The organism is Micromonospora sp. NPDC048170 (assembly GCF_040652795.1).
GTDB lineage: Bacteria > Actinomycetota > Actinomycetes > Mycobacteriales > Micromonosporaceae > Micromonospora.
The window spans coordinates 262,180-377,126 of sequence record NZ_JBEZMR010000004.1; the positions used below are offsets into that span (position 1 = coordinate 262,180).

Below are 114,947 nucleotides of genomic sequence, written 5' to 3' on the forward strand. Positions count from 1 at the left end.
GCGACCGTCTGGACCTCGAGGCGTGGGTCGCTGTCCTGCTGCCACAGGCCGGCCAGGCTCGGGTCCTGTCCGCCGGCGGCACGCAGGACGTCCATGATCGGCGCCACCCGCTGGAGCACGTCGCAGGTGCCCCGCACGTGCGCCCGTAGCTGGGCCTCGGCGGTGTCGGCCGCGACGGCGTCGAGGAACCAGTCCCGCTGCAACGTGGGGATCGGCTCGTCGTCGCCGGCGATGGTGACGTCGACCAGTTCCTTGAGCAGCGAGGGCTTGTTGCCGAAGGCGAAGTAGATGGTCTGCACGGCGACGCCGGCCCGCTCTGCGACGCCCTGCAACGTCGTCGCCCCGTAGCCCTGTTCGACGAACAGCTCGTGGGCCGCCTGGAGGATGCGTCGCCGGGTCTGCCGTGACCGCTCGCCCTTCTTGCCGGCGCTCTTGACCAGTTGCATAGCCGTACTGTAACACTAGAGTCGAACTCTAAAGTTCAGCTCTAGTGGAAGGTTCAACGACATGGCTCTCATCCGGACCACGCGGTTCACGGCCGACCCGGCCGACGCCGACACCGTGCTGGAGCGGCGCGCGAAGCTCCTCGACGCGATCCGGGCGGCGTATGCCGGCCCGACCGAGACCCGACTGGTCCGCGTCGACGAGCGGACCTGGGTGGACATGTGGCGGTGGGACTCGCCCGAGACCCTGCGGGCGGCGCTCGCGGGCGGCCCGGGCCTGCCGGAGGCCGCCGCGGCGTTCGCCGTCGCCCGCGACGTCACCGCCGAGCAGGGCGACCTGGTCGACGAGGACGTCTGGGCCCGATGACACCCTCCAGTCACCTGGCCGTCGAAGCGTCGGGCCTGGTGAAGACGTTCGGCGCGACGCGGGCGGTCGGCGGCATCGACCTGAGCATCCCCGCCGGCTCGGTGTACGGCTTCCTCGGGCCCAACGGCGCCGGCAAGACGACCACCATCCGCATGCTGGCCACGCTGCTGCGCCCCGACGCGGGTACCGCACTGGTGTTCGGCCACGACGTGGTCCGCGACGCCGCCGCGGTACGCGACCGGATCAGCCTGACCGGCCAGTACGCCTCGCTCGACGAGGGCCTCACCGCCCGGGAGAACCTCGTCCTGCTCGGCCGGCTGCACGGTCACCCCCCGGCGGACGCCGCGAGCCGGGCCGAGGAACTGCTGGCCGCGTTCGCCCTGACCGAGGCGGCCGACCGGCTGGTCAGGACGCACTCCGGGGGCATGCGGCGTCGGCTGGACATCGCCGCCGGCCTCGTCGTGACGCCTGACCTGCTGTTCCTGGACGAACCCACCACCGGGCTGGACCCGCGCAGCCGGAGCGACGTGTGGGGCGTCGTCCGGGCACTCGTCGCCGAGGGCACCACGGTCCTGCTGACCACCCAGTACCTCGACGAGGCGGACCAACTGGCCGACCGTATCGCCGTCATCGACCACGGCACCGTCGTCGCCGAGGGCGCCAGCAGCGAACTCAAGGCGTCGGTCGGTGGCGGGGCGCTGCACGTCCGGCTGGCCGACCCGGACGACCGGACCACCGCCGACCGGGTGCTGACCAGGGCGCTCGGTGGGCCCGTGACGCCGGCCCCCGATCCCGCCTCCCTGACCGTCCAGGTGCCGGCGGACACCGAGGCGGCGGTGCGCGCGCTCGCGGAGCTGGCGCGGGCCCGGGTCCCGGTCACCGAGTTCGGTCTCGGACAGCCGAGCCTCGACGAGGTGTTCCTGGCGCTGACGGGCCACCAGAGCACCGTGGACGCCACCTCGGGGAGGAAGACCGGATGACCACACTCGACACCGTTGCCGCCGCCCGACCGTTGCCTGCGGCGCTCGCCAGGCGTCCACGCCCTGTTCGGGCGGGCACTCTGAGCGCCTGCCTGACGTTCGGCCGCCGGGCCCTGCTGAAGATCAGGCGTACGCCTGTCCAGATCTTCGACGTCGCCGTCCATCCGGTGGTGTTCACCGTGATGTTCACGTACCTGTTCGGCGGCGCCGTCGGCGGCTCGACCGGCAGGTACGTCGGCTACCTGGTCCCGGGGATCCTCGTCATGACGCTCCTGGTGACCACCGCCACCACCGGTGCCGCCCTGAGCGTCGACATCGCCAGTGGCGTGTACGACCGGTTCCGTACGCTCTCGATCCGGCCCGTCGCCCCGCTCGTCGGTGCTCTCCTCGGTGACGTGGTGCGTTACCTGCTCGCCTCGGCGGTGGTCGTGGGGCTCGGCCTCGCGCTCGGCTTCCGTCCGGGAGGCAACGTCGTCGGTGTGGCCGCCGCCGTGCTGCTCGTCGTGGCCTTCAGCGTGAGCCTGTCCTGGGTGTGGACGGCGCTGGCGCTGCTCATGCGGTCACCCGGTGCCGTGCTCGGCGTGACCCAGGCGGTGCTGTATCCGCTCTCCTTCTTCAGCAACATCTTCATCACCCCGGCGACCCTGCCCGGGCCGCTGCGCGCCTTCGTCGACGTCAACCCGGTCACCCACCTGGTGACCGCCGCCCGGGAACTCATGGCGGGGAACCTGCCCGGCCGGCAGATCGGGTGGATCCTCGTCGCCTGCGTCGCCCTGACGGTGGTCTTCGCGCCACTGTCGGTGCGCCTGCTCCGCACCCGTTGATCCGGCGCGGGCGAGGGTGCCGTACTCCCTGCGGCACCCTCGCCCGCGCACCCACCCCTGCACAGGAAGGACCCGAAGACCGGCATGAGGGAAACCGACGAGAGCCCCGCGATCGGGGCGACGATCACCGTGACCCCGATCGGCTGGGTCCACAACGGACGTGCGGATCCGGGAAACTCCGACCACTGGGGCGCCGTGCCGAGCACCATCCTGGTCGAGCCGCGCTTCGGGGAGGGTTGCCTCACCGGGCTCGCCGACTTCTCCCACGTGGAGGTGGTCTTCTTCTTCGACCGTCTCGCCGAACGGGAGCACTACCGGCTGCCGTTGCGGCCCCGCGGCCGGGCCGACCTGCCCGAGGTCGGGGTGTTCGCCGACCGTGGGCCGCGGCGGCCCAACCGGATCGGCTGCACCGTCTGCGAGGTGGTCTCGGTACGTGGCCGGGAGCTGCGGGTACGCGGGCTGGACGCGGTCGACGGCACGCCGGTCCTCGACGTCAAGCCCGTGCTGCGCCAGTTCCTCCCGGGGCGCGTCCGGCAGCCGGAGTGGGTCGACCGCCTGATGGCGGAGTACTTCGGCGGCTAGCACGGGCCGCGCCTTCGACCACCACCAGGAGATGCCGGGGCTGCGTTAGGGTGCGGGCATGAGGTCGTTCCTGGGCGTCCTGCCCCCGCCGCGCTCCTGACCGGAGCGCCACGCCACCGGTGGCTACCCCGTGTCCCGGGTGACCACCGGCCATCGCGGTGCGACCCGCTCGGACGAGGGGCCGCCGCCGCATCCGGCTGAACGTCCGCCGGCGATCATGCTCGTCGTGCGTGCGCTCCGACAGACGCCAACTCTGTCAGCGGCTCGATCCTGCCTGGAGCGCATCCGTGTCCCGATCGTCTCTCTTCCCGTCGTCCACCTCTCCGTCCATTACTCGCCCGCGTTCCGCGCCGCCCGGCGGCACCCGCCGGGGCCTGCTGTACGTCACCGGCGCCGGCGTGCTGTGGGGCACCACCGGTGTCGCCGTGCAGCTCGTCCGCGAGTCCACCACGCTCACCCCGACGGGCATCGGCTTCTACCGCCTCGCCATCGGCGCGGTGGTGCTGGTCGCCCTGGTGGCGCACCGGCTGGGCCCGGTGCTCACGGCACTGCGCTCGGAGCCGGTGGCCCTCGTCCTGGTCGGGGTCCTGCTCGGGGCCTACCAGGCGCTGTACTTCGTCGCCGTCGCGGCAGGCGGCGTCGGGGTGGCCACCGTGGTCAGCCTGGGGCTCGCTCCCGTCCTCATCTTCGGGTGGGAGTCCCTGCGCGCGCGGCGACTGCCCGGGCGGACCATGCTGGGCGCCCTGGTGGCCGGCGTCGTCGGCCTCGTGCTCATCACGGTGTCGGTCGGGCAGCCGGGCGCGACCGCGCCGCGCCCGGTGCTCGGCCTGCTCGCGGCGTTCGGCTCCGGGATCGGCTACGCGGCCAGCACCGTGTCGAGCCGGCATGCCGCCCAGCGCGTCGCGTCGATGACGCTCACCACCGTCTCCGCCGTGGTGGGCGCGTTGGCGTTGGCGCCGATCGCGCTGGCCGAGGGGATCGCCGTCCCGGCCCGGCTCGCGCCCGTCGGCCTGCTGGTGCACCTCGGGGTGGTCACCACGGCGGTGGCGTACGCCCTGTTCTACGCCGGGCTGCGCACCACCACCGGCAGCGCCGCCGCGCTCTCCACCCTCGCGGAGCCGCTTACCGCCGTGCTGCTCGCGGGCTGGCTCGTCGGGGAGTCGCTGCCTGCGCCGGTGGTCGTCGGAGGAGTGCTCCTGCTCGGTGCCGTGAGCGTCGTCCACCTGGCCCCCGGCCGACCACCTTCCGGTAAGTGATGGCATAGCTTGCGATCCTTACCTTGCCCGTGCCAGGATCGGCGGCGATGAGCCAATCCCTCCACCCCGGGTCCGTCACGCCCCGCCGGATCGCCGCGCTGGCCCTGCCGGCGCTGGTGGTGCTGGCAGCCGAACCGATCTACGTGCTCGTGGACACGGCGGTGGTGGGGCATCTCGGCCGGGTGCCGCTGGCCGCCCTGGCCATCGGCGGGACGGTGCTGACGCTCATCGCCTGGCTCGGCACCGTGGTCGCGTACGGCACGACGGGGCGGTCGGCCCGACGGTTCGGGGCGGGCGACCGGGCGTCCGCCGTCGCCGAGGGCGTCCAGGCGTCCTGGTTGGCCCTCGGGGTGGGGGTGCTGGTCGCGCTCGGCATGCAGATCGGCGGCGGGGCGCTGGCGCGTACGCTCGCCGGAGGCCCGGGCGAGGTGGCCGACGCCGCCGCGCAGTGGCTGCGGGTCGCGGCGCTCGGCGCGCCCGGCCTGCTGCTCGCCGCCGCCGGCAACGGCTGGCTACGCGGCGTGCAGGACACCCGCCGCCCGCTGGTGTTCGTGCTCGGCCCCAACCTGCTCTCCGCCGTGCTGTGCCCGCTGCTGGTCTATCCGGCCGGGCTGGGCCTGGTCGGCTCCGCGGTGGCCAACGTGGTCGCCCAGACCATCGGCGGGGCGCTCTTCGTCGGGGCGCTGGTCGCCGAACGGGTGTCGCTGCGGCCCCGGCCGAGGCTGATCGGCCAGCAGTTGGCGCTCAGCCGGGACCTGCTGATCCGGGGCGTCGCCTTCCAGGCCAGCTTCCTCTCCGCCACCGCCGTCGCCGCCCGCTTCGGGGTCGCCGCCGTGGGCGCGCACCAGATCGCCCTGCAACTGTGGTTCTTCACCGCCCTGGTGCTCGACGCGCTCGCCATCGCCGCCCAGTCCCTGGTCGGCGCCGCACTCGGGGCCGGCGACGACGCCGCCGCCCGGGACCTCGCGCGCCGGATCGGGCTGCTCGGCGGCGCCTGCGGTGTGGCGTTCGCCGTGCTCATCGCCGCCGGCGCCGGCGTGGTCCCCGGCTGGTTCAGCTCCGATCCGCAGGTACGCGACCAGGCCATGCTCGCCTGGCCGTGGTTCGTGGCGATGCTGCCGCTGGCCGGTGTCGTGTTCGCCCTCGACGGCGTGCTGATCGGCGCGGGCGACGTCCGCTACCTGCGTAACCTCACCGTCGTGGCCGCGCTCGGCGGCTTCCTGCCGGCGATCTGGCTGGCGTACGGGCTGGACCTCGGACTCGGCGGCATCTGGGCGGGGCTCACGCTCTTCGTGGTGCTCCGGCTGGTCGCCCTGTTGTGGCGGCTGCGCTCCGGGGGCTGGGCCGTGGTCGGCGCGGTCCGCTGAGCCTCGGCACGGCCTTTTCCGCGGGCGCAGGGGGCGGCCGCGTACGGCGGCGACGGGGGGCCCGGCGCGGTCTGGCAGGCTTGGGTGTCGTGAGCACAGACGGTCTGATCGTGGTCGACAAGCCCGGCGGCATGACGTCGCACGACGTGGTGGCGCGCATCCGCCGACTGGCGCGGACCCGTCGGGTGGGGCACGGCGGCACCCTCGACCCGATGGCGACCGGCGTGCTGGTCATCGGGGTCGGGCGGGCCACCCGCCTGCTCACGTACGTGATCGGCGCAGGCAAGAGCTACACCGCCACCGTCCGGCTCGGCCAGGCCACCGTCACCGACGACGCCGAGGGCGACGTGATCGCCACCACCCCGGCCGGCCACGTCACCGACGAGGCGATCCGGGCCGCGCTCGCCGTCCTGACCGGCGAGATCGACCAGGTGCCGAGCGCGGTGAGCGCCATCAAGATCGACGGGCAGCGGGCGTACAAGCGGGTGCGCGAGGGGGAGAGCGTCGACCTGCCCGCCCGCCGGGTCACCGTGTCCCGGTTGGAGCTGCTGGCGGTGCGCCGGGACTCCCCGGACGTGGTGGACGTGGACATCGACGTGACCTGTTCGTCCGGGACGTACATCCGGGCGATCGCCCGGGACGCGGGCCTGGCGCTCGGGGTGGGCGGGCACCTGACGGCGCTGCGCCGTACCGCCGTCGGTGGCTTCGCCCTCGCGGAGGCCGCCACCCTCGACGAGCTGGAGGAACGCGCGCCCGAGGTGGTCAACCTGCCGCTGGCGGCGGCGGCCGACCGGTTCTTCCCGCGCCGCGACGCCACCGCCGACGAGGCGAAGGTGCTCTCCCACGGCGGGCCGCTCGACCCGGCGGGAATTGCCGGCCCCTGTGCGGTCTTCGGCCCCGACGGCGGGCTGATCGCTATCGTCAGCGAGCGGGACGGCCGGGCCCGCGCGGAGATCGTGCTCGCCCCCGCCTGACCGGGGACGTGCGGGACCGGCGGCCGGTGCGGGCCGCCGGAGAGAGGCAGGGGAGGAGCGGCATGCAGCGGTGGCGGGGGTACGACGCGGCGCCCGGCGGCTGGGGGCGTTCGGTCGTCACCATCGGCGTCTTCGACGGCGTGCACAAGGGGCACCAGGCGACCATCGGGCACGCCGTGTCCCGGGCCCGCGAGCTGGGTGTGAAGTCGGTGGTGGTCACCTTCGACCCGCATCCGGCCGAGGTGGTGCGTCCCGGCTCGCACCCGGCGGTGCTCACCGAGACCGCCCGCAAGGCCGAGCTGATCGAGGCGCTCGGCGTGGACGTGCTCTGCGTGGTGCCGTTCACCCCGGAGTTCTCCCGGCTGCCCGCCGAGGCGTTCGTGCACGACATCCTGGTCGAGTACCTGCACGCCGCCCTGGTCGTGGTGGGGGACAACTTCCGCTTCGGGCACCGGGCCGCCGGCGACGTGGGGCTGCTGGAGCGGCTCGGCCGCACCTTCGGCTTCGCGGTGGAGGGGGCCCCGCTGGTCGCCGGGGCGGGTACCGTCTTCTCCTCCACGTACATCCGCTCCTGCGTCGACGCGGGGGACGTGACGGCGGCGGCCGTCGCGCTCGGCCGCCCGCACCGGGTGGAGGGCGTGGTGGTCCGCGGCGACCAACGGGGCCGCGAGCTGGGCTTCCCCACCGCCAACCTGCTCTGCCACCGGTACGCGGCGGTGCCGGCCGACGGCGTCTACGCCGCCCGGCTGGTGCGCCGGGGCAACGCCGAGCCCCTGGCGGCGGCGGTGTCGGTCGGCACCAATCCGACCTTCTCGGGTCGGGAGCGGCGGGTGGAGGCGCACGTGCTCGACTTCAGCGGCGACCTCTACGGCGAGCAGGTGGCGCTGGACTTCGTGGCCCATCTGCGCGGGCAGATCCGCTACGACGCGATCGAGCCGTTGATCGCCCAGATGGGGCAGGACGTCGAGCGCACCCGGCGGGCCCTCGCCTGACCACGCCGAGGCCCTTGACAGGCCGCCGTCCGGCGGGGCTGGTAGTCTGGCGGGGACGTCGGCTGACCGACGTGGGGCCTCGCGTGCCTGCACGACGCCGCGGGTGCGAGGTACCGGTCCGTTTCCGGTCCACTGACCGAGCCGACGGAATCATCGAACAACCCACGAACAGGGAGAACATGGCGCTCGACCAGGAAGCCAAGGCCAAGATCCGCGCGGAGTACGCGACCGCCGAGGGCGACACCGGTTCGCCGGAGGTGCAGGTCGCGGTCCTCACCAAGCGGATCGCCGAGCTCACCGAGCACCTGAAGGTGCACAAGCACGACCACCACAGCCGCCGTGGGCTGCTGCTGCTGGTCGGCCGTCGCCGTCGGCTGCTCAACTACGTCCAGAAGAAGGACATCAACCGCTACCGGTCGCTCATCGAGCGACTCGGCCTGCGCCGGTGACGTGACGGGGGAGTGGCCCGACCGGGCCGCTCCCCCGCTTCGCCACCACACGAAGAACCGGGCCGCGCGACCACCTGACAAGGGAGCCGGTCAGCGTACCGGTCTCCGGTAGTGGCCCCCGGGCACCCCGGCATCCCGCCGGCCACCCGGGCGCTTCGATCGAAGACCGGCCGTCTGAGCAGCTCCCCGCGTCGTGGGCCCCCGATGCGAAGGAGCACGACAGCACCATGACCGAGACCAACCTCGGCACCGAATCCCGCACCGCCGTGATCGACAACGGGTCCTTCGGCACCCGTGAGATCACCTTCTCCACCGGCCGGCTGGCCCGTCAGGCCGCCGGCTCCGTCGTCGCCCAGCTCGGCGAGACGGTCGTCCTCTCCGCCACCACCGCCGGCAAGCAGCCGAAGGAGCAGTTCGACTTCTTCCCGCTGACCGTCGACGTCGAGGAGCGGATGTACGCCGCGGGCCGCATCCCCGGCTCGTTCTTCCGCCGCGAGGGCCGCCCCAGCGAGGACGCGATCCTCACCTGCCGGCTGATCGACCGGCCGCTGCGCCCGTCGTTCGTCAAGGGCCTGCGCAACGAGGTCCAGGTCGTCGAGACCGTCCTCGCGCTCGACCCGCAGCACCCCTACGACGTCGTGGCGATCAACGCCGCCTCGATGTCGACCAAGCTCTCCGGCCTGCCGTTCTCCGGCCCGATCGGCGCGACCCGGGTCGCGCACATCGACGGCCAGTGGGTCGCCTTCCCGACCCTGGACGAGCTGGCCCGGGCCACCTTCGACATGGTCGTGGCCGGCCGCTCGCTGCCGGACGGCGACGTCGCGATCATGATGGTCGAGGCCGAGGCCACGCCGAACGCCGTGACCCTGATCGCGGGCGGCGCGACCGCGCCGACCGAGGAGATCGTGGCCAGCGGCCTGGAGGCCGCGAAGCCGGCGATCCGCGAGCTGTGCCGCGCGCAGAGCGAGCTGGCCGAGGTGGCCGCCAAGCCGGTCGCCGAGTTCCCGGTGTTCCTGGACTACCAGGACGACGCCTACCAGGCGGTGGCCGACGTGGCCCGCGGCGAGGTCGCGGAGGCGCTCCAGATCGCCGGCAAGGCCGACCGCGAGGAGGCCCTGGACCGGATCAAGGCCAAGGTCGCCGAGGAGCTCGGCGGTCGCTTCGAGGGCCGGGAGAAGGAGCTCAGCGCCGCCTTCCGGTCGCTGACCAAGTCCGAGGTGCGCAACCGGGTGCTGCGCGAGCAGGTCCGCATCGACGGCCGCGGCCCGCGTGACATCCGTTCGCTGACCGCCGAGGTCGGCGTGCTGCCCCGGGTGCACGGCTCGGCGCTGTTCGAGCGGGGCGAGACCCAGATCCTGGGCGTCACCACGCTGAACATGCTGCGCATGGAGCAGATGGTGGACACGCTGTCCCCCGAGAACCGCAAGCGCTACATGCACAACTACAACTTCCCGCCGTACTCGACCGGTGAGACCGGCCGGGTCGGCTCGCCGAAGCGGCGCGAGATCGGCCACGGCGCGCTCGCCGAGCGGGCGCTGATCCCGGTGCTGCCGTCGCGTGAGGAGTTCCCGTACGCCATCCGGCAGGTCTCCGAGGCGCTCGGCTCCAACGGCTCCACGTCGATGGGTTCGGTCTGCGCCTCGACGCTGGGCCTGCTCTCCGCCGGTGTGCCGCTGAAGGCGCCGGTGGCCGGCATCGCCATGGGGCTCATCTCGGACGAGGTGGACGGCAAGACCCAGTACGTGACGCTGACCGACATCCTCGGTGCCGAGGACGCGTTCGGTGACATGGACTTCAAGGTCGCCGGCACGCCGGAGTTCGTCACCGCGCTCCAGCTCGACACCAAGCTCGACGGCATCCCGTCGGACGTCCTGGCCGCCGCGCTCCAGCAGGCGTACGAGGCCCGGCAGACCATCCTCGGCGTGATGCAGGCGGCGATCGAGGCCCCGGCCGAGATGTCGGACTACGCGCCGCGGGTCACCACGGTCAAGATCCCGGTCGACAAGATCGGCATGGTGATCGGCCCGAAGGGGCAGACCATCAACGCCATCCAGGACGAGACCGGCGCCGAGATCTCCATCGAGGACGACGGCACCATCTACGTCGGCGCGACCAACGGGCCGTCGGCCCAGGCCGCGGTGGAGCGGATCAACGCGATCGCGAACCCGACGCTGCCGAAGGTCGGCGACAAGTTCCTCGGCACCGTGGTCAAGACGGCCGCGTTCGGCGCGTTCGTCTCGCTGCTGCCGGGCCGCGACGGCCTGCTGCACATCTCCAAGGTGGGCGACGGCAAGCGGGTCGAGAAGGTCGAGGACTTCCTCAACGTCGGCGACCGGGTCGAGGTCGAGATCGCGGACATCGACGCCCGCGGCAAGATCTACCTGGACAAGGTCCGCCCGGAGGGCGCCGAGGCGCCGGCCGCCGGCGAGGCCGCCGGTGGCGAGCGTCCGGCCGGCCGGGACCGGGACGACCGGGCCCCGCGCGACCGGGGCGACCGTGAGCGCGGCGGCGACCGGGGCGGTCGTGGCGAGGGCGGCGGCGAGGGTGGCGAGGGCGGCGAGCGTCCGCGTCGCCGGACCCGGCGCAGCTGACCCACCGTAGTCGCACCAATCGCACCACCCACCCCTCGTCGATCTGGGAGCAACACGTGAGTCGGGCCGCCTACGCGCCGTTTCCGCCGGATCGACGGGGGGTGGCGTCGTTCCCGGGCCCCGCAGGGGCTTCCTTCCGGAGCGCCGGAGCGGCCCCCTCCGGGGGCGCCGCACGGGCGGTGACCCGCACCATCAGCGACGATCCGCTGGGCGGCACGGTACGACGTACCGTGCTGCCCAGCGGGCTGCGCGTGCTCACCGAGGCGATCCCGGCGATGCGCAGCGTCTCGTTCGGCGTCTGGGTCGCGGTCGGCTCCCGGGACGAGACCGGCCCGCAGGCCGGCGCGGCACACTTCCTGGAGCACCTGCTCTTCAAGGGCACCAGGAAGCGCAGCGCGCTGGAGATCTCCTCCGGGATCGAGGCGGTGGGCGGCGAGACGAACGCCTTCACCACCAAGGAATACACCTGCTACTACGCCCGTGTGCTGGACGAGGACCTGCCGCTGGCGATCGACGTCATGTGCGACCTGGTCGCCGACTCGGTGCTGGAGCCGGCCGACGTGGAGACCGAGCGGGGCGTGATCCTGGAGGAGATCGCCATGCACGACGACGAGCCCGGCGACGAGGTGCACGATCTCTTCGCCCGGGCCGTCTACGGCGACCACCCGCTGGGCCGGCTGATCTCCGGCACCGAGGAGACCGTCACCCCGATGACCCGGCGGCAGATCCAGGGCTTCTACCGCCGCCGCTACACCGCCCCGCAGATCGTCGTCGCCGCGGCCGGCAACCTGGACCACGCCACGGTGGTCAAGCTGGTCCGCCAGGCGCTGCGCGGCACCCCGCTGGACGCGGACCCGGCGACGCCCGCGGCGCACCGGTCGGCCACCCCGGCCGTACGCACCAGACCCGCCACGACCCTGGTGGAGCCGAAGGAGACGGAGCAGGCGCACGTCATCCTCGGCTGCCCCGGCATCGACCGGCTCGACGAGCGGCGGTTCGCCCTCGGCGTGCTCAACAACATCCTCGGCGGCGGGATGTCGAGCCGGCTGTTCCAGGAGATCCGGGAACGGCGCGGTCTCGCCTACTCGGTCTACTCCTACGCCAGCCAGTACGCCGACAGCGGCCTCTTCGCCGTCTACGCCGGCTGCGCCCCGGGCAAGGTGGACGAGGTGCTGGAGTTGACCCGGGCGGAACTCGCCCGGGTGGCCGCCGACGGCCTGACCGAGGCCGAGGTGGCCCGGGGCAAGGGGATGAGCAAGGGCTCGTTCGTGCTGGGCCTGGAGGACACGGGCTCGCGGATGAGCCGGCTGGCCAAGGGCGAACTGCTCTACGGCCACCTCACGCCGGTCGACGAGTTGCTCGGCCGGGTCGACGCGGTCACCGCGGCCGACGTCAACACCCTGGCCGCCGAGTTGCTGAGCCGGCCGATGTCGCTGGCCGTGGTCGGCCCGTTCGGCGCGGGCGACTTCTCCGCCCGCTGACCGGTTCCGGCACGTCCGCCGTCGTGCGGTGCGGTGGGACGGCGGCGGTCCGCCCGGCTGCACGCGTCCCGATTGGGATAGGTTGTGCCCCGTGACTGACGAGCAGGAGAAGAGCGCGGACGAGCTGATCCGGGTCGGCGTGCTCGGCGCCCGGGGCCGGATGGGCATCGAGGTGTGCCGGGCCGTGGACGCCGCCACCGACATGGAACTGGTGGCCATGGTCGACCAGGGTGACGGCCTGTTCGCCGCGTCCGACGCCGGGGCCGAGGTGGTCGTGGACTTCACCACCCCCGACGTCGTCATGGACCATCTGCACTGGTGCATCGAACAGGGCATCAACGCCGTGGTCGGCACCACCGGCTTCACCGAGCAGCGGCTGGAGCGGGTGCGTGGCTGGCTGGCCCGCAAGCCCGGCGTGGGCGTGGTGATCGCCCCCAACTTCGGCATCGGCGCGGTGCTGATGATGCAGTTCGCGGCCCGCGCTGCCCGGCACTTCGAGTCGGTCGAGATCATCGAGCAGCATCACCCCCGCAAGCTGGACGCGCCGAGTGGCACCGCCACGCACACCGCGCGCCTGGTAGCGGCCGCCCGCGCCGAGGCCGGACTCGGCGCGGTGCCGGACGCCACCAAGGACGAGGTTGCGGGTGCCCGGGGCGCCGACATCGACGGGGTACGTGTGCACGCCGTGCGCGCCACCGGTCTCGTCGCCCACCAGGAGGTGATCTTCGGCACGGTGGGGGAGACGTTGACCATCCGGCACGACTCGTACGACCGGGTCTCGTTCATGCCGGGCGTGCTGCTGGCCGTCCGCGCGGTCCGTAACCGGCCCGGGCTGACCGTCGGCCTGGACGCCCTGCTCGACTGACAGGCCAGCCGCCGAGGCGCCGGCCAGCCGTTACGCTGCTCGGATGATCGATTCCGCACTCTCCGACCGGGCCGGGCGTCGGATCACCCTGCGACCGGTGGGCGACGACAACTGGCGGGCGGTGGCCGACGTGGCCCCGCGCGACGACCAGCGCGCGTGGGTGGCGGCGTTGGCCGCCCGGTACCTGCTGCTGACCATGCGCTCCGACGTGTGGACCTCGCTCGCGGTGTACGCGGACGAGAGCGTCGTCGGGCACGTCATGTGGGGCGTCGACGACGACGGGTCCCGCTGGATCGGCGGCATGGTGGTCGACGCGGCCGAGCAGGACCGGGGCGTCGGCCGGGCGGCGGTGCGCACCCTGGCCGCGTGGCTGGGCGCCCAGGACGGCGGCCACCCCGTCCGGCTCTCCTACCACCCCGACAACGTCCAGGCCGCCCGCCTCTACACGAGCCTCGGCTTCGTGCCCACCGGGGCGATGGAGGACGAGGAAGTGGTCGTCGAGCTGCTCCCGCCAGTCCGTACGTGACCCCGCTCGCCGGGCGGGGAGCTGCCGGCGCCGTCAGTCCTCGGGCGCCGGCGACGGCCCGCCCGGTTCCAGGTCCGGGAGCGTCGCCTCCGCGGGCGTCTCGTCCGCCGGATCCGCGTCGGTGGGCACCGCCACGTGCAGGCGCACCTGCCCGACGAGCATGTCCTCCACGTCCAGCGCGCGGGCCGCGCCGTCGAGCTCCCAGCCGGTGCTGGTGAGGAACTTCCGGGTCGCCGCGTCGTCGTCGAACGCCCAGGCCAGCGCGCGGGTGAAGCCGTCGGAACGCCACAGGTCGACGGTCGCGGCGAGCAGCCGGCTGCCGTGCCCCCGCCGGCCCCAGCGCGGCTCCACCAGCAGGTCCGTCACCGCGGCGACGCCCGGCCCCAGCGCCTCCGCCGGCTCGTCCGGGGCGAGCGCCTCGGCGTCGGCCGGACCGGAGGCGGCGAACCCCACAAGATACGATTGCTCGGCCTGTTCGACGGCGACCAGCACCCGATGGGTGCCGGAGGGCGGTTCCTGCACGGCCGCTCTCCACCGCCGGGCGAGCCACGCCTCGTCCAGGTTGTCGAGCACATGCCGGGGCAGGATCCGGCGATAGGCGACCCGCCAGGTCGCTAGTTGGATGCGTGCGATCTCGCCGGCGTCTTCCGGACGCGCCGGGCGGACGTACCCGAGAGCCATGGGACGGAAGCCTACGCAAGGCGAGGGAGGCGACGGTGGCGCAGGGTGCCAGAAAGACGGTCGGGCAGGTCGCCGGGGTCGTCGGGCTCGCCGCCGCGGTGACCCTCTTCCTCTCCGTGGCCGCCGTCCGGCACGGCTTCTTCGACCTCAAGGTCTACTACGGCGCGCTGACCTGGTGGGTGCACGACGGCGGGGAGATCTACGACTTCCTCAAGCCCGGCACCCAGTACGGCTTCACCTATCCGCCCTTCGCCGCCCTGGTCATGCTGCCGATGGCGTACCTGCCGTGGTCGGCGGCGATAGCGGTCAGCGTGGCCGCCAGCGTGGTGGTCACCGCCGTGCTGTTCTGGTGGCTGGTCGACCCGATCTCCCGCCGGTCCGGTTGGACCCGCTGGTTCGCCCTCGCCGTGGCGCTCTGCCTGGCCGCCGCGTACGAGCCGATGCGCGAGACGGTCAACTTCGGCCAGGTCAACATGCTGCTGCTCTTCCTGGTCGCGGTCGACCTGCTCCGGCTGCTGCCGGGCGGCAGCCGGTGGGCCGGCGTGGGCATCGGCCTGGCCACCGCCATCAAGCTGACCCCGGGCATCTTCATCGTCTACCTGCTGGTCACCGGTCGCTGGCGGGCCGCGGTCACCTCGGTGGCCGCCGCGGCCAGCACGACGCTGCTGGCCGCCGCGCTCTTCCCCGACGCCTCCCGGGAGTTCTGGACGGAGGCGCTGTGGAACACCGGCCGGGTCGGTGAGCTGGCGTTCGTCTCCAACCAGTCGCTGCGCGGCGTGGTGGCGCGGCTGAACCCGGAACACCCGAGCACCCTGGCCTGGCTGGCGCTGGTGCTCGCCACGCTGGCGCTGTGGGCGTGGCGGTCCCGGGCCGCCGTGGCCGCCGGCGACGAGGCGACCGGCCTGGCGCTGACGGGCGCGGTGATGTGCCTGGTCAGCCCCGTCACCTGGGTGCACCACCTGGTCTGGTTGCTGCCCGCGCTGATCCTGCTGGTGGACAACGGCATGGCCGTGTCCGCCGGCAGCCGCCGGCGCCGCGTCCTGCTGGGCGCCGCGATCGTCGGGTACGGCTTCCTGATCAGCCGGATCGTCTGGGCCTGGGAGAAGGACTTCACCGGGCTCGACGGCTTCCTTGGCAGCAACACCTACGTCTGGATCAGCCTGGCGCTGCTGGCCTTCCTGCCAATCCGTCGCCTGGGCGACGCCGGCCGGATCGACCACCGCCCGGGCGACGCCGGCCCGGCGAGCCGCCGTCGGCAGGCGCCGGGCGGGTCAGCCGTCGAGGCGTCCGGCGTACCGCAGCTCGACCAGCCCGACCGGCGGGCGCCCGCCGGCCAGCGGCACCGGATAGGTCGACCGCTCACCGTCCGGTGACAACCCGGCCCGCTCGTAGAACCGGCGGGCCCGGTGGTTGGCCTCCAACACCCAGAGCCGGTAGTCGGACCAGCCCCGCGCGACCAGCCCGGCGCGCGCCGCGGTCAGCAGCGCCCGGCCCGTGCCGTCGCCCCAGCGCGCCGGCTCGACGTACATCGCCACCACCTCCCCGTGCGCGGCGTCGAGGTCGCCCCGGTCCTGGTCGTTGCGGTACGGGCCGAACGTGGCGAACCCGGCCAGCGTCCCGTCGACCTCGGCGAGCAGGGTGGTGAACGGGTGCTCCGGGTCGGCGGTACCGAGGTCGCGACGGCGCTGCGCCCAGGCCGCGACGTTGAGCCGCAGCAGCACCTCGTCGGGCATGATCCCGGCGTAGCCGGCCTGCCAGCCGTGGATGTGCACCCGGGCGACCGCCTCGGCGTCGTCGGGCTCCTCGCGGCGGATCGTGAGCATGCGTCCGTTCTATGCCCAGAGGGGCGGTCGGTCCAGCGTCCGCACCGGTGTCGTACCGGTGGATTAGGGTGCCCGACGATGGCCGCACCGGAATCACTCTCGCTCGCCCAGGCCCGCCGGGTGGCGCTCGCCGCCCAGGGCTTCGCCGACCCCGCGCCCACCGGCGCGCCGACCCGCCGGCACCTGCGCCGCGTGCTCGACCGGGTCGGGCTGATCCAGATGGACTCGGTCAACGTGCTGCAACGGGCGCACTACCTGCCGCTCTACAGCCGCCTCGGGCCCTACCCGACCGCCCTGCTCGACGACGCCGCCTACCGCCGTCCCCGGGAGCTGTTCGAATACTGGGGGCACGAGGCGTCGCTGGTGCCCGTCGGGCTGCACCCGGCGCTGCGCTGGCGGATGGCCCGGGCCCGCTCGGAGGCCTGGGGCGGGATGCGGCGGATCGCCGAGGAGCAGCCCGGCCTGGTCGCCTGGGTCCGCGACGAGGTGGCCGCCCGGGGGCCGCTCACGGCCGCCGAGATCGAGCACGACGCGCCCCGGGAGACCGGCAACTGGGGTTGGAACTGGTCGGCGGTGAAGCGGGCGCTGGAGTTCCTGTTCTGGGCGGGGGAGGTGACCGCCGCCGACCGCACCACGTCGTTCGCCCGTCGCTACGACCTGCCGGAGCGGGTGCTGCCGGCCGCCGTGCTCGACGCGCCCACGCCGACCGACGCGGAGGCCCATCGCACGCTGGTGGGGATCGCCGCGCGGTCGCTCGGGGTGGCCGCCGAGCCGGAGCTGCGCGACTACTTCCGGCTGCCGGTGGCCGGCGCCCGGCAGGCCATCGCGGAGCTGGTCGAGGCGGGCGAGCTGCTGCCGGTGGCCGTGCAGGGCTGGCGGCGGCCCGCCTGGCTGCACGCCGGGGCGCGGCTGCCCCGCTGGGTGCGCGGCAACACCCTGGTCAGCCCGTTCGACCCGCTGGTCTGGGAGCGGGCCCGCACCGAGCGGCTCTTCGACTTCAGCTACCGCATCGAGATCTACGTGCCGGCGCCGCAGCGGGTGTACGGCTACTACGTGCTGCCCTTCCTCCAGGGGGAGCGGTTCACCGCCCGGGTCGACCTGAAGGCCGACCGGAAGGCCGGCGTGCTGCAGGTGCCGGCGGCCTGGGGCGAGCCGGGCGTCGACCGGGGCGAGACCGCGCTGGCGCTCGCCGCCGAGCTGCACCGCCTCGCCGGCTGGCTGGGCCTGGACGCGGTGGCCCCGCCCGCTGCCGGGGACCTCGCCGTTCCGGTGGCCGCCGCGCTGGCAGGCGTGGCCGGTGTACGGTGAGCGGCGTGACGAGCGTTGACGGACCGGCCTCCCAGCCGCATCCGCCGGCTGGCGGGGTCGACGCCCCGCCCCAGCAGTGGCCGGCGGCAACCGACGCGGGCGCGACCGCCCACGCGGGGCCGGCCGCCCCCGTCGGTCAGGTACCGCCCTACCCGCCGTCGCCCTACCCGCCGTCGCCCTATCCGGTGGCCGAGCCGGATCGGCTCACCCGCTTCGTCATCGGCCTCTACGAGCGTTCCCCACGCTGGGTGGTGCCGCTGGCGGCGCTGGGTTGCGTCGCCGCCGGCATCGGCTACACGTTGATCAGTGACCCCACCCGCTCGGCGCCGGACGCCGCGCCGAGCTGCCTGCTCAAGCTCACCACGGGGCTGGACTGCCCGGGCTGCGGCGGCACCCGCGCGCTCTGGTACGTGCTGCACGCCGACCTGCCGGCCGCGGCCCGGCACCACTTCCTCTTCGTCTTCGCGCTGCCCTTCCTGGCCTACCTCTTCGTGGCCTGGGCGGGCCGGCAGGCCTTCGGCTGGCGCCTGCCCGAACTGCGGATCAGCTCCCGGACGATCGGCGTCTTCCTGGCCGCGTGGGGGGCCTTCACGGTCCTGCGTAACCTCCCCTGGGCGCCCTTCACCTCCCTCTACGTCTGACCGTCCGCCCTCTACGCCTGACCGTCCGCCTGGCCGGGCACGTCTCCTCGCCGCGCGGATCGAGGCCGACCCGCCTCCGGTCTCGCCCAGGCCGGGCGGACCGCCACCGCCAGTCGTTCCTGGCATCATCCGGTCGCCCCAGGCTGTCGGCCTGGTCGTGGCGATGCCGTCGCGGCGCTGTCGAGCTGCCCCATCGGTGCGACCGCTCGGCGCTGGCCGCCATCCACACCCGTGGCCGCTGTCACCGCGGGTGGATCGGGATCGCGGGCGAGTCCTACGCGGATGACGCCGATTCGTCGGCGGTGCACCGCAAGGCCGCGGCTCTGCCCCGTCAGGCGAACAAGGTGCTGGCTGCGCCAGCCACCTGGCAGTGGGTGACGGTTGCCACAACCCTCTGGCGGTCGACTGCCCCGGGAGGACTACGCGATCGTCGCGCGCAAACTGATCGTCCGGGACCGGCGGCAGGTGGTCTGCGGTTCGGCGGCTGCCCCGTCAGTGCGGGCAGCTCGACAGCGTCGTGCCGTACTCGTCGGCGGATCCGGCCGGGGCGGGGGCGCGGCACCGAGTCGCTGGAAAGCGCCGAGATCTTGGACACGTGCCGTTCGGGTGGACCAGCCCCTGTCCACAATTCGCAGCTCAACGACCCGTTCGGCCCGTGAGCCCAACTTTCCCCCGTGGCCGCCGGGCCACTACAGTCGCAGGAATGCCGGAGATGGTGCAGCCCCAGGTCAAGCTCGTCGCGTGGACCCACTTCGAGGCACCCGACGACGTGCCGTGGTCGACCGACGCCGAGGGCGGTCAGGCGCTGGCGGAGTTCGCCGGCCGGGCCTGCTACCAGAGCTGGAAGAAGCCGAACCCGGCCACCGCCACGAACGCGGGCTACCTCGCGCACATCCTGGAGGTCGGCCACCTGAGCGTGCTGGAGCACGGCTCGGTCAGCTTCTACTTCAGCGGAGTGTCCCGCTCGTTCACCCACGAGCTGATCCGGCACCGGCACTTCTCGTACTCCCAGCTCTCCCAGCGGTACGTGCCGGAGCGCGACGCCGCCATGGTCGAGCCCTCGGTGATCGCCGAGGACCCGGAGCTGCACAAGAAGTTCGTGGAGGCCGCCGAGGCGAGCGTGCGGGCGTACAACGAGCTGTTGGAGGGGCTGGAGCGGCGCTTCGCCGACGTGGAGAACGCCACGCTGCGGCGCAAGCAGGCCCGCCAGGCGGCCCGCGCGGTGCTGCCCAACGCCACCGAGACCCGCATCGTCGTCACCGGCAACTACCGGGCCTGGCGGCACTTCATCGCCATGCGCGCGACCGAGCACGCCGACGTGGAGATCCGCGAGCTGGCGGTGGAGTGCCTGCGGCAGCTCCAGGGGGTCGCCCCGAACGTCTTCGCCGACTTCGTCATCTCGGCCCTGCCTGACGGCACCGAGGTCGCCGCCAGCCCGCACGCCGAGCTGTCCTGAGGCCTTCCCCGGCGGGGCGCCGGTGCTCGTCCGCTAGGTTGGTGGCATGACGCACGACCACCCTGACACGCCCACCCGGGCGGTGTCCCGCCCCTTCGGGCGAGTGCTCACGGCCATGGTGACCCCGTTCGCCGCCGACGGCTCGCTCGACCTCGACGGTGCCGCGCGGCTCGCCAGCTACCTGGTCGACGAGCAGGGCAACGACGCGCTGGTGGTCAACGGCACCACCGGCGAGTCGCCGACCACCACCGACGCCGAGAAGGAACGACTGATCCGGGCCGTGGTGGAGGCCGTCGGCGACCGGGCCAAGGTCGTGGCCGGGGTCGGCACCAACGACACCCGGCACACCATCGAGCTGTCCGCAGCCGCCGAGAAGGCCGGCGCACACGGCCTGCTCGTGGTCACCCCCTACTACAGCAAGCCGCCGCAGAGTGGCCTGCTGCGGCACTTCACCGCCGTCGCGGACGCCACCGGCCTGCCGGTGATGCTCTACGACATCCCGCACCGGGCGGGCGTGCCGATCGACACCGAGACGATGGTGCGCCTGGCCGAGCACGGTCGGATCGTCGCGGTGAAGGACGCCAAGGGCGACCTGACCGCCACCAGCTGGGTCACCAGCCGGACGAACCTCGCCTTCTACAGCGGCGAGGACTCGCTGACCCTGCCCGCGCTGGCCGTGGGTGGCGTCGGCGTGGTCGGCACCTCGACCCACTTCACCGGCGCGCTCACCAAGCAGATGATCGAGGCGTACGACGCGGGGGACAGTTCCGCCGCGCTGAGCCTGCACCGGCGGCTGCTGCCGCTGTTCACCGGCATCTTCCGTGCCCAGGGCGTGATCCTGGTGAAGGCGGGCCTGACGGCTGCCGGGAAGCCCGCCGGGCCGGTGCGCCCGCCGCTGGTCGACGCCACCGGCGACGAGATCGCCCAGCTCCGCGCGGACTGCGCGGCGGCGGGCCTGGAACTGCCCGAATGACCGGACGAGACGACGGACGCCGAGTGACGGCGTCACAGAATGAGGTGGACGCGTGACCGAGGCGCACAACGAGACGGAACTGCCCCCGCCGCTGCCGGAGGGCGGGCTGCGGATCATCCCGCTCGGCGGGCTCGGCGCCATCGGCCGCAACATGACCGTCTTCGAGTACGACGGCAAGCTGCTGGTGGTCGACTGCGGGGTGCTCTTCCCCGACGTGGAACAGCCCGGGGTGGACCTGATCCTGCCCGACTTCGGCCCGATCCTGGACCGGCTCGACGACGTCCAGGCGATCGTGCTCACCCACGGCCACGAGGACCACATCGGCGCGGTGCCGTACCTGCTCGCGCACAAGCCCGACATTCCGCTGGTCGGTTCCCAGTTCACCCTCGCCCTGGTCGAGGCGAAGCTCGCCGAACGGCGGATCCAGCCGTACACGCTGACGGTGCGGGAGGGCGGTCGGGAGCGGCTCGGCCCGTTCGAGTGCGAGTTCTTCGCGGTCAACCACTCGATCCCCGACGCCCTCGCCGTGGCCATCCGCACCCCGGCCGGCCTGGTGCTGCACACCGGCGACTTCAAGATGGACCAGCTCCCGCTGGACGGCCGGATCACCGACCTGGCCGGGTTCGCCCGGCTCGGCGCCGAGGGTGTGGACCTGCTGCTCTCGGACTCCACCAACGCGGAGATCCCCGGCTTCGTCACCCCCGAGCGGGAGATCGGGCCGGTGCTCGACTCGATCTTCGCGAAGGCCAAGGGGCGGATCATCGTCGCGTCGTTCGCCTCGCACGTGCACCGGGTGCAGCAGGTGTTCGACTCCGCGGTCGAGCACGGCCGCAAGGTCGCCCTGATCGGCCGCTCCATGGTCCGCAACATGGGCATCGCCCGTGACCTCGGGCTGCTCAACATCCCGTCCGGGCTGGTCGTCGGGCTGGAAGAGGCGACGACCCTGCCGCCCGAGCAGATCGTGCTGATGTCCACCGGGTCGCAGGGCGAGCCGATGAGCGCCCTGGGCCGGATGGCCAGCGGCGACCACCGGCACATCACCATCGCCCCCGGCGACACGGTGGTGCTCGCCTCGTCGCTGGTGCCCGGCAACGAGACCTCGGTCTACCGGGTGATCAACCGGCTGGCCCGGGCGGGCGCCGTGGTGGTGCACAAGGACGTGGCCAAGGTGCACGTCTCCGGTCACGCGCCCGCCGGCGAGCTGCTCTACCTGCTCAACGTGGTCCGTCCCAGCAACCTGATGCCGGTGCACGGCGAGTGGCGGCACCTGCGCGCGCACGCCCGACTCGGCATCGAGTCCGGCGTGGCCGCCGACCGGGTGGTGCTCTGCGAGGACGGCGACGTCGTCGACCTCGTCGAGGGCCGGGCCAGCCTCGTCGGGCACGTGAAGAGCCGCTACGTCTACGTCGACGGTCTCGCCGTCGGCGACGTCAGCGAGTCGCTGCTCACCGAGCGCCGGATCCTCGGCGACGGCGGGTTCATCGCCACCACCGTGGTGGTCGACTCGGTGACCGGCAAGGTGGTGGGCGGCCCGACGCTGTCGGCTAAGGGCTTCTCCGAGGACCCGGAGGCGTTCAGCCCGGTGATCCCGCTGGTCACCGAGGCGCTGAACCGGGCGGCCTCCGACGGCATCACCGACCCGCACCAGCTCCAGCAGATCGTCCGGCGCACCGTGGGACGGTGGGTGAACGACGCGTACCGGCGCCGGCCCATGATCGTTCCCACCGTCGTCGAGGTCTGACCCGCGCCGCTCCGACGCCCGCCCGCACCCCGTGTGCCGGCGGGCGTCGCCATGCAGGCCGCCCGTCAGGGCAGCGCGGCCACGGCGTCGGCGTACGCGACGCCCGTGTCCACGGCCGCGTCGAGCAGGACCGCGAGCTGGGCGGGGGCCACCCCGTGGGCCAGGTCGGTGGCGATGTGACCGGCCAGCACCAACTCGCCCTCCTGCTCGTGCACGTACGCCTTCGGCAGCAGCCGGTCGTGGTTCCAGGCGTTGCAGAAGGCGTACGCCTCGACGAGCCGGTCGGCCGGCAGTCGGCGGCTCGCCACGGACCGGGCCTGGAGGACCTCGCCCCGCTCGCCGGCGCGCCGGAACTGGATCAGCACCTCGCCCCACCGGCCCGTCACGGCGCCGCGGGCGTCCACGTCGTACCGGTCGCCGCGTCGGTCCAGGGCGGCGGTGATCATCGCCAGGCTCAGCGGGCGCGGCTCCCCGTCCGCCGGCCGCTCCTCGTCGGGCGGGTCGGCATCGTCGTCGGGGTCCTCGTCGGCTGGCAGGGGCACCGGTGCGGCGGCGGGGCGCTCGGCCAGCCAGGACGCGATCCGGCCGGACTGGTGCCCGGTGCCGTTGCGGGCGTCGAAGCTGCCGGCCAGCGCGGTGGCCACCCCGAGCAGGGTGGCGCCGAGCGTGGCCACGTCGAGCTCGGCGGCCGGCCGCACCCCGTACGCCGGTCTGCGCACCGTGCGCCCGCCGAGCCCCGCCTCGACGGCGAGGGCGCAGACCAGGGCTCCGGCGGCGGCGAACTCCATCGCGGACAGGTCGTCGTGCGGCCGGTCCAGCCGGGGCAGCTGCTCGGCGAGGACGTCGAGGCCCCGGGCGGGGTGCCCGGCCAGCGCGCACCACCGCAGGTGCGTGGCGAGGAGCGGGAACGCGGCCCGCTCCCGCCGGTGCCGCCGGTACGCCCGCACGTGCGCCTCTGCCGCCCGCTCCGGCTCCCCGGTCCGCAGCCAGGACAGCAGCCCGGCGACCAGGGACCGCTCCGGCTGCTCGGTGCAGTGGCCGGTCGGGGCGGTCACGTCGGCCGCGCCGTCGCCGGTGTCCCGCAGGGCGTCCAGCGCGGCCCGGTGGTCGCCCCACCCGGCGAGCAGTTCCGCCCGCCGGGACGGTGCGCAGTCCGGGCAGCCGTCGGCCGGCCCCGGATCGGCCGCCGACCAGCGGTCGTACCAGCGCCGGGCGGCGGGCTCGTCGCCGAGGTGGTCGGCGATGCGGCAGCGCAGCTCGGCGACCGCCGCCGGGTCGCCGGCGGCGCGCGCGGCAAGGTCGTCCAGCATGGAGCGAGCCTGGTCCAGCCCGACCCGTGGCGAGCCGAGCAGGGACTCCGCCGCGTGCCGCTGGTAGCGCCGCAGCAGCTCGGCCTGGTCTCCCGCCAGCAGGTCAGGGCGGCGGTCCGTGGCGGCGAGGCAGCGACGTACCGGCTCGACCAGCCGCCACCGCTGCCCGTGCACGAGGTACGCGTCGATCAGCGCGAACCGGGCCGCCACCGCCGTCCGGTCGTCGCCGGTGGCGTCGGCGTGTGCGGCGATCCGTTCCAGCTCGGTGCTCCGGGCCTCGCCGTCGGGGGTGTCCCGGGCGTCGGCGAGCGCTCCGGCCAGCGCGGGGTCGGGCTGCCGGCCCCCGCGCCGCAGCCCACCCCACCAGCCGGGCAGCCCGAACGGGTCGAGCCCGCGACCGGCCGTGTCCCCGCCCCGGCCCGTCACGCCACCACCCCGCCGGGCAGCCGGGCCACCTCGGTGGCGAGCTGGCAGCCGGTGGCGATGCCGCAGTCGAGCAGCTGGTCGAGCTGGTGCGGGGTGACGCCACGTTCCAGGTCGGTGATGACCTCGCCGCAGACCCGGGCCCGCCCGTCGTCCTCGACGTGCACGAACGCCTTCGGCCACAGCCGGTCGTGGTTCCACGCGTTGCAGAAGGCGTGCAGCGCGGGCACGTACTCGATCGGGAAGGTCGGCGCGGTCAGGGTGCGGACCTGGAGCAGCTCGCCGGTGGTGCCGGGACGCAGAAACCAGATCAGGCTGTCGTCCCAGCGGCCGACGAGGTCGCCGTCGGCGTCGGTCTCGACGTGGTAGCCCCGGCTGCGCAGCACGGCGGCGATCAGCTCACCGGTCAGCGGTTCCAGCGCCCCCGGGTGCCCGTGCAGCGGGCCGTCCCGACCGTCCTCAGTTCCCGGCGACGGCATGGGGGCATCCCTTCTGAGGCAGATATCACGTGACGCGGCGGGGCCCGCGCTGCGACACGCGCACCGGACCCGGAAAGGCGGCGATATGCCGGGTCACGCCACTAGGTTGATGCTATGGCGGGCCGTACCTCTCAGGCGAGCCGGCGGCGCGGCGCGTCGCCGCGTGGCACCACGAACAGTCGTGGGCGCCAGCCGGCGAAGAAGACCGCTCGCGCGGCGCCCCGGCGGCGGCCGGCGGCCCGACCGGGTCCGGGGACGATCGTCGGGCAGGCGGCCCGCGGGCTGTGGATGGGGCTGGCACACGGCGTCGGCTGGGCGTTCCGGCAGGCCGGCTCGGCCCGGGGGCTCGACCCGGAGCAGCGCCGCGACGGGGCGGGCCTGCTGGTCTTCGGCCTCGCCCTGCTCAGCGCGGTGGCCGTCTGGTTCTCCGGCGCGGGCCCGGTCGGCGCGCGGCTGGCCGACACCTTCCGGCTCTTCCTCGGTGCGATCTCGGTCGTCGTGCCGGTGCTGCTGATGATCGGCGCCTGGCGCCTGATGCGGGAGCCCGTCGATCCGGAGCACCGGGGCCGGGGCATGGTCGGCTGGGCCTCGATGCTGGTCGCCACCGCCGCGATGCTGCACATCGGACAGGATCCGGCCGACGCGGGCCAGCGCGACTTCGCCGGTGGCCTGGTCGGCGCCGGCGTCGGCAGCGTGATGGAGCGGGCGGTGACCGCCTGGGTGGCCATGCCGCTGTTGATCCTGCTGCTGATCTTCGGTCTGCTCGTGGTCACCGCGACCCCGATCAACAAGGTCCCGGAGCGGCTCGGCCTGCTGTTCGGCACCCGGGTCGCGCCACCGGGCGTCGAGGAGACGGACGAGGCACCCGCGAAGCCTGCGCCCCGCAAGCGCCCGACGAAGCGGGCCGCCCCGCCGCCCCCCGACCCGGCGGACTTCGACGACGACCTCGACGGGGTGGACCTGCAGGAGACCCTGGTGCTGCCCCGCAAGCCCCCGGGCCGGGTCCCGGCCAGCCGCAGGCCGGCCGAGCCGCCGGAGCACTCGCCCGCCCCGACCCGCGCCGAGCAGCTCGCGCTGACCGGGCTGGCCGGCGACTACACGCTGCCGCCGGCGAACATGCTCGGCAGCGGCGCGGCCCCGAAGTCGCGGAGCAAGGCCAACGACGAGGTGATCGTCGCGCTCACCGGCGTCTTCGAGCAGTTCGGCGTGGACGCCGCCGTCACCGGCTTCACCCGTGGGCCGACCGTCACCCGCTACGAGGTGGAACTGGGCCCGGGCGTCAAGGTCGAACGGATCACCCAGCTCTCCCGCAACATCGCGTACGCGGTGAAGTCGCCGGACGTGCGGATCCTCAGCCCGATCCCGGGCAAGAGCGCGGTCGGGGTGGAGATCCCGAACACCGATCCGGAGAACGTGGCCCTCGGCGACGTGCTGCGGTCGAGGGCTGCCACCAGCGACCACCACCCGATGGTGGTGGCGCTCGGCAAGGACATCGAGGGCGGCTACGTGGTGGCCAACCTCGCCAAGATGCCGCACATCCTGATCGCCGGCGCGACCGGCGCGGGCAAGTCGTCCTGCCTCAACTCCCTGCTGGTGTCCATCCTCACCCGGGCCACCCCGGACGAGGTGCGGCTGCTGCTGATCGACCCGAAGCGGGTCGAGATGACCGGCTACGAGGGCATCCCGCACCTGGTCACCCCGATCGTGACCAACGCCAAGAAGGCTGCCGACTCGCTGGACTGGGTCGTCCGCGAGATGGACATGCGCTACGACGACCTCGCCGCCAACGGGGTCCGGCACATCGACGACTTCAACCGCAAGGTGCGCAACGGCGAGATCAAGGCGCCGCCGGGCAGCGAGCGGGAGATGCGCCCGTACCCGTACCTGCTGGTGATCGTGGACGAGCTGGCCGACCTGATGATGGTCGCCCCGCGCGACGTGGAGGACTCGGTCGTCCGGATCACCCAGCTCGCCCGCGCGGCCGGCATCCACCTGGTGCTGGCCACCCAGCGCCCGTCGGTCGACGTGGTCACCGGCCTGATCAAGGCGAACGTGCCGTCCCGGCTGGCGTTCGCCACCTCCTCGCTGGCCGACTCGCGGGTCATCCTCGACCAGCCGGGTGCGGAGAAGCTGCTGGGCCGTGGCGACGGCCTGTTCCTGCCGATGGGCGCCTCGAAGCCGATCCGGATCCAGGGCGCCTGGGTGACCGAGCGCGAGATCACCGACGTGGTGAAGTTCTGCAAGGACCAGCGCGAGCCGGAGTTCCGGCCGGACGTGCTCGTCGCGCCGGACAGCGGCAAGAAGAAGATCGACGAGGAGATCGGCGACGACCTCGACCTGCTGGTGCAGGCGGTCGAGCTGGTGGTCACCTCGCAGTTCGGCTCGACCTCGATGCTCCAGCGCAAGCTGCGGGTCGGCTTCGCCAAGGCGGGACGGCTGATGGACCTCATGGAGACCCGGGGGGTGGTCGGCCCGTCGGAGGGGTCGAAGGCCCGCGACGTGCTGGTCAAGCCGGACGAGCTGGAGGAGGTCCTGGTCGGCCTGCGCGGCGGCGACGAGTGAGATCCGCCGGCTTCCGTCGGCGCGGTCGCGGGGTCCGATGCAGGCCCGCCGGCACACAGGCGACGGGCCGCTCGTGAACGCGCGGCGGGCCTGCTGTTAGACGCGCGACGGGCCCGCCGGCACGCCGGCGGGCCCGGTCTCACGCCGGGGGCGGGGGGTCAGTTGACGAGCGCGTTGACGATCAGCAGGCTGAGGAGGATGGCGGCCACGTTGGCGGCGGCGGCGTACCAGCCGAGCGGCTTGTCGCCCAGCACGGCGCCGACGATGCCCAGGACCAGCCCGATCACGCCGAAGACGAGCGGGTTGAGCAGGAGCGCGAGGACCGCGAAGACGAAGCCCACGATCGTGCAGATGCGGGCGGCGTTGGTGCGCGGGCGGGCGGTCGAGTGGATGTTGGCCATGTCTGCCTCCGTGGGTGAGAGCCTTTCCGGTGCCAGGCACAGCTCTACCCACTGTGGTCGTTCGTCACGCCTCGCCGCGAAGGACGGCGGTCAGTGGAAGAGCTTCAGGCCGACGACGCCGGCGATCACCAGCAGCAGGCAGGCGATCCGGGGCAGGCTGGCGGGCTCGTTCAGCGCGACCATCCCGACCACGGCGGTGCCGACCACCCCGATGCCGACCCAGACGGCGTAGCCGGTGCCGACGGGGATCTCGCGCAGCGCGTACGCCAGCCCGGCCATGCTGAGCACGAGGGTCACCACGAAGACGACCGACGGGCCGAGCCGGCTGAAGCCGGAGCTGCGTTCGAGGGCGATCGCCCACGCGGTCTCGAGAAGTCCGGAGATCACCAGCACGATCCAGGCCATGAAAGATCACCTCTGCGGTAGCGCCCGGACCACCGGGGGCCGGGACGAGTCGGTATGTCACGCGGGGCGTCTTGGCCTGACCGGGTACGCCCAACACTCGTCCGGGGCGACCGCGGGCCGCCACGATCGACGTTAGCACCGGCCGGGCGGGTCCCTGTGGTGAGCCCAGCCACCACCGGTTGACATGAACCTCGCTTCAACTTGCAGTATCGGATGATGCCGCTGCTCTTCGCCGATCCCGAGGTCGCCGCCGCGCTGGACGCCCCCACCACGGTGGCCGCGATGCGTGACGCCCTGCTCGCCGCGTACGCCGGCCGCCTGGTGGCCCCGCCCCGGGCCGCCGCGCCGCTGGGCGGGGGACGCATGGTGCTCACCGCCGGGCACCTCACCGGCGAGTGGTACGGCTTCCGCTCGTACGACACGTTCGGGCACCCGGAGAGCGAGCAGGTGGTGGTGCTGCACGACGGGCGCACCGGTGCGGTCCGCGCGGTGGCGGTCGGGGAGGAGCTGGGCTCCCGGCGTACCGGGGGGCTCGGCGGGGTCGCCGTGGACGCCCTGGCCCGGCCGGACGCGGCCACCCTGGGCGTGATCGGTTCGGGCGGGCAGGCGTGGACCCAGGTCTGGGCCGCCGCCGCCGTCCGCCCGCTGCGCGAGGTCACCGTGCACAGCCGTTCGGTCGCCCGGCGGGAGGCGTTCGCCGCCCGGGTCCGCGCCGAGCTGGGCGTGCCGGCCCGCGCGGTGGATTCGGCCCGGGCCGCCGTGCGGGACCGGGACGTGGTGGTGCTCGCCACCACCGCCGTCGCCCCGGTGCTCGACGCCGCCGACCTGGCCCCCGGCACCCACGTCAACGCGGTCGGCTTCAAGCAGGTGGACCGGCACGAGTTCGGCACCGACCTGTTGGACGCCGCCGACCTGCTGGCCACCGACTCGCCGGGCCAGGCCGCCGCGTACGACCCGCCGATGCTGGCGACGCTGCCCGCGTACGCCGGGCGGTTGCGTGACCTGGGCGCGGTGCTGGCCGGCGCGGTCCCCGGCCGGACCGGCGCGGACCAGGTCACGGTGTTCTGCTCGACCGGCCTGGCCGGCACGGAGGTCTTCCTGCTCGACCGGCTGGTGCGGGTCGGCGCGGCGGTGGTCTGAGCCCGCTGCGGCGGCGGGGGAGTGTGAGTCCGCCGATGCGGCGGCCCGCCGTTGACGGCCGGCGGCCGCCCGCCCGGTACCCTCGGATGGTGTCTGCCACCTCTTCCTCCGACAGCTCCAGCGCGCCGCACCGCGACCTGGAGCTGTCGTCCGCTGCCGAGGGCCGCCGTGTCGCCCTGCTGACCCTGGGCTGTGCCCGCAACGAGGTCGACTCGGAGGAACTGGCCGCCCGGCTGCACGCCGACGGCTGGCAGGTCACCACCGACGGCGAGGGCGCCGACGTGGTGGTCGTCAACACGTGCGGCTTCGTGGAGAAGGCGAAGCAGGACTCCATCCAGACCCTGCTGGCCGCCGCCGACACCGGTGCCAAGGTGGTCGCCGCCGGCTGCATGGCCGAGCGGTACGGCCGCGAGCTGGCCGACAGCCTCCCCGAGGCGCAGGCCGTGCTGAGCTTCGACGACTACCCGGACATCGCCGCCCGGCTGGACGCGGTGGTCGCCGGCGAGCGGATCGGTGCGCACACGCCGCGCGACCGGCGCGAGCTACTGCCCCTGACCCCCGTCTCGCGGCGGGACAGCGGGGTGTCGCTGCCCGGTCACGGCACCCCGGTCCGGAGCGTCACGGAGACCGACGAGCACACCCCGGCCCACCTGCGCCAGGTGCTCCGCCGCCGGCTCGACACCGGCCCGGTCGCCTCGCTCAAGCTCGCCAGCGGCTGCGACCGACGCTGCGCGTTCTGCGCCATCCCCGCCTTCCGCGGCGCCTTCGTCTCCCGTACGCCGGACGAGCTGCTCGCCGAGGCGGAGTGGCTGGCCAAGACCGGCGTCCGCGAGTTGGTGCTGGTCAGCGAGAACTCGACCTCCTACGGCAAGGACCTGGGCGACCCCCGGGCGCTGGAGAAGCTGCTGCCCCAGCTCGCCGCGATCGACGGCATCGTCCGCGTGCGGGCGAGCTACCTCCAGCCGGCCGAGACCCGGCCCGGCCTGGTCGAGGCGATCGCCACCACGCCCGGCGTGGCGCCCTACTTCGACCTGTCGTTCCAGCACTCGAGCGAGCCGGTGCTGCGCCGGATGCGCCGTTTCGGCTCCACCGACCGGTTCCTGGAGCTGCTGGCGGGCGCCCGCGCGCTGGCCCCGGGGGCGGGCGCGCGGAGCAACTTCATCGTCGGCTTCCCGGGCGAGACCCGCGCCGACTACCAGGAGCTGGTCCGGTTCCTGACCGAGGCGCGGCTCGACGCGATCGGGGTGTTCGACTACAGCGACGAGGACGGCACCGAGGCCGCCGGGCTGCCCGGCAAGGTCTCCGCCGCCACGATCAAGCGCCGCTACGACAAGCTCGGCGCGCTCGCCGACGAGCTGTGCTCGCAGCGCGCAGAGGAGCGCCTGGGCTCCACGGTCGAGGTGCTGGTCGACTCGGTCGACGACGGTGTGGTCGAGGGGCGGGCGGCCCACCAGGCCCCCGAGGTCGACGGCTCGACCACCCTCGTCGCCCCGTCCGGCGGTGGGGTGGACCTGGCCGCGCTGCGCCCGGGTGACCTGGTGCGGGCGACGGTCACGGACACCGAAGGGGTGGACCTCGTCGCGGTCCCGGATGAGATGATCTCGGCTGCGCCCGGCGCAACACGGTGACGGCGGGGCCGGACGGAGCGGGGGAGCCACGTGGTGGGGTGTCAGGTACGCCACGGAGGCCGCAGCGGGGTGCGACGGTGACCGGGGCGACGGAGTCGACGCCCGTGCCGGTGGTGGCCCGGGTGCCCGTGCTGAATGCGGCGAACGCGCTCACCGCGCTGCGGCTGGTCCTGGTGCCGGTCTTCGCGGCGTCCGTGGTCGTCTCGGCGATGACCCACGCCGGCTGGCAGATGGTCGCCTGCCTGATCTTCGCCGTCGCTTCCGCGACCGACCTGGTGGACGGCTGGATCGCCCGCCGGTTCGCCCTGGTCACCTCGGTGGGCAAGGTCGCCGACCCGATCGCGGACAAGGCGCTCACCGGGGCGGCGCTGTTGCTGCTCTCCTGGTACGACCAGCTGCCCTGGTGGGTGACCGCCGTGATCCTCGTCCGCGAGCTGGGCATCACCGCGCTGCGCTTCTGGGTGATCCGGCACGGCGTGATCGCGGCCAGCCGTGGTGGCAAGATCAAGACAGCTCTCCAGATCCTGGCCATCACGTGGTACCTGTGGCCGATGCCGGAGGCGCTCGCCGCCGTCGGGCCGTGGATCATGGCCGCCGCGGTCGGCGTCACGGTGCTCACCGGTTTCGACTACGTCGCCCAGGCCCTCCGGCTGCGCCGCCCCGCCGCCTGACCCGCGCCCGTACCGTCCCGTCACGGCGGAGGCCGCCAGCCGTTCGCCGGAGCTCATCCGGGGTGCCCGCCCGCGCCCCCGCCGGTCGGGGAGGATGAGTAGGGCCGACGAGGCGGGGAAGGAATCCGGGACATGGACAGCGACGCGGACGGAACGCGGCCGGCGGGGAGCCCGGCGGCCGGCGTGGTGCACGCCCTCTCGGAGCGGCACGAGACCCTGGCCACCGTCGAGTCGCTCACGGGCGGCCTGCTGGCCGCCTCGATCGTGGAGATCGCCGGGGTGAGCGGGATCTTCCGGGGTGGCCTGGTGACCTACGCCACCGATCTCAAGTCGCGGCTCGCCGGCGTACCGGAGGATCTGCTGGCCGACCGCGGGCCGGTCGACCCGGACGTGGCGGTGGCCCTCGCGGAGGGCGGCCGGCGGCGCTGCGGAGCCGACTGGGGACTGGCCACGACCGGGGTGGCCGGCCCGGAACCGCAGGACGGCAAGCCGGTCGGACTGGTCTACATCGGGGTGGCCGGGCCGTCCGGCGCCCACGTCCGGCAGCTCGACCTGGCCGGCGGTCGCGACCACATCCGCTCCGTCACGGTCATCGAGGCACTGCGGCTGCTCGCCGAACGGATCTACGAGACCGACGCGGCCGAGACCGACGGCGGGCGGGCCGGCGCGGGGCGGCGGTGACCGTTTTCTCCGGCGATCCGACGGGCAGGGTGGGATGTCGTGGGGGCCGGCAACGGGTACGGTTGCGGGAAGGCTCCGGCGACACGTCCGGCACGACGTGCCGGGCAGCCGGGTGGATGAGGTTTCCCTCAGGGGGAGGTGCGAGTGGTCCTGCTACGCCGCGTGATCGGTGACGCACTACGGGCGCGCCGGCAGGGTCAGCACCGCACCCTGCGCGAGGTCTCCTCCGCCGCCAACGTCAGCCTCGGCTACCTGTCCGAGATCGAGCGCGGCCACAAGGAGCCGTCCAGCGAGCTGCTGGCGGCGATCTGCGACGCCCTCGGGGCGCGGCTGTCCGAGCTGCTGCGCGAGGTCAGCGACACCGTCGCCCTCGCCGAGCAGATGCCCGGCGTGCTGGTGCCGGTACAGGACGAGCCCGCCGCGCCCGCCGCCGTCGCCGTACGCAGAAGCACCGGCCGCGGAGTCCATCAGGTCAGCTCGGACGGCACGGTCGCCGTCCAGGTCCGTCAGGACTCCCCGCTCAAGGCCACCCTGCGCAGCTCTCGGGTCCGGGGCAGCGAGCGCGACGTGGTCTGCGCCGCCTGATCCACCCCTTCCTGTCGCATGGTCGGGCTCGACCGCGCCGCGTACGCTTGATCGCGGACGGCGTCGGCGCCCGCTTCGCTCGCCGGTCCGGGCGCCCCCGTGGCGTCCGGCTGGGACGATGGAGCCACTGCCGCGCCGGAGCCGGCCGGGAGCACCCGCCGCGGTCGAGGCGGAGCGACGTTACTGAGGGGACAACGCAAAGATGGCGAACCCGTTCGTCAAGGGGTGGAAGTACCTGATGGCGCTCTTCGGCGCCAGGATCGACGAGCACGCCGATCCGAAGGTGCAGATCCAGCAGGCCATCGAGGAGGCCCAGCGCCAGCACCAGGCGTTGGTCCAGCAGGCCGCCGCCGTGATCGGCAACCAGCGGCAGCTGGAGATGAAGCTGTCCCGTCAGATGTCCGAGGTCGAGCGGTTGCAGGCCAACGCCCGCCAGGCACTGGTCCTCGCCGACCAGGCCCGCGCCCGGGGCGACGAGGCCGAGGCCGGCCGCTACGAGCAGACCGCGCAGACCCTGGCCACCCAGCTGGTCTCGGCCGAGCAGGCCACGGAGGACCTGAAGACCCTGCACGACCAGGCGCTCGGCGCCGCCGCCCAGGCCCGCCGGGCGGTCGAGAACAACTCGATGATCCTCCAGCAGAAGCTCGCCGAGCGCACCAAGCTGCTCAGCCAGCTGGAGCAGGCCAAGATGCAGGAGAGCGTGGCCCGCTCGCTGGAGTCGATGTCCTCCCTGACCGCCCCCGCCAACACTCCCTCGCTCGACGAGGTGCGCGACCGGATCGAGCAGCGGTACGCCACGGCGATGGGCCGCGCCGAGCTGGCCGGCAACTCCGTCGAGGGCCGCATGCTGGAGATCCAGAAGGCGACTCTCGACTCGGCCGGCTCCTCCCGCCTGGAGCAGATCCGGTCGAGCATGGCCGGCGAGCAGCTCGGCGGCAAGCAGGAACGACCGGCCGTGGAGCACACCCAGCCCGCCGCGCCGGCCGCCGACCCGGCGGCCGCCGCCCGGCTGGACGAGATCCGGGCCAGCATGGGCCGGGAACGCGGCACCGGGGACACCACCGCCGCTGGCTGAGCGGCCGGTTCGAGGAGGCAGAGGTGGCAGACGAGCGCACGCGGTACTTCCGGCGCCTGAGCCGGTTGCGGCGGTCCGCCCGCCGCTGGAGCGTCATGGCCGGTGGCCTGGGCGGTGCCGCCGCCGTGCTGACCCCGTACGCCGGGCTGGGGCTGCCCGACGCCGCCTGGGCCGCCGGCGCGGGCAGCGCGCTGGCGCTCGCCGCCTGGCGCTGGGTCGACCTGCGGGCGCTGGCCGCCCGGCCGGCCCCGCCGGCGCTCGACCCGGCCGAGGCCGCCGCGCGGTCCCGCGCCAGGCTGGTCGCCGCCGTGGAGCGGCTCCCCGTCGGCCCCGGCGTGCTGGCCGAGGTCCGCCGGGTGCGCTCCCGGGTGGCGCTGCGCGGCACCAGCGCCGCCGAGCCGTGGGCCCGGCTGGACCGGGCCGCCCTCACCCTCGCCGGCATGTCCGGCCGGCTGACCGGGCTGGCCGAGCCGGCCGTGCTGGAGGCCGCCGAAGCCGACCGGTCGCTGCGGGACCTCGCCGGCCGGGTGGCCGGCGTCGACCGCACGCTGCGGCTCGCCCCGGCCGATGCCCGTCCGGCGCTGGCCGAGGCGCACCGGGCGTTGACCGGGCAGCTGGAGCAGGGCGTCGCCGCCTACGAGCGGCTGGTCGTGGCCGCCGCCGGCTACGTCGCCGGGGACGCCCACCCCGACGCCGAGCACCCGGCGGCCTCCCGACTCACCGAGGCGACCGACCGGCTGCACGGGGTCGCCTCGGCGCTGACCGAGCTGCGCGGCGTCGGCGCACCGCTGCGTACGCCCTGATCAGGGCGGCGTGCTCACCGGCACCGGGCCGGTGAACGGGGAGCTGCCGACGACGTTGAACGACCGGATCCGGTAGTGGTAGGTGACGCCGCGTGCCAGCCCGGAGTTGGTGAAGCCCCGGCCGGTGACGGTGAAGGTCGCCACCTCCCGGCTGAACGTCGGGTCCAGCGCCCGCTGCACGATGAACCCGGCGCCCGGCGCGGCCGGGGTGCTCGCCGCCCAGCCCAGGATCACCGTCGCCGTGTCCGGCCCGGGTGCCGTGGCGGTGGCGGTCACGCCGGTGGGCGGGCCCGGCGCCGGCGGGGTGGTCGCGCGGGCCACCGTCGACCAGGCCGACGCGGCGCCGAGATAGGTCGTCCGCACCCGGTAGTAGTACGTGGTGTCCGGTGCGACCGCGGCGTCGAGATGGTTGTCGTCCACCCCGATCGCGGTGGTGCCCGGTCCGCTGCTGAACGTCGGGTTGGTGGCCCGCTGCACGTCGATTCCGGTCGCGAAGGAGCGGTTGGCCCAGCGCAGCGCGATCCGCAGCGGCGCGGCCGGCGGGATCGCCGCGGTCAGCCCGGTCGGTGCGGCGAGCCACACCGAGGCCGGCACGCTGTTGGACCACGTGGAGCAGCTCACCGCGTTCTCCGCCCGGATCCGGTAGTGGTAGGTCACCCCGGGGGTGACGGTGGCGTCGGTGTAGCGGGTCGCCGTGGCCGCCACGGTGATCGCCGTCAGCCCTTGCGTGAAGGTGGCGTCGGTGGCCCGCTGGAGCAGGTGGCTGGTGGCCGGTGGGCGACTGCCGTTGCCCGTCCAGGCCAGCGCGATCGCCGGCAGCGCGGTGGCCGAGCCGGGGACCGGGGTCGCGGTCAGCCCGGTCGGTGCCCGGGGCGACACCCGCAGCACCAGCGGCCGGCCCATGCCCTGGTCCCGGTGGCCGCCGAGCTGGCTGTGCCAGTGGTACTCCCAACCCAGGTTGACGAGCTGGTTCACCACCACCGCGGGCCGGCCGTCCACCGGGCTGACCGGGGTCGAGCCGGTCCGCACACCGGCCGGCCGGACCGGGTCGAGCAGCCGTACGCTGTCGCCGACCTTGAACGGAAGCGGCGGCGCGACCGGCCGCAGCGCGACGATCACGTCCTCGCGCGGGTTGACCCGGACGACCTGCTTCCAGCCCCGCTCCGCCGGGTGCGGTGCCCGGGTGGCGCCGTCCCAGCCGACCCGGTTCACCAGTTGCACGTCGCAGCCGGTGAACCGGACCGGCTGGGTCTGTCGGCTGTTGCCGCGGATCCGCCAGAGCTGGGTGCCGTCGCCGGGCCCGCCCACCCCGACGGCCGGGTCGCTGACGTGCAGCACCTCGGTGGCCGGGTCGGTCGGCCCGAGCGGCAGGACGGTGGGGGAGAGCGGCCCGGCGTGCGGGTGTCCGACCCCGAGCCGGCCGACGAGCCGGCCGTGCTCCGGTTCGAAGACCTGCTGCACCGCCTTCACCTCGAGCGGCAGGAGCACCGGGGCGGCCCCGCCGGCCGGGACGAAGCTGACCGAGCCGGCGTGCGCCGGGACCACCGTGTCGCGCGCCGTCCGGGTGCCGAACGCCGTGTCGTACGCCGGCTGCGGCACGATCGGCGGGCGCTGGCTGGCCGCGTACGCGTCGGGCAGGCGCTCGCACAGCCGGGCCAGGTCGTACGGCGGGGCCGGGGTGCCGGCGACCCGGAACTGGAGCAGGGTGCGGGTGTTCGGCCCGTACCCGGGGCGGGTCGGCGGTGCGCCACCCTCGGCGGTGCGGTCCGGGGCGCCGGTGTGCTGGTCGGCGCGCGGGTCGAAGCCGGGCAGCGGGGCCGGGCAGTCGTTGTAGAGGATGAGCGTGCCGCCGGGCGGGACGGTGGAGAAGTCCACCAGCACGTCGGCTGCCTCCCCGGGGGCGAGCAGCAGCGCGTGCGCGTCGACGTTGAGCACGGTCGGATCGCGGCGGTCGTACCGGTAGCCCACCGGCTGGTTCGGCAGCACCACCGGGGCGGGGAGCAGGCCGCACTCGTTGCCGATCTGGATGAGTTCCGGGCCGGCGGCGCGCGGGTCCGGGACCCCGCCGTCCCGCCCGTCCGTCGGCCAGCAGGCCGGCCGGTCCGGCGCGCGGACCGCCTCCACCATCGGCACCTCGCCGGCGTCGGCGTCGGCCAGCCCGCCGTCCGGGTCCCACATCGGGCCGTCGGAGCGGGCCCGGTAGAGCTGTAGGTTCAGGCCGCGGTCCAGGCAGGCGTTGAGGATCCGGAACCGGTACGTCCTCGGCTCGACCTCCAGGTACGGGTAGGCGACCCCGTTGACCAGCATGGTGTCGCCGAACGCGTCGGGCACCGCCGAGGGATGCGGGACGCCGGGCGCGAACGGCGGCTCGTCGGGTTCGGCGACGGGATCGTGGTGCGGGTTCGCCACCGGTCCCGCGCGGTGGCGCGTCCCGCCGTGCTCCCGCTGCCCGCCGTCGTCGGCCGTACGCGACCACGGGCCGTAGTCCCACCGGCCGGTCGGGTTCGTCCCGTCGGCCCGGTACGGGTTCTGCCGGGGCTGGTAGACGTGCGGGTGCCAGAGGCTGCCCCGGGATCCCCAGCGGTCCCGGTCCCACGTCGGGTCCTCCCCGGCGAGCTGGGTGTCCTCCGGCACGAAGGTCTTGTCCTCGATCACCAGGGGCAGTTGGTCGGCGGGAAGCACCTCGTCGGCGACGAGCCGCTCCTCGGCGGGGTCGGTGAGCAGGTAGAGCGCGAGCTGCCCGGAGTAGACGGTGAGCCGGGCCAGGCCGACGGTGTTGTCGTGGAACCAGCACAGCCGTCCGCTCTGCTCGTTCGGGTAGTAGAGCGTGGTGGCGCCCGCCCCGGGCGGGGGCATGTCGGGGACGTGGACCAGACCGGGTCCCGTCGGGTACGGGGTGATCTCGCCGGCCGGGGTCACCCACTGCCAGGGGTTGCCGGCGCTGATCCAGCCGGTGTGCGCGCCCGCCAGCCGCAGCACGGCCCGGTTCTGCGGGTAGGGCGCCGGGCCGTCCAGGGGGCCGGCCCCGGCGCCGTCGACGGTCGGGTCGACGGGCAGGAAGAGCTCGCCGGCCCGGCCGGTGGGCAGCTGGTTGATGAACTTGACCCGGACCGGCCGGCCCCGCCGGGCCAGGATGAGCGGGCCGAGATGCCAGGGACGCCCCGCCGGCGCGACGGTGTTGTGCCCGTGGGCGTCCGTGCCGAGGTTGAGCTGCCGGTAGCCGCGCAGCCGGGTCGCCGGCAGGTCCCGGTGCAGCCGCTGCGCGTACTGCTCCAGGCCGATCTCGTAGTAGTCGCAGCCCGGGTAGCTGGTGGTGTCCGGCACCGCCAGCGGCAGGTGCCCGCCCAGCTCGGTGCGGCCGAGCGTGCCGGGGCGGGGGAGCGCGTCAACGAACTTGCGGATGCCGGTGCCGGGTAGCACGGACCCGTCGGCGTCGACGACGGGCAGCGGACTGCGGGCGTGGTTCGGCACCGAACCGAAATAGCGCGGGACGGCGGCCGGGTCGAGGCTGGCCGGCGCGACGACCGGCTCCTGGGCCTGCCGGGCCGCCGGGACGGACGCCGCCGGGATCCCGTCGGCGACGTTGTCTTCGGCGCGGGCCGTCGCCCGATCCGCCCAAGGGATCCGGAGTCTGCGGAACAGGTCCATGGCTCTCCCCGGTGTCCGGGCGCGGCGTCCGCCACGGCGTCGTGGCGGACCCGGTCGCGCTTCGCTGACGATGCGTGAGGAGTCAACCGCAGCATGCGACCTCGACGGTGGGGTTAGGAAGTACCCAATCGTCCGTATCTGTGGCGGGGATGCGACTCGTCGCCGTACCGACGGAGTTTCCCGCCCGACACGCCGGCCGGGTGTGCCTGCTCGCCGCGCCCCGGGCGACACCGTTCCTGCCGGTCGTCAGCCGGCGGGGCGCTCCGGCTGGCAGACCGGGCACCAGTAGGTGACCCGCTCGCCCGACTCCTCCTTGCGGATGGCGGTGCCACACCGCCGGCACGGCTGGGCGCGCCGGCCGTACACGTAACTGGTCTGCCCCCGGCGCAGCGACCCCGTCGTGCTCTGCGTCCAGCGACCCCGGTTCGCCGCGAGCAGCCGCTGCGCCAGCGCCACGGTGCCGGCGAGGTCCGGCACCGCGCGCACCGGCGCCCACGGCGAGACGCCGCGCAGGAAGAGCACCTCGCACCGGTAGAGGTTGCCGACCCCGGCCAGGTTGCGTTGGTCCAGCAGCGCCTCGGAGATGGTGGCGTCCGGGTGGGCGGCCAGCCGACGTAGCGCCTCGGCCGGGTCCCAGTCCGCGCCGAGCAGGTCGGGGCCGAGGTGCCCGACGAGCGACCCCTCCTCGGCGGTCGGCACCAGCGCCAGCTCGTGCAGGTGGTAGCCGACGGCGACCGCCCGGGCGCCGTGCAGCACGACCCGGATCAGGTGCGCCGGCAGGCCCGTCCAGCGTTCGCCCGGCCCGTACGTCCGCCAGGCGCCGTCCATCCGCAGGTGCGAGTGCAGCGTCCAGCGCTCCCCGCCGCCGGTCCGGGCCGCGTGGTCCGGCGGGCGTGGGTCGCCTGTCCCGGCCGTGCCGTCTGTCGGGGGCGCGTCGTCTGTCGGAGGCGCGTCGTCTGTCGGGGCGGTGAGGCGTAGCAGCAGGTGCTTGCCCCGGCTGGCCGACTCCCGCACGGTCCAGCCGGTGAGGTCGGTCGCGGCGAGCTGCGGCACCCGGAAGTCGCTGCCGGTCAGGCGGGTGCCGGCCAGGGCGCGGTGCAGCACGCGGGCCGTGTTCCAGACGGTGTCGCCTTCGGGCACCCGTCCATCCTCCCTCGCCCTCCCCGAGCCCCGCGGTCGCCGAGGGGATCTTCCTTGCGGCGCCGCGCACCCTGGCCCGGCCCACGACCCGGGTCCGCGCCACCGTCGACGTCCGACCGGCCGCCGGTGCCACCGCCGAGGCCCAGGTGCGGGGCTGGTGCACGGCGGGCTGGACCGAGTGGCGCGAAGCCACCGGCGCGGCCGTCTTCGACCGGCCGGCGGCCAGTACGTCAGCCACGCGTACGTCTCGGCGTTCTACGGCGGAACCGTGCCGCTCTGCTGACCGCTGACCGTTGACCGGGTACGCCCGCCGGGCCGGCCGATGGCTCCGGCCCGGCGGTCAGCCGGCCGCGATCCGCAGCAGGTCGCCCGGTGTCACCGTCAGCATGTCCACCGCCCGGCCGCCGTTGACCGCCACGGCGACCCGGCCGGCCGAGTCGGCGTGCACCACCAGCCTGCCCGGTGGGGCGTCGCCGAAGGTGCGCCCGTGCACGGCCTCCCGGCCGGGCTCGGACCCGGTGCCCGGCCGCACCCGGACCCGCGCCGGCAGCGGTGCCAGCAGGTCGCCCGGCGCGGCCAGCTGCACGTTGCCGAAGTGGTCGACGGTCAGCACCTCGGCCGTGAAGCCGTCCGCCTCCGGCCGGAGCACCGGCGCCGGCAGCCGGACGAGGGAGCCCGGGTCGACCGCCGGCCCGACCCCGGTCAGCGGTGCGCCGAGCGCCAGCCGCGCGGCAGCGGGCGCGAAGACGTCCCGGCCGTGGAACGTGTGGGAGGCCCCGGGCCCGAGCCAGTCCTGATCGGTCAGCTCGACGGCCGCCGTCACCCCGCCCAACGCCTCGGCGGCGTCGACCAGCAGGCCGTTGTCCGGCCCCACCAGCAGCCCGCGCGGTGTGGCCAGCGCGACGCCCCGGCGGGTCGTGCCGACGCCCGGGTCGACGACGGCCACGTGCACCCCCTCCGGCAGGTACGGCACGGTCTGCGCGAGCACCGCGGCGCCCCGGCGGACGTCGGCCGGCGGCACGAGATGGGTCACGTCGACGACCCGGGCCTCCGGCGCCAGCCGCGCGATGACCCCGTGGCAGGCGGCGACGAAGCCGTCGGTGAGACCGTAGTCGGTGGTCAACGAGATCCACGGAACCCGGGCCGGGCCGGCGGTGACCGGCTGACCGTGGACCGGAAGGCCGACCGGGACACGGTCGTCGGTGGCGAGGCACAGCTCCAGGACCAGCTCGTCGTGCAGCGGGATGCCGTCCTCGCCGACCGTCGGGATGCTCGGCTTGAGCCGGCGGGCCCGGTCCACCGCGCCCTGGTCCACGCGCACCAGCCGCAGCCCGCGCCGCTGGTAGAACCGCAGCGCCCGCAGGTTGTCGTTCGTGGTGACGAGCCAGAGCCGGTCCCGGCCCCCGCCCCGGGCCACCTCCGCGGCGGCGGCCAGCAGCGCCGTGCCGACGCAGCCGCCGGGCGTCGCGGCCACCACGCTGACCACCTCCAGCCCGTCGGCGTCGTCACGGTGGGCGAGCGCCCCGACGACCGCGCCGGCACCGTCGACCGCCACCAACGTCGGCAGCGTACGCAGGTCGTGGCGGGTGTCGTGGGCGACGACGTACGGCCCACCCCACTCGCGTTCGTGCAACGCGTCGACCGTCGCGCGGTCCCCGGCCCGCGCCGGCCGGACCGTCACCCCGTTCGACCCGGTCATCCCCGCTCCCCTCGTCGACAGGCTCGGGATCGTACCGTCGCCGGACGTGCCGGAGTGCCTACGGTGACGGAGGCGCTGCGGCGGGGGCCGTTCCGGAGTGCCGTTCTGTCGTTTCCGGCGATCGTGCCGGAGTGCCGTGCCGGCCCGTCCCCGCTGTGCCGTGCGGTCCCGTGCGGCCCGGTCGACCGGGGCAGGCTGGCGGAAATGGGACAACGGCACTGACCGACCGGCCACTGCCGGGACGAGATCCGATTGGGCAGACTGCCGGGGTGACCAACCGGAGTCTGCCCGCCGTCGCGGTGCTCGTGATCGCTGCCGCCCTCACCGCCGCCTGCGGCGACGACGCGGAGGAGCCGCCGCGCGCCGAGCCCCCGGCCGCCTCGGCCCCAGCCCCGGTCGACGTGCCTTCGTCGGACCCGACGGGCGCGCCCGGAGCAACGACGACACCGGCCGCCCCGCCGACCGGGGCAGGCCCAGCCGCTCCGAGCGCCGGTGGGACGACCGAGCGTCGGCCCGCCAGCCCGCCGCCGGTGAAGCTGCCCGTCCGGCCGACCGGGACGCCCGGCGCGCGGCAGGTGGTGGACGCGTTCAAGGCCGCCGGGCTCAAGGTGCCCAACCCTCGGGACAGGTCGGTCGACTGCGGGCCGGACGGGCTCGGCCTGGGCTGCTCCGAGCTGCTCGCGACCGACGCCGTCACCGTGTACGTCTTCCCCGACGAGACCAGCGCCGGCGACATCGCCGAGACGTGGGGCGGCCAGTCGTTCCGGCGGGGCACGGTGGTGCTCAACTACCTGGAGGCGAAGACCCCCGCCGCCGACCGCGCCAGGTACGAGAAGGTCCTCACCGGCCTGCGCTGACCGTGGGCCCGGCCCGGCCCACCCATCCCGGCCGCTGAGGCGTGGCTGGCCGGGGCTGAGGTGCGGGGTCAGCCGCGCAGGCGCAGGCCGCGTGGCGTGGCGCGGAACCCGGCGGCGGTGAGGGCGTCGCGCAGCGGCGAGGAGCGCACCGCCTCGCCGTCGGCCCGCTCCACCGACATCGCGCCCAGCGCACCGGAGTGGACCGCGTCGGCGAGCGCCTTTCCGGCCGCCGCCAGCATGTCGGTGTCGTCGGTGAAGGAGAGGATCGTCCGTCCGCCGCGTTCGACGTAGAGCACCAGGTCACCGGCGACCAGCGCCACCACGGCTCCGGCCTTGCGCCCTGCCCGGTGCCCGGTCGCCGGGGCGGCCCCGTCGCCTGAGTCGACCACCCGCTCCGGCCAGGGCAGCGCCGCACCGTACGGGTTGGCCGGATCCGTCGCGGCGAGCACCAGGGTGGGTCCGCCGCGCCCCCGCCCGCCGTCTGTCGGCTCGGCCAGCGCCCGGATCCGGTCCACCGCGCCCGGCACCGCGAACTGCGCCGCGCCCAGGCCCTCGACGAAGTAGCCCCGCCGGGCCGCGCCGCGTTCCTCCAGCGCGGCGAGCACCGGGTAGACCGCGGCGAAGCCGCCGGTGACCTGCTCGGCCAGCACCGCCCCCCGGGTCACCACGCCGTGCCGTTCGAGCAGCACGTCGGCCAGGGCCGCGGCGCGGCGGGTCGGATCGGTGTCGCGTTCCGGCAGGCGGGACCAGCGGCCGGCGACGGTCGGCGGACCGCCCCGAGTCGGCAGGGCGACCCGCCCGGGACGCCGGTAGCGGGTGCGGGGCGCGGTGGGACGTGACCGGTGCGCCCCACCACCGCCGAGCGTCGCGCGCAACGGGGCCAGGGTGTCGTTGGTGAGGTGACCGGCCCACACCAGGTCCCAGACGACGGCGGTCAGCGCGGCGTCGTCGGTCGAACCGACCCGGTCGGACAACGACCGGAAGAACAGGGCCTGCCCGTCGCCGAGCGCGTCCAGCACCGCGTCGTGCAGTGGAGTGCGGGTGAGCGCCTCGTCGGGCGGGGGAAGCAGCAGCGGCGCGACGTCCGCGTACGCGAGAGTGACCCAGCCGTCCCCGCCGGAGATCGCCCCGGAGCCTGCCCAGAGCACCTCGCCGCTGGCGCAGAGCTCGTCGAGCTGGGCGGGGGAGTAGTCGGCGACGCGGCCCGGCAGCACCAGCCGTTCCAACGCCGACGCCGGCACCGCCGCCCCCTGCAACTGCTCCACGGCGGCGGCCAGCGCCTCCACTCCCCGCCCGGACGAGCCCATCTGCTGCCACCGGGGCAGGAACGCAGCCAGCGCGCGGGGCGGCACCGGCTCGATCTCCCGGCGTAGCGCGGCCAGGGACCGGCGGCGCAGCAGCCGCAGCACCTCCGCGTCGCACCACTGGCTGCCGACCGTGTCGGGGGTGAACTCGCCGGCCACCACCCGCCCGGTGGCGGCGAGCCGGCGTAGCGTCTGCTCGACCACGAAGACGCCCAGCCCGAAGCGGGCCGCGCAGGTCGCGGCGGCGAACGGCCCGTGCGTACGCGCGTAGCGGGCGACCAGGTCGCCGAGCGGATCGGCCACCGGGGCGAGGTACGCCTCGGCCACCCCGACCGGCAGGGCCACACCGAGGGCGTCGCGCAGCCGGGCCGCGTCCTCGATGCCCACCCAGCGCTCCTCGCCGGCGACGCGCACGCACAGCACCCGGCGGGCCGCCGCCAGTTCGGTCAGCCACCCGGGAGCGGCCCCCCGCTCGGTCAGCTCCGCCTCGGAGAGGTCGCCGAGCACGCGGAGCAGCTCGACCACGTCCTCCGCGTCGCGCGGGCGGCGCTGCTCGGTCAGCCAGCGCAGCTGCCGCTCGGTTTCGGTCAGCACCACGGGGTCGAGAAGCTCCCGCAGGTCGACCCGGCCGAGCAACTCGCCGAGCAGGGTCGAGTCCAGCGCCAACGCGGCGGCCCGGCGCTCGGCCAGCGGGGCGTCGCCCTCGTAGAGGAAGGCCCCGACGTAGCCGAAGAGCAGCGACCGGGCGAACGGCGACGGCTGGGCGGTCTCCACCTCGACCAGGCGCACCTTGCGGGAAGCCAGGTCGCGCATCAGCGCGGCCAGCGCAGGCTGGTCGAAGACGTCCTGGAGGCACTCCCGGGCGGCCTCCAGGGTGACCGGGAAGTCGGCGTACTCGCGGGCGACGTCGAGTAGTTGGGCGGCGCGTTGCCGCTGCTGCCACAGTGGCTGGCGGCGACGCGGGTCGCGCCGGGGCAGGAGCAGCGACCGGGCGGCGCACTCCCGGAACCGGGACGCGAAGAGCGCGGACGTGCCGACCGACTCCTCGACGAGCTGGGCGATCTCCTCCGGCTCGAAGACCACCACGTCGGCGCCGGGTGGCTCGTCCGCCGTGTCCGGCAGGCGGACCACGATGCCGTCGTCGGACGGCATCACCTGGGCGTCCAACCCGTAGCGTTCGGTCAGCCGGCGGCCGATGGCCAGCGCCCACGGTCCGTTGACCCGGGCACCGAGCACGCTGTGCACGGCCAGCCGCCAGTCGCCGAGCTCGTCGCGGAACCGTTCGACCACGACCGTGCGGTCGTCGGGCAGGGACCGGGTGGCGGCGCGTTGCTCGCGCAGGTATGCCATCAGGTTGCCCGCGGCCCAGTCGTCGAGCCCGCCGGCCCGCAGCGCGGCGATCGCCGTCTCGTCGTCCTGCCGCAGCAGGGCGCGTACCCGGGCGCCGATGGCCCGACCCAGCTCGATGGGCCGGCCGAGCTGGTCGCCCTTCCAGAACGGCATCTTCGCCGCCTGCCCGGGCGCCGGGGAGACCAGCACCCGGTCGGGGGTGATCTCCTCGATCCGCCAGGACGACGAGCCGAGCAGGAAGACGTCGCCGACCCGCGACTCGTAGACCATCTCCTCGTCCAGCTCGCCGACCCGGGCGGCCCGCTCGGCCCCGGCCAGGAACACGCCGAAGAGGCCCCGGTCGGGGATCGTGCCGCCGCTGGTCACCGCGAGCCGTTGCGCGCCGGGCCGGCCGGTGAGCGTGTCGGTGGCGCGGTCCCAGACCAGCCGGGGCCGCAGCTCGGCGAACGCGGTGGACGGGTAGCGGCCGGAGAGCATGTCGAGCACGGCGTGCAGCGCCGAGTCGGGCAGCTCGGCGAAGGGAGCCGCCCGGCGTACCAGCACGGCCAGGTCGCCGACGCGCCACGGCTCCAGCGCCACCATGGCGACGATCTGCTGGGCCAGCACGTCGAGCGGGTTGCGCGGGTGGTGCAGCTCCTCGATGGCGCCGTCGGCCATCCGCTCGGCCACCACGGTGCACGAGAGCAGGTCGCCCCGGTGCTTGGGGAAGACCACCCCGCGGGAGACCGCCCCGACCTGGTGCCCGGCCCGGCCCACGCGTTGCAGCCCGGCGGCCACGCTCGGCGGCGCCTCGATCTGCACCACCAGGTCGACGGCGCCCATGTCGATGCCCAGCTCCAGGCTGGAGGTGGCCACCACGGCGGGCAGCTGGCCGGACTTGAGCGCCTCCTCGATGTGTTTGCGCTCCTCGCGGGAGACGCTGCCGTGGTGGGCGCGGGCGATCACCGGGGCCGCGCCGGCCACCGCGCCGGCCTGCGCCATCACCTCGGCGGGCTGCCGCGACGGCCCGGCCGGGCCACCCCACCCGTCGGCGCCGGGCCGCGGGCTGCCGCCGGCGGACGCCGGCTCCAGCTCGTCCCCACCGCGCGCGCCGGACGCGGACGCGGACTCCAACTCACCGGCGGCCAGCTCGTTCAGCCGGGCGCAGAGGCGCTCGGCTGAACGCCGTGAGTTGGTGAAGACGATGGTCGAGCGGTGCGACCTGACCAGGGAGAAGACGCGTTCCTCCACCGCCGGCCAGATGGATGCCCGGCGTGGGCCGAGACCGCCGAGGTCGTCCTCCGGCGACTCGTGCTCGTCGAGGCGGGTCATGTCCTCCACGGGGACCTGGACGCTGACCTCGATCGTCTTGGCGGTGGGGGGCGCGACCACGTCGACGGGGCGGGCACCGCCGAGGAAGCGGGCACAGTTGTCGACCGGCCGGACGGTGGCGGAGAGGCCGATCCGTTGCGCCGGGGCGGGTAGCAGCTCGTCGAGGCGTTCCAGGGAGAGCGCGAGGTGGGCCCCGCGTTTGGTGCCGGCGACCGCGTGCACCTCGTCGACGATCACCGTCTCGACGCCGCGCAGGGAGTCGCGGGCGGCGGAGGTGAGCAGCAGGAACAGCGACTCGGGTGTGGTGATGAGGATGTCCGGCGGGGTGCGGGCGAAGGCCCGCCGCTCGTCGGCGGGGGTGTCGCCGGTGCGCATCCCCACGGTGATCTCCGGTGGGGCGACGCCGAGCCGGGTGGCGGCCTGTCGGATGCCGGTGAGGGGGGTGCGCAGGTTGCGCTCGACGTCGACCGCGAGCGCCTTGAGCGGGCTGACGTAGAGCACCCGGCACCGGTGCCGGGGGTCGGCCGGGGCGGGCTCGCGGGCCAGTCGGTCGAGCGACCAGAGGAACGCGGCCAGCGTCTTGCCCGAGCCGGTGGGCGCCACCACCAGCGCGTTGTGCCCGGCGGCGACGGAGCTCCAGGCGCCGGCCTGGGCGGCGGTGGGCGCGGCGAAGGCGGCGCCGAACCACTCCCGGGTGGCCGCGCCGAAATCCGCCATCGCATCCGTCACGCCGTCCATCCTGCCCCGGAGGTGCGACATCCAGGCTCTTGCCGGGGATGGCGCGCCCCGCTCCGGCTGATACGCGATGTTTGCGGCCTTGAACACGTTAAGTCTTACTTAACTGCTTGCTTGTGCCCCACAACATAAAGTAACTTCACTCGGAGCGTCGGCCTGGGGTGGAGGGGATCGGATGACCGTCGAGCAGCGGAGCTTCGAGCCCGGCATCGACGTGCTCATCCGCAAGGTCGACAGTCACCTCGCCGCCGTCCGCACCGGCCTGTCCGGGCCGGAACTGGAACTGGCCGAGCGGCTCGCCGCCGTGCTGCGGGAACTGGTCGTCTCCACCACGCAGGCCAGCGCGGCCGACCGGGGGCAGGTCCGCGCCGCCGTGCACTACTTCGTGTTGCGCCGGGAGATCCGGGGGCGGCTGTTGCCGGTGCGCTCCCTCGCCGCCGTCGAGCGGATGGTCAACAAGGTCGCGGTCCAGCTCGGCCGTCCCGACCTGTTGGTGGAGCCCCGTCGCGAGTGCCCGACCCGCGAGCCCGTCACCCCCAACGCCGACCTCACCGTCGGCTGACCGGCAGCGGTCCACTCCCGTCCACCGCTCCCTCATGGCCTCTGTTGGGGATGGACGTACCGGGGTGTGAGCGCCAACGGGCGCGGCTGCTGGTCACGTGTCAGCGGCCGACCGGTATCAGCGTCCGACCGGCAGGCCGATCAACCGCCAAGCAGGGACGAATTCGCGCAAAACGGCCCGCCAGGCGACGAACTGGCGTGTGATCGCTCCTAGGTGCCGTGCCGTCCCACCCCCGGCGTGCGCCGCAGCCACCTCGACCAGGAGCGCGGGTGCTCGTACTGCTGATCCTCCACTTCGTGGCGGCCCTCGTCGCGCCGCTGCTCGTCCGGTGGTGGGGTCCGCGCGCCTGTTATCCGCTCGCCCTGGCGCCGGCAGCCGCGTTCGGGTGGGCGCTGGCCCGCACGTCCGCCGTCCGCGACGGCGGCGCGGTGGTCGAGACGTACCCGTGGATCCGGGAGCTCGGGATCGACCTGGCCCTGCGGCTGACGACGCTGTCCTGGCTGATGACCCTGCTCGTCGGCGGGGTCGGCGCGCTGATCCTGGTCTACAGCGCCCGCTACTTCGGCCCGGAGTCGACGGGGGTGGCCCGGTTCGCGGCCGTGCTGGTGGCCTTCGCGGGGGCGATGCTCGGCCTGGTCCTCGCCGACGACCTGCTGCTGCTCTACGTCTGCTGGGAACTGACCACGATCTTCTCGTACCTGCTGATCGGGCACAGCACCGAGCGGCGCTCCAGCCGGTGGGCGGCGGCGCAGGCGCTGATGGTGACCACGCTCGGCGGGTTGGCCATGCTGGTGGGGTTCATCATGCTCGGCGGGCACGCCGGCAGCTACCGCTGGTCGGAGATCACCGCCGGCCCGCTGCCGGGCGGGGCGTACCTGGTCACGGCGGTCGTGCTGATCCTCGCCGGGGCGCTGGCCAAGTCGGCGGTGCTGCCGTTCAGCTCCTGGCTGCCGGTGGCGATGGCGGCGCCCACGCCGGTGAGCGCGTACCTGCACGCCGCCGCGATGGTGAAGGCGGGCGTCTACCTGATCGGGCTGCTCGCCCCGGTGCTGGCGAGCGTCGGCCCGTGGCGGCCCGTCGTCGTGGTCGCCGGCCTGGCCACCATGCTGACCGGGGGCTGGGCGGCGCTGCGGCAGACCGACCTGAAGCTGCTGCTGGCGTACGGCACGGTCAGCCAGCTCGGCCTGATCGCGGTGGTGATCGGGGCGGGCACCCCGGACACGGCGCTGGCCGGCGTGGCGATGCTGCTGGCCCACGCCCTGTTCAAGGCGCCGCTCTTCCTCGTCGTCGGCATCATCGACCACGGCGTCGGCACCCGCGACCTGCAGGAGCTGTCCGGGCTGGGGCGACGTGCGCCGCTGCTCGTCACCGTGACGGTGCTCGCCGCCGCCTCGATGGCCGGCCTGCCGCCGCTGGTCGGGTTCGTCGCCAAGGAGGCCGTGCTGGCCGCCTTCACCGACCGGCCCGCCGTCCTCGCCGTGCTGGTGGCCGGCACCATGCTCACCGTCGCCTACAGTGCCCGGTTCGTCTGGGGCGCGTTCGCCACCCGGCCGGGCGTGGAGCCGACCGTCCTCGGGCGGGTCCCCACGTCGATGCTCGTCCCGCCGGCCCTGCTGGCCGCGGTCGGGCTGGTCGCCGGCCCGGCCGCCGGGATCCTCGACGGACTGCTCCGCCCGTACGCCGAACTGTTCGGCGTCGTCGGCAAGGACCTGGCGCTGTGGCACGGCCTCAGCCCCGCGTTCGGCCTCTCCGCGCTCGCGGTGGCGGGCGGCGCGGTGCTGCACGCGCTGCGCGGCCCGCTCGCCCCGATGCTGGCCCGGCTGCACGTCCCGGTCGGCGGCAACGAGGGGTACGAGTGGCTCACCCGCCGCTTCGACCGGCTGGCCATGGGGGTCACCGGCGCCACCCAGCGGGGTTCGCTGCCGCAGTACCTCGGCGTCATCCTGCTCGTGCTCACCGTGGTGCCCGGCGGGGCGATGCTGGCCACCCGTCCGTGGCGGGACCGGATCGCCCTCTGGGACAGCCCGTTGCAGGTCGTGGTGGTGGCGGTGGTCACCGTCGCGGCGGTGCTCGCGGTGGGCGCCCGCCGGCGGCTGACGGCGATGCTGCTGGTGGGCATGACCGGGTACGGCACGGCGATGCTCTTCGTGGTCCACGGCGCGCCGGACCTGGCGTTGACCCAGTTCCTCGTCGAGACCGCCACCATCGCGGTGTTCGTGCTGGTGCTGCGCCGGCTGCCGGAGCGGTTCTCGGCCCGCCCGAAACACAGACGCTGGATACGCCGCACGATCGGGCTGGTCGTCGGCGTGGTCGTCGGCGGGCTGGCCCTGACCGCCGCGTCGGCCAGACAGGCACCCACCATCTCCGACGCGTTCCCGGACCTGGCCGTCACCCACGGGTACGGCCGCAACGTGGTCAACGTGACCCTGGTCGACATCCGGGCCTGGGACACGATGGGCGAGCTGTCGGTGCTGGTGGTGGCCGCGACCGGGGTGGCCAGCCTGGTCTTCCAGCAGTCCCGGACCGGCCCCCGCCCCCGCCGCCCGCAGCCGCTGAGCCGGGTGCAGCGGCCGGGGCACCGGGTCTGGCTGCGCGGCGGGGCGACCCTGCACGAGCGGCAGCGCTCGATCGTGCTGGAGGTCGTGACCCGGCTGGTCTTCCACACGGTGGTGGTCTTCTCCCTGTTCCTGCTCTTCTCCGGCCACAACGCGCCGGGCGGCGGCTTCGCCGGCGGCCTGGTGGCGAGCCTGGCGCTGGTCGTGCGTTACCTGGCCGGCGGCCGATACGAACTGGCCGAGGCCGCCCCCGTCGGCGCCGGCACGGTGCTCGGCGCCGGCCTGTTCGTCTCGATCGGCACCGGGGCCGTCGCCCTGCTCGCGGGCGGAACGCTGCTCGAAAGCGCCCGGATCGACCTGTGGCTACCGCTGATCGGCGAGTTCTACCTGGTCACGTCCCTCTTCTTCGACGTCGGCGTCTACCTGGTCGTGGTCGGGCTGGTGCTGGACATCCTGCGCAGCCTCGGCGCCGAGGTGGACCGGCACATCGAGGCGGCCGGCGAGTCCGGCGGCGGGTTGCGGGTCGACCGGCGGGGGGACCGGGCGTGAGGACGGGCGTCGCGGGACCCACCCTCGTGCTGGTCGTCGCCGCCGGGGTGCTGGTCGGCTGCGGTGTCACCCTCCTGCTGGAGCGCAGCCTGAGCCGGATCCTGCTCGGCATCATCCTGCTCGGCAACGGGGTCAACGTGCTCATCCTGGTGGGCGGGCGCGCGGGAGCCGCCCCGGTGGTCGGCACGGCGCCCGCCGGCACGTTGAGCGACGCGCTGCCGCAGGCCATGATCCTCACCGCGATCGTGATCACCTTCGGGCTGACCGCGTTCCTGCTGGCGGTGAGCTACCGCAGCTGGTACCTCACCGGCGACGACGAGGTCCCCGACGACATCGAGGACCGGCAGGTCAGGCAGGCGGCCGAGCGTAACGAACTGGCCGCCGCCGACCTCGGCGGCGAGGGCCCGGACGCCGACCCCGAGCAGGTCGACCCCGAGCCGCCGCGCCGGCTCCGACGCGGGGACGGCCCCGGATGACCGGGTACGCGCGATGAGCCAACTCGTGCCGCTGCCCGTGGTGGTGCCGCTGCTCGGTGCGGCGCTGACCCTGCTGCTGGCCCGGTGGCCGATGCTGCAACGGGTCGTCAGCGTGACCTGCCTGACCGTCACGATGGCGGTGGCGGCGGTGCTGCTGGTGCAGGCGTACCGGCACGGGCCGGTGGTGGTGCAGGTCGGCGGGTGGCCCGCCCCCGTGGGCATCGTGCTGGTCGCCGACCAGCTCGCCGCGCTGATGCTGGTGGTCTCCTCGGCGGTGACCCTCTGCGTGCTGCTCTACTCCGTCGGCCAGGGGCAGGGGGACTTCGGCGAGACCGTCCCGGTGACCATCTACCACCCCACCTACCTGGTGCTGACCGCCGGCGTGACCAACGCGTTCCTCGCCGGCGACCTGTTCAACCTCTTCGTCGGCTTCGAGATCCTGCTGGCCGCGAGCTTCGTGCTGATCACCCTCGGTGGCACCGAGACCCGGATCCGCACCGGCTCGACGTACGTCGTGGTCAGCATCCTCTCCTCGATGATCTTCCTGGCCTCGGTGGGCCTGGTGTACGCGGCCACCGGCACCGTGAACATGGCCCAGTTGGCGCACCGGCTGGACGCGCTGCCCGACGGCGTACGGCTGACGCTCCAGCTGATGCTGCTGCTCGCGTTCGGGATCAAGGCGGCGGTCTTCCCGCTCTCGGCCTGGCTGCCGGACAGCTACCCGACGGCGCCGGCCCCCGTCACGGCGGTCTTCGCCGGCCTGCTCACCAAGGTCGGCGTGTACGCGATCATCCGTACCGAGACGCTGCTCTTCCCCGGCGGCCAGCTCTCCGGGCTGCTGATGGTGGTGGCCGGGCTGACCATGGTGGTCGGCATCCTCGGCGCGGTGTCCCAGTCGGACATGAAGCGGCTCTTCTCGTTCACCCTGGTCAGCCACATCGGCTACATGATCTTCGGAGTGGGGCTGAGCACCGTCGCGGGGCTCTCCGGCGCGATCTTCTACGTGGTGCACCACATCACCATCCAGACCACGCTGTTCCTGGTCGCCGGGCTGGTCGAGGACCGGGCCGGCAGCACCGACCTGCGCCGCATCGGCGGGCTGGCCCGGGCAGCCCCGCTGCTCGGCGTCCTCTTCTTCGTCCCGGCCATGAACCTCGCCGGGATACCACCCTTCTCCGGCTTCCTCGGCAAGCTCGGCCTGCTCCAGGCCGGCGTCGCGACCGGTGAGCCGCTGCCCGGCGTGCTGGTCGCGGCGGGAACGGTGACGAGCCTGCTCACCCTCTACGTGGCCTCGCGGGTGTGGAACATCGCGTTCTGGCGGGCCCCCCAACTGGACACCCCCCAGCCGGTCGTCCGCCTGCCCGCCCTGATGGTCGGCGCGACGATCGCGCTGGTCGGCCTCGGGCTGGCGCTGACCGTCGTCGCCGGGCCGCTGTTCGACGTCACCGCCGACGCGGCGAGCGACCTGCGCGAACGCACCCCGTACATCCGTTCCGTGCTGCCGGTCGGTGCCCCGTGACCCCGGGCTCCGGGGCGCCGGCGCGCGGGCGGGGGCGGCGGCGCGACCGGCTGATCGCGTTCGGCTGGCTGGTGCTGGTCTGGAGCCTGCTCTGGGGCGACTTCTCCTGGGGAAACCTCGTGGGCGGGATGCTGGTGGCCGGGGCCGTGCTGCTGTTCTTCCCGCTGCCGCCGGTCAGCTTCGGCGGCCGGCTGCGCCCCGGGCCGCTGCTGGTCTTCGCGGCGCGCTTCGTCGGCGAGCTGGTCAGCGCCAGCGCGCACGTCGCCCGGGTCGCGGTGCAGCCCGGCTACCGGCCCCGGGGGGCGATCATCGCGGTCCGCCTCCGGGTACGCACCGACCTGAACCTGGCGCTCACCGCCGAAGCGATCTCGCTGGTGCCGGGCACGCTGATCGTCGAGGTGGACCGGGCCGCCGGCGTCCTCTACGTGCACGTGTTCGACACCCACGGTGCGCAGGACCTGATCGGCAGCCGGCAACGGATCTTCGCCGTCGAGCGGCGGATCGTCCGCGCGGTCGGCTCCGCCGCCGAGGTCCGCCAGGTGAGCGTCGATCCCGTCGAGAGGGGACCCTGACCCGTGACCACGTTCCTCGCCGTCACCCTCACCACCCTGTTCTCGGTGACCGGGCTGCTGGCCCTGATCCGGCTCTACCGGGGGCCGTCGCTGATCGACCGGGTGGTCGCCGCCGACATGCTGCTCGCCACCATGGTGGGCGCGGTCGGCGCGGAGGCCGCGGTGAACCGCCACGCCACCACGCTGCCGGTGCTGGTGGCGCTGTCCATGCTCGGCTTCGTCGGCTCGGTGTCGCTGGTCCGCTTCGCCGTCCGCGAGGACGGGGAGGCCTGATGTGGGGCACGCTGGCCGACTGGCTGGGCGGCGGCTGCCTGGTGGTCGGCGCCCTGCTGAGCCTCGCCGCCGGGATCGGGGTGCTGCGCTTCCCGGGGACCCTGGACCGGATGCACGCCGCGACCAAGCCGCAGGTGCTCGGGGTGCTGCTTCTGCTGCTCGGCCTGGCGTTGCGGCTGCGTACCCCGGCAGACCTGGGCATGGTGGCGCTGATCGGGATCTTCCAACTGGCCACCGCCCCCGTGGCGGCACAGATGATCGGCCGGGCCGCCTACCGCACCGGCCGCGTCGACCCGGCCCTGCTCGACGCCGACGAACTCGCCGACCGCTGACCGCCGCACCGGGCAGGCCCCGCCGATCCCGGCGAACCCGGACGTCCGGGGGGGCTTCGGCGCACCTTCAGCGGACATCCAGCCGCGCCCGATAAAATGGGCCGCATGATCGACTCTTCTGCCCAGGAGGGCAGCAGTAGCAAGCCGGGTTCTGCCCGGCGTATCCCGACCCCGACGTCCCCGGGAGCCCTGAGCGACCCGTGTTGATCGTCGTTGGTCTTCTCCTCATCATCGTGCTCACCGCCGCCACCGGATACTTCGTGGCCCAGGAGTTCGGCTACGTCGCCGTGGACCGGGGGCGCCTCAAGCAGCTCGCCGACGACGGCGACAAGGCAGCCGCCCGGGCGTTGGAGGTGACCGGACGGCTGTCGTTCATGCTGTCCGGCGCGCAACTCGGCATCACCGTCACCGCCCTGCTCGTCGGCTACGTCGCCGAGCCGTTCCTCGGCGCCGGGCTGGCCGAACTGCTCGGGGTGGCCGGCATCTCCACGGCGGTCAGCCTGCCACTCTCGCTCGTCCTGGCCCTGCTCATCGCCACGTTGGTGCAGATGGTCCTCGGCGAGCTCGCTCCGAAGAACCTCGCCATCGCCCGGCCTGAGCCCCTCGCGAAGGCCCTGAGTCGTTCCACCCTGATCTACCTCAAGGTCGCCGGCCCGCTGATCAAGCTCTTCGACAAGGCCGCGGTCCGGCTGCTCCGCCGCGTCGGCATCGAGCCGATCGAGGAACTGCCCAGCGGTGCCACCCCGGAGGACCTGGAGCAGATCATCGCCGAGTCCCGCCAGGAGGGGCACCTGACCGCCGAGATGTCCACGCTGCTCGACCGGGGGCTCGACTTCCGCCAGCTGACCGCCGGCGAGGTCATGGTGCCCCGCGTCGACGTGCACACCGTACGCGCGCACGAGCCGGTGAGCCGGGTCGTCGAGCTGCTGGACACCGGCAAGTCCCGCTTCCCGGTGCGCGGCACCGAGGGCGTCGACGACCTGGTCGGCGTCGTCGGTATCGCCGACGTGCTCGGCGTACCCCCGGAGCAGCGCGCGACCACCCCGGTCAGCGCGGTCGCCGGGCCTCCGCTCCTGGTGCCGGAGACGCTGCCGCTGCCGACGGTGCTGGACCGGCTGCGCTCCGGCCACCGCCAGTTGGCCTGCGTGGTCGACGAGTACGGCGGTTTCGCCGGCGTGATCACGCTGGAGGACATCGCCGAGGAACTCGTCGGCCCGATCCGGGACGAGGACGACCCGCCGGAACGGGCCCCGGCCCGGCAGGAGGACGGCTCCTGGGTGGTGCCGGCCCGCTGGCGCATCGACGAGGTCGCCGACAGCACCGGCATCGCGCTGCCCGAGGCCCCGGAGTACGACACGCTCTCCGGACTGGTCATGCGGGAGCTGGGGCGGGTCCCCGAGGTCGGTGACCAGCTGGAGATCAGCCTGCCGGCCGAAGGCGAGGAGAGCGCGGTCGGGCCGCGCGCCCTGGTCGAGGTGCTGGCCGTCGACCGGCACGTGGCCGACTCCGTCCGGCTGCGGATCGCCGCGCCGGGGGAGGTGTCCGCATGAGCCCCGGCATCGCGCTCTTCACGTCGGTGATCCTGCTGGCGTTGAACGGCTTCTTCGTGGCCGCCGAGTTCGCCCTGGTGGCCAGCAAGCGCTACCGCCTGGAGCACGCCGCCGCCGGTGGCGGCCGGGCGGCCCGGGCCGCGCTGGAGGGCGTACGGGAGCTGTCCCTGATGCTCGCCGGCGCGCAGCTCGGCATCACCCTGTGCACCCTGGGGCTCGGCGCGCTCGCCGAACCGGCGATCGAGCACCTGCTCAGCCCGCTGCTGCACGCGGTCGGGCTGCCCACCGCCGCGAGCCACGCGATCGCGCTGGTCTTCGCGCTCAGCGTCGTCACCTTCCTGCACCTGGTGGTCGGGGAGATGGCGCCGAAGTCCTGGGCGATCACCGACCCGGAGCGCTCGGCGGTGCTGCTGGCCCTGCCGTTCCGTGCCTTCGCGCGGGTCGCCCGGCCGGTGCTGTCGGTGATGAACTCGCTGGCCAACGCGATGCTACGGCTGGTGAAGGTCAATCCGCAGGATCAGCTCGCCCAGGTGCACGGCCCGGACGAGCTGCGCATGCTGCTGGAACAGTCCCGCGAGCACGGGCTGCTCGGCGCGGAGCAGCACCAGATGCTGACCAGCATGCTGGAGTTGCAGGGCACCACGGTGGCCCAGGTGATGGAGCCGTTCCACCAGATGGTGACGGTGCGCCGCGACGAGGGCGCCGACCGGATCGAGCAGGTCAGCCGCGACAGCGGCCGGTCACGGCTGGCCGTGCTGGACGCCAACGGCGACGTCTGCGGCCTGGTCCACGTCCGGGAGGCGGTCCGGGCCACCACCACGGGTCGTGCGGTCACCGCCGGTGACCTGATGACCAGCGCCTTCACCCTGCCGGCGTCGGTCTCGGTGACCGAGGCGGTGGCGGAGATGCGGGCCCGGCAGTCCCAGCTCGCGCTGGTGCGCAACGGCGGCGGGCCGACCCGGCCGATCGGGTTCGTCGCGCTGGAGGACCTGTTGGAGGAGGTCATCGGCGAGTTCGACGACGAGACCGATCCGGTGCCGCGTGGGCGACGCATGAGGTGAGACGAGGCCGAGGGGTGGCCGCTCTTCGCCGAAGTCCGGGCGGCCACCCGCGAGCTGCGCGACCATTGACGTACCCGTCCGGGGCGGCCACCCGCGAGGTCCGCGACCATTGACGCATCCGTCGGGGGCGGTCACCCGGGAGGTGCGCGACCGTCGGGGTGGTCGGTCCCGCAGGGGCGAGATCCGTGGCCGCGGGGGCCGGAGACCAGCGTGGACCCGGCTCGGCGGCCAGGGCGGCGAGCATGGACGGCGCGGCGGTCGGCGGGCGGCTGAGGGGGCCTGACGCGGAAGCGGACGGGGGTGTGCCGTGCGGTTGACGGGGGTGTCACCCGAGTCCGGCTGGACCGGCCTGTCGGTGCGGACGGCCCTGGCCAACCCGAGCACCCGCCCGGGGCTGCGGCTGCCGGGGCGGGTCACCGTCATCGCCGGCTCCACCGACGTACCCGTCCTGCACGTCCGGCTCGGCCTGGTCACCACGGCCGAGCCGGACGACCCGGAGGCGCCTCGTCGCCTGGTGCAGTTCCACGAGGCGACGGTGGCCGACGGCTTCGTACTGCGGGCCGGGCGGGGCCGCTCGATCCCGTTCGAGTTCCCGCTGCCGTGGGAGACCCCGGTGACCGTGTTCGGCGGGGTGCCCCTGCTCAGCCTGCGGATGGGGCTGCGTACGGAGGTGGCGGTCGAGCCCCGGCTCGACCAGGGCGCGATGGTGCCGGTCTTCGTGCATCCGCTGCCCACCCAGGCGCACGTCCTGGCGGCCCTCGACACGCTCGGCTTCAGCATGCGTCAGGCCGGCCTGGTCGACGGGCGGCTGCCCGGCGTGGCGCAGACCCTGCCGCTGCACCAGCGGTTGGGCTACTGGGTGGCGCCGCTCTACGCCGGGCCGATCACCGAACTGGAGCTGATCTTCATCGTCGACCCGGCCGGCCTGGAGGTGATCCTCTGGATGGACCGGCGGCTGGCCCTGGCCGGGATCACCCACCAGAGCATCAGCCGGTTCCGGGTCTGGCACGTGGGCGCCGACCAGCGGGACTGGGTCGCGACCGTGGACGCCTGGCTGCGCGCGGCGATCAACCGGCACGCCGCGGCTGCCGCACACGCCGACTGGTCCGCGACCATCTCCGAGTCGGCCCACGTCAGCCGTCCACCCGACGAACCCGTTCCGCCGGGCTTCGGACTGGGCGGCACCGCCGGCGGAGCCGGCATCGGCGGCTCCGCCGGCGACGGCACCTGACCCCCACTCCCGCCCTCCTCGCCCTCCCGTCCCTGCCCGCTCTCCCCGCCCTCCCGTCCCTTCCTGGCAGCACGGCTCACCGCCAAGGACGAGCGCCGATCTTGCACTTCCTGCCCCGACAAATCTGACTTTCCTCCCACGTTGAGGGCGGAAAGTGCAAGATCGCGGGGGCGCGGGGCGCGGGGCGCGGGGCGCAGGGTGCGGGGCGCAGGGCGCAGGGCGCGGGGCGCAGGGTGCGGGGCGTGGGGCGTGGACCCCGGGCGTGGAGCGCGGGGTGCGGGGCGTCGGGCGTGGAGCGCCCGGCGGGGGAGGGGAGAGGGGTTAGGCGGTGGCTGTGGCCAGTTTGAGGCTGAAGCCTAGGAAGAGCGCGGCGACGCTGGTGGTGGCGCCGGCCGCCAGGCGGTGGCGTCGACGGAACTGGGCCGCCAGGAACGTTCCCGTGAAGATCAGCGCGGTCAGGTAGAGCGCGCTGGTGACCTGGGCGATCAGCCCGAGCAGCAGGAAGGACAGCGCCGGCCAGGCGTAGCCCGGGTCCACGAACTGGATGAAGAACGAGACGAAGAAGAGGATCGCCTTCGGGTTGAGCAGGCTGATCACCAGCGCCTTGCGGAACGGGCTGCGCATCGCCGCCGGCTCCGCGGCGTCGATGAGCCGCGGGGTGTCCGGGTCGTTGCGCGTCCGCCAGCGCCGCCACGCGCCGCGCAGCATCGTCAACCCCACATATCCGAGGTACGCGGCGCCGGCGTACTTGATCACGAGGAAGAGCGGCGGGTACGCCTGGACCAGTGACGCCACGCCGGCGGCGGAGAGGATCATCAGCACCCCGTCGCCGACGAAGACCCCGCCGGCCGCCCGGTAGCCGGCCGTCACGCCTCGCTGCGCGGCGGTGGAGAGCACGAAGAGGGAGTTGGGCCCGGGCAGCAGAACGATCGCCACGGTGCCCAGCACGTAGGTCCAGATGTCGGTGATGCCCAGCACGCCCGTCATCATGAGGCCACGGGTGCCGCCCGGCGAAGCCTTTCTCGGAGGGTGACCTGTGCGTTCGGCCACTCGTCGACGGTCATCGAATACTGCGCGGTGTCCCGCCACGAGCCGTCCGGGCGCTGCTTGTGCCTGCGCAGCACCCCCTCGCGGGACGCGCCGAGGCGCTCGATCGCCCGCTGGGAGCGCTCGTTGCGGATGTCGGTGTGCCAGACCACCCGCACCGCGTCCAGCTCCTCGAAGGCGCGGGTGAGCAGCAGCAGCTTCGCCTCCGTGTTGATCCCGGTACGCCACCAGGGCCGGCCGAGGAAGGTGTAGCCGATCGCCACCGCCCGGCGCTGAGGGTCCACCTCGTAGAAGGAGGTCGTGCCGACCACGGCGCCGGTCACCGCGCAGCGCTGCACCCACGGCACCCGTTCGCCCCGGTCGTACGCGGCCAGCGCCGCGCCGATCACGGCTCGCATCTCGGCCCGGTCGGTCGGTGCCGGGCTGCCCAGGTGCCGCCAGACCTCCGGATCCTCGGTGGCCGTGTGCAGCTCGTCGGCGTGCGCCAGGTCGAGCGGTTCCAGCACCACGTGCTCCCCGCGTAGCACCGCCGGGTCGAGCCACGGCGAGGTTTCCGGGCGCAGGTACGCCGGCACCGGCACGCTCACCCCGGCGTCGGGTTCGGGCAGCCCGGCGGTCAGCCGCAGCGGCACCACCCCGGCCCAGTGCGGCAGGGCGAGGTCGCTCTCCTCCTCGCGTACGCCGCCGGTGCGGGTGCGGACCGACACCTCGCGCAACGGCAGGGCCAGTACGGCGGTCTCGGCCATTTCCCGGCGTGACGGGGGGCGGCTGTCGGTGCTGCGACCCGGGGCGGCCTTCTCCACCAGGGCGGTCATCGCCCGGGCCTTCTCCCGTTCGTCGGTGACCAGTTGCGCGGTGCCGTGCACGACCACCGAGCGGTAGTTGGCGCTGTGGTGGAACTGTGAGCGGGCGTAGACGAGGCCGTCGAGGAGGGTGACGGCGACGCAGACGGGCAGCCCGTCGCCCCGGGCGGCGAGCAGTGGCCGGCTGCCGGTGGAGCCGTGCAGGTAGAGGGTGTCGTCGACGCGGACGTGCAGGGTCGGCAGCACCCGGGGTTCACCGTCGACGGTGAACGCGAGCGCACAGTCGTACGCTTCGTCGAGGACCGCGTGCGCGACGGTTTCGTCGTAGCTCATCCGGTCCCGGGAGCGGCTGGCGGTGGTCCGGTCGGTGGGTGCGTACATGGCTCGACCTTTGTTCTAGTACAATCCCTGATTTGTGTCAGCACGCTATCAGGTCGCCGGTGCGACGGCCGCCGAGATTTCGGCCAGCATCGAATCGGGCATCCGCTCCGCCGCCCTCGCCCCTGGCGACGCGCTGCCGCCGGTGCGCGAGCTCGCCGCCCGGCTCGCGGTGAGCCCGGCCACCGTGGCCCGGGCCTACCAGGAGTTGCGCCAGCGGGGCCTGGTGGTCACCGCCGGCCGGCACGGCACCCGGGTCCGGCCCCGGCCGCCGGTGGCGGCCCGCCGCTCCGCGCTGCGCCCGCCGACCTCCCCCGGCCTGCGCGATCTTTCCCGGGGCGAGCCGGACGTGCGGCTGTTGCCACCGCTCGGGGAGCACCTGGCCGGCCTCGCCATCGCCGCGGGGCCGCCGGCCGGCTACCCCACGGTCGGGGTGCTGCCCGAGTTGGCCGAGGCGGCTCGCGAGCGGCTGGCCGCCGACGGCGTGCCGGCGGCGGAGCTGACCGTCACCGGTGGCGCGCTGGACGGCATCGAGCGGCTCCTCGGCGCACACCTGCGTCCCGGGGACGCGGTCGCGGTCGAGGACCCGGGCTGGGCCAACCTGCTCGACCTGGTCGCCGCGCTCGGGCTGCGGCCGATCGGCGTGCCGGTCGACGACGACGGTCCGCTCGCAGGCGGGGTCGCCGCCGCGCTCGCCGCCGGTGCGCGGGCGCTGATCGTGACGAGTCGGGCCCAGAACCCCACCGGCGCGGCGGTCTCCGCCGAGCGGGCCGCCGCGCTGCGCACCCTGCTCGCCGGCCGGCCCGACCTGCTGCTGATCGAGGACGACCACGCCGCCGAACTGGCCCGCGTACCGCTGCATCCGCTCGCGGGGGCGACCCCGACGTGGGCCTTCGTCCGCTCGGTGAGCAAGCCGTTCGGCCCGGACCTGCGGCTGGCCGTGCTGGTGGGCGACGAGACCACGGTGGCCCGGGTGGCCGGCCGGGCCCGGGTCGGCGCCGGCTGGGTCTCCACCGTGCTGCAACGCCTGGTCCTGGCGCTCTGGCGCGACCCCGCCGTGACCGGGCTGGTGGACCGGGCCGCCGACAGCTACGAGCGGCGGCGCACGGCGCTGATCGGCGCGCTCGCCGGCCACGGCCTGGTCGCCCACGGGCGCAGCGGCATCAACGTTTGGCTGCCGGTCGACGACGAGACGAGCGTGCTCACCGCGCTGCGTGACGCCGGCTGGGCCGTCGCGCCCGGCGGGCTCTACCGGATCGCCGGCCCGCCGGGACTGCGGATCACCGTCAGCTCGTTGGACGACAGCGACGTCGCACCGTTCGCCGATGCCGTGGCCCGGGCCGTCCGACCCGCCGTGTCATCGGGTCTCACCGCCTGACCCGCACCACCGCCGCGGCCGGCCGTGGCGCCGGGTGAGGCCGGCGCGGGTCGGCGACTCCGCAACGTGCATGGACCCGGTGCTGCGGCGGAGCGGCCGGAGCGGGCGTGACCGGTTGCCGGACGGGTAAGCGCAGGCCCGGAGGTGAGCGGCCATGGCTTCGTCGGGCTCGAAGAAGGGCGTCTGGATCACCGTCGCAGTGGCGGTGGTCGTGCTCGTGATCGTGGTGATCGCGCTGGCATCCGGCGGCGGGGGCGGCGGTGGTGGCGGGTACTGACGGGACCCTCCGGAGTCGCGGCGGTACGGCGGTGACGCCGTATCCGTATCGCCCCCGAAGGGGTATATAACAGTCGCCATGGCCGAGCAGACCGAGAGCGCACCAGGCGCCCAGCGATTCATCCCGCCCGACGCGGACAGCCTCGACGAGCTGCGCGCCGCAGCCACCGGCTGCCGGGGCTGCGAGCTCTACCGGGACGCGTCGCAGACGGTCTTCGGCCGTGGCGACGCCGGCGCGCGGGTGGTCTTCGTCGGCGAGCAGCCCGGCGACATGGAGGACCAGAAGGGCCTGCCGTTCGTCGGCCCCGCCGGCCGCTTGCTGCGCAGGGCGGTGGACGACGCGAGGCTCGACCCCGGCCACATCTACCTCACCAACGCGGTCAAGCACTTCCGCTTCGAGCAGCGCGGCAGGCGGCGCATCCACCAGACCCCGGACCGGGTGCACATCACCGCCTGCCGGCCCTGGCTGGTGGCCGAGTTCGCCCAGCTGCGCCCGGAGGTCGTGGTGGTGCTCGGCGCCACCGCCGCCAAGGCCCTGCTCGGCCCGACGTTCCGGGTCACCCGGCAGCGGGGCGAGCTGCTGGCCTGGCCGGAGTCGGCCCAACACCCGGAGGACTTCCGGCGGGTGCCGGTGGACGCGGCGGGCGCCGTCACCGACGCGCCGCCGACGCGGCTGCTGGCCACCATCCATCCGTCCGCCGTGCTGCGCGCGGACGACCAGGACAAGGCGTACGAGGGGCTGGTCGCCGACCTCACCGTGGCAGCCCGCGCCCTCGCCCGCTGACGGTCGGCCCCGGCTCGTCGGCCCTGGGCGGGGCGGGTGAGCGATGCCACACTTGCCGCCATGGAGCAGCATCTCTACGAGCGCGACCACGAGGACTTCCGCGAGCTGTGCCGCGAGTTCCTGACCCGGGAGGCGGTGCCCCACCACGAGCGCTGGGAAGCCGACGGGATCGTCGACCGTGAGGTGTGGCGCCGGGCCGGTGCCGCCGGCCTGCTGGGCATGGACGTCGACACGCAGTACGGCGGCGGCGGGCAGCGGGACTTCCGGTTCAACGCCGTGCTGGACGAGGAGATCGTCGGCGCCGGCTGCACCGGGCTCGGCTTCGGCCTGCACAACGACGTGGTGGCGCCGTACCTGACCGAGCTGACCACGGACGAGCAGCGCAAGCGCTGGCTGCCCGGATTCTGCTCCGGCGACCTGGTCACCGCGATCGCGATGAGCGAGCCCGGCGCCGGCTCCGACCTGGCCGGAATCCGCACCGGCGCGGTCCGTGACGGCGACAGCTGGGTGCTCGACGGGCAGAAGACCTTCATCACCAACGGGGAGATGGCCGACCTGGTGGTCGTAGTGGTGCGTACCGCGCCGGAGCGGGGCGCGCACGGGGTGAGCCTGATCGCGGTGGAGAGCGGCACCCCCGGCTTCACCCGGGGGCGGCGGCTGGCCAAGGTGGGCCTCAGGGCCAACGACACCGCCGAGCTGTTCTTCGACGGCTGCCGGGTGCCGGCGGAGAACCTGATCGGCACCGAGAACCACGGCTTCTACCACCTGATGGCGAACCTGCCCCGGGAGCGGCTCAGCATCGCGGTCTCGGCGGTGGCCGCCGCCGAGCGGCTGCTCGCCGTCACCCTCGACTACGCCCGCTCCCGGGAGGCGTTCGGCCGGCCGATCGGCGCCTTCCAGCACAACCGCTTCCTGCTGGCCGAGCTGGACACCGAGGTCACCATCGCCCGCACCTTCGTCAACCACTGCGTCGCGGAGTACGGCGCCGGCCGGCTCTCGGTCACCGACGCGGCCAAGGCGAAGTGGTGGACCACCGAGCTGCAGAACAGGGTCGCCGACCGCTGCGTGCAGCTGCACGGCGGTTACGGCTACATGCTGGAGTACCCCGTGGCGAAGGCCTGGCTGGACGGGCGGGTGCAGACGATCTACGGCGGCACCACCGAGATCATGAAGGAGATCATCGGCCGCGGCCTCGGCCTGTAGCGAACCGGCCGCCGGGCGGCGGGGTGGGTGCGCAAGGATGGGACCGCACTTCGCCCCTTACCCAGAAGGAGCCGCCATGGCCACCGGCCTCGCCGCGCCGCTCGCCGCGCCCGACGTCGCGCCGATCCAGCGGCGTACCCTGCGGCTGCTCTTCGTCACCCAGATCATCGGCGGGATCGGGGTGACCATCGGCGTCGCCGTCGGGGCGCTGCTCGCCTCCGACATCGCCGGTACCGCCGTGGCGGGTCTGGTCAGTAGCGCCGCCGTGGTCGGCGGGGCGCTGCTCGCCGTGCCGGTCACCCGGATCATGACCGGCCACGGTCGGCGGCCCGGCCTGGTCGTGGCGTACCTGACCGGCGCGGCCGGCGGCGCGCTGGTGGTCCTCGCGGCGGTCACCCGGTGGGTTCCGCTGCTCTTCCTCGGCATGCTCCTGTTCGGTGGCGGCAGCGCGGCCAACCTCCAGGCCCGCTACGCCGCGGTGGACCTGGCGGCCCCGGCGCGCCGGGGCCGCCAGCTCTCGCTGATCGTCTGGGCCACCACCATCGGCGCGGTCGCCGCACCGAACTTCGCGTCGTTCGCCGACCGCGTCACCAGCGGCTGGGGGCTGCCGACGTTGGCCGGTCCGTTCGCGTTCAGCGCCGTCGCGCTCGTGCTGGCCGCCGGGGTGATCCTGGCGCTGCTGCGGCCGGACCCGCTGCTCACGGCGCGCCGGTTGGCGGCGGCTGCCAGCCCTGCCGGTGTCCCGGCGGCGGCCAGCCCGGCCGGTGTCCCGGGGGCCGCCGGCCCGGTCGGCACCCCGGCGATCCCCGTCGTCGCGCCGGTGTCGACCGCCCGGCGCGGTGCGGGCATGCGGGCCGCCTGGTCGGTGGTACGCGCGCGGCCGGCCGCGCGACTCGGCATGGTCGCGGTGGCGGTCGGCCACCTGGTCATGGTCGCGGTGATGGTGATGACCCCGGTGCGCCTGCACGAGTGGCACGACGACGCCGACGTGCTGCGGGTGGTCGGTCTCGTGCTGAGCCTGCACATCGCCGGCATGTACGCCCTCGCCCCGGTGGCGGGTTGGCTCACCGACCGGGTCGGCCGCCGGGCGGTGATCCTCGGCGGCGTCGGGCTGCTGCTCGCGGCGTGCGCGGTAGCCGGCACGGCCGGGCACCACACGGCCCGGCTCTCGGTCGGGTTGTTCCTGCTCGGCCTGGGCTGGTCGGGGACCATGGTCGCGGGCTCGACGTTGCTGTCGGAGTCGGTGCCGGTGGGGATCCGGCCGAGCGTCCAGGGTCTCTCCGACCTGACCATGGGGTTGGCCGGTGCCGCCGCCGGGGCGGTCAGCGGGTTTGTCGTGGAGGCGGCCGGCTATCCGGTGCTCACCCTGTTCGCGGCGGTCGCGGTGGTGCCCCTGGTGACGCTAGCGTTGCGGCCGGTGCCGATGGGCGCACCGGACGAGGAGGACTGATCACGTGCGGCTGACCGACTTCTGGTCCCGGCTGGAGGAGGCGTTCGGCCCCGGCTACGCGGGCAGCATCGCCCGCGACCAGGTGCTCTCGCAGCTCGGTGGGCGGACCATCGAGCAGGCCCTGGCGTCGGGTGAGCAGGCCCACGTCGTGTGGCGCGCGGTCTGCGCCGCATATCCCGACCGGGTGCCCGCGCGACTACGCTGAGCAGCCGTTTCGCGGCTCCCGCGTGTCGCTTGCCGCCTCGTACACCTGTTCGGCTATTGTCCACAGCGGGGTGCTTGTCCACAGCTCACGGCCGGTCGGCTGGTTTTCTGTCGGACCCAGCGCCTAGCGTGTCCGCGTGACGCGAAGCTCAGGAAAGACGCCGGCGAAGGCAGGGGTGGCAAACATGGCCGCAGGGCCCGACCGGGAGAAGGCACTCGACCTTGCTCTCGCTCAGATCGACAAGCAGTTCGGCAAGGGCTCGGTGATGCGGCTGGGGGAGCGGCCGGTCATCCAGACCTCGGTGATCCCGACGGGCTCGATCGCGCTCGACGTGGCGCTCGGCGTGGGCGGTCTGCCCCGGGGGCGGGTCGTCGAGATCTACGGTCCGGAGTCCAGCGGTAAGACGACGGTCGCCCTGCACGCGGTGGCCAACGCCCAGCGGGCCGGCGGCATCGCCGCCTTCGTCGACGCCGAGCACGCGCTCGACCCGGACTACGCCAAGGCTCTCGGCGTCGACACCGACGCCCTGCTGGTCTCCCAGCCGGACACCGGCGAGCAGGCGCTGGAGATCACGGACATGCTGGTCCGCTCCGGCGCGATCGACATCATCGTGATCGACTCGGTGGCGGCCCTGGTGCCGCGTGCCGAGATCGAGGGCGAGATGGGCGACAGCCACGTCGGCCTCCAGGCCCGGCTGATGAGCCAGGCGCTGCGGAAGATCACCGGTGTGCTCAACAACACCGGCACCACGGCGATCTTCATCAACCAGCTCCGCGAGAAGATCGGCGTGATGTTCGGCAGCCCCGAGACCACCACGGGTGGTCGGGCGCTGAAGTTCTACGCCTCGGTCCGGCTCGACGTGCGCCGCATCGAGAGCCTCAAGGACGGCACCGACGTGGTCGGTAACCGCACCCGGGTCAAGGTCGTGAAGAACAAGGTCGCCGCGCCGTTCAAGCAGGCCGAGTTCGACATCATGTACGGCAAGGGCATCTCCCGCGAGGGCTCGCTGATCGACGTCGGCGTCGAGCAGGCGATCATCCGCAAGTCCGGCGCCTGGTACACCTACGACGGTGACCAGCTGGGCCAGGGCAAGGAGAAGGCCCGCGAGTTCCTCCGGGAGAACCCGGACGTCGCCGCCGAGATCGAGAAGAAGATCCTGGAGAAGCTCGGCGTCGGGGTCGGCGCGGGCGATGCCGCCGGTGGCCCGGAGCTGCCGCCGGTCGACTTCTGACCGGCCCCTGACCCGTGGCAGGACGACGCGCCCGCACGGGGCGGGGCTGGGATGCCAGCCCCGCCCGCGCGGGTGACGACAGCACGCCCCGACCCCGCCGGGCCCGGCGCGGCCGGGCGGAGGAAACCGACCCCGAGGCACCCCCGGCCCCACCGCGCGACGAGGCGGAGGCAGCGCGGGAGATCTGCCTGCGTCAACTATCCGTGCGGCCCCGCACCCGGGCCGAGCTGGCCGGCGCGCTGGCGAAGCGGGGCATCTCCGACGAGGTCTCGGCACAGGTGCTCGACCGCTACGACGAGGTCGGCATCATCGACGACGCCGCGTTCGCCCGAGCCTGGGTGGCCAGCCGGCACTCGGGCCGGGGCCTGGCCCGTCGGGCCCTCGCCAACGAGCTGCGCCAGCGCGGGGTGGACGGCGAGGTCGCGAGCGAGGCGCTCGGCGAGCTGGACGAGGAGACCGAGGCCGATACCGCCCGCGCCCTGGTCGAGCGGAAGCTGCGTACCGCCCGGGGCGAGCCGGACGCGGTCTTCCGGCGGCTGGTGGCCATGCTGGCCCGCAAGGGCTACCCGCCGGGCGTGGCGATCCGGGCGGTGAAGGACGCGCTCGCCGCGCAGAGCGCCGAGGCGGCCGAGTTCGCCGAGCAGATCGACGCCGACGCGCTCGCCGACGCCGAGGGCGAGCTCGACCGGGACAGCCGCTCCCTCGGCTGACCCGGCCGGTGCGTGACGGGGCTCGCCGACTCTGGCGGCGCAGAGAGGATCAACAGGTGGGCGACGTCGTTCGCCTCGCCGACCTGGGCGAGGACCTTCCATGCTGAAGGCGTGTCTCAACGGGGCCCGCGGGCGCGACGAGCATCCGGCGTTGCCGGTCACCCCGGCCGAGTTGGCGGCCGACGCCGCCCACTGTGCGGGGCTCGGTGCCGGCGCGGTGCATGTGCACCCCCGGGACGCCGCCGGCCGGGAGTCCCTGCACCCGTCGGTGATCGCCGCCGCGCTGGACTCGATCCGGGCCGCCCAGCCGGGGCTGCCGGCCGGGGTGAGCACCGGGGCCTGGATCGAGCCGGAGCCGGCCGCCCGGGTGGCCGCCGTACGGGCCTGGACGGTGCTGCCCGACTTCGCCTCGGTCAACGCGCACGAGCCGGGCGCTGAGGCGGTGGCAGCGGCGCTGCACGAGCGGGGTGTCATGGTCGAGGCGGGGCTCTGGACGGTCGACGCGGTCGAGGCGTACGCACGCTGGCGGGTGCCGGTCGGGCGGATCCTGATCGAGTGCATGGCCGAGGATCCGGCGGTGGCGCTGGCCGACGCCGCCGCCATGCTCTCGGCACTGCCGCCCCCGGTGCCCGGTGGCCCTTCCGTGCTGCTGCATGCCGAGGGGCTGGCGACCTGGCCGGTGCTGACCGAGGCGGTGCGTCGGGGGCTGCACAGCCGTGTCGGGCTGGAGGACACTCTGTCGCTGCCCGACGGCTCGGCCGCGTCCGGCAACGCCGCACTGGTGACGGCGGCGCTGGCCGCAGGCGCCCGCTGAACTGGTGACAGCGGCGCTGGCTGTCGGCACCCGCTGAACCCACGCCCAACGCCACCCACGCCTCCACCACGCCCGACCCCATCTACGCCTCCACCACGCCCGACCCCATCTACGCCTCCACCACGCCCGACGCCACCACACCCGGTGCCGCCCGGTGCCGCGCCACCCCGGCGCCCTGCGTCCGGTCCTCATGATCCGTTGATGACGGCCCGGCTCCAGATCCCCTGAGCTTCCGGCTCAGTAGCAAACGATCATGGAGCGGTGTCGGGCGGCGTCGACGGTTGCGTCACAGCCAGCAGGGGCCGCCACCCGGGAGGGGGAGCACGCATGGCAAGGCTGAGCAGGGTCGCCGTGCCGCCGGACCAGATTTGCCGCCGTTTTGTCCGCCGGTGTCCAGGCGATTGTCAGCGTTGGGTAACGTGACAACTTCTCTCCGTTCGGGGGGTTTGATCATGAGTTCTTGACCAGACCGCCCCGGGAGACCTAGCCTCGCCATACAGGCTCACATTGCCCGACCAAGCGCAGGCTAAGCGCACAACATAGATGGCGTAACAGAACAGCATCACTTTGGCCGAGACGATCGGTCATCGGCGACAACTTCGGACTGGCCGGTCCGAGGCTGGCGCGACAACTGCACCCGGCCGCCGGCGATGCTCCCATGTGGGCACCGCCGACGGAAGCTACCCCACGGCCAGTCGCTCCGGTCGGGCGTCCACAGCCGCAGGGTGCGTGCCCATCGGCACGGTCGCTGCGGTCCCGACGTGCAGGGGAGGCGGCCATGGCGAGGCGGCGCAGTTCCACCGGGGTGCCGACATGAGCGGGCCGGGACTCGGGCTGTTCCCCGTGGTCGTCGGGCGGCACGGAGCCCCGGCATGAACGGGTTCGACGTCGTGATCCTCGCGGTGGTCCTGATCCTCACCGTGGTCGTGCTCGGGGCGGTGCTGCTCGGCGTACGGGCGCTGCGGCGGTTCGGCGCGGCGCCAGCGCCCGAGGATCCCGCCTTCATCGCCGAGAAGGATCGGCAGGAGCAGTCCCTCGCGGCCCTGCGCAACGCCGCCGACGAGGCCAACAGCACGATCGACGTGGCGAAGTCCGCTGCCGCGGCGGCCCGCGCCGAGGCTGCCGCCGCGAAGGCCGAGGCGAAGGCAGCCCGGGCGGAGGCCCGCCGGGTGCTCGACGATGCCCGGGCGGAGGCCGACACCGTCCTGGATCGGGCCCACAAGCAGGCCGAGGCCGACGCGGAGCAGTTGCGGGCCACCGCCCGGCGCAGCGGCGAGCGGGAGGTCGCGGTGCTCGCCGCCACCACCCGGGAGCAGGCCGCCGAGGTGGAGCGGCGGACGGCCCGGATGGACGAGCGCGAGCGGCTGCACACCGAGGAGGTGGAGCGGCTCGCCGAACGCGAGCGGCAGCTCACCGCCGCCAACGCCGCACTGTCGGCGCGCGAGGCCGCGCTCGCCCAGCGCGAGGTCGAGCTGGGCGAGGCGGAGGAGCGGCGGCGTCGCGAGCTGGAGCGGATCGCCGGCCTCACCGCCGACGCGGCGCGGGCGGAGCTGATCGAGGCGATCGAGGTCCAGGCCAAGCGGGAGGCCGCGCTGCTGGTCCGGGACATCGAGGCCGACGCCCGCGGCACCGCCGAGCAGCGGGCCCGGCACATCGTCGTCGACGCCATCCAGCGGGTCGCCAGCGAGCAGACCGCCGAGAGCGTGGTCAGCGTCCTGCACCTGCCCGGCGACGAGATGAAGGGGCGGATCATCGGCCGGGAAGGCCGCAACATCCGCGCCTTCGAGTCCGTCACCGGCGTCAACCTGATCATCGACGACACCCCCGAGGCGGTGCTGCTCTCCTGCTTCGACCCGGTGCGCCGGGAGGTCGGCCGGCTGACCCTGGAGAAACTGGTCCTGGACGGGCGGATCCACCCGCACCGCATCGAGGAGGTCTACGACCTGGCCCGGCACGAGGTGGAGGAGCTGTGCCACCGGGCCGCCGAGGACGCCCTGGTCGAGGTCGGCATCACCGAGATCCACCCGGAGCTGGTCACCCTGCTGGGCCGGCTGCGCTACCGGACGTCGTACGGGCAGAACGTCCTCAAGCACCTGGTGGAGACCGCGCACATCGCCGGCATCATGGCCGCCGAGCTGCGGCTCGACGTGCCGACCATCAAGCGCTCGGCGTTCCTGCACGACATCGGCAAGGCGCTCACCCACGAGGTGGAGGGCAGCCACGCCATCATCGGCGCCGACCTGGCCCGCAAGTACGGCGAGAGCGAAGACGTCGTGCACGCCATCGAGGCGCACCACAACGAGGTGCCGCCGCAGACCATCGAGGCCGTCCTCACCCAGGCATCCGACGCCTGTTCGGGCGGCCGGCCGGGGGCCCGGCGGGAGAGCCTGGAGGCGTACGTCAAGCGGCTGGAGCGGATCGAGGAGATCGCGGCCGGCAAGCTCGGCGTGGAGAAGGTCTTCGCCATGCAGGCGGGCCGGGAGATCCGGGTGATGGTCAAGCCGGACGACGTCGACGACATCGGTGCCGCCGTGCTGGCCCGGGACGTGGCCAAGCAGATCGAGGAGGAGCTGACCTACCCGGGCCAGATCCGGGTGACCGTGGTCCGCGAGTCCCGGGTCACTGAGATCGCCCGCTGACGGAGCTGCGCGTCGCATCTCGGTGAAGCTCACCGGGATCCGACGCCCGGCCCGGCCTTCCCGCTGGTCGCCGCGGAAGCCAGCGGCTCGGCGAGCAGTACCCGCTGGTGGCGCGCAGGTCGAGGAAATGACCCGCCACCCGTCCGCGCAGGTAGACGGCGATGGCGGCGCAGGGCACCACGCAACGCGAAGGGCCGGCCCGATGTCGGGCCGGCCCTTCGTCGTGCGTCAGGCTCAGACGCCCTGGCCGCTGCTTTCCGCCTGCGCGGTGAGCGCAGCCGGGGGCGGGTTCTGGGCCGGGGTGCCGGCGGTCTTGCGACCGCGGGAGAGCCGGTGCTGGACGTACTGGGCCAGCTTCGACAGCGAGTAGTTCACCAGGATGAACATCACCGCGATCACCACGTACACCTGGATCGGGTTGTCCAGCACGCCGATGATCTGCTTGCCGATGTTGAGGGTCTCCTCGTAGCTGATGATGAAGCCCAGTGAGGTGTCCTTGAGCACCACGACGAGCTGGCTGATCAGCGCCGGCAGCATGATCCGGAACGCCTGCGGCAGCAGGATCATCCGGGTGGTCTGCGACGGGGAGAGGCCGATCGCGGACGCCGCCTCGGCCTGGCCGCCGGGCAGTCCCTCCATGCCGGAGCGGAGGATCTCGGCGATCACCACCGAGTTGTAGATGGTGAGGCCGATGACCAGGTACCACAGCGTGTCGAACGAGACGCCGAACTCGGGGAAGCCGCGGGCCACGAAGAAGATCGTGATGACCACGGGCAGGCCCCGGAACACCTCCACGCAGACCCGGGTGACCGCCGAGAGCAGCACGCTCAGCCCGCGCAGCAGGTAGGCCACTGGCGTGGCGAGCCCGGTGAACCGGCGCCGGGTCAGGCTCTTGAGCTGGATCCGTAGCACCGCGAGCAGGGTGCCGATCACCAGCGAGGAGACGATCGCCAGAGCGGCGGCGGCCAGCGTGTTCTTGAGGCCGAGGCCGATCCGGTCCCACACCAGCGAGAAGTTCTCGTTGGAGGGGTCGATCAGCGGGCCCCAGAGCTCCATCGAGAACTGGCCCTTGGCGTCCAACGGGCGGTAGACCAGGAAGTACGCGCCGGCCAGCAGCACGACGGTGGCGACGAGGCTGCCGATCAGCGTGATCCGGCGCTGCCGGGGACCTGGGACGTCGTAGAGGACACTGGTCTGCTGGCTCATCGGGCCACCGCCTGCCGCTTCTCGATCCGGTCGAGGAGTGCGCCGAGGGGGACGGTCATGATCAGGTATCCGATCGAGATGCCGATGGCGACGGGTACGAAGGCGTAGCCCTCGGCCGAGGTGAGCTGGTCGGCGGTCTGCGACAGGTCGCCGACCACGCCGAAGAAGCCGACCAGGGCCGAGTTCTTGATCATCGCGATGATCACCGACCCGAGCGGCACCACCGAGGCCTTCCAGGACTGCGGCAGCACCACGTAGCGCAGGTTTTGGCCGAAGGTGAGGCCCAGCGACCGGGCGGCCTCCGCCTGACCGGCGGGGACGGCGTTCACCCCGGAGCGCAGCGCCTCGCAGACGAACGCCGCGGTGTAGAGCACCAGCGCGATGAGCGCGAAGCGGAAGTACGGCAGATCCGTGTCGAGCCGGCTGAACACCGCGTCCAGGCCGGGGATGCGCAGGAAGTCCGCGTTGGAGCCGAGCGCCGGCAGGCCGAACGCGGCGAAGAACATCACCACGGTCAGCGGCATGTTGCGGAAGATGTTGACGTAGCCGGTGCCGAGCGCCCGCAGCGGCGGCACCGGTGAGATCCGTAGCACCGCCACGACGGCACCCAGGATCAGGGCGCCGATCGCGGCGAGTACGCAGATCTGGAGGGTGAGCCAGAAACCACCCGCGAAGACGTCGAACTTGTCGATGAGCACACTCACGGGCCGGTCTTCCTCCCCACCCTCCAGATCAACGATTCAGCTCAGTAGCGGTTGACGGTCGGCGCGGCGCCCAGCTCGGCACCGAACTTGCCGGCGGTGTCGTCCCAGGCCTTCTTCCAGCTGCCGTCGGCGAACGCCTTCTCCAGCGTGTCGTTGACGAAGTTGCGGAAGTCGGTGTCCTCCTTCTTCACGCCGAGGCCGTACGGCTCCTTGGTGAAGTTGTCGCCGGCCAGCTTGAACGACGCCTCGTCCTTGGCGATGTAGCCGAGCAGGATCACGTTGTCCGTGGTGACGGCGTCGACCTGGCCACCCTTGAGGGCGTCACGGCACTTGTCGTAGGTGTCGAAGAGCACCAGCTGGGTCGCGACGTCCTTGACGTGCTTCTTGATCTCCTCGGCCGGGGTGGAGCCGGTGACCGAGCAGACCTTCTTGGCGCCGTCCTTGAACGAGTCCGGGCCGGTGATCGCGGCCTCGTCCTTCTTGACCATGATGTTCTGACCGGCCTCGTAGTACGGCCCGGCGAACGCGATGCGCTCCTTGCGCTTGTCATTGATCGTGTAGGTGGCGGCGACCAGGTCGACGGTGCCGTTCACGATCACGTCCTCGCGGACCTTCGAGGGGGCCTCGACCCACTCGATCTTGTCCTCGGGGATGCCGAGCTCCTTGACGATGATCTTCGCGACCTCGACGTCGAAGCCCTCCGGCTTGCCGGACAGGCCCTTCTGGCCGAAGCCGGGCTGGTCGAACTTCGTGCCGATCTTGATGGCCTGGGCCTTGTTGAGCCGCTCCATCGTGCTGCCGGCGGCGAAGGACTTGCTGCCGGCGCCGGTGCCCTCCTCGGCGTCGTCGCCACCGCAGGCCGTCAAGCCGAGCGCCAGGGTTGCGGCCGCCGCGAGCGCCGCTACGCGCGTGATACGCATGTTGATCTCCTTCTTGGACGGAACCGCCGGGGGACGGCGCGCTCCAGTACGGACGCCTAGTGCGTGAGGATCTTGGAGAGGAAGTCCTTGGCCCGCTCGCTGCGCGGGTTGGCGAAGAACTCGGCCGGCGGCGCGTCCTCGACCAACTGCCCGTCGGCCATGAAGATGACGCGGTTCGCCGCGTGCCGGGCGAAGCCCATCTCGTGGGTCACCACGACCATGGTCATGCCCTCGCTGGCCAGGGACGTCATCACGTCCAGCACCTCGCCGACCATCTCCGGGTCCAGCGCGCTGGTCGGCTCGTCGAAGAGCATCGCCTTGGGCTGCATGGCCAGCGCCCGGGCGATCGCGACCCGCTGCTGCTGACCGCCGGAGAGTTGGGCCGGGAACTTGTCGGCCTGGTTGGCGATGCCCACCCGGTCCAGCAGGGCCAGCCCGCGCTCCCGCGCCGCCGCCGGCTTCTCCTTGCGGACCTTGACCGGCCCGAGGGTGACGTTCTCGAGGATCGTCTTGTGCGCGAAGAGGTTGAACGACTGGAACACCATGCCGACCTCGCTGCGCAGTTTCGCCAGCGCCTTGCCCTCGGCCGGCAGCGGCTGCCCGTCGAAGGTGATCGTGCCGGAGCTGATCGGTTCGAGGCGGTTGATGGTGCGGCACAGCGTCGACTTGCCGGAGCCCGACGGGCCGATCACCACGACCACCTCGCCGCGCCCGACCGACAGTGAGACGTCGTCCAGTACGTGCAGCGGCCCGAACCACTTGTTGACCGAGTCCAGCACGATGAGCGGTTCGCCCGTCGTCACGTCGTTCACCGTCCCTGTCGTCGCGCGGGGTCGGTTGACCCCCGGTTGGGCAACTGTAGGCGGGGGGATGTGGCGAGACGCAACCCAGTTGGTCACGGAGCGATAACACCAGTTCCGATCAGGGCAAGAGTCCGTTTCTGACCGCGCCGCGGCCCGCCTCGATGGCGGGATCCGGGCGGCTCGGGAGATCATGTGGGGATGACCGAACCGGTACGGCTGACCCGGTACGCGCGGGGCGGCGGCTGCGCGTGCAAGATCCCCCCGGGAGAGCTGGAGACCATGGTCGCCGGGCTCGGCCCGGCCACCGGCGCCGCCGAACTGCTCGTCGGCCTCGACCACGGCGACGACGCCGCGGTGGTCCGGCTCGACGAGCGCACCGGCCTGGTCACCACCGCCGACTTCTTCACCCCCGTCGTCGACGACGCGTACGACTGGGGGCGCATCGCCGCGACCAACGCCCTCTCCGATGTGTACGCCATGGGCGGCACCCCCCTCGTCGCGCTCAACCTGCTCTGCTGGCCGCGCGACATGCTGCCGCTGGAACTGGCCCGGGAGGTGCTGCGTGGCGGGCAGGACGTGGCCCGCGACGCCGGCTGCCACCTCGCCGGCGGGCACAGCGTGGACGACGAAGGCCCCAAGTACGGGCTGGCCGTCACCGGGGTGGTCCGGCCGGAGGAGCTGATCACCCTGGACGCGGGCCGGGCCGGCCTGCCGCTGTCGCTGACCAAGCCGCTCGGCGTCGGGGTGCTCAACACCCGGCACAAGGCCACCGGGGAGAGCTTCCCCGAGGCGGTCGCCGCGATGACCACCCTCAACCGGGACGCGGCGCGGGCCGCGGTGGCGGCCGGCGTCCGCTGCGGCACCGACGTGACCGGCTTCGGCCTTCTCGGGCACGCGTCCAAGCTGGCCCGGGCGAGCCGGCTGACGGTGGCGATCGACGCGGCCCAAGTGCCCTACCTGACCGGCGCCCGGGAGGCGGTGCGCGACGGGCACGTCAGCGGCGGCAGTAGGCGCAACCTGGAGTGGGTCACCCCGTGGACCGACTTCGGCCGGCTCGCCGAGGCCGAGCAGCTGCTGCTGGCCGACGCGCAGACCTCGGGCGGTCTACTGGTCGCCGGCGAACTGCCGGGCGCCACGGTCATCGGCGAACTGCTTCCGCCCGGAGAACACCGGCTAATCGTGCGCTGAGCACCCCGAGACCACCCCAGCGGCGCCTCCGCGCCCGCGCCCTTCCGCGCCCACCCGCGCGCCTCCGCGCCCTTCGGCCCGCTTCCGCGCTCCCGAAACCCGCGATCTTGCACTTTCGGTCCGCGTAGTGGGGTTTTTGCGCGCTTTGTCGGGGCGCAAAGTGCAAGATCGCGAGGGCTGGGCGGGAGGGGTGGGCGGGAGGGGGCGGGAGGGGTGGCGGGAGTGGTGAGGGGGAGTGGTGAGGGGGAGGGGCGAGGGGGTGGGTAGGTCGGCGTGGGGTGTGTTGGGCGGGGCACCGTAGCCGATAAACTGTCATCTTTCCGCTACTCCGGGCGATGGTGCTCGAGGAAATTTTGCCCGGAATGGTCACAGACCGGTAACTTGCCCCCGGCTGAGGTCATATGCACCCCACCATCATCAGTAAGGCCCGATCCGGAGGCCGGTGGGACGAGCACAGCGAGGAGGCGGCATGACCGAGCTGTGGAACTGGAGAATCGACCAGGTGCGGCCGGTGGAGGTCTACCCTGCACTGGCCGAGGCGCTCGGCCGGGTGGTGATGCCCCTGGCGGCGGCGGACCCGGTCCGCCTGCCGACGTACGCGGTGATCTGCGACGTCTGGCAGGCGCCGGGGGAGTTCGCCACGATCGTGGACTGCTACGGGGTGCCCGACGGGCTCTCCGAGCACGGCAGCATCGCCGCGTTGGCGCGACTGCTGGACCGCAACTGTCTGCTGCGCGACGACACCCTCGACGCCGGGCGGCACCTGCTCGTCGCGCCGGACGGCACGATCCGGCCGGTGCACTTCGACGTCCGGGAGACCGACGACGGCGAACTGCTCGCGAACCAGCGCCTCTGCACCGAGGCGGATCCCCGCTGCCGCGGCTGGTCGCAGTGCCACCGCTCGCGCTGGGCGCCGGACTCGGTGCTCCCGGCGCTCGCCGCCGCCTGAGGCCGGCCCGCACCAGTACACCGACGACTGCCCGCCGCCGACGGGCGGCCCGGGCAACTCGAGGGCCCGGCCGTCCCGGCACCGGCGGTGGGGTCAGGTCGCCGGGCCGGCGGAGCGGCTGCCGCGTACCTCCAACTCGCTGAGCAGGGTCGCGGTGGCCGCGGCGACCGCAGCCACCGCCGCGTCGAAGGCCGCGGCGTTGTGGGCGGCGGGCTTGCGGAAACCCGAGATCTTGCGGACGTACTGCAACGCCGCGGCGTCGACGTCGCCTGGGGTCACCTCGGCGACGTACGGCTCACGTAGGGTCTTGATGCTCCGGCACACGGCTCCTCCTCGTTCGGTCCAGTCGGTGGGCCCGGATACGCTGTCCGGGTCATGACTACCGCAGCGGCGAGCAGCCCGCGCACCTATCAGGTGCGCACCTACGGCTGCCAGATGAACGTGCACGACTCCGAGCGCATTTCCGGCCTGCTTGAGCAGGCGGGCTACGTGCGCGCCGCCGAAGCCGACGACGACCCGGACGTGGTGGTCTTCAACACCTGCGCCGTCCGGGAGAACGCCGACAACCGGCTCTACGGCAACCTCGGTCACCTGCGCCCCGTCAAGGCCAGACACCCGGAGATGCAGATCGCCGTGGGCGGCTGCCTGGCCCAGAAGGACCGGGGCGAGATCGTCCGCAAGGCGCCCTGGGTCGACGTGGTGTTCGGTACGCACAACATCGGGTCGCTGCCGGTGCTGCTGGAGCGGGCCCGGCACAACGCGGCGGCCGAGGTGGAGATCCTCGAATCCCTCGACGTCTTCCCGTCGACGCTGCCCACCCGGCGCGAGTCCACGTACGCCGGCTGGGTGTCGATCTCCGTCGGCTGCAACAACACCTGCACGTTCTGCATCGTGCCCTCTCTGCGGGGCAAGGAGAAGGACCGCCGCCCCGGCGACATCCTCTCCGAGGTTCGCGCCCTGGTCGACGAGGGTGTGCTGGAGGTGACCCTGCTCGGGCAGAACGTCAACTCCTACGGCGTGGAGTTCGGCGACCGGCTCGCCTTCGGCAAACTGCTGCGGGCCTGCGGCGACATCGAGGGGCTGGAGCGGGTCCGGTTCACGAGCCCGCACCCGAAGGACTTCACCGACGACGTGATCGCCGCGATGGCCGAGACGCCCAACGTCTGCCACTCGCTGCACATGCCGCTCCAGTCCGGCTCCGACGAGGTGCTGCGGGCCATGCGTCGCTCGTACCGGGCCGACCGCTACCTCGGCATCATCGAAAAGGTCCGGGCGGCGATGCCGGACGCGGCGATCACCACGGACATCATCGTCGGCTTCCCCGGCGAGACCGACGCCGACTTCGAGCGCACTCTCGACGTGGTCCGTGAGGCCCGCTTCTCCTCCGCGTTCACCTTCCAGTACTCGAAGCGCCCCGGCACGCCGGCCGCCACGATGGACGGCCAACTGCCCAAGCAGGTCGTGCAGGAGCGCTACGAGCGGCTGATCGCCTGCGTGGAGGAGATCACCTGGGCGGAGAACAAGAAGCTCGTGGGGCAGCCCGTAGAGGTGCTGGTCGCCGTCGGTGAGGGACGTAAGGACGAGCGCACCGGCCGGATGTCCGGCCGCGCCCGCGACGGCCGCCTGGTCCACTTCGCGACCGGCGCAACCGGGGCGGACGGCCGGCACGGCGGCACGGGTGTCCTGGCCGGGCAGATCCGCCCCGGCGACATCGTGCACACCACCGTCACCTACGCCGCCCCGCACCACCTCAACGCCGACGGCGAGCTGCTGGCGCACCGGCGCACCCGGGCCGGCGACGCGGCCGAGGCGGGACGCGTCCCGCGTACGCCAGGGGTGCTGCTCGGGCTGCCCACGGTCGGCGCCCCAGCCGCGCAGCCCGCGCCGACGACCGGCTGCGCCGCGCACTGACCCACGACCGGCCGGGGCTCCCGCGTGGCGGGCCCCGGCCGGTGGGCTCAGCCGTGCCCGGCCCGCCGGAGCTGCCCCTCGCGATGCGTCCACCGCCCCCGAGCCGGGGCAGGTACGGAGAACATGCGGAAGCCCCCGGTCCGTGCTGGACCGGGGGCTTCCATGGTGGCTCAGTTCAACTCAGCCGGCCTGCTCGGCGAGCTGGAGGAACTGCCGCTTGGAGGCCAGCGCCTGCTCGGCCTCCTTGACCCGGCGGGCGTCCCCGGCCGCCTGGGCCCGGGCCAGCCGCTCCTCGGCCTCGGCGACCTGCGCCCGCATCTGGGCGAGCAGGGGGTTGTCCTCCTTGGTGGTCCGCCGCCACGCGGAGTCCATCACCTCGCGGACCTTCTCGTCGACGGCCCGCAGCCGGCGCTCCAGCCCGGCCGCCGCCTCACGCGGCACCCGGCCGGCCTCGTGCCACTGCGCCTGGATGTCCCGCAGCTTGGCCTGCGCGCCCTTCGGGTCGCCGTCGACGTCCAGCGCCTCGGCCTCGGCGAGCAGCGCCTGCTTGCGCTCCAGGTTGCCCCGCTGCTCGTTGTCGCGCGCGGAGAAGACCTCGCTGCGTCGGGTGAAGAACCCGTCCTGCGCGGCCCGGAACCGTTCCCAGAGCTTCTGCTCCGCCTCCTTGGAGGCCCGCGGGGCGGCCTTCCACTGGTTCATCAGGTCCTTGAGCTGGTTGGCCGTGGCCGCCCACTCGGTGGAGTCCTTGACCTTCTCGGCCTCGGCGACCAGCTCCTCCTTGACCGTCTGCGCCTGCTTGCGCTGCGAGTCGAGGGAGGCGAAGTGGGCGCCCCTGCGGCGGGTGAAGCCGTCCCGCGCAGCGGCGAACCGCTTCCACAGCTCACCGTCGGTCTTCTTGTCGACCCCGCGGATGGCCTTCCACTCGTCGAGGATCTCCTTGAGCCGGTCCCCGGCGGTCTTCCAGCCGGTCGACTCGGCGGCCAGCTTCTCCGCCTCCTCCACCAGGGCCTGCTTGCGGGCGAGGGCCTCGCCGCGAGCCGCGTCCCGGGCGGCCTTGGCCTCGCCGGCCTTCTCCTCGGCGACCGTGGCGAGCCGGTCCAGCCGCGCGGCCAGCGCGTCGATGTCGCCGACGACGTGCGCCTCGGCCAGCGAGGCGCGGATCCGCCGGATCGTGGTCAGTGAGTGGCCTGCGTCAGCGGCGCCCGAGTTGAGCCGCGCCTCCGTCAGGTTGACCTCCGTCACCAGGTCGTCGAAGCGGCGGGCGAAGTGGGCCAGTCCCTCCTCGGGCGCTCCCGCTTGCCAGGATCCGACCACCCGCTCGCCGTCGGCCGTCTTGACGTACACGGTGCCGTCCGCGTCCACCCGTCCGAAGGCAGTCCAGTCGCTCATGTGCCCATCCTCGTTCTCCCGGCGTCGCGAAGCAGTCCCGCGATCGCCGCCACGGCGCAGCAAAGTTTCCCCCGGCATTGTCACAGGTGCGACCCCGTTCCCGTCGAGCGCCTATCGCCGACCGTGACCATACGGTGTCCTACCGCCTGCGGACAGACTCCCTGGGAGGAGTGTCGGAATCCCGGCGTACGCCGTACGGGCGGATCGGCCAGGAGCCGGACCGGGGACGACGGCGAGCGGGCGGCCGGGTGCGGGGCACCGGGCACGGCCGTGCCGATACCGTTGCCTGGTGCCCCTGGTCGCCGCCGCCGTCTGCCCACACCCGCCGCTGATCGTCCCCGAGCTGGCCGGTGCCGCCGCGCCCGAGCTGGACGAGCTCCGTGCCGCCTGCGACGCCGCCGTCGCCGGGCTGCTCGCCGCCGAGCCCGAGGTGATCGTCCTGGTCGGCTGCGGGCCGGAGACCACGCGCTTCAACCCGGCCGACCACGGCTCCCTGCGGCAGTACGGCCTCGACCGGTACGTGCGGTTGTGGAAGGTGAACTGCGCCGGGGGCGAGCGGCTGCCGCTGAGCCTGACCGTCGGCGCGTGGCTGGTCGGCCGTTCCCGCACCGAGCTGCCCCGGCTGGCCCGGTCCGTCGCCGCCGACGCGTCCCCGGCGCAGTGCGTCGAGCTGGGTGCGGCGCTCGGCACGCAGGCGGAGCCGCGTACGGCGCTGCTGGTGGCGGGGGACGGGTCGGCCTGCCGCGGCCCGAAGTCGCCCGGCTACGACGACCCGCGCGCCGAGGCGTACGACGACGGGGTCGCCCGCGCCCTGGCCGACGCGGACGCCGAGGCCCTGCTCGACCTGGACCCGGCCCTGTCGGCGCAGCTGGGGGCCGCCGGCCGCGCGCCCTGGCAGGTGCTGGCCGGCGCGGTCCGCGCGACGGGCGGCGACTGGCGCGGCGAGCTGCGCCACTACTCGGCGCCCTACGGCGTCGCCTACTTCGTGTCGTCCTGGGTCCCGGCGGTCGCGGACGGCGGGCCGCGATGACGGTCGTCGCCGTGGTGGGGCCGACGGCGGCCGGCAAGTCCGCGCTGAGCATCGCCCTCGCGCACGCCCTCGACGCCGAGGTGGTCAACGCCGACTCGATGCAGCTCTACCGGGGCATGGACATCGGCACCGCCAAGCTCACGCCCGCCGAGCGCGAGGGGGTGCCGCACCACCTGCTGGACATCTGGGACGTCACCGAGCCGGCGAGCGTCGCCGAGTACCAGCGGCTGGCCCGCGCGGCGGTCGACGACATCCTGGCCCGGGGCCGGGTGCCGCTGCTGGTCGGCGGCTCCGGTCTCTACGTGCGGGCGGTGCTGGAACACTTCGAGTTCCCCGGCACCGACCCGGTGGTGCGCGAGCGGCTGGAACGGGAGCTGACCGAGGCCGGCCCCGCCCCCCTGTACGCCCGGCTGCGCGAGGCCGACCCGGCCGCGGCGGCGGGGATCCTGCCCGGCAACGGCCGTCGGATCGTCCGCGCCCTGGAGGTCATCGAACTGACCGGCGCGCCGTTCACCGCCTCGCTGCCCGACCCGACCCCGTACTACCCCTGCGTGCAGCTCGGGGTGGACCTGGACACCGCGCTGCTGGACGAGCGGATCGCCCTGCGGGTGGACCGGATGTGGGCCGACGGCCTGGTCGCCGAGACGCGGGACCTCATCGGGCGCGGCCTGCCCGAGGGCCGTACGGCCAGTCGCGCGCTCGGCTACCAGCAGGTGCTGCGCCTGTTCGCCGGAGAGCTGACCGAGGCCGGGGCGCGCGACGAGACCGTCCGGGCCACCCGGCGTTTCGTCCGGCGGCAGCGGTCCTGGTTCCGCCGCGACCCGCGGATCCACTGGCTGGACTCATCGGCGCCGGACCTGATCCCGGCCGCCCTGCGCCTGCTGCCGGCCGCTGCGCGATGATGGGGGCGTGCAGTTCACCAAGGGCCACGGCACCGGCAACGACTTCGTCATCCTGCCCGATCCGGACGACCGGCTCGACCTGACTCCCGGGCTGGTCGCGGCCCTCTGCGACCGGCGGCGTGGAATCGGCGGCGACGGCGTGCTGCGGGTGGTCCGGGCGGCGAAGCATCCGGAGGGCGCCGAACTGGCCGGCGAGGCCGAGTGGTTCATGGACTACTGGAACGCCGACGGGTCGTTCGCGGAGATGTGCGGCAACGGCGCCCGGGTCTTCGTCCGCTACCTCGTCGACACCGGGCTGGCCGAGCCGGAGGGCGAGGCGCTGGCGGTGGCCACCCGGGCCGGCGTCGTGCGCGCGCTGGTCGCGGCCGACGCCGTCGCCGTCGAGATGCGCCGCCCCCGGCTGTACGACACGTCGACCGCCACCCTCAGCGGGCTGACCCTGCCCGGCACGGCCGTGGACGTGGGCAACCCACACCTGGTCTGCGCGCTGCCGTCCGGGCTGGACCTGCCCGCGCTCGACCTCACCCGGGCCCCCGACGTCGACCCGGCGGTCTTCCCGGCCGGGGTGAACGTGGAGTTCACCGCGCCCGGCGAGCCGGTCGACGGCACCGACGGGCACGTGCACATGCGGGTGTACGAGCGAGGCTCCGCCGAGACGCTCTCCTGCGGCACGGGTGCCTGCGCGGTGGCCGCCGTGGCCCTGCGCGACGCCGGCCGGGACACCGGCGTGCTGGCGGTGGACGTCCCTGGCGGACGCCTGTCGGTCACGCTGACCGACGACTCCTGCTGGCTGGCCGGCCCCGCGGTCCTCCTGGCCACCGGAACCCTGACCCCCACCGCCCTCACCACCCCAGCCTGACCAGCCCCACCCTGGCCCCCGCCGCGCCCGCCGCACCCGCCCCACCCCCGCCACACGCGCGCGATCTTGCACTTTCGGCCCGCGAACTGTCCGCTTCGGGGCGGAACGTCGGGGCCGAAAGTGCAAGATCGGCGAGGTCGGGCGTGGGGTGGGCGGCGGGGGAGGGGCGGCGGGGGAGGGGCGGTCAGGTCAGGGGGTGGCGGAGGCCTCGGCGGCGATCTCGGGGAGGTCGGCCGGGCCGGGGTCGGCTGCCGGGGGCGGGGGCGGGTTCTGGGCGGCGGCGCGGACCGCCGCGGCGACCGCCGGGGCGACCCGGGAGTCGAAGACGCTCGGCACGATCACCGTCGGGTTGATCTTGTCCTCGCCGACCACGTCCGCGATGGCCTGGGCCGCCGCGATCGCCATCTCCTCGGTGAACTCCTCGGCGTGCGCGTCCAGCATGCCCCGGAAGACGCCCGGGAAGGCGAGCACGTTGTTGATCTGGTTCGGCTGGTCGGAGCGGCCGGTGGCGACCACGGCGGCGTACTTGCGCGCCTCCCGCGGGTCGACCTCCGGATCCGGGTTGGCGAGCGCGAAGACGATCGAGTCCTTCGCCATCGCGGCGACGTCGTCGCCGGTGAGCAGGTTCGGCGCGCTCACCCCGATGAAGACGTCCGCGCCGCATACCGCCCCGGCCAGGTCGCCGGAGTAGTTCTCCTTGTTCGTGTGCTCGGCCAGCCACTGCCAGGCCGCGTTGAGCCCGGTCATCCCGCGGTGCAGTGCGCCCCGGCGGTCGTACGCGATGATGTCGCCGACGCCCTGGCGCAGCAGCAGCTTCATGATCGCGGTGCCGGCCGCGCCCGCGCCGGAGACCACGACCCGGACGTCCGCGAGCTGCTTGCCCACGACGCGCAGCGCGTTGGTCAGCGCGGCCAGCACGCAGATGGCGGTGCCGTGCTGGTCGTCGTGGAAGACCGGAATGTCCAGCGCCTCGCGCAGCCGCGCCTCGATCTCGAAGCAGCGCGGCGCGGCGATGTCCTCCAGGTTGATCCCGCCGTACGCCGGGGCGATCGCCTTGACGATCTGCACGATCTCGTCGGTGTCCTGGGTGTCGAGCACCACCGGCCAGGCGTCCACCCCGCCGAAGCGCTTGAACAGCGCCGCCTTGCCCTCCATCACCGGCAGCGACGCCGCCGGACCGAGGTTGCCCAGGCCCAGCACGGCGGAGCCGTCGCTGACCACGGCGACGGTGTTGCGCTTTATGGTGAGGCGGCGGGCGTCCGCCGGGTTCTCGGCGATGGCCTGGCAGACCCGCGCCACCCCGGGGGTGTACGCCCGGGACAACTCGTCCCGGTTGCGCAGCGCCACCTTCGAGCTGACCTCGATCTTGCCGCCGAGGTGCAGGAGGAAGGTCCGGTCGGAGACCTTGCGCACGTCCACGCCGTCCAGCGCGGTCAACGCGTCGACCACCTGGTCGGCGTGGCTGGCGTCGGCCGTGTCGCAGGTCAGGTCGACCAGCACGTGGGTGGGGTCGGAGTCCACGACGTCGAGGGCGGTGACGATCGCGCCGGCCTCACCCACTGAGGTGGTCAGCCGGCCGATCGAGGATGCGTCCGCCGGTACGGCGATCCGGATCGTGATCGAGAATCCGGCACTTGGAAGTCGGGTGATGGCCACGGGGTCCCTCCGTCGACGCTGAACGGCTCGCCCCGCATTTCTACTCGCCCCGGCCGTCACGTCGGGCAGCCGCCCCCACTTTTGTGGCTTATCGCGGTGGGCATATAGCGGGTGCGTTCCGCGTTGGCACATGTCAGGATTGCTCGGTACGTGACAGAACGGACAGGAGACCGGCTTGCACAACCAGGAGACCCTTCTTCCCTACGAGGACGACGAGCTCGACGCCACCACCGGTGAGTTCGAGCTGTCGGAGCGGCAGGCGCTGCGGCGGGTCCCCGGCCTCTCCACCGAGCTCGCCGACATCACCGAGGTCGAGTACCGCCAACTGCGCCTGGAGCGCGTGGTCCTCGTCGGCGTCTGGACCGAGGGCACGCAGGTCGACGCCGAGAACTCCCTCACCGAGCTGGCCGCGCTGGCGGAGACCGCCGGCTCGCAGGTGCTCGAGGGGCTGATCCAGCGGCGCGGCCGCCCCGACCCGGCCACCTACATCGGCCGGGGCAAGGTCGACGACCTCGGCTCGGTCGTGCTCTCCAGCGGCGCCGACACGGTGATCTGCGACGGTGAGCTGTCGCCGTCCCAGCTGCGCAACCTGGAGCAGCGCATCAAGGTCAAGGTGGTCGACCGCACGGCGCTGATCCTCGACATCTTCGCCCAGCACGCCAAGAGCAAGGAGGGCAAGGCACAGGTCGAGCTGGCCCAGCTCGAATACCTGCTGCCGCGCCTGCGCGGCTGGGGTGAGACCCTGTCGCGGCAGACCGGTGGTAGCGGTCGCGGCGGCGGCGCCGGCGGCGGCGTGGGTCTGCGCGGTCCCGGTGAGACGAAGCTGGAGACCGACCGGCGTCGGATCCGCCACCGCATCTCCCGGCTGCGCCGGGAGATCAAGGCCATGCGGACGGTACGCCAGACCAAGCGCGCCCGGCGCTCCCGCAACGCCGTGCCGGCCGTGGCCATCGCCGGCTACACCAACGCCGGCAAGTCGAGCCTGCTCAACCGGCTGACCGGGGCGGGCGTGCTGGTCGAGAACGCGCTCTTCGCCACCCTCGACCCGACCACCCGCAAGGCCACCACGGCCGACGGGCGGCTCTACACCCTCTCCGACACGGTCGGGTTCGTCCGGCACCTGCCACACCAGATCGTCGAGGCGTTCCGCTCGACCCTGGAGGAGGTCGCCGAGGCCGACCTGGTGGTGCACGTCGTCGACGGCACCCATCCGGATCCGGAGGAGCAGGTCCGGGCGGTCCACGAGGTGCTCGCCGAGGTGGGCGCCGACCGGCTGCCCGAGCTGCTGGTGGTCAACAAGACCGACGCGGCCGACGAGGAGATGCTGCTGAGGCTCAAGCGGCTCTGGCCGGAGGCGGTCTTCGTCTCCGCGCACACGGGTCGCGGCATCGACGGGCTGCGCGAGGCCGTCGAGGCGCGGCTGCCCCGCCCGGCGGTGGAAATCCGGGCGGTGCTGCCGTACGACCGGGGTGACCTGGTGGCCCGGGTGCACCGCCAGGGCGAGGTGCTGAGCACCTCCCACCTGCCCGAGGGCACCCTGGTGCACGTCCGGGTCGGCGAGGCGCTCGCCGCCGAGCTGGCGCCGTTCCGGGCGGAGGAGGGCCAGCCGTTCGCGGGCGCGCGATGACGGCCTCCCTGCGTCACTCGGTGGAAACGTCCGGCATGCGACACTGATTCAATGCGCCGCGCTGTCTCTTCGGTCACGGTCGTCCTCGGTTTGCTGGGGGCGACCGTGGCGTGTACCGGAGTCGCCCTGGCGGCGGCGCCCGCCTCCGCCTCGTCCCCGCTCGCGGCAGCCCCGGGCAAGAAGCGGTGCACGATCACCGACGAGCGACTGCGGGAGCTGTCGGGCCTGGTGGCCACCAAGAGCGGCTACATCGTGATCAACGACGGCACCGACGTGGAGAGCCGCAAGCGGGTCTTCTTCCTCGACGCCAAGTGCGGGATCGCAAGGGAGCCGGTCCGCTACTCGGGGCAGGGGCCGTTCGACACGGAGGACCTGGCGCTCTCCCCCGACGGCACGACGCTCTGGATCGCCGACACCGGCGACAACGTCACCAGCCGCGAGCGCCGCGAGCGGGTGGCGCTGTGGAGCATGCCGGTCAGCGGGGCCAAGCGGCCGGTGCTGCACCGCCTCGCCTACCCGGAGGGCAAGCCGCACGACGCCGAGGCGCTGCTGATCGGCGACGACGGCAACCCGTTGATCATCACCAAGGTTATGTCCGGCAAGGCCCAGATCTTCGCCCCCGCCGAGAAGATGAAGAGCGGGGACACCCCGGCCGTGCCGATGAAGAAGGTCGGCGAGATCAGCCTGCCGGAGACCGACACGGACAACCGGCTCGGCGCCCCGGGTCGCGTGGCGATCACCGGGGCGGCACGGTCCCCCGACGGGTCCCGGGTCGTGGTGCGCACCTACGCCGACGCCTTCGAGTACGACGTGACCGGCGGCGACGTCGTGGCAGCCCTGACCACCGGCAAGCCCCGGGTGACGGCGCTCGCCGACCCGTTCGGGGAGGCGATCGCCTACACCCCCGACGGCAAGACCTTCCTCACCGTCTCCGACGGCGGCCAGCTCGACGAGGACACCCCCATCGACATCCTTGGCTACACACCCTCCACGGAGGGCGCGAAGCCGGTGGCCGGCGGGGGTGACGCGCCGAAGAAGGCCGACCAGTCCTGGGTCGACGGCCTGAGCCTGAGCGACATCACCTACCTGATCGCGGCCGTGGGGGTGGTCGGCGCGCTGATGGTGGCGGCCGGCGTCTTCGGCATCGTCCGGGCCCGACGCAAGCCGGCGCCTGACCACGTCGACGACGATCCTGACCGCGACGGCGTCCCCGCCGACGACCGGCATGGGCCGGCGGACGACGGCTTCCTGCCGCCCGGTGACCGGGGGCGGGGCGGTGTGTACGGCGGTGCGCCCGCAGGCGGGGTGTACGGCGGCCCGGCCGGTGGTGGGCGTGGCGGGCCCGCCGGTGGTGGCGGGGGCCGTGGCGGTGAGGGCTACGGCGGCGGGGGCCACGGCGGCGCCCGCCCGGCTGGCGGTGGCGTCTACGGTGGCGCCCGTCCGGCCGCCGGCGGTCACCCGCCGGCCGGTGGACGGCCCGGCTTCGGCGGGCCGCCGCCCGGTGGGGGTGGTGGCTATCAGGGTGGTGGCGGCGGTGGCCGTCATGGTGGTGGTGGTCGCCAGGGCGGCGGTGCCGGTGGTCGTCAGGGCGATGGTGGCGGTGGTGGTGGCCGTCAAGGTGGCGGGCACCCCGGTGGTGGTGTCTACGGCGGCGGGGGCCAGCCGGGTGGCGGTGTCTACGGCGGTGGTCGGGGGGAGCCGCCGCGTCGGGGTGGCGAGCCGGACCCCCGTGGCCAGCGGCCGGTCCGCCGCCGCGACGACGGCCCCGAGGACGGTCGCCGTTATGGCCCGGAGGGTGGTCGCGGCTACCGCCCCGAGGACGGTCGCGGCTATGGTCACGTGCCCGACGGCGGCCGGGGCTACCGGGGCGATCGCTACTGACTTCCGCCGGTTCGGCGGCTGGCGGCGTGTGCCGGGGCGCCCGCACGACCGGGCGAACGGCAGGCGCGAACGGGCGCCGTGGTGGCCGATGGCCGAGCGGAACCTTGTCGACGCGGTGGCAGGCACGCAGGAGCAGTGCCCGGGTGACCGCCGGCGGCGGCCACCCGGTGTGGTGGTGGATCAGATGCGGCGCAGCACCGCGACGACCCGGCCCATGATAGTGGCGTCGTCGCCGGGGATCGGGTCGAAGGCCGGGTTCTGCGGCATGAGCCAGACGTGCCCGTCGCGGCGGCGGTAGGTCTTCACGGTCGCCTCGCCGTCGAGCATGGCGGCGACGATGTCGCCGGCCTCGGCGGTCGGCTGCTGCCGGACGACGACCCAGTCGCCGTCGCAGATCGCCGCGTCGAGCATCGAGTCGCCCTTGACCTGGAGCATGAAGACCTCCCCCTCACCCACCAGCTCGCGGGGGAGAGGGAAGACGTCCTCCACGGCCTGCTCGGCCAGGATGGGGCCGCCGGCCGCGATCCGGCCCAGCATCGGCACGTAGGCCGGGGTGGGGCGCTGCGAGCGGGTCAGCTCGTCGTCGATGTCGGCGGGCGCCCGGACGTCCACGGCGCGCGGCCGGTTGGGGTCGCGCCGCAGGAAGCCCTTCTTCTCCAGCTCCTTGAGCTGGTAGGCGACGCTGGACGGCGAGACCAGACCGACGGCCTCACCGATCTCGCGCACGCTCGGCGGGTAGCCGTGCCGCTCCACCCAGCTGCGGATGAACTCGAGGATCCGTCGTTGCCGGGCGGTGAGATCCACCGTCGCGGGGTCGGGGAAGGCACTGACCACCGGGGTGACCGGGCGTACGGCGGGCTGCCCGGTCCGGCTGCGCGCGGCGCCCCGGCGTCGGGTGGCCGGCGGGCCCGCCTCGGTGATCTGCTGCGGGCTCTTCGGCCGGCTGGCCCGATCCTCGGTCACGTCCGTCCTCCCTGGTCGGCGCTGGGTGCCTTGGCGGCTCGTGGTGCGTGCGATGGTGCGAGGTGGCCGGTGAACGGAGGATTCCGCGCCCGGTTGTTCAAGACCGTATAGGTGAGATCGGTCATTTTCAAACATCTGTACGACCTTGCTCGGCGTGTCGGGGTGAAAATGGCGGCCCGGTCGTACTCGTGTTCTGTTGAATGGTACGTCGGGTCGAACGGGCGTTCGACTTCCGTCCGGTCGTCGGCCGAATCACCACGGCCTGACCGGTAACCCGCGGGGGCGTCGGACGGTTGGTTCTCCGGCGGGCGGTGTCGCCGATCGGCCCCGGATCCCGGTGACGCGCCGGACACGCCGGCCAACTTGACCTCCGATCCGCGGCGGCCTACGGTCAACCCCTAGATGTAGTAGTCACACGGGCGTAAGTCGCCTACAGGTTGGGTTCGACTACCGACCGCACTCCGGCACCGTCGACACGGCGAAGACCATCGACAGATGGCTCCGTCGCGCTGACGCGTGCCCGGGGAGCGGTTCGGCGGGCCCGTGATCGACGAAGGGGGTCGGCCCGATGCGGTGTCCGTACTGCCGGCACGCCGACTCCCGGGTCGTCGACTCGCGCGAGGCCGACGACGGCCAGTTGATCCGCCGGCGACGGTCCTGCCCGGAGTGCGGCAAACGGTTCACCACGGTGGAGGAGGCGGTCCTCGCGGTCGTCAAGCGCAGCGGGGTCACCGAGCCGTTCAGCCGCACGAAGATCATCGGCGGGGTGCGCAAGGCGTGCCAGGGACGGCCCGTGGACGACGACTCGATCGCGCTGCTCGCGCAGAAGGTCGAGGAGACCGTCCGGGCCAAGGGGGCCGCCGAGATCCCCAGCCACGAGGTGGGGCTGGCCATCCTGGGCCCGCTGCGGGACCTGGACGAGGTCGCCTACATGCGGTTCGCCAGCGTGTACCGATCGTTCGACTCGCTCGCCGACTTCGAGCGGGAGATCGAGACGCTGCGGGCCGCCGCGCGCGCCCGGGAGGGCGCCGGGGCCGACGCGGTCGAGGCCGCCGGCCGTACCAGTTGAAGATTCTTTGCAGTTGATGACAGTCGATCGGGCGGCGGGTGGCTGTCCGGACGAGGGGGCGGATGAGATGTCGGGGGACGGTGTGACAACCAGCAGGGCACGGAACAAGGCCGGCGCGGGGATCAAGGTCGAGCGGGTGTGGACGACCGAGGGGGTGCACCCCTATGACGAGGTCACCTGGGAGCGCCGCGACGTCGTCATGACGAACTGGCGGGACGGCTCGATCAACTTCGAGCAGCGCGGGGTCGAGTTCCCGGAGTCGTGGAGCGTCAACGCGGCCAACATCGTGACCACGAAGTACTTCCGGGGCGCCGTGGGCACCCCGGAGCGGGAGTGGTCGCTCCGGCAGTTGATCGACCGGGTGGTCACCACCTACCGCACCGCCGGTGAGGAGTACGGCTACTTCGCCGGCCCGGCCGACGCCGAGATCTTCGCCCACGAGCTGACCTGGATGCTGCTGCACCAGGTGTTCAGCTTCAACTCGCCGGTCTGGTTCAACGTCGGCACGCCCTCGCCGCAGCAGGTCAGCGCCTGCTTCATCCTGGCCGTCGACGACTCGATGGACTCGATCCTGGACTGGTACAAGGAGGAGGGGCTGATCTTCAAGGGTGGCTCCGGCTCCGGCGTCAACCTGTCCCGGATCCGCTCCTCCCGCGAACTGCTCTCCTCCGGCGGCAACGCCTCCGGCCCGGTCAGCTTCATGCGCGGCGCGGACGCCTCCGCCGGCACCATCAAGTCCGGCGGCGCCACCCGGCGCGCGGCGAAGATGGTCATCCTCGACGTGGACCACCCGGACATCCAGGAGTTCGTGGTCACCAAGGCGCGCGAGGAGGACAAGATCCGCGCGCTGCGCGACGCCGGGTTCGACATGGACCTCGGCGGCGCCGACATCGTCAGCGTGCAGTACCAGAACGCCAACAACTCCGTGCGGGTCTCCGACGAGTTCATGACCGCCGTGGAGAACGGCGGCGGCTTCGACCTGCGCGGCCGGCTCGACGGCGCGGTGATCGAGACCATCGACGCCAAGAACCTGTTCCGTACCATCTCCCACGCCGCCTGGGAGTGCGCCGACCCCGGCCTGCAGTACGACGACACCATCAACGACTGGCACACCTGCCCGGAGACCGGGCGGATCACCGCGTCGAACCCGTGCTCGGAGTACCTGCACCTGGACAACTCCTCGTGCAACCTGGCCTCGCTCAACCTGATGAAGTTCCTCCGCGCCGACGGCGGCTTCGAGGTGGAGAAGTTCGTCCGCTCCGTCGAGTTCGTCATCACCGCGATGGACATCTCGATCTGCTTCGCCGACTTCCCGACCGAGAAGATCGGCGAGACCACCCGCGCGTACCGGCAGCTCGGCATCGGCTACGCCAACCTGGGCGCCCTGCTGATGGCCTCCGGCCTGCCCTACGACTCGGAGCAGGGCCGCTCGGTCGCCGCGGCGATCACCTCGCTGATGACCGGCACGGCGTACCGCCGCTCGGCCGAGCTGGCCGGCGTCGTCGGCGCCTACGACGGCTACGCCCGCAACGCCGAGCCGCACAAGCGGGTCATGCGCAAGCACGCCGCCGCCAACGACGAGATCAAGCCGGCGGGCACCGTGGCCACCGCGATCGTCCGCGAGGCGACGAAGCAGTGGACCCAGGGCAACAAGATCGGTGACAAGTTCGGCTGGCGCAACTCGCAGGCCAGCGTCCTCGCCCCGACCGGCACCATCGGCCTGATGATGGACTGCGACACCACCGGCGTCGAGCCGGACCTGGCGCTGGTGAAGTTCAAGAAGCTGGTCGGCGGCGGCTCGATGCAGATCGTCAACCAGACCGTGCCGCGCGCCCTGCGCAGCCTCGGCTACCCCGAGGAGCAGGTCGAGGCGATCGTGGAGCACATCGCCGACCACGGCCACGTGGTCGACGCCCCGGGCCTCAAGCCGGAGCACTACCCGGTCTTCGACTGCGCGATGGGCGAGCGCTCCATCGCCCCGATGGGCCACGTGCGGATGATGGCGGCCGTCCAGCCGTTCATCTCCGGCGCCATCTCCAAGACGGTCAACATGCCGGAGCAGGCGAGCGTCGAGGACGTCGAGAAGATCTACTTCGAGGGCTGGAAGCTCGGCCTCAAGGCGCTGGCGATCTACCGCGACAACTGCAAGGTCGGCCAGCCGCTCTCGGTCGCCAAGCCGAGCAAGGCCGCCGCGAGCACCGAGGCCCCGGCCGAGGTGGAGAAGGTCGTCGAGAAGGTCGTCGAATACCGCCCGGTGCGCAAGCGGCTGCCGAAGAAGCGCCCGTCGCAGACGGTCAGCTTCTCCGTCGGCGGCGCCGAGGGCTACCTCACCGCGTCCTCCTACCCGGACGACGGACTCGGCGAGGTCTTCCTCAAGATGTCGAAGCAGGGCTCGACCCTGGCCGGCGTGATGGACGCCTTCTCGGTGGCCATCTCCATCGGTCTCCAGTACGGCGTCCCGCTGGAGACGTACGTCAGCAAGTTCACCAACATGCGCTTCGAGCCGGCCGGCATGACCGACGACCCGGACGTGCGGATGGCCGCCTCGGTGATGGACTACATCTTCCGTCGCCTGGCGCTGGACTTCCTGCCGTACGAGCGCCGCGCGGAGCTGGGCATCTTCACCGCCAGCGAGCGGGCCGCCCAGCTCCGGGCCGAGGCGGAGGCGGAGGCGAACGGTGCGGACCTCACCGCGATGGCCGCCTCCGCCCCGGTCGAGACGCCGACCGAACCGAAGACCGGGCCGGTCGCCCAGCCGGCGCAGGAGATGGCCGACGTCGTCGCCGCGAAGCCGGCGTCGTCCGTGGGTTCCAGCACCGAGCTGCTGGAGGCCGTGATCGGCAAGGCCGCCGACGCGCCGCTCTGCTTCACCTGCGGTACGAAGATGCGTCCGGCCGGTAGCTGCTACGTCTGCGAGGGCTGCGGCTCCACCAGCGGCTGCAGCTGAAACTGGGCGGAGTTGCATTTGATGCAACGTCGAATTGCTCGATGGTGACGTGGGCTCGGGCTGGCGTTCTGCGATGTTGGTCGTGGGACGCCGACCGGGTCTGAAAGACAGCGACCGCCCGAGCCGGTAGGAGGATCGGGCGGTCGCTGCGGCAGGGACGTGGTGTCCGCTGCGCCTAGGAACCAGCATGACACCACATCTCGGGCCGCAGGACAACTGCGGAGGAGGTGGTGAATATGTCTCGAAACACTCGGCAGACGAGTGCCAAGGCGGCTTCGGCTGCTGCCAGGGTGCTCGGGGACCCGAAGTCGTCGAAGGCGGACAAGACGGCTGCGGCCAGCGCGCTGTCGCAGACGCCGTCGAAGTCCCGCAAGCGCAAGTAGCTTGAGGTGCTGCCCAGGTCCTACCGCCTGGGCAGCACGGCCCAGCCGTAACGCCTTCATCAAGGTTGCATTGGATGCAACGTGACGCAACCGAAGGTGGATTTGCCTGGGGCCGATCTGCGCGTTGCTGAAGCCCTGGTCCTGCTGCTTGCGCTCCCGCTGACCCAGGTGCTCCGCCTACGCAAAGCCGACGTCATGTGCGATCTGGACCACACTCACCTCTTGATCGACGGTCGCCAACTCGCCTACCACCCCGCCTCGCCGACCTGTTCCACCGGCTCCAGACTCACGCCGGTGCCCGATCCACCCTGACTCGAATCGACACGTCTCCGGGCTGGCTGTTTCCCCGGGCAGATCGCGACCCGGCCAGCCCACGCCATCGCCACACGGCTCCAACGCGCCGGCATCAGCACCTTCGCCGGACGCAACGCAGCCCGGCTCGCACTTGCCGCCGAACTTCCCGCCTCGGTCCTGGCTGACCTGACAGGTCTGCACATCACCACCACCGTGCGATGGACGGTCTGGGCCAAACGAGATTGGGCCCAGTTCGTGGCACACGCGGCGACGACAAACTCCAACGAATCCCCACCGGCCCGACGGCCAGGACATCCGGGAAAGGGAGCATGAACTTCCAGCACTACGACCTCGGTCAGCTCAAGCGCGGCGCCACCGTCGTCGTCCAACTTCGTGGGAACGCCGCGAACGTCCGATTGATGGACTCAAGCAACTTCTCCAGCTACAAGAACGGCCGTGCGCATCGCTACGCCGGAGGCCTCGTCACCAAGTCGCCCGTCCGGCTTCCCATCCCTCGCGACGGCCGCTGGCACGTGACGATCGACATGGCGGGCCTGCGCGGATCGGTGCGGACCACCGTGAACGTCGAGCCGCCGCCGCTTCCGAGACTGCGCGGCAGCAGCACGACCGCCCCGCTAACCCAGATCCGCCACGAAGCACCACCTTCCCTCAGCACCGACGACTCCCGGGTCTGGGACGTCTTCATCTCGCATGCCAGCGAGGACAAACCGGCCGTCGTCACTCCACTCGCCGAGCACCTGCGAGAACTGGGCGTGTCCGTCTGGCTCGACGCGTTCGAACTGCGCATTGGCGACAGTCTCCGCCGCAAGATCGATGCCGGCTTGGCCCGCAGCCGATTCGGCATCGTGGTGCTGTCCCGGTCCTTCTTTCGGAAAGGCTGGCCCCAGTACGAACTCGACGGCCTCATCACCATGCAGGTCTCCGGCAAACAGAGCCTGCTTCCCATCTGGCACGAGATCACCAAGGACGAGGTTGTGAACCAGAGCCCATCCCTCGCAGACAAGATCGCCCGCAGCACTGCTCAGTACACGATCGAGGAGATCGCCACCGAGATCGCCGACGTCGTCCGCCCTGACCTCGACACGGGCGCAGCCTGAGGAATACCGGACGCTGCGAATAGGTGTCTTCCGCCAGTACGTACGGGTGGTACGGGGTGGGCCGGCAGGTAGCTGCCGGTCCACCTCGCTGTCTGACGGGCTTCTGTGCCCGGCGCCGCCACCCGAACCTGTGGCGTCCGCAGTGACGTCCACCCCTGCCGCCGGTGGCGCCGAACTGTCAGTCGGCGACAACGGGTGGGCTGCCGCGCCGGGTGGGGCGCGGCAGCCTGCGTACGTCAGTGCTGCTTCTGCTGGCAGGGCACGCAGAAGCGGGCGTGGGGCAGCACCTCCAGGCGCTCCCGGGGGATCGGCGCGGTGCACCGCTCGCAGACGCCGTAGCGGCCCTCGGCGAGACGCCGCAGCGCCCCGCTGATCTGGTCGATGCTCTGCCGGGTGGCGGCGATCAGCGCGCTCTGGGTGTGCGCCTCGCCCGGGTCGCCGGTGTCGGCCGTCAGCTGCGTGAGCCGGACGGTCTGCGTCTCGAAGTCGTTCGTCAGTGTCGTACGCAGGTCATCGAGCCACTTCTGCTCGTTCGACTGGGTGGGCGTGGTCATGTCGTAGCTCCTTGGAAAAAGAAAAAGGGCCGAAGCTGGATAGCTTCGCCCTGGTGGCCGTTTGCAAGAGTTGCAACCGGCTCACGGAGGGCTACGTCCGGCGGGGCTCGGCAGTCCAGAGGCGGCCGAACCGGCGTACGACGGTGCGACCGCGGATCGCACCACCCGGGTCGCCACGGTCACCCGCAGGGCACACCGGCAGGCAGCAGCGGGCGCCGCCGTCACCACGACGGCGGTGCTCTTCTGCTGACCGACCGAACACATGCAGCCACCATAGGCCGGGCGGAACGGAAAACCAACGTGCTTCTGCGCCATCGGGGGCGGGTCGGTGCCCGGGGTCACCCCGCCGCCGCGGGGGCGTACGGGAGCCGATGGCCGCCGCCGGTAGTCGGTGCGCTGGTGGCGGAGCATGACGACGCCGTTGCCGAGGACCCGGGTGCCGGCCAGCCGCAGCGCGTGCCGGTCTACGTCCCGCATTCTGGGAGACCCGTACCGCCGCCGCCGGTTATCCGACCCGGGCGGGCCGCCGGACGCGGCTCTAGACTGCGCCGGTGACCGGAGAGCGACGACCGCTGGCGGACCGGCCGCTGACCGAGCCGCACCGGTCCCGGCTGCCGCCGGAGCACCCGGACCGGGCGCCGATCCTGGCCGCGCACACCGCCGCCCTGGCCGCCGGTGAGGCCGGCTACCTCGACCCGGCCACCGGTCTCTTCGTGCTCAGCGCGGGTTTCCTGGCCCGGCGCGGCACCTGCTGCGGTCGCGGCTGCCGGCACTGCCCGTACGTCGACGACTGAGATTTCCTGGTCGATCATTTCGATATCGGGTGGTTGGGTATCGCCAACCCGGTATTCATCGGTGGATCGGGACTGCGGAGGCCTCGCCAACCTTCGCGGGTATCTGACACGCCTCGGCGATCGATCGGGCTGTGGCTTCCATGCCACTGCCCAGTGCGGCGCCGTTGATGTGCACGTGTTGCTGCCGGCCCGGTTCCGCTTCGAAGAAGCTGCCGGGGTGTACGACGATTCCGTTTCGGCTGAGTCGTGTGCAGACCGAGTGCTCGTCGGGAACGGGCAGCCAGATGTGCGGTCCGTCAGTCGTTTCAAGGTCGAACCCATGGCTGGCGAGGGCCTGGCAGAAGGCGGCGTGTCGCCGTCTGCACTCGATGACGAACTCGCTCGTGTGGCGTCTCGCTCTGTCGTCGGTCAATTGGAATGCCAGCGCGAGTTGGAGGATCCGACTGACCCATCGGGATGAGTAGGTGAGCCGCATCCACATCATTTCGATGTATTCCGGGCCGCCGCCGACCACGGCGACGCGTAGGTCGGCGCCGAAAAAGAAGTTGTAGCTCTGCATGTGGACGACCCGGCTCGGCAGATGGTTCGCCAGGGATCGCTGTCGGGACCGCATCAGCGGGGTCAGGGACAGCTCGAAGATCGGAAACGACTCGTCGCGGAGCAGCGCCGCGGCGGCCTCGACCCAGTTGTCGTCCACGGTCCGGCCCGAGGGGGCGCTCCCGTTCGGCTGGTAGATCATCGCGGCCGGCTTGCTGATCAGCGCCACCCGCAACTGGTCCAGGTCGGGGCCGTCCGGCCGGAACTGGACGGGGACGGCGGTGGCGCCGATGGACTCCAGGATGTCGAGCACCCGGGCCTGGCTGGGCGACTCGATGATCACCCGGTCACCGGGACGAGCCACCGAGGTGAGCGCCAGTTCGAGGGCGTCTACGAGGCCGTGGGTGGCAAGGAAGTGGTTGGTCTCGGACGGCCAGTGCGGCCGGACGGATGCCGCCAGTTCGGGCGTGATGGGATCGGCGAAGGTGTTGTGCAGGGTGCGGCTGCTGAGCGCGTACTCCAGAGCCGGGGCCAGATCCGGGGGCGTCAGGTTGTCGCTGCGCAGGTTTCCCAGATCGACCGGCATCGTCGACGAGGTGCGGACCATGCTGTCGAACCGTCGGGCCCGCGGGGGTTGCGGTGGCCCCAGGACGAAGGTGCCTCCCCGACGCCGGGTCTCGATCACGTACCGCAGGCTGAGGGTCTTCCATGCCTGCGCCACGGCCGATCGGCTCATCCCCAACTGGGTCGCCAGATCCCGCACTGTGGGCAGCTGGGACTGCGCCGGCAGTTCGCCCGAGGCGATCATGTCGATGATCGCGCGAGCCAGCGCGTTGGTCGTACGCAGCGTGAGCCGCGACTGGATGAGCCGCAGGCATTCCTCGCTGTCCAGCGGCGCCGGTGGTGTCACGGTTTGCGTCCTCTGATGGTGGTATGCGCCAAAAGCGATTCGGGCGAAAAGGCATGGCGGTGCTGACTGTAGCGCCTCAGCTGGGGGTCGAACCGGAGCGGACCGCTCGCCCGATGTGAGCCCTTCTGGCGGCAGCGGTGGGTCGGAGCCCGCCGATGAGGGCGTCGTCGCTGGTCAGGCGGCCACCCTACTAATATGTCCATGGACATATCCGTGTTGACCAGAACATAACCCGAACCTAGCTTCTTGTGCGTTGACCTCGCACTTCGAGGTCCCCAGCCTGCGGAGTCCAGCCACCCTGGCAGCCGCCGCCTGAGTCGCGCCGCATTCGGCGAAAGCCGCATACCACTCATTCAGCTCAGAGGACGTGTGCCAGTGAAAACCCCTCGACGCCTCGTGGCCGTTGTCGCGCTTGCCGCGCTCGCCGGGATGGCCGGCTGCACGAAGATCGCCGACGACAAGCCGAACGCCTCGACCTCGTCGACCGAGGTGACAGCCGGCGGGACGCTGACCATCGCCGCCGCCAGCGCTCCCGTGGACTGGAACCCGCTGTCCGCCGCCGGTGACACCACCGGCCAGCGCCAACAGCAGTGGCCGTTCTATCCCCACCCGTTCCTGACCAACCCGGACACCAGCGTGGTGCTCAACAAGGCACTCCTGGAATCGGCCGAGGTGGTCAGCACCGACCCGATGAAGGTCGAATACAAGATCCAGCCGAAGGCCGTCTGGTCCGATGACACGCCCATCACCGGCAAGGACTTCGAGTACACGCAGGCCGTGCAGGACCCGAAGAAGTGCGCCGAGTGCAAGGCCGCCTTCACCGAGGGCTACTCGCTGATCACGTCCGTCGACACCAGTGCGGACGGCAAGACGGTCACGATGACCTACTCGCAGCCGTTCGCCCAGTGGCAGGCGCTGTTCAACTACATCCTGCCGGCGCACGTGGCCGCTTCGTACGGGGACCTGGCGACCTCTTTCAACGACGGTTTCGGCAAGAACGTGCCGAAGTTCTCGGGCGGCCCGTACCTGGTGAAGGAATACCAGGACGGCGTCTCGATGACGATGGTCAAGAACCCCAAGTGGTACGGCGACCCGGCGCACCTGGACACCATCAACACCCGCTACATCGCCGGTCAGGGCGCACAGATCACCGCGCTGCAGAACGGTGAGGTCGACCTCGCGTACCAGAACCCCACGGTCGACACCGTCAACCAGGTGAAGGCCATGAACAACATGACCGTCCTGCTCGGTTCGACGCTCACCTACTTCCACCTCGGCATGAAGACCACCGGCGACGTGATGAGCGACCCGGCGCTACGCAAGGCCATCTCCACCGGGCTCAACCTCGAGGACATGCGCAAGCGCACCGTGGGCCAGTTCGCCCCGGACCAGCCGACCTCGAAGAGCAGTGTGTACGTGCCCGGACAGAAGGTGGGTGGCATCCCCGCCTACCGCGAGAACACCGATGAGCTCAACATCGGAAAGGGCGACACGAAGGCCGCCATCGAGATCCTCGAAAAGGCCGGATACAAGCTCACCGACGGCAAGCTGATCCTCCCGGACGGGAAGCCGCTGCGTGACCTGAAGATGCTGACCCTGTCCACCGACGTCCTTCGCATGGAACTCGCGCAGATCACCCAGTCGCAGCTCAAGCCGCTGGGCATCACCGTGACCATCGACGCGGCCGACGGCGCCCGCTACTCTCCCGCGCTGCGGACGGGCAGCTTCGACATCATGGCCACCGGCACCGCACTCGACCTGGGCTCGCTCTCCCTCCAGCAGTGGTACGGCACCAAGGCCGCCCGCTCGTTCGGTTACTCGTCGCCGGAGGCGGATCGACTCTTCGCGGCAGCCGCGACGGAGTTGGACCCGCAGAAGCAGATCGATCTGATGAACGAGATCGACCGGACGCTCCTTTCCGACGGTGTGGTGCTGCCGCTGTTCGCCAACCCGCAGATGGCCGCGTACCCCAACAAGTTCGGCAACATCTTCATCAATCCCAGCAAGTACGGAACCACGATGAATGTCGAGCAGTGGGGACTACGTAAGTAGTTCTCCGCTCCGCGAGAGAGGAACCGGATGACGATCGACTTTGTGGTGGCGACCCCACACGATGCGATTGAATTCAACGACGTCTACCGCAACACCACCGCAAGCGCCGGCTACATCGCCTGCAACAACATCTACAACCGGGTCGTGCTGAACGAGTGGTACGACATCAACCCGTTCCCCGATCTGGCGACGCACTGGGAGCAGTTGGACGGGTCGCGCCGGTGGCGCTTCCACCTCAACAAGGCGGCCCGGTGGCAGGACGGCACGCCGCTGACCGCGCACGACGTCGTCTACACCCACCTGCACGCCAAGAAGATGGGCTACACCGGCGGGCGGTTCATGAAGGACGTCGAGACGATCGTGGCGGTCAATGACCACACCGTCGACTACCACCTGCACACCGCCAACGCCGGATTCCTCGTCCTGCTGGGCAACTTCATCTTCACCCACATCCTGCCCCGGCACCTGTACGAGGGAACGGACTGGGCCACGAACCCGCACAACCTCAAGCCGGTGGGCTCCGGTCCGTTCCGGCTGGCGGAGTGGATTCCGGGCGAGCACGTCATCATGGAAGCGGTCAAGAACCACTGGGGCCCGCAGCCGGAGATCGACCGGCTGATCCTGAAGATCGTCCCGGACCGCGACGAGTGCGTCCGGATGGTCGCCCGGGGTGAGGCGCACTACTTCCCGCAGGACACCCTGACCAAGGACCGGCTGCACCTGCTCGACGGGGCCACGGCCAACATCGAGCTGCTGAAGGACCCGGGGCCGGGCATGGCGCTGCTGGACTTCAACCACGGCCGCGAGATCTGGCAGGACAAGCGGGTACGGGAAGCGGTCGCCCACGCGGTGAACCGGGCGGAGATCGCCGAACTGGGCGACCCCGGAGTGTCCCAGGCCTGGGACCACTACCTGCTCGGTTCGGTGGAGTGGTCGTTCAACCCGGACGCCAAGGCGCCGGCCCACGACGCGGAACGCGCGCGGGCACTGCTGGACGAGGCGGGCATGAAGGCCGACGCCTCCGGCGTACGGGCCCGGTTGTCGCTGTTCTACATGGACAGCTTCCACGGCCACAAGCCGTTGGCGGAGCTGATCACCCGGCAGTTGGGCGCGATCGGCTTCGAGGTCACCTTCGAGGGCCTGTCGTCGGTGGACTGGGCCCACCGGATCGGCCGCGAGCACGACTTCGACCTGATCATCGTCGGTGGCTCGATGGCGCCGGACCCGGAGATCACGGCCCCGAAGTACTCCACCGGTGGCGAGAACAACATGGCCCAGCACCGCAACCCCGACGTGGACGCCGCCTACCTGGCCGCGCGCACCGCGGGCACGCTCGCCGAGCGCGGTGAGCACTACCGGCGGCTTCAGGAGATCTGGGCCCGGGACACCGAGTGGGTGCCGCTGTTCTGGTACGGCACCTACTTCGCCCGGAGCCGGGACTTCTTCGGCTGGTCCGACCAGGTCGGCTACTCGGTGCCGTGGTGGCACTGGGGCAGAATCCGCGCCGTCTAGGGACACGGTACCCAACATGCAGATCTTCCCGAGGGAAGGAGGAGCGAAGCCATGCTTCGGCTGATCCTTAGACGGCTCGCCAGTGCCGTCCTGGTACTGCTGCTCGCCTCCGTCGTGATCTTCACTGTGATCTCGGTCTCGGGAGATCCGTTGGCTGAGCTCCGGGACCGGCAGCCGCCGGTCCCGGAGTCGGTGATCACCGCTGAGGAAGAGCGCCTGGGGCTGAACGACCCCCTCCCCGTGCGCTACCTGAACTGGCTCGGCGGGGTGGTCACCGGTGACTTCGGCCCGTCGACCATCGCGACCCGGGACATCGGGGCCGAGCTGGGCACCCGGGTCGGCGTCACGCTGCGGCTCGTGGTGCTGGCCATCGTGCTCGCGCTCGTCCTCTCCCTGATCGCCGGCACGGTCTCGGCACTGCACCAACGCCGTTGGCCGGACCTGGTCCTGACCCCCACCGCGTTCGTGCTTCTCGCGCTGCCCTCGTTCTGGCTGGCCGTGCTGTTCAAGCAGTGGGCGATCGGGCTGAACGAGATGACCGGCTATCAGCTCTTCTACACGGTGGGTGCGGTCTCCGTGCCGCAACCGGAGGCGATAGGCGCCCGGATCGCGGACATCGCCGGGCACCTGGTCCTACCGACGCTGGTGCTGGCCCTGGTCCACTTCGCGACCTGGAGCCGCTACCAGCGTGCGGCGGTCGCCGAGGGACTGGCCGGTGACCACGTCCGGTTCGCCGTGCTCAAGGGCCTCAGCCGGGGACGGATCGTCAGGTCGTACGTGGTCCGCCCCGCGCTCATCCCGATCGTGACCATCGTGGCGTTGGACCTTCCGGTCGTCTTCTCCGGAGCGGTGATCACCGAGACGGTCTTCCAGTGGCGTGGAATGGGCGGCTTCCTGCTGGAGTCGATCGCGATCCGCGACACCAACGCCGTACTCGCGTGGTTGCTCATCGCCGCCACCGCCGTGGTCGTATTCAACCTGATCGCCGACATCCTGTACGGCCTTGTGGATCCTCGGGTGCGCTATGCAAAGTCCTGAGCTGACCAACGATCTCGCGCCGACGGCCGGGACCTCGAAGATGGCCGTCACCTTCCGACGGTTCGTCCGGCACAAGGTGGGCATGGGGGCGCTCGCTGTCCTGCTCATCGTCATCCTGGTGGCGATCATCGTGCCGCCGCTGTGGCCCTACGACCACACCGACATCACCCCCGAACTGTCGCAGTCCCCGTCCCTGCGCCACCCGATGGGCACGGACACCCTGGGCCGTGACCTGTTCGCGCTGGTGTTGCGGGGCATGCAGCAGTCGCTGCTCATCGCGGGGTTGGTCACGATCATCGCCTGCGTCATCGGCGTCGTCATGGGTGTCGCGGCCGGCTACTTCGGTCGGTTCGTCGACGCCGCCGTGATGCGCACGGTCGACCTCGTGCTCACCCTGCCCACCATCGCGCTCGCCGCGTTCCTGGGCTCGCTCGTCGCGGGCAAGGGAGTCTCCTGGCTCGGCCTGGCCATGGTCCTCGGCGCGCTGATGTGGACGTCGGTGGCCCGCCTCGTCCGAGGTGTCGTGCTGGGGATGCGAGAGTTGGCCTTCGTCGACGCGGCCCGGGTGATGGGGGCGAGCCCGCTCCGCATCATGTTCCGACACCTGGTGCCCAACGCGTCGGACCACATCGTGGTGTCGGGCACGCTCATGTTCGGCGTGGCCATCCTCGCCGAGAGCAGCCTGTCCTTCCTCGGGTTCGGGGTGCAGCCCCCGGACACCTCCCTGGGTCTGCTCGTGGCCAACGCGCAGTCGGCGGTGCTGACCCGCCCGTGGCTGTTCTACTTCCCGGGTCTGCTGATCATCACGATCGTGCTGGCGGTCAACTACGTCGGGGAGGGGTTGCGGGACGCCTTCAACCCGAAGTCCTCGCCCACCAACCCGCTGGCGACACCTCGCCGGCTGCGCAGGCGCAGGCCACAGCCGGTGTCCGGCGATCCGGATCCGTCGCGGAAGCCGCTGCTCAGGGTCTCGGACCTCTCCGTACGGTTCGGCGAACACGTCGCGGTGGACGCCGTCAGCCTGGAGGTCGAGCCGGGTGAGGTGGTGGCCCTCGTCGGTGAGTCCGGGTCCGGAAAGTCGCTCACCGCGCTGTCCCTGGTGGGGCTGCTGCCCAGTAACGCGGTGGGCAGCGGGTCGATCAACTTCGACGGTGCCGAGCTCAGCGGCCTGAGCTTCGCGCAGTGGCGCGAGTACCGGGGCCGGCGGATCGCGATGATCCTCCAGGACCCGTCGACCACCCTCAACCCGGTGCTCACCATCGGCGCCCAGTTCGCGGACTCGATGGCACTGGCCGGCACGGTCAACCGGGCCGAGGCGCGACGGCGCGCGATCGAACTCATGGAGAGCGTGGCCATCAAGGACGCGGAGGCTCGGCTCGACCAGTATCCGCACCAGCTTTCCGGCGGCATGCGGCAGCGGATCGCGATCGCGTTGGCCATGGTGCACGATCCGGATCTCATCATCGCCGACGAGCCCACCACCGCCCTGGACGTCACCGTGCAGGCCCAGGTGATGGCGACGTTGGCGCTGGCCCGGGAACGCACCGGCGCGGCGATGCTCTTCATCACCCACGACCTGGCTCTCGTCGCCGGCATCGCGGACCGCGTCGCCGTGATGTACCAGGGCGAGATCGTCGAACAGCGGGACGTCTTCGCCATCTTCGACAACCCGGAGTCGGACTACACCAGGAAGCTGCTGTCGTTGGCACCCCGGATCACCAGTCAGGCGGTGGAGAGGCAATGAGCACGAAGACGCCCGCCGGCGAGTCCGCCGAACTGTTGCGGGTCACGGACCTGGTGAAGCACTTCCGAGCCCCCCGAGCGGCCCGGCGGCGCGGGCAGGCCATCGTGCACGCCCTCTGCTCCGCCTCGTTCTCGGTCGGTCCGGCGGAGACCCTCGGCATCGTCGGGGAATCGGGGTCGGGCAAGACCACGCTGCTGCGGACCATCCTCGGGTTGCAGCAGCCGACCTCGGGTCAGGTGCTGTTCCTGGGTCAGGACGTCTCCCAGCGCAAGGGTGCCACCGCCCGCGCGCTCCAGCAGGAGATCTCGGTGGTGTTCCAGGACCCGTACACCTCGTTGGATCCTCGGATGACGGTGGCGGACCTGCTCGCGGAGCCGATGCGGATCCACCGGCTGCCGGTGGACAGCCGACGGGCCCGGACGCTCCTCGACCAGGTACGCCTGCCCGTCGCCAGCCTGCGGAAGTTCCCGCACGAGTTCTCCGGCGGCCAGCGCCAGCGCATCGCCATCGCCCGCGCACTGGCCCTGAACCCGAAGCTGATCGTGCTGGACGAGCCGGTGTCGGCGCTGGACGTGTCGGTCCAGGCCGAGGTGTTGAGCCTGCTCAAGGAGTTGCAGCGGGAACGGCAGGTCTCCTACCTGTTCGTGGCCCACGACCTTGCGGTGGTCGCCGACATCTCCCACCGCGTGGGGGTGATGTACGGCGGTCAACTGGTCGAACTCGGCCCGACCGCACAGGTGATCGGCGAGCCGGCCCACCCGTACACCCGGGAACTCCTGGCCGCGGTGCCGGTCCCGGACCCGCGGATCGAACGGGCCAAGCCGCGGATGCTGCAACGCCGATGGCCGACGGAAACCGACGGCCTGCCGCCGTGCCCGCACGGCGATGCCCTGTAGCCGTCACCGAACAACAGAACAGAGAGGCACGCATGTCCGTAGATTTCGTGGTGGCTACTCCGCATGACGCGGTGGAGTTCAATGACGTGTACCGGAACGTGACAGGCAGCGCCGGCTATCTGGCTTGCAACAACATCTACAACCGCGTCGTACTGAACGAGTGGTACGAGGTGAACCCGTTCCCGGATCTGGCGACGCACTGGGAGCAGTTGGACGGGTCGCGCCGGTGGCGCTTCCACCTCAACAAGGCCGCCCGGTGGCAGGACGGCATGCCGCTGACCGCGCACGACGTCGTCTACACCCACCTGCACGCCAAGAAGATGGGCTACCAGGGTGGGATGTTCCTGCGGGACGTGGAAACGATCGTCGCGGTCAACGACCACACCGTCGACTACCACCTGCACACCCCGAACGCCGGATTCCTCGTACTCCTGGGGAACTTCATCTTCGCGCACATCCTGCCCCGGCACCTGTACGAGGGAACGGACTGGGCGACGAACCCGCACAACCTGAACCCGGTGGGTTCGGGCCCGTTCCGACTGGCCGAGTGGATTCCGGGCGAGCACATCATCCTGGAGGCGGTGAAGAACCACTGGGGTCCGCAGCCGGAGATCGACCGGATCATCCTGAAGATCGTCCCGGACCGCGACGAGTGCGCCCGGATGATCGCTCGCGGCGAGGCCCACTTCGCGCCCCAGGACACGGTCACCCGGGACCGGCTGGGCCTGGTGGAGGGCGTGCCGGGGATCGAGGTCCTCAAGCGGCGCGGTCCCGGCATGGCGTTGCTGGACTTCAACCACGGTCGCGAGCTGTGGCAGGACCAGCGGGTACGGGAGGCCATCGCGCACGCGGTGAACCGGGACGAGATCGCCGAACTGGGCGACCCCGGGGTGTCCCAGGCCTGGGACCACTACCTGATCGGCTCCTCGTGGGCGTTCAATCCCGACGCCAAGGCGCCCCATTTCGACCCGGAGCGGGCCCGCACGTTGCTGGACGAGGCGGGTGTCACCGCAGACTCGTCGGGTGTCCGGGGTCGGCTGTCCATGTTCTACATGGACACGTTCCACGGTCACAAGCCGATCGCTGAGATGATCAGCCGCCAGTTGGGTGCGGTCGGGTTCGAGACGACCTTCGCCGGTCTGTCCTCGGTGGACTGGTCGCGCCAGGTCCGTGACCAGCACGACTTCGACCTGATCATCGTCGGCGGCTCGATGGCGCCGGACCCGGAGATCACGGCGACGAAGTACTCCTCCGGCGGGCAGAACAACATGTGCATGCACCGCAACGCCGACGTGGACGCCGCCTACCTGGCCGCGCGCAACGCCGCGACCCGCGCCGAGCGCCGTGAGCACTACCGGGAGCTCCAGAAGGTGTGGGCGCGCGACACCGAATGGGTGCCGTTGTTCTGGTACGGCACGTACTACCCGCGCAGCGAGAAGTTCTTCGGCTGGGCCGACCAGCTCGGCTTCTCCATCCCCTGGTGGCACTGGGGCCGGATGCGTCCGGTCGCCTGATCCCTCACGCGGTCCCGGCTCCCGGCGGTCACGACTGCCGGGAGCCGGGACCGTGCTCAGTTCGTGGACACCAGCGGGTGTGCACGCAGGTGAGCCGGTTGGCGGCGAGCCGGCCGAGGCTGGTGGTCACGCGAACGACCTGGTTGCCGACCCGCTGGCTGTCCATGGCGTACACCTCACGGCGGAGCCGGAAGACCACGGCCGCGCCTCCGCGCCGGTCCTCGCCCTGTTCGGACTCCGGTCTTCACAAGTGGCTCCGGCGGGCCGTACGGTGTCCGGCGGGCAGGTCGGGGTGAGGCAGCGGAGGAATGATCGTGCGCGGGCGGATCGTGGGCGTCGGGGTGGCCGCACTGCTGGCGGCGGGCTGCGGCGCGGAGGCCGAGCCGGTGGCGGTGCCGCCACCGGCGCCGGTGGCGGCCGACGTGGTGGCGGCCTCGTCCGGCGGGGCGTGCCGGCTGCTGGACTTCGGCGTCATCGAGCAGCACGCGGGCGTCCGCTTCGACGTCGCCGCGGCCAGCGAGACGGGCGACAGCCACACCTGCGTGGTACGCGCCGGGCAGGCCGCCCTGCCGGAGCTGACGCTGACGGTCACCGAGACCTCGATCGACGCGGCCACGTTCACCGCCGAGGTGGTGCCGGGGAAGGCGGCCAAGGTCTCCGGGCTCGGCCAGAGGGCGTATCGGCGGACCGCCTCGGCCAAGGGTGCCCTCGGCCCGGTCGCAGAGGTGGGCTGGCTGGCAACCGAGGGCCGCCTGGCCACCCTGCGCTATGCCACCCCCCAGGACACCGACACCGCCGACGCCGAGAACCTGACGGAAGCCCTCATCACCCTGGCCAAGCAACTCGACACCCGCGCGATCTGACCCTGTCTCCCCGCCTTCACCCCTGGCTGCCCGCGATCTTGCACTTTCGGCCCCCGAGCTGCCCGTCATGTCGGACGTGCCCGGGCACAAAGTGCAAGATCGCCGAGCTGAGCCGCGGCGAGCGGGGCGAGGGGTGGGTGGGGTGGGCGTGGGGTGGGTCAGTGGGCGGCTACGAAGACGCGGGAGGCGATCTCGCGGGGCAGTCTGATCCGCTCGCCGGAGCGGTCGATGGAGACCCCGTCGCGTTCCTGCGCGACCGTCACCGTGGCGCCCGGGTCGACGCCGGCGGCGTGCAGCTGCCGGAGCACGTCGGCGTCGGTCTGCACGCTCTCGCAGATCCGCCGGACCACGACCGACCCCGACAGGCCGGGGAACGCCAGGTTGCGCTCACCCTCGGCTGGGGCGGCGGTCGGCTGCTCCGGCCTGCCCAACTCCTCCAGCCCCGGGATCGGGTTGCCGTAGGGCGAGCGGGTCGGCCGGTTGAGCAGGTCGTAGACCCGCTTCTCGACGGCGTCGCTCATCACGTGTTCCCACCGGCAGGCCTCCTCGTGGGCCTCCTCGTAGGGCATCCCGATGACGTTGACCAGCAGGAGCTCGGCGAGCCGGTGCTTGCGCATCACGGAGACCGCGTTGCTGCGGCCGTGCGGGGTGAGCGCCAGGTGCCGGTCGCCCTCGACGGTGAGCAGGCCGTCGCGTTCCATCCGCGCGACGGTCTGGCTGACGGTGGGGCCGCTCTGCCCCAACCGCTCGGCGATCCGGGCCCGCAGCGGCGGCACCCCCTCCTCCTCCAGCTCGAGGATGGTCTTGAGGTACATCTCGGTCGTATCGACCAAATCCGTCTTAGACACCTTCATCCCTTTCCTGCGGCGAAGGTAACTTCAGGCTGGGTCGTGTCGACCAAGTCGCGCTTCACGCCAGCGGCCCTCCGGCCAACGATGCTACCTTGGCGTTCGCCGAACGACCCACGGCGAACCGCCAGGTCCGTGCCCGGATGGTGTTGACTGGACGCCATGCCCGGAACCGAGGATCTTCTGGTGGAGGCCGACCGGCTCGCTGTCGAACTCGGCCACGCCGATTCGCCCACCCTGCTCGACGTCCGCTGGCGGCTCGTCGGCCCGCCCGGCCGGGACGACTACGCCGCCGGCCACCTCCCCGGCGCGGTCTTCGTCGACCTGGACACCGCGCTCTGCGGGCCGCCCGGCCCCGTGGGCCGCCACCCGCTGCCCGACCCCGCCGCGCTCCAGGCCGTGCTGCGGGCCGCCGGGGTCCGGGCCGGTCATCCCGTGGTGGTGTACGACGGCGGCGACGGCATGGCCGCCGCCCGCGCCTGGTGGACCCTGCGCTGGGCGGGCCACCGGCCGGTACGGCTGCTGCACGGCGGCTTCCCCGCGTGGCTGGCCGCCGGGCTGCCCACCAGCACGGCGGTGCCGGCCCCGGCACCGGGCGACGTCGAGGTGCGCCCCGGCGCGCTGCCGGTGCTCGACGCGGGGGAGGCAGCCCGGTCGGCCGCGGCCGGCGAGGGTGTCCTGCTCGACGTGCGCGCCGCACCGCGCTACCGGGGCGAGACCGAGCCGATCGATCCGGTCGCCGGCCACGTCCCCGGTGCCGTGAACCTGCCGGCGCCCGAGTACGTCGCCGAGGGCCGGTTCCCGGCCGCCGACGTCCTGCGCGAACGGTTCGCCGCGGCCGGGGTGGGCGACGGGCGGCCGGTCGGGGCGTACTGCGGGTCGGGGGTGACCGCCGCCCAGGCCGTGTTGGCGCTGCACCTCGCCGGCCGACCGGACGCGGCGCTCTACGTCGGATCGTGGAGCAACTGGGTCGCCGACCCGACCCGACCGGTGGCCACCGGACCGACACCGGGCTGAGCACGCCGTGCGCCGGCGACACCGGCCGGCTGAGCAGCGCGTGTGCGGGTGCGTCCGGGAGCGCGTGCGACGATGAGGCCATGTCCGAGGACACGGTGGTGGTGTGGGACGAGTCCCTGCTCGCCTACGACATGGGAGATCATCCTCTCGACCCGGTACGGGTGGAGTTGACCGTCGCGCTCGCCCGCGAGCTCGGCGTCCTGGAGCGTCCGGGGGTGCGGCTGGTGAAGCCGGAGCCGGCCGGCGACGCGCTGCTGACCCGGGTGCACGACCCGCGCTACCTCGACGCGGTGCGGGTGGCTCCCCGCGACCCGCTCTTCGCCGGCTTCGGGCTGGGCACCTCGGACAATCCGGTCTTCGACGGGATGCACGAGTCCAGCGCGCTGGTCGCCGGGGCCTCGGTGGCGGCGGCCGAGGCGGTCTGGCGGGGCGAGGCCCGGCGGGCGGTCAACGTGGCCGGTGGGCTGCACCACGCCATGCCGGCCCGGGCCGCCGGGTTCTGCGTCTACAACGACCCGGCGGTGGCCATCGCCCGCCTGCTCGACCTCGGCGCCGAGCGGGTCGCGTACGTGGACGTGGACGTGCACCACGGCGACGGGGTGCAGCAGATCTTCTGGAACGACCCCCGGGTGTTGACGGTCAGCGTGCACGAGACGCCGCTGGCGCTCTTCCCGGGCACCGGCTTCCCGGACGAGACGGGCGGCTCACAGGCGCCGGGCAGCGCCGTCAACGTTCCGTTGCCGCCGGGCGTGGACGACGCCGGCTGGCAGCGCGCCTTCCACGCGGTGGTGCCGTCGGTGCTGCGCGCGTTCCGGCCGCAGGTGTTGTTCACCCAGTGCGGCGCCGACGGGCACCGGCTCGACCCGCTCGCCGACCTGAACCTCTCCGTCGACGGTCAGCGGGCCACCTACCTGGCCCTGCGGGCCCTCGCCGACGAACTCTGCGAGGGCCGCTGGGTGGCCACCGGCGGTGGCGGGTACGCGCTGGTCGAGGTGGTGCCCCGGGCCTGGACACACCTGCTCGCGGTGGCGACGGGGGAGCCGATCGACCCGGCGACGTTGACCCCGCCCGCCTGGCGGGAGCTGGCCACCGCGCGCCGGCCGGGGCGGCAGATCCCGCTGCGGATGACCGACGACATCGACCCGTCGTACGAGCCGTGGCAGCCGACGGGCGAGCCGACGGCGGTGGACCGGGCGATCGCGGCGGCCCGCAAGACCGCCTTCCCACTGTTCGGGCTCGACCCGCACGATCCGCGCGACTGAGCCGGCCGGGGGAGGGCCGAACGGGTGACCACGGTGGAACAACCGGTGGACGTGCTGCTCAGCGACGGCACGACCGTGCAGTTGCGCCCGATCCGTCCGTCGGACGGGCCGGGCATCGTGGCGATGCACTCGCGGTTCTCCGAGCGCACCCGCTACCTGCGTTACTTCTCGCCGTATCCGCGCATCCCCCAGCGGGACCTGCAACGCTTCGTCAACGTCGACCACCGCGACCGGGAGGCGTTCGTGGTGCTGGTCGGCGACCGGATCGTCGCCGTCGGCCGCTACGAGCGGCTCGGCCCACAGGCGCCCGAGGCCGAGGTGGCGTTCGTGGTCGAGGACGCCTACCAGGGCCGGGGTATCGGTTCGGTGCTGCTGGAGCACCTGGCCGACGCGGCCAGCCGCAACGACATCGCCAACTTCGTGGCGGAGGTGCTGCCGGCCAACGGTGCGATGCTGCGGGTCTTCTCCGACTTCGGCTACCAGGTGCAGCGGCAGTTCGCCGACGGGGTGGTGCACCTGACCTTCCCGATCGCGCCCACCGACGCGACGCTGGAGGTGCAGCGCGGCCGGGAGCACCGCACCGAGGCCCGCTCCATCGCCCGGCTGCTCGCCCCGCGTGGCGTCGCCGTCTACGGCGCCAGCGCCAGTGGGCAGGGCGTCGGCGCGGCGGTGCTCGGGCACCTGCGCGACGGCGGTTACACCGGCCCGGTGATCCCGGTGCATCCGAGCGCGGCGACGGTCGCCGGGCTGCCCGCGTACCCCTCGGCGGCTGATGCCGGCGTGCCGGTCGACCTGGCCGTGGTGGCGGTCCCGCCGGAGGCGGCGCGGGAGGTGGTGGCCGATGCGGCCGCAGCCGGCGCGCACGGCCTGGTGGTCATCTCGGCGGGCTTCGCCGAGGCGGGCGGCGAGGGCGCCGCCACGCAGCGCGCGCTGGTCCGCGCGGCGCACGCGGCGGGCATGCGGGTGGTCGGCCCGAACTGCCTGGGGGTGGCCAACACCGACCCGGCGGTACGCCTCAACGCCACCCTCGCCCCGCGACTGCCGGTGCCGGGCCGGGCCGGCATCTTCAGTCAGTCCGGCGCGTTCGGGGTGGCGCTGCTGGCCGAGGCGGACCGGCGCGGGCTGGGCCTGTCCAGCTTCGTCTCGGCCGGTAACCGGGCCGACGTCTCCGGCAACGACCTGCTCCAGTACTGGCAGGACGACCCCGGCACCGACGTGATCATGTTGTACCTGGAGACCTTCGGCAACCCGCGCAAGTTCGCCCGGCTGGCCCGCCGGATCGGCCGGGACAAGCCCGTGGTGGCGCTCGCCTCACCGGCCCGGCCGCCGGGCGTGGGTGACTCCGCCGGCCCGGACGAGGTGGCCGTGGGCGCGCTGTTCGCCCACTCCGGCGTGATCCGGGTGGACACCGTCGCCGAGCTGCTCGACGTCGGGGTGCTGCTGGCCCACCAGCCGCTGCCGGCCGGGCCGAGGGTCGGCGTGGTCGGCAACTCCTCGGCGCTGACCGGGCTGGCGGCCACCGCCTGCGCCGCGCAGGGGCTCACCGTCGCCCCGGGCTACCCGCGTGACGTCGGCCCGCGCGCCGGCGCCGCGGAGTTCGCCGCCGCGCTCGCCGAGACGGGCGCCGACGACGAGGTGGACGCGTTGGTGGCGGTGTTCGCCCCGCCGCTGCCCGGCCAGCTCACCGACACCGAGGCGGATTTCACCACCGCACTGCCCAGCGCGTCCGCCGCCGGCAAGCCGACGGTGGCGACGTTCCTGGTCGGGCGGGTGCCCGCCGGGGTGCCGGCGTACCCGAGCGTGGAGGAGGCAGTCCGTGCCCTCGCCCGCGTCGCCGAGTACGCCGACTGGCTGCGCCGGCCCGCCGGGGTGCCGCCGGAGCTGCCCCGGGTCGACCGGGAGGCGGCGCACACCGCCCTGCGCCCCGAGGCCCTCGATCCGGTGGGGCTGCTGGCCGCGTACGGCATCGACGTGGTCGAGTCGGTGCCGGCGCGGTCCGCCGGGGAGGCCGCCGACGCGGCGGCCTGGCTGGGTTTCCCGGTGGCCCTCAAGGCTGCCGCCCCCGGCCTGCGGCACCGGCTCGACCTCGGCGCGGTCCGGCTCGACCTGCCCGACGCGGCCACGGTGCGCCGCACGTACGCGGAGATGGCGGCGGTCTTCGGCGCGGACGTCCTGGTGCAGCCGATGGTCCCGCCCGGCGTGGCCTGCGTGGTCGAGCTGGTGGAGGACCCGGCGTTCGGCCCGGTGGTCGGCTTCGGGCTCGGCGGTGTCGCCACCGAGCTGCTCGGCGACCGGGCCTGGCGGGCGGTGCCACTGACCGATCTGGACGCTGCCGAGCTGGTCGACGAGCCCCGGGCGGCGCCGCTGCTGCGCGGGCATCGGGGCGCGGCGCCGGTGGACCGGGCGGCCCTGGCGGACCTGCTGCTGCGGGTGGGCCGGCTCGCCGACGAGCAGCCCCGGGTCCGCGCGCTGACCCTCAACCCGGTGCTCGCCCGCCCGGACGGCATCTCGGTGCTGCACGCCACCGTGCGCATCGGTTCCGCCGTCCCCCGCCCGGACACCGGCCCCCGCCGGCTGTAAGGAAGGCCCCTTCCTGACGCTTTGTGAGCGGCGGCGGAGCAGTCAGGCCCGGTCGGAGATCTGCTGCACGGCCCAGGCGTTGCCGTCCGGGTCGGCGAAGTGGACGAAGCCGACATTGTCCAGCGGATCCGGCACGGGACGGGGATTCTCGCCGATCACCTGGATCTCGCTGACCTCGACACCCCGCCCGACCAGCTCGGCCCGCGCCCGGCGCAGGTCGGGCACGACCAGTTGGAGCCCCTTGAGGGAACCCGGCGGCATGTCCGGCAGCACCCCCTTGCCGATCACGATCGAGCAGCCGGAGCCCGGCGGGGTGAGCTGCACGACCCGCGCGTCGTCGCTGATCACCGTGTCGTGGTCCACGGCGAAGCCGAGCTGGTCGGCGTAGAACGATTTCGCCCGGTCCACGTCGGAGACCGGCACGATCACCACTTCCAGGGTCCAGTTCACACCTGTTGGTAGCCCAGGGAGCAGCCGGGGTCAAGGACCACGACCCGGACGGACGCGAGGCCCCGGCGAACCGCCGGGGCCTCACGTGGTCAGGAAAACCTCAGCAGGCGTACGCCTCCAGGCGCTGAGCCCGCTCCGGGGCGCGCAGCTTCAGCAGGGTCACCTTCTCGATCTGCCGGATCCGCTCCCGGGACAGGCCGAACTCCCGGCCGACCTCGTCGAGGGTGCGCTGCCGGCCGTCGTCGAGGCCGAACCGGAGCCGGATGACGGCCTGCTCCCGCTGCGAGAGGGTGGAGAGCACGATGCTCACCTCGTTGCGCAGCTCGCCGTTCGCGGCGGCGTCACCCGGCTCGGCGCTCGGGTCGACGGCGGCGACGAAGTCGCCGAGCGCGCTCTCGCCGTCCTCACCGACCGCCTGGTCGAGGCTCACCGGCTCCCGGTCGTACGAGATCAGCTCGATCACCTGGAACTCCGGGACGTCCATGGCCCGGGCGACCTCGGCGACGGTGGGCTCGCGTCCCAGCGAGACGGAAAGCTCGCGACGGGCCCGGACCATGCGGTTGACCTGCTCGACCATGTGCACGGGGATGCGGATGGTGCGGGCCTGGTCGGCCATGGCCCGGGTGATGGCCTGCCGGATCCACCAGGTGGCGTACGTGGAGAACTTGTAGCCCTTGGCGTAGTCGAACTTCTCGACGGCGCGGATCAGGCCGAGGTTGCCCTCCTGGATCAAATCGAGGAACGCCATGCCGCGGCCGGTGTAGCGCTTGGCGATGCTGACCACCAGCCGCAGGTTGGCCTCCAGCAGGTGGTTCTTCGCCGCCCGGCCCTGCACGACGATCAACTCCAGGTCGGCGCGGAACTCGGCGGAGACCGGCGTGCAGGTCGCCAGCTTCTCCTCGGCGAACAACCCGGCCTCGATCCGCTTGGCCAGGTCGACCTCCTGGGCGGCGGTCAGCAGCTTCGTCCGCCCGATTCCGTTCAGGTATGCCCGGACCAGGTCCGTCGAGACGCCGCGCTCGTCGGTGGCGTCGAGGTCGGTCAGGGTGTCGGTGGCGCTCGCGGCCTCGGTGGTGCCGGCCGAGCGCGTCCGGTGCTCCATCATCTGCAGGGCCATCTCAGTTTCTCCCCGTGTCCACGTCTGTGCCGTTGGAGCCGGCCCAGTGGTGCCGGTGTGACACACAGCTTGGCGGGCGGGGCGTGAAACGGGAGTGAGGCGATCGGGGACCCGACACGAATTCCGTCGATTGCCTGCTCAGCGTGGGCGGCTCGTCGCCGAGCGCTGCTTGCCGGAGGCGGTTACGGTGCCAGCGGTCGGCCAGCGAGGCCGGCTCCCGCCGGCGACGTCGGCGCACCGGAAAAGGTTATGGAGGGTGTCGTGGTCTTCAAGCGGCTCATGCAGGCTATGGGTGTGGGTGGCCCGTCGGTGGAAACCGTACTGGCGAATCCGAACTGCCGCCCCGGCGGCCAACTGGAGGGCGTCATCCACGTGGCCGGCGGCGACCACCCCGTCGACGTGTCGTACGTCGCCCTGGGGCTGGTCACCCGCGTCGAGGTGGAGAGCGGCGACAACGACTACGAGACCACGCAGGAGTTCCACCGGCAGGCCGCGACGGGCGCGTTCCGGCTCGACGCGGGGCAGCGCCACGACATCCCGTTCCGCTTCGCCGTGCCGTGGGAGACGCCGCTCACCGAGCTGTACGGGCAGCACCTGCACGGGATGACGATGGGGCTGCGTACGGAGCTGGAGGTGGCGCGCGCGGTCGACAAGGGCGACCTGGACGCGGTGGCGGTGCACCCGCTGCCGTCCCAGCAGAAGATCCTGGAGGCGTTCCTGCGGCTGGGCTTCCGGTTCGCCCGGGCCGACGTGGAGCGGGGCCACATCTACGGCGTGCGGCAGAGCCTCCCCTTCTACCAGGAGATCGAGTTCTACCCGGCACCGCAGTACGCCCGGGCGATCAACCAGCTGGAGGTCACGTTCGTCACCGACCCGCAGCAGATCCAGGTGGTGCTGGAGCTGGACAAGCGCGGCGGCCTGTTCACCGAGGGCCGGGACGCCTTCGGCCGTTTCGCCATCGACCACGCCACCGCCGAGCGCACCGACTGGACCGCCCAGCTCGACGCCTGGATCCGTCAGTCGCTCCAGCGCCGCGGCCTCTTCGGCTGACTGTCCTCTCCTCCTGGCCTCTCCGGCGACGGGCACGAGGTCGACGGCGACGGTGGTCTCCGGCGCCGCCGTCGACCCGTGACCGGCAGGGGAGGGCGGGGAGGGCGGGCCCGTCAGAGGTCGAGGAGCACCGTGCGGGGGCCGACGTTGACGCTCTCGACCAGCATGTGGGCGCGGAAGCGGCCGGTCTCCACCTTCGCGCCCCGGGCCCGCAGCTCCTCCACGACCGCCGTCACCAGGGGCTCCGCGACCTGCGCCGGGGCGGCCGCCGTCCAGCTCGGGCGC

At 72.9% G+C, this 114,947-nt stretch carries 102 protein-coding genes, 1 pseudogene and 1 riboswitch (2 of these 104 only partly in view); of the genes and pseudogenes, 73 read left to right on the top strand and 30 right to left on the bottom strand.

Annotated features, from left to right (window positions below; genetic code table 11):
- Positions 1–446 carry the 5' portion of a helix-turn-helix domain-containing protein gene (locus AB0D32_RS09750; RefSeq protein WP_357087050.1) on the bottom strand. The gene continues 184 nt to the left of window position 1, outside the view, so the window shows 446 of its 630 coding nt (coding positions 1–446); it begins with the start codon at positions 444–446; the stop codon falls past the left edge of the window.
- A 61-nt stretch (positions 447–507) separates the two neighbouring features.
- Between AB0D32_RS09750 and AB0D32_RS09755 the strand changes: the two genes are divergently transcribed.
- The 13 genes from AB0D32_RS09755 to AB0D32_RS09815 all read left to right on the top strand — a co-directional run bounded on the left by AB0D32_RS09755 (position 508) and on the right by AB0D32_RS09815 (position 13,697).
- Entirely contained in the window at positions 508–810 is a 303-nt protein-coding gene (locus AB0D32_RS09755; protein ID WP_357087053.1) for a hypothetical protein, read from the top strand.
- Positions 807–1,790: an ATP-binding cassette domain-containing protein gene (locus AB0D32_RS09760; RefSeq protein ID WP_357087055.1), complete on the top strand. Its 984-nt coding sequence runs from the start codon at positions 807–809 to the stop codon at positions 1,788–1,790. Before AB0D32_RS09755 ends, AB0D32_RS09760 begins: the two co-directional genes overlap by 4 nt.
- Positions 1,787–2,614 carry an ABC transporter permease gene (locus AB0D32_RS09765; RefSeq protein WP_357087057.1) on the top strand — a complete coding sequence of 276 codons (828 nt, stop codon included), beginning with the start codon at positions 1,787–1,789 and terminating at the stop codon, positions 2,612–2,614. The genes AB0D32_RS09760 and AB0D32_RS09765 overlap by 4 nt, the downstream gene beginning before the upstream one ends.
- 84 nt (positions 2,615–2,698) lie before the next feature.
- Complete coding sequence (locus AB0D32_RS09770; RefSeq protein ID WP_357087059.1) at positions 2,699–3,196, top strand: SAM-dependent methyltransferase; 498 nt, start codon at positions 2,699–2,701, stop codon at positions 3,194–3,196.
- A gap of 287 nt (positions 3,197–3,483) precedes the next feature.
- Positions 3,484–4,452 (top strand): DMT family transporter, encoded by a 969-nt coding sequence (locus AB0D32_RS09775; protein WP_357087061.1) that lies wholly within the window; start codon positions 3,484–3,486, stop codon positions 4,450–4,452.
- Positions 4,453–4,499: 47 nt separating this feature from the next.
- A complete protein-coding gene (locus AB0D32_RS09780; RefSeq protein ID WP_357087063.1) occupies positions 4,500–5,819 on the top strand; it encodes an MATE family efflux transporter in 1,320 nt (439 codons plus the stop codon).
- A gap of 89 nt (positions 5,820–5,908) precedes the next feature.
- Positions 5,909–6,793 (top strand): tRNA pseudouridine(55) synthase TruB, encoded by an 885-nt coding sequence (gene truB / locus AB0D32_RS09785; RefSeq protein WP_357087065.1) that lies wholly within the window; start codon positions 5,909–5,911, stop codon positions 6,791–6,793.
- Positions 6,794–6,855: 62 nt separating this feature from the next.
- On the top strand, positions 6,856–7,785 hold the full coding sequence (locus tag AB0D32_RS09790) for a bifunctional riboflavin kinase/FAD synthetase (protein ID WP_357087068.1): 930 nt from the start codon (positions 6,856–6,858) through the stop codon (positions 7,783–7,785).
- Between the two features lie 179 nt (positions 7,786–7,964).
- Entirely contained in the window at positions 7,965–8,234 is a 270-nt protein-coding gene (rpsO, locus tag AB0D32_RS09795; RefSeq protein WP_043962418.1) for a 30S ribosomal protein S15, read from the top strand.
- A 227-nt stretch (positions 8,235–8,461) separates the two neighbouring features.
- Positions 8,462–10,825 (top strand): polyribonucleotide nucleotidyltransferase, encoded by a 2,364-nt coding sequence (locus tag AB0D32_RS09800; protein WP_357087073.1) that lies wholly within the window; start codon positions 8,462–8,464, stop codon positions 10,823–10,825.
- 56 nt (positions 10,826–10,881) lie between these two features.
- Complete coding sequence (locus tag AB0D32_RS09805) at positions 10,882–12,306, top strand: pitrilysin family protein (RefSeq protein WP_357087075.1); 1,425 nt, start codon at positions 10,882–10,884, stop codon at positions 12,304–12,306.
- 91 nt (positions 12,307–12,397) lie between these two features.
- A complete protein-coding gene (gene dapB, locus AB0D32_RS09810) occupies positions 12,398–13,171 on the top strand; it encodes a 4-hydroxy-tetrahydrodipicolinate reductase (RefSeq protein ID WP_357087077.1) in 774 nt (257 codons plus the stop codon).
- Positions 13,172–13,214: 43 nt separating this feature from the next.
- Positions 13,215–13,697, top strand: coding sequence for a GNAT family N-acetyltransferase (locus AB0D32_RS09815; RefSeq protein WP_357087080.1), 483 nt, complete (start codon positions 13,215–13,217; stop codon positions 13,695–13,697).
- 33 nt (positions 13,698–13,730) lie between these two features.
- Here the strand turns inward: AB0D32_RS09815 and AB0D32_RS09820 are convergent, their stop codons facing one another.
- Positions 13,731–14,378, bottom strand: a complete 648-nt coding sequence (locus AB0D32_RS09820) for a GNAT family N-acetyltransferase (protein WP_357087082.1) — start codon at positions 14,376–14,378, stop codon at positions 13,731–13,733.
- Positions 14,379–14,413: 35 nt separating this feature from the next.
- Here AB0D32_RS09820 and AB0D32_RS09825 point away from each other — a divergent pair, with 35 nt between their 5' ends.
- A complete protein-coding gene (locus AB0D32_RS09825) occupies positions 14,414–15,751 on the top strand; it encodes a glycosyltransferase 87 family protein (protein WP_357087085.1) in 1,338 nt (445 codons plus the stop codon).
- Here AB0D32_RS09825 and AB0D32_RS09830 read toward each other — a convergent pair.
- On the bottom strand, positions 15,650–16,201 hold the full coding sequence (locus tag AB0D32_RS09830; RefSeq protein WP_357087087.1) for a GNAT family N-acetyltransferase: 552 nt from the start codon (positions 16,199–16,201) through the stop codon (positions 15,650–15,652). The two genes, AB0D32_RS09825 and AB0D32_RS09830, sit on opposite strands and share 102 nt — an antisense overlap.
- Before the next feature lie 78 nt (positions 16,202–16,279).
- Here AB0D32_RS09830 and AB0D32_RS09835 point away from each other — a divergent pair, with 78 nt between their 5' ends.
- The 5 genes from AB0D32_RS09835 (at position 16,280) to AB0D32_RS09855 (ending at position 22,320) form a co-directional block, all read left to right on the top strand.
- Positions 16,280–17,509, top strand: a complete 1,230-nt coding sequence (locus AB0D32_RS09835) for a crosslink repair DNA glycosylase YcaQ family protein (protein ID WP_357087089.1) — start codon at positions 16,280–16,282, stop codon at positions 17,507–17,509.
- Positions 17,510–17,514: 5 nt separating this feature from the next.
- The gene (locus AB0D32_RS09840) at positions 17,515–18,150 is read left to right on the top strand and encodes a DUF2752 domain-containing protein (RefSeq protein WP_357087091.1); all 636 of its coding nucleotides are present in this window, start codon (positions 17,515–17,517) and stop codon (positions 18,148–18,150) included.
- Between the two features lie 712 nt (positions 18,151–18,862).
- The gene (thyX, locus tag AB0D32_RS09845) at positions 18,863–19,606 is read left to right on the top strand and encodes an FAD-dependent thymidylate synthase (RefSeq protein WP_357087444.1); all 744 of its coding nucleotides are present in this window, start codon (positions 18,863–18,865) and stop codon (positions 19,604–19,606) included.
- 46 nt (positions 19,607–19,652) lie between these two features.
- Positions 19,653–20,579 carry a 4-hydroxy-tetrahydrodipicolinate synthase gene (gene dapA, locus AB0D32_RS09850; RefSeq protein WP_357087094.1) on the top strand — a complete coding sequence of 309 codons (927 nt, stop codon included), beginning with the start codon at positions 19,653–19,655 and terminating at the stop codon, positions 20,577–20,579.
- Between the two features lie 52 nt (positions 20,580–20,631).
- Entirely contained in the window at positions 20,632–22,320 is a 1,689-nt protein-coding gene (locus tag AB0D32_RS09855) for a ribonuclease J (RefSeq protein WP_357087096.1), read from the top strand.
- 65 nt (positions 22,321–22,385) lie between these two features.
- Here AB0D32_RS09855 and AB0D32_RS09860 read toward each other — a convergent pair whose 3' ends face one another.
- The gene (locus AB0D32_RS09860; RefSeq protein ID WP_357087099.1) at positions 22,386–24,056 is read right to left on the bottom strand and encodes a YbjN domain-containing protein; all 1,671 of its coding nucleotides are present in this window, start codon (positions 24,054–24,056) and stop codon (positions 22,386–22,388) included.
- Positions 24,053–24,532, bottom strand: coding sequence for a YbjN domain-containing protein (locus AB0D32_RS09865; protein WP_357087102.1), 480 nt, complete (start codon positions 24,530–24,532; stop codon positions 24,053–24,055). Before AB0D32_RS09865 ends, AB0D32_RS09860 begins: the two co-directional genes overlap by 4 nt.
- A gap of 114 nt (positions 24,533–24,646) precedes the next feature.
- On the opposite strand from AB0D32_RS09865, the gene AB0D32_RS09870 reads away from it, so the two are divergent.
- Positions 24,647–27,094 (top strand): DNA translocase FtsK 4TM domain-containing protein, encoded by a 2,448-nt coding sequence (locus AB0D32_RS09870; RefSeq protein WP_357087104.1) that lies wholly within the window; start codon positions 24,647–24,649, stop codon positions 27,092–27,094.
- A 158-nt stretch (positions 27,095–27,252) separates the two neighbouring features.
- Here the strand turns inward: AB0D32_RS09870 and AB0D32_RS09875 are convergent, their stop codons facing one another.
- On the bottom strand, positions 27,253–27,495 hold the full coding sequence (locus AB0D32_RS09875; RefSeq protein WP_357087106.1) for a hypothetical protein: 243 nt from the start codon (positions 27,493–27,495) through the stop codon (positions 27,253–27,255).
- 90 nt (positions 27,496–27,585) lie between these two features.
- Positions 27,586–27,900 carry an SMR family transporter gene (locus tag AB0D32_RS09880; RefSeq protein WP_357087108.1) on the bottom strand — a complete coding sequence of 105 codons (315 nt, stop codon included), beginning with the start codon at positions 27,898–27,900 and terminating at the stop codon, positions 27,586–27,588.
- A gap of 60 nt (positions 27,901–27,960) precedes the next feature.
- Positions 27,961–28,026: riboswitch (guanidine-III (ykkC-III) riboswitch) on the bottom strand.
- A gap of 90 nt (positions 28,027–28,116) precedes the next feature.
- Between AB0D32_RS09880 and AB0D32_RS09885 the strand changes: the two genes are divergently transcribed.
- From AB0D32_RS09885 to AB0D32_RS09915, 7 genes are all read left to right on the top strand, one after another.
- Positions 28,117–29,040, top strand: a complete 924-nt coding sequence (locus tag AB0D32_RS09885) for an ornithine cyclodeaminase family protein (protein WP_357087111.1) — start codon at positions 28,117–28,119, stop codon at positions 29,038–29,040.
- An 86-nt stretch (positions 29,041–29,126) separates the two neighbouring features.
- The gene (gene rimO / locus AB0D32_RS09890) at positions 29,127–30,668 is read left to right on the top strand and encodes a 30S ribosomal protein S12 methylthiotransferase RimO (protein ID WP_357087114.1); all 1,542 of its coding nucleotides are present in this window, start codon (positions 29,127–29,129) and stop codon (positions 30,666–30,668) included.
- Between the two features lie 77 nt (positions 30,669–30,745).
- Complete coding sequence (pgsA, locus tag AB0D32_RS09895; protein ID WP_357087117.1) at positions 30,746–31,339, top strand: CDP-diacylglycerol--glycerol-3-phosphate 3-phosphatidyltransferase; 594 nt, start codon at positions 30,746–30,748, stop codon at positions 31,337–31,339.
- A gap of 132 nt (positions 31,340–31,471) precedes the next feature.
- A complete protein-coding gene (locus tag AB0D32_RS09900; protein WP_357087119.1) occupies positions 31,472–32,020 on the top strand; it encodes a CinA family protein in 549 nt (182 codons plus the stop codon).
- 144 nt (positions 32,021–32,164) lie between these two features.
- On the top strand, positions 32,165–32,605 hold the full coding sequence (locus tag AB0D32_RS09905) for a helix-turn-helix transcriptional regulator (protein ID WP_357087122.1): 441 nt from the start codon (positions 32,165–32,167) through the stop codon (positions 32,603–32,605).
- Positions 32,606–32,807: 202 nt separating this feature from the next.
- Positions 32,808–33,680, top strand: a complete 873-nt coding sequence (locus tag AB0D32_RS09910) for a PspA/IM30 family protein (protein ID WP_357087125.1) — start codon at positions 32,808–32,810, stop codon at positions 33,678–33,680.
- Between the two features lie 23 nt (positions 33,681–33,703).
- Complete coding sequence (locus AB0D32_RS09915; protein WP_357087128.1) at positions 33,704–34,483, top strand: hypothetical protein; 780 nt, start codon at positions 33,704–33,706, stop codon at positions 34,481–34,483.
- Here AB0D32_RS09915 and AB0D32_RS09920 read toward each other — a convergent pair whose 3' ends face one another.
- From AB0D32_RS09920 to AB0D32_RS09935, 4 genes and pseudogenes are all read right to left on the bottom strand, one after another.
- Complete coding sequence (locus tag AB0D32_RS09920; protein WP_357087130.1) at positions 34,484–38,131, bottom strand: hypothetical protein; 3,648 nt, start codon at positions 38,129–38,131, stop codon at positions 34,484–34,486.
- 246 nt (positions 38,132–38,377) lie between these two features.
- Positions 38,378–39,271, bottom strand: a complete 894-nt coding sequence (locus tag AB0D32_RS09925) for a zinc finger domain-containing protein (protein WP_357087132.1) — start codon at positions 39,269–39,271, stop codon at positions 38,378–38,380.
- 340 nt (positions 39,272–39,611) lie between these two features.
- Positions 39,612–40,400, bottom strand: coding sequence for an SAM-dependent chlorinase/fluorinase (locus tag AB0D32_RS09930; protein WP_357087447.1), 789 nt, complete (start codon positions 40,398–40,400; stop codon positions 39,612–39,614).
- 213 nt (positions 40,401–40,613) lie between these two features.
- A pseudogene (locus AB0D32_RS09935) lies at positions 40,614–40,970 on the bottom strand (GNAT family N-acetyltransferase); the annotation flags it as partial.
- 269 nt (positions 40,971–41,239) lie between these two features.
- Here AB0D32_RS09935 and AB0D32_RS09940 point away from each other — a divergent pair.
- On the top strand, positions 41,240–41,827 hold the full coding sequence (locus tag AB0D32_RS09940; protein WP_357087135.1) for a hypothetical protein: 588 nt from the start codon (positions 41,240–41,242) through the stop codon (positions 41,825–41,827).
- Between the two features lie 68 nt (positions 41,828–41,895).
- On the opposite strand, the gene AB0D32_RS09945 is transcribed toward AB0D32_RS09940, so the two are convergent.
- Entirely contained in the window at positions 41,896–46,509 is a 4,614-nt protein-coding gene (locus tag AB0D32_RS09945; protein WP_357087450.1) for an ATP-dependent helicase, read from the bottom strand.
- A 193-nt stretch (positions 46,510–46,702) separates the two neighbouring features.
- Between AB0D32_RS09945 and AB0D32_RS09950 the strand changes: the two genes are divergently transcribed.
- From AB0D32_RS09950 to AB0D32_RS09995, 10 genes are all read left to right on the top strand, one after another.
- Positions 46,703–47,089: a hypothetical protein gene (locus tag AB0D32_RS09950; RefSeq protein ID WP_357087138.1), complete on the top strand. Its 387-nt coding sequence runs from the start codon at positions 46,703–46,705 to the stop codon at positions 47,087–47,089.
- A gap of 269 nt (positions 47,090–47,358) precedes the next feature.
- A complete protein-coding gene (locus tag AB0D32_RS09955) occupies positions 47,359–50,193 on the top strand; it encodes a Na+/H+ antiporter subunit A (RefSeq protein WP_357087141.1) in 2,835 nt (944 codons plus the stop codon).
- Positions 50,190–50,669 carry a Na(+)/H(+) antiporter subunit C gene (locus AB0D32_RS09960; protein WP_357087144.1) on the top strand — a complete coding sequence of 160 codons (480 nt, stop codon included), beginning with the start codon at positions 50,190–50,192 and terminating at the stop codon, positions 50,667–50,669. Before AB0D32_RS09955 ends, AB0D32_RS09960 begins: the two co-directional genes overlap by 4 nt.
- Before the next feature lie 13 nt (positions 50,670–50,682).
- Positions 50,683–52,188 carry a Na+/H+ antiporter subunit D gene (locus AB0D32_RS09965; RefSeq protein WP_357087146.1) on the top strand — a complete coding sequence of 502 codons (1,506 nt, stop codon included), beginning with the start codon at positions 50,683–50,685 and terminating at the stop codon, positions 52,186–52,188.
- On the top strand, positions 52,185–52,760 hold the full coding sequence (locus AB0D32_RS09970; RefSeq protein WP_357087149.1) for a Na+/H+ antiporter subunit E: 576 nt from the start codon (positions 52,185–52,187) through the stop codon (positions 52,758–52,760). The genes AB0D32_RS09965 and AB0D32_RS09970 overlap by 4 nt, the downstream gene beginning before the upstream one ends.
- A gap of 3 nt (positions 52,761–52,763) precedes the next feature.
- Entirely contained in the window at positions 52,764–53,033 is a 270-nt protein-coding gene (locus tag AB0D32_RS09975; RefSeq protein ID WP_357087152.1) for a monovalent cation/H+ antiporter complex subunit F, read from the top strand.
- On the top strand, positions 53,033–53,365 hold the full coding sequence (gene mnhG / locus AB0D32_RS09980; protein ID WP_357087154.1) for a monovalent cation/H(+) antiporter subunit G: 333 nt from the start codon (positions 53,033–53,035) through the stop codon (positions 53,363–53,365). The genes AB0D32_RS09975 and mnhG overlap by 1 nt, the downstream gene beginning before the upstream one ends.
- 200 nt (positions 53,366–53,565) lie before the next feature.
- Positions 53,566–54,915: a hemolysin family protein gene (locus AB0D32_RS09985; protein WP_357087157.1), complete on the top strand. Its 1,350-nt coding sequence runs from the start codon at positions 53,566–53,568 to the stop codon at positions 54,913–54,915.
- Positions 54,912–55,976, top strand: a complete 1,065-nt coding sequence (locus AB0D32_RS09990) for a hemolysin family protein (RefSeq protein WP_357087160.1) — start codon at positions 54,912–54,914, stop codon at positions 55,974–55,976. Before AB0D32_RS09985 ends, AB0D32_RS09990 begins: the two co-directional genes overlap by 4 nt.
- Before the next feature lie 307 nt (positions 55,977–56,283).
- Positions 56,284–57,207 (top strand): sporulation protein, encoded by a 924-nt coding sequence (locus AB0D32_RS09995; RefSeq protein ID WP_357087162.1) that lies wholly within the window; start codon positions 56,284–56,286, stop codon positions 57,205–57,207.
- Positions 57,208–57,528: 321 nt separating this feature from the next.
- On the opposite strand, the gene leuE is transcribed toward AB0D32_RS09995, so the two are convergent.
- Together leuE and AB0D32_RS10005 are read right to left on the bottom strand one after the other, a co-directional pair.
- Positions 57,529–58,197, bottom strand: a complete 669-nt coding sequence (gene leuE, locus AB0D32_RS10000) for a leucine efflux protein LeuE (protein ID WP_357087165.1) — start codon at positions 58,195–58,197, stop codon at positions 57,529–57,531.
- The gene (locus AB0D32_RS10005) at positions 58,194–59,438 is read right to left on the bottom strand and encodes a bifunctional pyridoxamine 5'-phosphate oxidase family protein/GNAT family N-acetyltransferase (protein ID WP_357087167.1); all 1,245 of its coding nucleotides are present in this window, start codon (positions 59,436–59,438) and stop codon (positions 58,194–58,196) included. Before AB0D32_RS10005 ends, leuE begins: the two co-directional genes overlap by 4 nt.
- A 34-nt stretch (positions 59,439–59,472) precedes the next feature.
- Between AB0D32_RS10005 and AB0D32_RS10010 the strand changes: the two genes are divergently transcribed.
- From AB0D32_RS10010 to rny, 10 genes are all read left to right on the top strand, one after another.
- Positions 59,473–60,813: an aminotransferase class I/II-fold pyridoxal phosphate-dependent enzyme gene (locus AB0D32_RS10010; RefSeq protein WP_357087169.1), complete on the top strand. Its 1,341-nt coding sequence runs from the start codon at positions 59,473–59,475 to the stop codon at positions 60,811–60,813.
- 154 nt (positions 60,814–60,967) lie between these two features.
- A complete protein-coding gene (locus AB0D32_RS10015; protein ID WP_357087172.1) occupies positions 60,968–61,090 on the top strand; it encodes a hypothetical protein in 123 nt (40 codons plus the stop codon).
- Between the two features lie 78 nt (positions 61,091–61,168).
- Complete coding sequence (locus tag AB0D32_RS10020; RefSeq protein ID WP_357087177.1) at positions 61,169–61,873, top strand: UdgX family uracil-DNA binding protein; 705 nt, start codon at positions 61,169–61,171, stop codon at positions 61,871–61,873.
- A gap of 60 nt (positions 61,874–61,933) precedes the next feature.
- The gene (locus AB0D32_RS10025) at positions 61,934–63,076 is read left to right on the top strand and encodes an acyl-CoA dehydrogenase family protein (RefSeq protein ID WP_357087179.1); all 1,143 of its coding nucleotides are present in this window, start codon (positions 61,934–61,936) and stop codon (positions 63,074–63,076) included.
- Between the two features lie 76 nt (positions 63,077–63,152).
- Positions 63,153–64,526 (top strand): MFS transporter, encoded by a 1,374-nt coding sequence (locus AB0D32_RS10030; protein ID WP_357087181.1) that lies wholly within the window; start codon positions 63,153–63,155, stop codon positions 64,524–64,526.
- A 4-nt stretch (positions 64,527–64,530) separates the two neighbouring features.
- Positions 64,531–64,731: a DUF3046 domain-containing protein gene (locus AB0D32_RS10035; RefSeq protein WP_357087184.1), complete on the top strand. Its 201-nt coding sequence runs from the start codon at positions 64,531–64,533 to the stop codon at positions 64,729–64,731.
- A 184-nt stretch (positions 64,732–64,915) separates the two neighbouring features.
- On the top strand, positions 64,916–65,962 hold the full coding sequence (gene recA / locus AB0D32_RS10040; protein WP_357087187.1) for a recombinase RecA: 1,047 nt from the start codon (positions 64,916–64,918) through the stop codon (positions 65,960–65,962).
- 14 nt (positions 65,963–65,976) lie between these two features.
- Positions 65,977–66,672 (top strand): regulatory protein RecX, encoded by a 696-nt coding sequence (locus AB0D32_RS10045; RefSeq protein WP_357087190.1) that lies wholly within the window; start codon positions 65,977–65,979, stop codon positions 66,670–66,672.
- Between the two features lie 100 nt (positions 66,673–66,772).
- On the top strand, positions 66,773–67,486 hold the full coding sequence (locus AB0D32_RS10050) for a 3-keto-5-aminohexanoate cleavage protein (RefSeq protein ID WP_357087192.1): 714 nt from the start codon (positions 66,773–66,775) through the stop codon (positions 67,484–67,486).
- 872 nt (positions 67,487–68,358) lie between these two features.
- Entirely contained in the window at positions 68,359–70,125 is a 1,767-nt protein-coding gene (gene rny / locus AB0D32_RS10055) for a ribonuclease Y (protein ID WP_357087194.1), read from the top strand.
- Between the two features lie 234 nt (positions 70,126–70,359).
- Here rny and AB0D32_RS10060 read toward each other — a convergent pair whose 3' ends face one another.
- Genes AB0D32_RS10060 through AB0D32_RS10075 form a run of 4 tightly spaced genes read right to left on the bottom strand, consistent with a single transcriptional unit; the run spans position 70,360 to position 73,767 of the window.
- Entirely contained in the window at positions 70,360–71,331 is a 972-nt protein-coding gene (locus AB0D32_RS10060; RefSeq protein ID WP_357087197.1) for an amino acid ABC transporter permease, read from the bottom strand.
- Positions 71,328–72,035, bottom strand: a complete 708-nt coding sequence (locus AB0D32_RS10065) for an amino acid ABC transporter permease (RefSeq protein WP_357087200.1) — start codon at positions 72,033–72,035, stop codon at positions 71,328–71,330. Before AB0D32_RS10065 ends, AB0D32_RS10060 begins: the two co-directional genes overlap by 4 nt.
- A gap of 41 nt (positions 72,036–72,076) precedes the next feature.
- Positions 72,077–72,955 (bottom strand): glutamate ABC transporter substrate-binding protein, encoded by an 879-nt coding sequence (locus tag AB0D32_RS10070; protein WP_357087203.1) that lies wholly within the window; start codon positions 72,953–72,955, stop codon positions 72,077–72,079.
- Positions 72,956–73,011: 56 nt separating this feature from the next.
- Complete coding sequence (locus AB0D32_RS10075) at positions 73,012–73,767, bottom strand: amino acid ABC transporter ATP-binding protein (RefSeq protein ID WP_357087207.1); 756 nt, start codon at positions 73,765–73,767, stop codon at positions 73,012–73,014.
- Between the two features lie 189 nt (positions 73,768–73,956).
- Between AB0D32_RS10075 and selD the strand changes: the two genes are divergently transcribed.
- Together selD and AB0D32_RS10085 are read left to right on the top strand one after the other, a co-directional pair.
- Positions 73,957–74,946, top strand: a complete 990-nt coding sequence (gene selD / locus AB0D32_RS10080) for a selenide, water dikinase SelD (protein WP_357087210.1) — start codon at positions 73,957–73,959, stop codon at positions 74,944–74,946.
- Between the two features lie 469 nt (positions 74,947–75,415).
- Positions 75,416–75,895 carry a hypothetical protein gene (locus tag AB0D32_RS10085; protein WP_357087213.1) on the top strand — a complete coding sequence of 160 codons (480 nt, stop codon included), beginning with the start codon at positions 75,416–75,418 and terminating at the stop codon, positions 75,893–75,895.
- Positions 75,896–75,988: 93 nt separating this feature from the next.
- Here the strand turns inward: AB0D32_RS10085 and AB0D32_RS10090 are convergent, their stop codons facing one another.
- Entirely contained in the window at positions 75,989–76,219 is a 231-nt protein-coding gene (locus AB0D32_RS10090) for a DUF2277 family protein (protein ID WP_357087215.1), read from the bottom strand.
- 51 nt (positions 76,220–76,270) lie between these two features.
- On the opposite strand from AB0D32_RS10090, the gene miaB reads away from it, so the two are divergent.
- Positions 76,271–77,806 carry a tRNA (N6-isopentenyl adenosine(37)-C2)-methylthiotransferase MiaB gene (gene miaB / locus AB0D32_RS10095; RefSeq protein ID WP_357087218.1) on the top strand — a complete coding sequence of 512 codons (1,536 nt, stop codon included), beginning with the start codon at positions 76,271–76,273 and terminating at the stop codon, positions 77,804–77,806.
- A gap of 180 nt (positions 77,807–77,986) precedes the next feature.
- On the opposite strand, the gene AB0D32_RS10100 is transcribed toward miaB, so the two are convergent.
- Positions 77,987–79,195 carry a DUF349 domain-containing protein gene (locus AB0D32_RS10100; RefSeq protein WP_357087221.1) on the bottom strand — a complete coding sequence of 403 codons (1,209 nt, stop codon included), beginning with the start codon at positions 79,193–79,195 and terminating at the stop codon, positions 77,987–77,989.
- Between the two features lie 289 nt (positions 79,196–79,484).
- Between AB0D32_RS10100 and AB0D32_RS10105 the strand changes: the two genes are divergently transcribed.
- Genes AB0D32_RS10105 through dapF form a run of 3 tightly spaced genes read left to right on the top strand, consistent with a single transcriptional unit; the run spans position 79,485 to position 81,986 of the window.
- Positions 79,485–80,225 (top strand): class III extradiol dioxygenase subunit B-like domain-containing protein, encoded by a 741-nt coding sequence (locus tag AB0D32_RS10105; RefSeq protein WP_357087224.1) that lies wholly within the window; start codon positions 79,485–79,487, stop codon positions 80,223–80,225.
- Complete coding sequence (gene miaA, locus AB0D32_RS10110; RefSeq protein ID WP_357087227.1) at positions 80,222–81,127, top strand: tRNA (adenosine(37)-N6)-dimethylallyltransferase MiaA; 906 nt, start codon at positions 80,222–80,224, stop codon at positions 81,125–81,127. The genes AB0D32_RS10105 and miaA overlap by 4 nt, the downstream gene beginning before the upstream one ends.
- A gap of 7 nt (positions 81,128–81,134) precedes the next feature.
- Entirely contained in the window at positions 81,135–81,986 is an 852-nt protein-coding gene (gene dapF, locus AB0D32_RS10115; protein WP_357087229.1) for a diaminopimelate epimerase, read from the top strand.
- A 189-nt stretch (positions 81,987–82,175) separates the two neighbouring features.
- Here dapF and AB0D32_RS10120 read toward each other — a convergent pair whose 3' ends face one another.
- Complete coding sequence (locus AB0D32_RS10120; RefSeq protein WP_357087231.1) at positions 82,176–83,642, bottom strand: NAD-dependent malic enzyme; 1,467 nt, start codon at positions 83,640–83,642, stop codon at positions 82,176–82,178.
- 175 nt (positions 83,643–83,817) lie between these two features.
- On the opposite strand from AB0D32_RS10120, the gene hflX reads away from it, so the two are divergent.
- Together hflX and AB0D32_RS10130 are read left to right on the top strand one after the other, a co-directional pair.
- Positions 83,818–85,269, top strand: a complete 1,452-nt coding sequence (hflX, locus tag AB0D32_RS10125) for a GTPase HflX (RefSeq protein WP_357087234.1) — start codon at positions 83,818–83,820, stop codon at positions 85,267–85,269.
- A gap of 51 nt (positions 85,270–85,320) precedes the next feature.
- Positions 85,321–87,150: a hypothetical protein gene (locus AB0D32_RS10130; RefSeq protein WP_357087237.1), complete on the top strand. Its 1,830-nt coding sequence runs from the start codon at positions 85,321–85,323 to the stop codon at positions 87,148–87,150.
- 180 nt (positions 87,151–87,330) lie between these two features.
- On the opposite strand, the gene lexA is transcribed toward AB0D32_RS10130, so the two are convergent.
- A complete protein-coding gene (gene lexA / locus AB0D32_RS10135; RefSeq protein WP_357087240.1) occupies positions 87,331–88,113 on the bottom strand; it encodes a transcriptional repressor LexA in 783 nt (260 codons plus the stop codon).
- Positions 88,114–88,681: 568 nt separating this feature from the next.
- On the opposite strand from lexA, the gene nrdR reads away from it, so the two are divergent.
- From nrdR to AB0D32_RS10160, 5 genes are all read left to right on the top strand, one after another.
- Positions 88,682–89,182: a transcriptional regulator NrdR gene (gene nrdR, locus AB0D32_RS10140; protein WP_091096517.1), complete on the top strand. Its 501-nt coding sequence runs from the start codon at positions 88,682–88,684 to the stop codon at positions 89,180–89,182.
- Between the two features lie 67 nt (positions 89,183–89,249).
- Complete coding sequence (locus tag AB0D32_RS10145) at positions 89,250–92,129, top strand: vitamin B12-dependent ribonucleotide reductase (protein WP_357087243.1); 2,880 nt, start codon at positions 89,250–89,252, stop codon at positions 92,127–92,129.
- Between the two features lie 236 nt (positions 92,130–92,365).
- A complete protein-coding gene (locus AB0D32_RS10150) occupies positions 92,366–92,512 on the top strand; it encodes a hypothetical protein (protein WP_357087245.1) in 147 nt (48 codons plus the stop codon).
- An 81-nt stretch (positions 92,513–92,593) separates the two neighbouring features.
- The gene (locus AB0D32_RS10155; protein WP_357087247.1) at positions 92,594–92,824 is read left to right on the top strand and encodes a hypothetical protein; all 231 of its coding nucleotides are present in this window, start codon (positions 92,594–92,596) and stop codon (positions 92,822–92,824) included.
- Positions 92,825–93,135: 311 nt separating this feature from the next.
- Positions 93,136–93,924 (top strand): DUF1883 domain-containing protein, encoded by a 789-nt coding sequence (locus AB0D32_RS10160; RefSeq protein ID WP_357087250.1) that lies wholly within the window; start codon positions 93,136–93,138, stop codon positions 93,922–93,924.
- A 236-nt stretch (positions 93,925–94,160) separates the two neighbouring features.
- On the opposite strand, the gene AB0D32_RS10165 is transcribed toward AB0D32_RS10160, so the two are convergent.
- Together AB0D32_RS10165 and AB0D32_RS10170 are read right to left on the bottom strand one after the other, a co-directional pair.
- Positions 94,161–94,478 (bottom strand): TraR/DksA family transcriptional regulator, encoded by a 318-nt coding sequence (locus AB0D32_RS10165; RefSeq protein WP_357087252.1) that lies wholly within the window; start codon positions 94,476–94,478, stop codon positions 94,161–94,163.
- Positions 94,479–94,559: 81 nt separating this feature from the next.
- Positions 94,560–94,955 (bottom strand): hypothetical protein, encoded by a 396-nt coding sequence (locus AB0D32_RS10170; RefSeq protein ID WP_357087254.1) that lies wholly within the window; start codon positions 94,953–94,955, stop codon positions 94,560–94,562.
- A gap of 74 nt (positions 94,956–95,029) precedes the next feature.
- Here AB0D32_RS10170 and AB0D32_RS10175 point away from each other — a divergent pair, with 74 nt between their 5' ends.
- Positions 95,030–95,272 (top strand): DUF5522 domain-containing protein, encoded by a 243-nt coding sequence (locus AB0D32_RS10175; protein WP_357087256.1) that lies wholly within the window; start codon positions 95,030–95,032, stop codon positions 95,270–95,272.
- Positions 95,273–95,327: 55 nt separating this feature from the next.
- Here AB0D32_RS10175 and AB0D32_RS10180 read toward each other — a convergent pair whose 3' ends face one another.
- Positions 95,328–96,719, bottom strand: a complete 1,392-nt coding sequence (locus AB0D32_RS10180; protein WP_357087259.1) for a PLP-dependent aminotransferase family protein — start codon at positions 96,717–96,719, stop codon at positions 95,328–95,330.
- Positions 96,720–97,094: 375 nt separating this feature from the next.
- On the opposite strand from AB0D32_RS10180, the gene AB0D32_RS10185 reads away from it, so the two are divergent.
- Genes AB0D32_RS10185 through AB0D32_RS10210 form a run of 6 tightly spaced genes read left to right on the top strand, consistent with a single transcriptional unit; the run spans position 97,095 to position 105,475 of the window.
- A complete protein-coding gene (locus tag AB0D32_RS10185; RefSeq protein ID WP_357087262.1) occupies positions 97,095–98,771 on the top strand; it encodes an ABC transporter family substrate-binding protein in 1,677 nt (558 codons plus the stop codon).
- A gap of 27 nt (positions 98,772–98,798) precedes the next feature.
- Complete coding sequence (locus AB0D32_RS10190; RefSeq protein ID WP_357087264.1) at positions 98,799–100,283, top strand: ABC transporter substrate-binding protein; 1,485 nt, start codon at positions 98,799–98,801, stop codon at positions 100,281–100,283.
- 51 nt (positions 100,284–100,334) lie between these two features.
- On the top strand, positions 100,335–101,321 hold the full coding sequence (locus tag AB0D32_RS10195; protein WP_357087267.1) for an ABC transporter permease: 987 nt from the start codon (positions 100,335–100,337) through the stop codon (positions 101,319–101,321).
- Entirely contained in the window at positions 101,308–103,065 is a 1,758-nt protein-coding gene (locus AB0D32_RS10200; RefSeq protein WP_357087269.1) for a dipeptide/oligopeptide/nickel ABC transporter permease/ATP-binding protein, read from the top strand. Before AB0D32_RS10195 ends, AB0D32_RS10200 begins: the two co-directional genes overlap by 14 nt.
- Entirely contained in the window at positions 103,062–103,961 is a 900-nt protein-coding gene (locus tag AB0D32_RS10205) for an ATP-binding cassette domain-containing protein (protein ID WP_357087271.1), read from the top strand. The genes AB0D32_RS10200 and AB0D32_RS10205 overlap by 4 nt, the downstream gene beginning before the upstream one ends.
- A 32-nt stretch (positions 103,962–103,993) precedes the next feature.
- Positions 103,994–105,475: an ABC transporter substrate-binding protein gene (locus AB0D32_RS10210; RefSeq protein WP_357087275.1), complete on the top strand. Its 1,482-nt coding sequence runs from the start codon at positions 103,994–103,996 to the stop codon at positions 105,473–105,475.
- A 28-nt stretch (positions 105,476–105,503) separates the two neighbouring features.
- Here AB0D32_RS10210 and AB0D32_RS10215 read toward each other — a convergent pair whose 3' ends face one another.
- Entirely contained in the window at positions 105,504–105,674 is a 171-nt protein-coding gene (locus AB0D32_RS10215) for a hypothetical protein (protein ID WP_357087277.1), read from the bottom strand.
- A gap of 109 nt (positions 105,675–105,783) precedes the next feature.
- On the opposite strand from AB0D32_RS10215, the gene AB0D32_RS10220 reads away from it, so the two are divergent.
- Entirely contained in the window at positions 105,784–106,338 is a 555-nt protein-coding gene (locus AB0D32_RS10220; protein WP_357087280.1) for a hypothetical protein, read from the top strand.
- Between the two features lie 158 nt (positions 106,339–106,496).
- Here the strand turns inward: AB0D32_RS10220 and AB0D32_RS10225 are convergent, their stop codons facing one another.
- Complete coding sequence (locus tag AB0D32_RS10225; protein WP_357087282.1) at positions 106,497–107,186, bottom strand: metal-dependent transcriptional regulator; 690 nt, start codon at positions 107,184–107,186, stop codon at positions 106,497–106,499.
- Positions 107,187–107,348: 162 nt separating this feature from the next.
- Between AB0D32_RS10225 and AB0D32_RS10230 the strand changes: the two genes are divergently transcribed.
- The 3 genes from AB0D32_RS10230 (at position 107,349) to AB0D32_RS10240 (ending at position 112,045) form a co-directional block, all read left to right on the top strand.
- Positions 107,349–108,203 (top strand): sulfurtransferase, encoded by an 855-nt coding sequence (locus AB0D32_RS10230; RefSeq protein ID WP_357087284.1) that lies wholly within the window; start codon positions 107,349–107,351, stop codon positions 108,201–108,203.
- A gap of 80 nt (positions 108,204–108,283) precedes the next feature.
- Positions 108,284–109,465: an acetoin utilization protein AcuC gene (locus AB0D32_RS10235; protein WP_357087286.1), complete on the top strand. Its 1,182-nt coding sequence runs from the start codon at positions 108,284–108,286 to the stop codon at positions 109,463–109,465.
- 24 nt (positions 109,466–109,489) lie between these two features.
- Complete coding sequence (locus tag AB0D32_RS10240; protein WP_357087288.1) at positions 109,490–112,045, top strand: GNAT family N-acetyltransferase; 2,556 nt, start codon at positions 109,490–109,492, stop codon at positions 112,043–112,045.
- 42 nt (positions 112,046–112,087) lie between these two features.
- On the opposite strand, the gene AB0D32_RS10245 is transcribed toward AB0D32_RS10240, so the two are convergent.
- Positions 112,088–112,495, bottom strand: a complete 408-nt coding sequence (locus AB0D32_RS10245) for a VOC family protein (RefSeq protein WP_357087291.1) — start codon at positions 112,493–112,495, stop codon at positions 112,088–112,090.
- 100 nt (positions 112,496–112,595) lie between these two features.
- Positions 112,596–113,600, bottom strand: coding sequence for an RNA polymerase sigma factor SigB (sigB, locus tag AB0D32_RS10250; protein WP_357087453.1), 1,005 nt, complete (start codon positions 113,598–113,600; stop codon positions 112,596–112,598).
- 273 nt (positions 113,601–113,873) lie between these two features.
- On the opposite strand from sigB, the gene AB0D32_RS10255 reads away from it, so the two are divergent.
- On the top strand, positions 113,874–114,662 hold the full coding sequence (locus AB0D32_RS10255) for a sporulation protein (protein WP_357087293.1): 789 nt from the start codon (positions 113,874–113,876) through the stop codon (positions 114,660–114,662).
- Between the two features lie 113 nt (positions 114,663–114,775).
- Here AB0D32_RS10255 and dtd read toward each other — a convergent pair whose 3' ends face one another.
- Positions 114,776–114,947, bottom strand: the 3' portion of a protein-coding gene (dtd, locus tag AB0D32_RS10260) for a D-aminoacyl-tRNA deacylase (RefSeq protein ID WP_357087295.1). The gene runs 251 nt beyond the window's last position; 172 of the gene's 423 nt are visible here — the last part of the coding sequence; its start codon lies off the right edge, out of view; it ends in the stop codon at positions 114,776–114,778.

Bases quoted from the DNA above. Each gene is read 5' to 3' on its own strand.
- AB0D32_RS09755 (WP_357087053.1), top strand. From the start codon at position 508: ATGGCTCTCATCCGGACCACGCGGTTCACGGCCGACCCGGCCGACGCC.
- AB0D32_RS09760 (WP_357087055.1), top strand. From the start codon at position 807: ATGACACCCTCCAGTCACCTGGCCGTCGAAGCGTCGGGCCTGGTGAAG.
- AB0D32_RS09765 (WP_357087057.1), top strand. From the start codon at position 1,787: ATGACCACACTCGACACCGTTGCCGCCGCCCGACCGTTGCCTGCGGCG.
- AB0D32_RS09770 (WP_357087059.1), top strand. From the start codon at position 2,699: ATGAGGGAAACCGACGAGAGCCCCGCGATCGGGGCGACGATCACCGTG.
- AB0D32_RS09780 (WP_357087063.1), top strand. From the start codon at position 4,500: ATGAGCCAATCCCTCCACCCCGGGTCCGTCACGCCCCGCCGGATCGCC.
- AB0D32_RS09790 (WP_357087068.1), top strand. From the start codon at position 6,856: ATGCAGCGGTGGCGGGGGTACGACGCGGCGCCCGGCGGCTGGGGGCGT.
- rpsO (WP_043962418.1), top strand. From the start codon at position 7,965: ATGGCGCTCGACCAGGAAGCCAAGGCCAAGATCCGCGCGGAGTACGCG.
- AB0D32_RS09800 (WP_357087073.1), top strand. From the start codon at position 8,462: ATGACCGAGACCAACCTCGGCACCGAATCCCGCACCGCCGTGATCGAC.
- AB0D32_RS09815 (WP_357087080.1), top strand. From the start codon at position 13,215: ATGATCGATTCCGCACTCTCCGACCGGGCCGGGCGTCGGATCACCCTG.
- AB0D32_RS09820 (WP_357087082.1), bottom strand. From the start codon at position 14,378: ATGGCTCTCGGGTACGTCCGCCCGGCGCGTCCGGAAGACGCCGGCGAG.
- AB0D32_RS09830 (WP_357087087.1), bottom strand. From the start codon at position 16,201: ATGCTCACGATCCGCCGCGAGGAGCCCGACGACGCCGAGGCGGTCGCC.
- AB0D32_RS09835 (WP_357087089.1), top strand. From the start codon at position 16,280: ATGGCCGCACCGGAATCACTCTCGCTCGCCCAGGCCCGCCGGGTGGCG.
- thyX (WP_357087444.1), top strand. From the start codon at position 18,863: ATGGTGCAGCCCCAGGTCAAGCTCGTCGCGTGGACCCACTTCGAGGCA.
- dapA (WP_357087094.1), top strand. From the start codon at position 19,653: ATGACGCACGACCACCCTGACACGCCCACCCGGGCGGTGTCCCGCCCC.
- AB0D32_RS09865 (WP_357087102.1), bottom strand. From the start codon at position 24,532: ATGCCGTCGCCGGGAACTGAGGACGGTCGGGACGGCCCGCTGCACGGG.
- AB0D32_RS09870 (WP_357087104.1), top strand. From the start codon at position 24,647: ATGGCGGGCCGTACCTCTCAGGCGAGCCGGCGGCGCGGCGCGTCGCCG.
- AB0D32_RS09875 (WP_357087106.1), bottom strand. From the start codon at position 27,495: ATGGCCAACATCCACTCGACCGCCCGCCCGCGCACCAACGCCGCCCGC.
- AB0D32_RS09880 (WP_357087108.1), bottom strand. From the start codon at position 27,900: ATGGCCTGGATCGTGCTGGTGATCTCCGGACTTCTCGAGACCGCGTGG.
- AB0D32_RS09885 (WP_357087111.1), top strand. From the start codon at position 28,117: ATGCCGCTGCTCTTCGCCGATCCCGAGGTCGCCGCCGCGCTGGACGCC.
- rimO (WP_357087114.1), top strand. From the start codon at position 29,127: ATGGTGTCTGCCACCTCTTCCTCCGACAGCTCCAGCGCGCCGCACCGC.
- AB0D32_RS09900 (WP_357087119.1), top strand. From the start codon at position 31,472: ATGGACAGCGACGCGGACGGAACGCGGCCGGCGGGGAGCCCGGCGGCC.
- AB0D32_RS09910 (WP_357087125.1), top strand. From the start codon at position 32,808: ATGGCGAACCCGTTCGTCAAGGGGTGGAAGTACCTGATGGCGCTCTTC.
- AB0D32_RS09920 (WP_357087130.1), bottom strand. From the start codon at position 38,131: ATGGACCTGTTCCGCAGACTCCGGATCCCTTGGGCGGATCGGGCGACG.
- AB0D32_RS09945 (WP_357087450.1), bottom strand. From the start codon at position 46,509: ATGGCGGATTTCGGCGCGGCCACCCGGGAGTGGTTCGGCGCCGCCTTC.
- AB0D32_RS09950 (WP_357087138.1), top strand. From the start codon at position 46,703: ATGACCGTCGAGCAGCGGAGCTTCGAGCCCGGCATCGACGTGCTCATC.
- AB0D32_RS09965 (WP_357087146.1), top strand. From the start codon at position 50,683: ATGAGCCAACTCGTGCCGCTGCCCGTGGTGGTGCCGCTGCTCGGTGCG.
- mnhG (WP_357087154.1), top strand. From the start codon at position 53,033: ATGTGGGGCACGCTGGCCGACTGGCTGGGCGGCGGCTGCCTGGTGGTC.
- AB0D32_RS09990 (WP_357087160.1), top strand. From the start codon at position 54,912: ATGAGCCCCGGCATCGCGCTCTTCACGTCGGTGATCCTGCTGGCGTTG.
- leuE (WP_357087165.1), bottom strand. From the start codon at position 58,197: ATGATGACGGGCGTGCTGGGCATCACCGACATCTGGACCTACGTGCTG.
- AB0D32_RS10005 (WP_357087167.1), bottom strand. From the start codon at position 59,438: ATGTACGCACCCACCGACCGGACCACCGCCAGCCGCTCCCGGGACCGG.
- AB0D32_RS10015 (WP_357087172.1), top strand. From the start codon at position 60,968: ATGGCTTCGTCGGGCTCGAAGAAGGGCGTCTGGATCACCGTCGCAGTG.
- AB0D32_RS10020 (WP_357087177.1), top strand. From the start codon at position 61,169: ATGGCCGAGCAGACCGAGAGCGCACCAGGCGCCCAGCGATTCATCCCG.
- AB0D32_RS10025 (WP_357087179.1), top strand. From the start codon at position 61,934: ATGGAGCAGCATCTCTACGAGCGCGACCACGAGGACTTCCGCGAGCTG.
- AB0D32_RS10030 (WP_357087181.1), top strand. From the start codon at position 63,153: ATGGCCACCGGCCTCGCCGCGCCGCTCGCCGCGCCCGACGTCGCGCCG.
- recA (WP_357087187.1), top strand. From the start codon at position 64,916: ATGGCCGCAGGGCCCGACCGGGAGAAGGCACTCGACCTTGCTCTCGCT.
- AB0D32_RS10050 (WP_357087192.1), top strand. From the start codon at position 66,773: ATGCTGAAGGCGTGTCTCAACGGGGCCCGCGGGCGCGACGAGCATCCG.
- rny (WP_357087194.1), top strand. From the start codon at position 68,359: ATGAACGGGTTCGACGTCGTGATCCTCGCGGTGGTCCTGATCCTCACC.
- AB0D32_RS10060 (WP_357087197.1), bottom strand. From the start codon at position 71,331: ATGAGCCAGCAGACCAGTGTCCTCTACGACGTCCCAGGTCCCCGGCAG.
- AB0D32_RS10070 (WP_357087203.1), bottom strand. From the start codon at position 72,955: ATGCGTATCACGCGCGTAGCGGCGCTCGCGGCGGCCGCAACCCTGGCG.
- selD (WP_357087210.1), top strand. From the start codon at position 73,957: ATGACCGAACCGGTACGGCTGACCCGGTACGCGCGGGGCGGCGGCTGC.
- AB0D32_RS10085 (WP_357087213.1), top strand. From the start codon at position 75,416: ATGACCGAGCTGTGGAACTGGAGAATCGACCAGGTGCGGCCGGTGGAG.
- miaB (WP_357087218.1), top strand. From the start codon at position 76,271: ATGACTACCGCAGCGGCGAGCAGCCCGCGCACCTATCAGGTGCGCACC.
- AB0D32_RS10100 (WP_357087221.1), bottom strand. From the start codon at position 79,195: ATGAGCGACTGGACTGCCTTCGGACGGGTGGACGCGGACGGCACCGTG.
- miaA (WP_357087227.1), top strand. From the start codon at position 80,222: ATGACGGTCGTCGCCGTGGTGGGGCCGACGGCGGCCGGCAAGTCCGCG.
- AB0D32_RS10130 (WP_357087237.1), top strand. From the start codon at position 85,321: ATGCGCCGCGCTGTCTCTTCGGTCACGGTCGTCCTCGGTTTGCTGGGG.
- nrdR (WP_091096517.1), top strand. From the start codon at position 88,682: ATGCGGTGTCCGTACTGCCGGCACGCCGACTCCCGGGTCGTCGACTCG.
- AB0D32_RS10145 (WP_357087243.1), top strand. From the start codon at position 89,250: ATGTCGGGGGACGGTGTGACAACCAGCAGGGCACGGAACAAGGCCGGC.
- AB0D32_RS10150 (WP_357087245.1), top strand. From the start codon at position 92,366: ATGTCTCGAAACACTCGGCAGACGAGTGCCAAGGCGGCTTCGGCTGCT.
- AB0D32_RS10160 (WP_357087250.1), top strand. From the start codon at position 93,136: ATGAACTTCCAGCACTACGACCTCGGTCAGCTCAAGCGCGGCGCCACC.
- AB0D32_RS10165 (WP_357087252.1), bottom strand. From the start codon at position 94,478: ATGACCACGCCCACCCAGTCGAACGAGCAGAAGTGGCTCGATGACCTG.
- AB0D32_RS10170 (WP_357087254.1), bottom strand. From the start codon at position 94,955: ATGCGGGACGTAGACCGGCACGCGCTGCGGCTGGCCGGCACCCGGGTC.
- AB0D32_RS10190 (WP_357087264.1), top strand. From the start codon at position 98,799: ATGACGATCGACTTTGTGGTGGCGACCCCACACGATGCGATTGAATTC.
- AB0D32_RS10195 (WP_357087267.1), top strand. From the start codon at position 100,335: ATGCTTCGGCTGATCCTTAGACGGCTCGCCAGTGCCGTCCTGGTACTG.
- AB0D32_RS10200 (WP_357087269.1), top strand. From the start codon at position 101,308: ATGCAAAGTCCTGAGCTGACCAACGATCTCGCGCCGACGGCCGGGACC.
- AB0D32_RS10205 (WP_357087271.1), top strand. From the start codon at position 103,062: ATGAGCACGAAGACGCCCGCCGGCGAGTCCGCCGAACTGTTGCGGGTC.
- AB0D32_RS10210 (WP_357087275.1), top strand. From the start codon at position 103,994: ATGTCCGTAGATTTCGTGGTGGCTACTCCGCATGACGCGGTGGAGTTC.
- AB0D32_RS10220 (WP_357087280.1), top strand. From the start codon at position 105,784: ATGATCGTGCGCGGGCGGATCGTGGGCGTCGGGGTGGCCGCACTGCTG.
- AB0D32_RS10230 (WP_357087284.1), top strand. From the start codon at position 107,349: ATGCCCGGAACCGAGGATCTTCTGGTGGAGGCCGACCGGCTCGCTGTC.
- AB0D32_RS10235 (WP_357087286.1), top strand. From the start codon at position 108,284: ATGTCCGAGGACACGGTGGTGGTGTGGGACGAGTCCCTGCTCGCCTAC.
- sigB (WP_357087453.1), bottom strand. From the start codon at position 113,600: ATGATGGAGCACCGGACGCGCTCGGCCGGCACCACCGAGGCCGCGAGC.